Raw genomic sequence first — 115,047 nt, 5'->3', positions numbered from 1 at the left:
AGGTTCGAGTCCTACTGGCGGAGTATAGTTTTTTAAGCTAGACATTGTCTAGCTTTTTTGGTTTATTTTCTTGTTAATTACCAATTTTTTAGATATTATATGAATAGATTTTTTTATTCGAGAGGTATTATTATGTCAATTTTTGCATCGGCTTTTACGCCCATTTCTGTCTCTTTGGCTAAGGAGAATATTGCTTCAGCTGAAAAATTTATTTTGTTTATTGGTCGTTCTTCGTGTCCGTATTGTCAGCGTTTTGAGACTAAATTATCAAATGTTGCTCGTAAATCTGAATTTAATATTTTTTATATTAATAGTGAAAATAGTGATGAACTGGGAGAGATTCAGGCTTTACGTAAACGCTATGGTATTGCGACTGTACCTGCACTGTTTGTTTCAGAAAAAGGTGCTGCGAAGGTTGTTTGTGACTCTTCGCTCTCTGAGGAAGACATTTTGGATTTTATTTCTTAAGTTATTTTTTGGAGGTTCTTATGTTTATTTCTAAACAAGAGGTCCAGTATTATGTAACAGATTGAATGGGCATTACTCATTATTCAATTATGTTCGATGGATGGAAGAGGCTAGAACTTTTTTTCTGAGGAGGGAATTATTTCTCCTGTTATTTCTATGCGAACACTGGATTTTGAGTCCAGCGAGTCTGCCAATTCCGCCACTCCGGCAAAGTATAACCGGGTTAGCTGGTTTCGAGCCAACGCATTCGTGTTAATATAAAGCTACAACGACTTTCTTAGATCAGATTTCTATAGAAATTTCTGTAAAAAGTGTTAAATCTGCTAAACTTTTTTCTGTATAGAATGCTAAATCAAGATGGTGTTCTAGTTTGTACAGGTCTTTCAGAACATAGTTTTTTGTCGAAAGAAGGTAGTTTTGTTAATCTAAAAAATGATTACCCTGCATTCTTTAAATTTTTGAAAGAACAATCAATTTTATAATAAAAAAGAAAATCAATTTTGATTTTCTGAGAATGAAGACAAACATCGTTTTTGATGTTTGTCTTTTTTATATTCTTACCTAATTCTCCTATAATCCAATAATATTGAGATATTTGGGTATAATTATAGGTCTTTCCTGCTATCATTTTTACCAATTTTTTGATATTTAGACATGCTAAAGTAAGCGCAACCTTATCTTCCATTTTGGACTTTCCTTTTTTCTGGTATAACGTAAGTTATGATATTCTTTAGCTGTTCTGAATAACCGTTCTATCGTTTCTTTACGGTGTTGATACCGTTCTTTCATACCACTTTGATGGCGAATATCTTCACAGACTTCCAAGGCATCTTTCCAAATGTGACGCACAACAACTTTTTGGTGCTGGCGACTTTCTGTACAAATCGCTAACAAGGGACAGGTCTTACAAATTTTAGGATTGCTTTTATATTCTCTATAGCCTTCACGTGTAGTTGTACGATAAGATAATACCTAATTCTCTGGACAAAGATAATAATAAAAATGCTCGTCATAGACAAAGTCTTTTGGACGTAAAAAATTTTTCTTACCTCTTGGTCTAGTGTAAGGGAAAACTGGTGTAATTCCTTTTTCTAGAAGAAACTTGGCAATACTAGGTGTTTTATAGCTTGAATCCGCAATAATGAATTCAGGTGAGAAGGCTTCTAGTTTGGCAAAAAGGCCAGGGAAGCCCTGACTATCATGGATATTTCCTGATTCAACTGTATAAGTCAAGGCCCAACCATGTTTATCACAAGCTACCTGAGTATTATAAGCGAAGACTTCCTTATGTTCCCTCCTTATGAAACAAACCACTGTCTGGGTTCGTCGTTGATTGTTTCTTAGGTTTAGCCTCGCCTTTTTTTGCGGGCTTTAAGAACTTTTTTACGTGTTTTCTCCTATCTAAATTAATTTCAGTCTCCAGTTGTTCACTCATGAATTTAGCTTTTTGATCAACAACAGTTTTGTAGTTATGATTATTAGCAGTTGCCTTGATATGAGTCCCATCAATGAAGATTTCTGAGGGATCAATGAGCCCTGCTTCCAAAACATGATGAAGCACATGACTAAAAATGTGTGCTAAAACTTCTTTGTTTTGAAAGCGTCGGCTATAGTTCTTACCGTAAGTTGTAAAATGTGGTACCTTATCGTCCAGAGATAAGCCAAGAAATCATCGGTAAGCCGTATTCACCTCAATATTTTTGATGGTTTGGCGCATAGAACGAATGCCATAAAAACATTGAATCAACGGAATTTTAACTAATAAAACAGGGTCTAGACTAGGGCGACCATTATCCGAGGAATAACTATCTTCGACAAGATCATAAATAAAAGAAAAATCAATCGTTTCCTCTACTTTTCTTAGAAAATGGTCTTTAGGCACAAGTTCATCAAGCGTATAGAATCCTACTTGACGTCGATTGTATTCAGGGGGGTGTGAAACGTAGGAGCACCTCACCAAATACCTTTTTTCTTTTATTATACTCCTTCAAAGCAAGAAAAATCCCCAGAAGTATAACTTCTGAGGACTTTGTCTTCAATCTGAAAAAATCAATTTTGATTTTCTTTTTTATTCTGCAAGGAGATCTTGATAAATATTTAAATTTTCATCATCAAAGACATTAAAAATAACTTTTTTAACAATTTCAGAGTGATCAATAAAGGATTTTACAGTTTTGATTGCGATCTCTGCTGCTTTTTGTTTTGGAAATTTGAAATCGCCAGTTGATATACATGGTATGGATATTGATTCTATATTGTTTTTTTCCGCTAGTGCTAATACTGAAAGATACGATTTAACCAAAAGATCTTCATCAATTGGTGTTAGTTGGTTTTCAATTTTTGGACCAACTGTATGTATAACAAAGGCAGAAGGGAGATTATAAGCTGGGGTTATTTTAGCCATTCCTACTGGTTCTTCATATCCTTGTTCTAAGATGAGTTCGAAACAAGCTTGACGTAACTGGACACCTGCATATGTATGAATAGCATTATCAACACAATTATGGAGTGGTTTCATACATCCAAGTAAGGTTTTATTTGCTGCATTTACAATTGCATCTACCTCTAGTCTTGTAATATCACCTTTCCATAGATAGATTCTCTCATCTTGAGGAATAGACTGGAGAGAGTTGAGTTGTACTATTCCTCGTTCACCTTTTCTAACTTGTAGGTAAAGGTCTTGGATGGTCAAGAATTGTGTTGATGCTGCCATTGGTTTACGTGTATTAAAGAGTGCTCTTAGGAGTTTCTGCTTTTCTTCGAGCTCTTCTGGAACAATCAAATCATGTAATTCTAGATTTTCTTTTTTGAGTTCACCTATGAGATAGGTAATCATTGCATCTTTATCCATGTTTACTCTTTTCTATTTTTTTGGTTTATTTATTATTATACTCTCAAGGTATTCTATGGGCAAGTGATGTCCATGATAGGAAATGACTAATATTTGATAAGAAATTCTTATGTATGTATCAAATTCTTGCAATGGCCTTTAGAATCATATAGAATAGGTCTACAAAAGTTTTATAATATCTAGGAGGATAATTAAATGACACAAGTAGTAACAGATTCTACATTTGAACAAGAAACAGCTGAAGGACTCGTCTTGATTGATTTTTGGGCAACTTGGTGTGGGCCTTGCTTGATGCAAGCACCAATTCTTGAGCAACTTTCTGAAGAGATTTCAGAAGATGAACTAAAGATTGTGAAGATTGATGTTGATGAGAATCCAGAAACAGCACAAAAATTTGGAATTATGTCTATCCCAACTTTGTTATTCAAAAAAGATGGGGAGGTTGTTAAGCAAGTTGCAGGTGTTCATACAAAAGAACAAATTAAAGCTATCGTTGCTGAGCTTAGCTAAGTAATCATCGCAATCCCATTTAGGGAGAGTTTAGTTTTTCGAACGATGAGGAGAGTCAAATGTCTTATTCATTTCAAAACCCTAGTGCTGAGGTTATAGAATCTTATTTAAAATCAGCAAAGACTATCGCAATCGTTGGTCTATCTCATCGTAAGGAGGCAGCATCTTATCAAGTTGCGCATTTCCTACAAGCTGCTGGTTATCGTATCATACCAGTAAATCCTAAACTAGAAGGTCAGGAGCTTCTAGGAGAGCATGTTTATGCTTATCTTAAGGACATCCCGTTTTCGGTAGATATTGTTGATGTTTTTAGACGCAGTGAGTATTTACCAGATGTTGCTTATGATTTTCTTGAAACGAAGGACAAAGTTTTTTGGAGTCAAATCGGTCTTGAAAATGAAGAGGCAGAGACTATTCTTCGTCAGGCTAATAGACAGGATATTGTAATGAATCGCTGTACAAAGATAGAATATATGCGACTCTTTGTTTAATAAAATGAAAAGGTGAGTGAGCTAAGCTCGCTCCTTTTTGTTATAATAGACCTATGATTAAAATTTTTGATACACATACCCATCTTAATGTGGATAATTTTGCAGGAAAAGAACAAGAAGAAGTAGATTTTGCAGCTGAACTTGGTGTTGTTAAAATGAATATTGTTGGTTTTGATAAAGCGACAATTAAGAAGTCTTTAGCGCTGTCAGAGCAATACGACCAGCTATATAGTACAATCGGATGGCATCCTACAGAAGCAGGATCATATTCTCAGGAAATTGAGGATATGATTGTGTCACAATTGGGAAATCCGAACGTAGTGGCACTTGGCGAGATTGGTTTGGACTATTATTGGATGGAAGATTCTAAGGAGGTTCAGATTGAGGTCTTTAAGCGTCAAATAGCCTTGTCAAAGGAATATAATTTGCCTTTCGTTGTACACACACGTGACGCACTAGAGGATACTTACGAGGTTATTAAAAAAGTTGGGGTTGGTCCTTGTGGTGGGATTATGCACTCATACTCAGGGTCCCTGGAGATGGCTCAAAAATTTGTTGAGCTCGGTATGATGATTTCATTTTCAGGTGTTGTAACTTTTAAGAAGGCTTTGGATGTCCAAGAAGCTGCTCAGTACTTACCTTTAGATAAGATTTTAGTTGAAACAGATGCACCGTATCTAGCACCTGTGCCAAAACGTGGTCGTGAAAATCGTACAGGGTATACACGTTACGTGGTGGATAAGATTGCAGAGCTTCGTGGTTTAACAAGTGAAGAGGTTGCAAGAGTTACTTATGACAATGCGATGAGGATTTTTGGTCTGAATGAGTAAAATAAAAATTCAAGAAGTTATCGTCGTAGAAGGCAAGGATGATACGGCAAATTTGAGACGTTTTTATGAGGTGGATACCTATGAGACTAGGGGCTCTGCTATTAATGAGGATGACTTAGAGCGTATCGATAAGCTTAATGAATTACGAGGAGTGATTGTTTTCACAGATCCAGATTATAATGGAGAACGTATTCGGAAAATCATCATGGAAGCTGTTCCGACAGCAAAGCATGCTTTTTTGAACCGTGGTGAAGCAAGTCCAAAATCTAAGACAAGAGGTCGTTCCTTGGGAGTTGAGCATGCAAATTTTGAAGATATTCAGAAGGCACTGGCTGGAGTTCTAGGTAGTTACGATGATGATAATCAGTTTGATATCAGTAAATCAGATCTCATGAAGTTAGGACTTTTGATGGGATCGGATAGCCGTAAACGTCGAGAATATTTGGGGGAAGCGTTTCGCATTGGTTATTGCAATGGAAAGCAGCTTTTAAAACGTTTGGAATTGTTTGGAATTACTTTAGAAGAACTTGAAGAGGTCATGGCGAAATACTAGGGTTATTAGTGCTCTTAGAAATTAAGAAGTCGCTAAAGTTGCTGCTAAATAGTTTCTTTTAGCAGTTAAGATAATTAAGAATCTGATTTAATTTTGAATTAAAGTAACAAGAATCCTGATATTAAAATAAGAAAAGAGAATAAATGAGAATTGCAGATTATAGCGTGACCAAGGCTGTTCTTGAACGTCATGGTTTTACCTTTAAGAAGTCTTTTGGACAGAACTTCTTAACAGATACAAATATTTTACAAAAGATTGTTGATACGGCCGAGATTGACAAAAATGTCAATGTTATCGAAATTGGGCCTGGTATTGGAGCATTAACAGAATTCCTAACTGAAAATGCTGCGGAAGTTATGGCATTTGAAATTGATGAGCGATTGGTTCCGATTTTGGAAGATACTCTGCGTGATCATGATAATGTTAAAGTGATTAATGAAGACGTTCTCAAGGCAGATTTACAGACACGTGTCAAAGAATTTGAAAATCCAAATCTACCAATCAAGGTTGTAGCCAATCTACCATACTATATTACGACACCAATTTTAATGCATTTGATTGAGAGTAAGATTCCTTTTGCAGAATTTGTTGTTATGATGCAAAAAGAAGTTGCAGATCGTATTTCTGCTGAGCCCAATACAAAGGCCTATGGTTCGTTATCCATCGCTGTGCAATATTATATGACTGCTAAGGTGGCATTCGTTGTCCCTCGTACAGTTTTTGTGCCAGCACCTAATGTTGACTCGGCTATTTTGAAGATGACACGCCGTAAGCAACCTTTAGTTGAAGTTAAAGACGAAGATTTCTTTTTCCGTGTATCAAAGGCTAGTTTTGTGCATCGTCGCAAGACGCTTTGGAATAATCTGACAAGTCATTTTGGTAAGTCTGAAGAAGTTAAAAACAAGCTTGAGCAGGCTTTGGAAAATGCAGCTATAAAACCTTCTATTCGCGGAGAGGCGCTGTCTATTTCTGATTTTGCACGTCTCTCAGATGCTTTGAGAGAAGCTGGTCTATAATTCAAAAATCCCGCTGAATGTCAGTGGGATTTTAGCTATGCGGAGAAAGGGAGTTGAACCCTCACGCTTGAAAAAGCACATGCGCCTGAAGCATGCGTGTCTGCCATTCCACCACCTCCGCAGATGATATGCCTATTATACTGCAATCTATTGAAAATGCAAGGAGGCTCATGGGAAATGGAAGATCAGTTTTTTTGTTCCAGAAAAGCTTTTTAATTTGTGATATAATAGGGCTATTAAACGATTGAGGAGTTCACTTGCAAGGAAGAATTATCAAAGCACTGGCAGGTTTCTATTATGTAGAGCATGATGGTGTTGTATACCAGACGCGTGCGCGAGGAAATTTTAGAAAAAAAAGACAAACACCTTACGTTGGGGATTTTGTCGAATTTTCAGCAGAGGAAAATTCAGAAGGTTATATCCTTAAAATTGGTCAACGAATCAATAGTTTAGTGCGTCCACCCATTGTCAATATAGATCAGGCTGTGGTCATTATGTCTGCTAAGGAACCGGATTTCAATAGTAATCTTCTGGACCGTTTTTTGGTTTTACTAGAGCATAAGAATATAAAACCTGTAATTTATATTTCTAAGATGGATTTGGTTGAAGATGATTCAGAAATGAAGGCCATTCAAAAACAGTATCAAAAAATTGGTTTTGATTTTGTCTTCAGTTTGGAAGAACTATTGTCGCTCTTGACTGACAAAATAACAGTCTTTATGGGACAGACAGGTGTTGGAAAATCAACCTTGTTGAACCGTATTGCCCCAGAGTTGAAGTTGGAAACAGGTGAGATTTCAGACAGTTTAGGTCGTGGACGTCATACTACAAGGGCTGTAAGTCTTTATGATGTTCATGGAGGGAAGATTGCTGATACACCAGGATTCTCTTCGCTAGATTATGAAGTGGATAATGCCGAGGACTTGAGTGAAGCTTTTCCAGAAATCCGTCAAGCTAGTCATGGCTGTAAATTCCGTTCTTGTACTCATACCCATGAGCCTTCTTGTGCTGTTAAGGATGAGGTTGAAGATGGCCAAATATGGCAAGTCCGTTATGATAATTACCTTCAATTTTTAAGTGAAATTGAAAACCGTCGTGAAACATATAAAAAAACTGTAAAAAGAAAGTAGGTCTCTCATGTCTTATAAAATTGCTCCGTCTATCCTAGCTGCTGACTATGCTAATTTTGCTTCAGAACTAGCTCGTATTGATGCATCAGGTGCGGAATATGTTCACATTGATATTATGGATGGTCAATTTGTCCCTAATATCAGTTGGGGAGCAGATGTGGTCGCTAGCATGCGTAAACATAGCAAGTTGGTTTTTGATTGCCACCTTATGGTTGTTGATCCTGAGCGTTATGTGGATGCCTATGCACAAGCAGGAGCAGATATCATGACTATTCATGTTGAAGCCACTAAACATATCCATGGTGCCCTCCAGAAAATCAAAGCTGCTGGTATGAAAGCAGGTGTTGTGATTAATCCTGGAACCCCAGTCGAGGCACTTATTCCTGTACTTGATTTAGTAGATCAAGTACTTATCATGACTGTAAATCCAGGTTTTGGTGGTCAAGCGTTCATTCCAGAAATGATGTCTAAAGTAGAGCGTGTTGTGGAGCTTCGTGAAAAAGGTGGCTATTCATTCGATATTGAAGTTGATGGTGGTGTAGATAATAATACTATTGCAGCGTGTGCCAAGGCGGGAGCTAATGTTTTTGTAGCAGGCTCTTACCTCTTCAAAAATCCTGATTTGACAGCGCAAGTTCAAACGCTTCGTGATGCTATCGATGCCTAAAATAGCTTTATTTGTCGGTGGTGAGCTAGAGTGGTTCACTACCGATTTTGATTATTTTGTTGGGGTGGATCGCGCGTGCTTACGTTTGTTGGAGTTAGGTTTACCTATTGATTTGGCTGTCGGAGACTTTGATTCAGTATCTCGGTCAGAGTTAGAGATGATTCAATCAGCTGCCAAAGATTGTATGATTGCTCCAGCTGAAAAGGATGATACGGATACAGAGTTAGCTCTAAAAATTATATTTCAATTATATCCTGAGGCGGAAGTAACTATTTTCGGTGCTTTTGGTGGCAGAATTGATCATATGTTATCAAATATATTTTTGGTCAGCGATCTTGAATTAGCTCCTTTTATGAGGTGTATCTGTTTGCGAGATAAGCAAAATAAGATTACTTATTATCCAGAAGGAAGTCATAAAGTTTTACCAGAACCCGGAATGACATATGTTTCTTTTTTACATGAAGGTGATGGAAAACTGATGATTTTGGGAGCAAAATACGAATTAACTAATATGAATTATTTCCAGAAGAAAATCTATTCTAGCAATGAATTCGTTGATGGTCCAATTCAAGTGATTGTGCCAAATGGATATGTGATTGTCATCCAGACTAAAGATAGGAGTTAGTATGATCTATCTACTTACACTTTTAACTTTATTAAGCTTGGGGATTCTTATTTCTCTTTTCTTGAAGAATATGGAGTTAAAAGAACAGATTAATAAGAGTTTGGAAGAAAATGCAGATAATCTTTCAGATCAAGTTTCGTTTCAATTGGAAAGTTTTGCTAAGACAAACCAATTGGAAACGACAAAGCAATTGAACCAATTGCAGATGGAACTATATCAACAGTTGACAGATATCCGAGAGGTTTTACATCAAAATTTGTCTGATAATCGAGACCGTTCTGACCAACGCCTTGAGCAAATAAACCAAAGCTTAACCAAAGCTGTTAAAGATATGCAGGATTCCAATGAGAAACGTTTGGAACAAATGCGTCAGACAGTTGAAGAGAAACTTGAGCAAACCTTACAAACACGTTTACAAGCCTCTTTTGAGACGGTTTCAAGACAATTAGAGTCGGTTAACCAGGGCTTGGGGGAAATGAAAAATGTAGCCAAGGATGTTGGAAGTCTTAACAAGGTTCTTTCAAATACAAAAACACGAGGTATTTTGGGAGAGCTTCAATTAGGACAAATTATTGAGGACATATTGACTGTTAATCAGTACGAGCGAGAATTTCCTACGGTATCAGGTTCAAGTGAACGAGTTGAATATGCAATTAAAATGCCAGGAAACCATAAAGATGAATATATCTACCTTCCCATTGATTCTAAGTTTCCTTTGGAAGATTACTATCGTCTGGAAGATGCTTATGAATCTGGTAATAAAGAGGAAATTGAGAATCACCGTAAGTCACTTTTGACTAGTATTAAGCGATTTGCAAAGGATATTAACAAGAAGTATCTTAACCCACCTGAAACCACAAATTTTGGCATATTGTTTTTGCCGACGGAAGGACTTTATGCTGAGGTAGTACGCCAACCAGCCTTCTTTGATGCCCTTCGTCGCGAGGAGAATATTGTTATCGCAGGTCCGTCAACCTTATCAGCACTTTTAAATTCATTGTCTGTAGGATTTAGAACTTTGAATATTCAAAAGAATGCGGATGATATTAGTAAAATTTTAGGCAACGTCAAGTTAGAGTTTGGTAAGTTTGGAGACATGCTTGCTAAGGCTCAGAAACAATTGAATACGGCAAGTAAAACAGTCGATAGTCTTCTTAACACAAGGAGTAGGGCAATTGTTAGAGCTCTTGATACAATTGAAACCTATCAAGACAGTGCGACACAAAGTTTGTTGGATTTACCACGATTAGAAAACGAGGACAAGCATGAAGATTAATCAAATGAAAAAAGACGAGTATTTTGAAGGCTTTTATCTGATTAAGCGTGCAGAGGTACGTAAGACAAGAGCGGGAAAGGACTATATTGCCTTTACCTTCCAGGATGATTCCGGTGAGATTTCAGGAAATTTATGGGACGCTCAGCCATATAATGTTGAAGAATTTACTGCTGGTAAGGTAGTTCATATGGAAGGACGCCGAGAGGTTTATAATAATACTCCTCAGGTCAATCAAATTACCTTGCGACTCCCTTCATTTGGTGAGCCAAATGATCCAGCTGATTTCAAAGAGAAACCACCAGTAAATCCTTCCGAAGTACGTGAATACCTAGAGCAAATGATTTTCAAGATTGAGGAAGCAACTTGGCAGCGTGTTGTTCGTGCCCTTTATCGTAAGTATAATAAAGAGTTTTTCACTTTTCCAGCTGCTAAAACAAATCACCATGCCTTTGAAAGTGGACTAGCCTATCATACAGCTACTATGGTTCGCCTAGCGGATAGCATTGGAGATATTTATCCAGAGCTAAATAAGAATCTGCTCTTTGCAGGAATTATGCTCCATGACCTAGCTAAGGTCATTGAACTTACTGGTCCTGAACATACTGAGTATACGGTTCGTGGAAACTTGATTGGTCATATTGCTTTGATTGATGAAGAAATCACCAAGGTGCTCATGGAGCTCAATATTGACGATACGCGTGAGGATGTCGTTGTTTTGCGTCATGTCATTCTCAGCCATCACGGACAACTAGAGTACGGTAGTCCAGTGCGCCCCCGTATTATGGAGGCAGAGATTATTCATATGATTGATAATCTTGATGCCAGTATGATGATGATGACGACAGCCCTTAACCTAGTAGGACCAGGAGAAATGACAAATCGTCTCTTTGCTATGGATAATCGTTCCTTCTACAAGCCAAAATTTGATTGAAATCGAAATTAAGTGAGCATTTCATATGAAAATGTTCGTTTTTTGCTGTATTATGGTATAATAGTTAAAAAGTACAGAAAATATAGGTAACATATGAAATTAAAACGAAGTGAGCGTATGGTAGTGATTTCAAACTACCTGATTAATAATCCTTATCAATTGACAAGCCTCAACACCTTTGCAGAGCGTTATGAAGCTGCAAAGTCTTCAATCTCAGAAGATGTTGCTATCATTAAAAAAGCTTTTGAGGAAAGTCAAATAGGAGAAATCGAAACAGTAACTGGTGCATCTGGCGGTGTTATGTTTACACCGACTATTTCTGATGAAGATGCGAGAAGTCTGGTTGAAGATCTTTGTAAGCGTCTTTCCGAGAGTGATCGTATCTTACCAGGTGGTTATCTCTACCTATCTGATTTACTGAGTACACCCTCGATTTTGAAAAATGTTGGTCGTATTATTGCTAGTGCTTTTAAAGGGCAAAAAATTGATGCTGTTATGACTGTTGCAACTAAAGGAGTTCCTTTAGCAAATGCAGTAGCAGATGTCTTGAACATTCCATTTGTTATTGTTCGTCGTGACCTGAAAATTACAGAAGGTTCAACCGTATCGGTAAACTACGTTAGTGGTTCAAGTGATCGTATTGAAAAAATGTTCCTTTCAAAACGTAGTTTGAAACCTAATAGCCGCGTCCTTATTGTTGATGATTTTCTTAAAGGTGGTGGTACCATTACGGGTATGATTAGCTTGCTTTCAGAATTTGATAGTGAGTTAGTAGGTGTAGCTGTATTTGCAGAAAATGCTAAAGGCGATCGTGATATCCATGAATATAAATCATTACTTACTGTTTCTGACATCGATGTAAAAGCACAAAAAGTAGAAGTTGAAGTAGGTAATATTTTCGATAAATCAAAAGCTTAAAACGTAATTCCTAATTTGATGATTAGGAATTTTTCTTTTTAACAAGAAAGTCTTGACAATAATTATCAAAAAATGATACTATATTAGACGGTACTTTTTACTTTTGGTCTCTCAAAAGTGTACAGAGACGTGCTGACATAAGTTGCAAAAGTACACACAGATATGGTCTGTCACCAAGTGCCATATCAACCAAAAATAAAAAAACACAGGAGAATGTAGATGCCTACAATTAACCAATTGGTTCGTAAACCACGTCAATCAAAAGTTGTTAAATCTAAATCACCAGCTTTGAACGTTGGTTACAACAGCCACAAAAAAGTTCAAACTAACGTATCTTCACCACAAAAACGTGGTGTTGCAACACGTGTTGGAACAATGACACCTAAAAAACCTAACTCAGCCCTTCGTAAATTCGCTCGTGTACGTTTGAGCAACCTTATCGAAGTTACTGCTTACATCCCAGGTATCGGACACAACCTCCAAGAACACAGCGTTGTTCTTATCCGTGGTGGACGTGTAAAAGACCTTCCAGGGGTACGTTACCACATCGTCCGTGGTGCACTTGATACTGCAGGTGTAGCTGATCGTAAACAAAGCCGTTCTAAGTACGGTGCTAAACGTCCTAAAGGATAAGAAGGGAGATAAGATAAAATGAGTCGTAAGAATAGAGCGCCTAAACGCGAAGTATTGGCAGATCCATTGTACAATTCAAAAATCGTTACACGTCTTATCAACCGTGTAATGCTTGACGGTAAACGTGGTACTGCTGCAACAATCGTATACGATGCTTTCGAGCAAATCAAAGAAGCAACTGGAAACGATGCTCTTGAAGTATTTGAAACAGCTATGGACAACATCATGCCTGTACTTGAAGTACGTGCACGTCGTGTCGGTGGTTCAAACTACCAAGTCCCAGTTGAAGTTCGTCCAGAACGTCGTACAACTCTTGGTCTTCGTTGGTTGGTTAACGCATCACGTGCGCGTGGTGAACACACTATGAAAGATCGTCTTGCAAAAGAAATCATGGATGCTGCAAACAACACTGGTGCATCAGTTAAGAAACGTGAAGATACTCACAAAATGGCTGAAGCAAACCGTGCCTTTGCACACTTCCGCTGGTAATCATAAGTTTCAAGCTGAATTACAGTCATATATTCATAAGCTAAGATTATGGATTTGTAATAGGCTGACTATGAATTCAAATAATATAATTCATATCATTTGAAAACCAGTTAAATATTAGTGAAAAAACGGGTAGGTCCTGCCTATCCGTTTTTTGACAATAATGTTATAATAAATAAGTAAACTAAAATATTTATAGGAGAATAAACCTAATGGCACGCGAATTTTCACTTGCAAAAACTCGTAATATCGGTATCATGGCCCACGTCGATGCCGGTAAAACAACTACAACAGAGCGTATCCTTTACTACACTGGTAAAATTCACAAGATCGGTGAAACTCACGAAGGTGCATCACAAATGGACTGGATGGAGCAAGAGCAAGAACGTGGTATCACAATCACTTCTGCCGCTACAACAGCACAATGGAATGGCCACCGTGTTAACATCATCGATACACCAGGGCACGTGGACTTCACTATCGAAGTACAGCGTTCACTCCGTGTATTGGATGGTGCGGTAACCGTTCTTGACTCACAATCAGGTGTAGAACCTCAAACTGAAACAGTTTGGCGTCAAGCAACTGAGTATGGTGTTCCACGTATCGTATTTGCCAACAAAATGGATAAAATCGGTGCTGACTTCCTTTACTCAGTAAGCACACTTCACGATCGTCTTCAAGCAAACGCTCACCCAATTCAATTGCCAATTGGTGCTGAAGATGATTTCCGTGGTATCATTGACTTGATTAAAATGAAAGCTGAAATCTATACTAATGACCTTGGTACAGATATTCTTGAAGAAGATATTCCAGCTGATTACGTTGATCAAGCAAACGAATACCGTGAAAAATTGATCGAAGCAGTTGCTGAAACTGACGAAGATTTGATGATGAAATACCTTGAAGGTGAAGAAATCACTAACGAGGAATTGAAAGCAGCTATCCGTCGTGCAACAATCAACGTTGAATTCTTCCCAGTTCTTTGTGGTTCTGCCTTCAAGAACAAAGGTGTTCAATTGATGCTTGATGCGGTTATCGATTACCTTCCAAGCCCACTTGATATCCCTGCAATTAAAGGTATCAACCCAGATACAGACGAAGAAGAAACTCGTCCAGCATCTGATGATGAGCCATTTGCAGCTCTTGCCTTCAAGATCATGACTGACCCATTTGTAGGTCGTTTGACATTTATCCGTGTTTACTCAGGTATCCTTCAATCAGGTTCATACGTAATGAACACATCTAAAGGTAAACGTGAACGTATCGGACGTATCCTTCAAATGCACGCTAACAGCCGTCAAGAAATTGAACAAGTATACGCTGGTGATATCGCTGCTGCTATCGGTTTGAAAGATACTACAACTGGTGATTCATTGACTGATGAAAAAGCTAAAGTTATTCTTGAGTCAATCGAAGTTCCAGAACCAGTTATCCAATTGATGGTTGAGCCTAAGACTAAAGCTGACCAAGATAAGATGGGTATCGGTCTTCAAAAACTTGCTGAAGAAGATCCAACATTCCGTGTTGAAACTAACCCTGAAACTGGTGAAACAGTTATCTCTGGTATGGGGGAACTTCACCTTGATGTCCTTGTTGACCGTTTGAAACGTGAACACAAAGTTGAAGCAAACGTAGGTGCTCCACAAGTATCATATCGTGAAACATTCCGTGCAGCTACACAAGCACGTGGATTCTTCAAACGTCAATCTGGTGGTAAAGGTCAGTTTGGTGATGTTTGGATTGAATTTACTCCAAATGAAGAAGGTAAAGGTTTCGAATTCGAAAATGCTATCGTCGGTGGTGTGGTTCCACGTGAATTCATCCCTGCAGTAGAAAAAGGATTGGAAGAATCTATGGCTAACGGTGTCCTTGCTGGATACCCAATGGTTGACATCAAAGCTAAACTTTATGATGGTTCATACCACGATGTCGATTCATCTGAAACAGCCTTCAAGATTGCTGCATCTCTTGCACTTAAAGAAGCTGCTAAGACTGCACAACCAACTATTCTTGAGCCAATGATGCTTGTAACTATCACTGTTCCAGAAGAGAACCTTGGTGATGTTATGGGTCACGTTACTGCTCGTCGTGGACGTGTTGATGGTATGGAAGCACACGGTAACAGCCAAATCGTTCGTGCCTATGTACCACTTGCTGAAATGTTCGGTTATGCAACAACACTTCGTTCTGCAACTCAAGGACGTGGTACATTCATGATGGTATTCGACCACTATGAAGATGTTCCTAAATCAGTTCAAGAAGAAATCATCAAGAAAAATTCTGGTGAAGCTTAATTAGAAGTTTTTAAGTTAAGGTGCTTATGAAAGTAAGTGCCTTTTTCTATTTGCATTTTCCTGAAAAAAATTATATAATAGGGATGTTAAAAGGTTAAATGAAAGCGCTCAAGTTAATCTTTTCACAATAGGGAGAGCTTGCTCTCAAAATTATATTTATTTGATTTTCATAAGGAGGAAATCACTAATGGTAGTTAAAGTTGGTATTAACGGTTTCGGTCGTATCGGTCGTCTTGCTTTCCGTCGTATCCAAAACGTAGAAGGTGTTGAAGTTACTCGCATCAATGACCTTACAGATCCTACAATGCTTGCACATTTGTTGAAATATGACACAACTCAAGGTCGTTTCAACGGAACTGTTGAAGTAAAAGAAGGTGGATTTGAAGTTAACGGTAAATTCGTTAAGGTTTCTGCTGAACGTGACCCAGAACAAATTGACTGGGCTAACGACGGTGTAGAAATCGTTCTTGAAGCAACTGGTTTCTTTGCAACTAAAGCAGCTGCTGAAAAACACTTGCACGCTAATGGTGGTGCTAAGAAAGTTGTTATCACTGCTCCTGGTGGAAACGATGTTAAAACAATCGTATTTAACACTAACCACGATATCCTTGACGGTACTGAAACAGTTATCTCAGGTGCTTCATGTACTACAAACTGCTTGGCACCAATGGCTAAAGCATTGCAAGATAACTTTGGTGTTAAACAAGGTTTGATGACTACTATCCACGCTTACACTGGAGACCAAATGATCCTTGATGGACCACACCGTAAAGGTGATTTGCGTCGTGCTCGTGCTGGTGCTGCTAACATCGTTCCTAACTCAACTGGTGCTGCTAAAGCTATCGGTTTGGTTATCCCAGAATTGAACGGTAAACTTGACGGTGCTGCTCAACGTGTTCCAATTCCAACAGGTTCTGTAACTGAATTGGTTTCAGTCCTTAACAAAGAAGTAACTGTTGATGAAGTTAACGCAGCAATGAAAGCAGCTGCTAACGAATCTTACGGTTACACTGAAGATCCAATCGTATCTTCTGACGTTGTTGGTATGTCATTCGGTTCATTGTTTGACGCAACTCAAACTAAAGTTCAAACTGTTGATGGACATCAATTGGTTAAAACTGTTGCTTGGTATGATAACGAAATGTCATACACTTCACAACTTGTACGTACTCTTGAATACTTCGCGAAAATCGCTAAATAATTCAATTGTATAGGAAGAAGAGCTTCGGCTCTTTTTTATTTTCCAAAATAATAAAACAGTCGCATAAATAGGCTGTTATAATCTCAGTAGGATTGTGATTTATGAATAAGCTAGAAGATATTCCAAATAAGTATAAAGGGCTTGACACAACCCCAGGAGTTCTTATTATGTTTTTGTATAGCTAGCATACCATAAATAAGTATAAAAACGGTAAGTGATTCAAATAGGGTATAGACATCAAAAAACAATGTTTCCATGGATAAGGAGGTAAAAAATCGCACAAGTTATTGCTCCACTATCTAACCAATAGTAAGGAGATGGAAAATGTATGCCTATCTTTTCAGTGATAACTGCATAGTTAAAGCCTTCCCAGAATCCCCAAATAAGACGGATGAAAATGTATGCCAGGATATTACTAGGAAATGATTGGCTCATTACTTCTTTTGTTAATTGTATTGATTGAAGAGGTAGATAGGAATTAATCTGATGAGTAATTCCTTTAAATATGATAAGTGGTAGGGCTACAAGAAGAGATTGAAAAAGGATGATAACTAAATTTTTGGTGATTAATCCAAAGTGTCTGAAAGATTCTTTGCAATAAAGCATAACAGTGCTGGTTCCTAAGCCTGCGATGGCAAATTGACAACTAGCTAATAAGATTAATCGAAGCCATAGCGGTACTGATATTTGGTTAGTGTATGAAAAAAGAGTTGGTTTAAGAGTAAGAAAGAGGAGCAGAGGAACAAGGGTAAGAATAAGGATTACATTTAGATCATGATCATCTTGTTTCTGCTTCGTGTTTAGCTGTTTTTCATGGATATTCGACCTTTCTATTTAGATTATATGCTAAATGCCTTATACTAGTAATAAGCTAGAAATCCTTCTGATTTTGCTATCTCTTTTATGCATTTTGTGATATAATGAAAACGTATTAAAAAATTAAGGAGTCTGATCAAATGGCTAAATTGACTGTTAAAGATGTTGACTTGAAAGGGAAAAAAGTTCTCGTTCGTGTTGACTTCAACGTACCTGTAAAAGATGGCGTGATCACTAACGACAACCGTATCACTGCTGCCCTTCCGACTATCAAGTACATTCTTGAACAAGGTGGACGTGCAATTCTCTTCTCTCACCTTGGACGCGTAAAAGAAGAAGCTGATAAAGAAGGCAAATCACTTGCTCCTGTAGCTGCTGACTTGGCTGCTAAATTGGGTCAAGACGTTAAATTTATCCCAGGTGTTACACGTGGTGCTGAGTTGGAAGCAGCTGTCAATGCTCTTGAAGATGGACAAGTTCTCTTGGTTGAAAACACTCGTTTTGAAGATGTTGATGGCAAGAAAGAATCTAAAAATGATCCTGAACTTGGTAAATACTGGGCATCACTTGGGGATGGTATCTTCGTAAACGATGCATTTGGTACAGCTCACCGTGCACACGCATCTAACGTTGGTATCTCAGCAAACGTTGACAAAGCTGTTGCTGGTTTCCTTCTTGAAAATGAAATTGCTTACATCAAAGAAGCAGTTGAAACTCCAGAACGTCCATTCGTAGCTATCCTTGGTGGTTCTAAAGTATCTGATAAGATTGGTGTTATCGAAAACCTTCTTGCAAAAGCTGATAAAGTTCTTATCGGTGGTGGTATGACTTACACATTCTACAAAGCACAAGGTATCGAAATCGGTAACTCACTTGTAGAAGAAGATAAACTTGATGTTGCTAAAGCTCTTCTTGAAAAATCAAACGGTAAATTGATCTTGCCAGTTGACTCAAAAGAAGCTAATGCATTTGCTGACTACACTGAAGTGAAAGACACTGAAGGTGAAGCAGTAGACCCAGGTTTCCTTGGCTTGGATATCGGTCCTAAATCAATTGCTGAATTCGATAAAGCCTTGACTGGTGCGAAAACAGTTGTATGGAATGGTCCTATGGGTGTATTTGAAAACCCTGACTTCCAAGCTGGTACAATCGGTGTGATGGACGCTATCGTGAAACAACCAGGCGTTAAATCAATCATCGGTGGTGGTGACTCAGCTGCCGCAGCAATCAACCTTGGACGTGCAGATAAATTCTCATGGATCTCTACTGGTGGTGGAGCTTCTATGGAACTTCTTGAAGGTAAAGAACTCCCAGGACTTGCAGCTTTGACTGAAAAATAATTTTTAGTAAATTAAGAACGTTCTGTAAGGCGTTCTTTTTTGTTGAATTGAAGACTATTCAATTGTAAGATGTAAAATATCAACATTCTTTTTTATTTTTTAATTATACAGTGAAATATCCCAAAAGCCAGTCAATCATGGTAAAATAGTAGAATGGGATTGAAATTTGAATCAAAAAAATTTAAGTTTGGTATGCGTACACTAAAGACCGGGATAGCCGTTTTTCTTGTTTTAGGCTTGTTCTCTGCTTTAGGCTGGGAAGGGCTTCAGATTGGTTGTTTAACTGCTGTTTTTAGTTTGCGTGAGAATTTTGACCGTAGTGTTCAATTTGGAAAGTCACGTATTTTTGCGAATACAGTTGGGGGTCTTTTATCGCTTTTATTCTATTTTGTGAATATGTGGTTTGACAATTCAGTTTGGGTGACTTTGCTATTGGTCCCTATTTTAACAATGTTGACTATTGTCATTAATGTGTCCTTTAATAATGCTTCTGGAGTTATTGGAGGAGTGGCTGCGCTTTTGATTATTACTTTGTCTATTCCACCTGATAATACCTTCACCTATGTGATAGCCAGAGTATTTGAAACGTTTTGCGGAGTCTTTATTGCAATACTTGTTAATTATGATTATGATTGGTTACTTAAACATTTAAAATAAGAATAATAGAGTTCTCTTGAGCTCTTTTTTTATGGTTTTTAAAATAAAATCCTTGAATATAAGATAATAAGCAATACAATGTTCGGGATTTTCTTATTGTGTAAGAAAAAGTAACATTATCTGTTGACATGTAGTAACATTCAGAATATAATTGTTAGGAAAGGAGGATGATCATGGCAAGAGAAAAAGAACTAAGACGTTCTTTGGCTGTTTTTCCGATTGGCACAGTTATGAAGTTAACGGATTTAACTGCTCGTCAAATTCGTTACTATGAAGATCAGGGGTTGATTCAACCTGAACGTACAGCTGGAAATCGTCGTATGTACTCATTAAATGATATGGATAGTTTATTGGAAATCAAAGATTTTTTGAATGACGGTTACAATATTGCAGCAATTAAGCATGAGTATGAGGAACGTAAAGTTCGTGCGCAACAAAAACAAGTAGCTTTAACTGATGCGGACGTTCGACGTATCTTGCATGATGAACTCCTTCAGCAAGGCCGTTTTACGACCCCATCACAACGATTTGGTAACTTGCGTATTTAATTACGCTTTGAACTTTTATTTTTGGTTTTTATAAAGGAGACCCCTATTATGGCAATCACAGCAGCTGATATTCGTCGCGAAGTCAAAGAGAAGAATGTTACTTTTTTGCGTTTAATGTTCTCTGACATCCTTGGTGTTATGAAGAATGTTGAAATTCCTGCGACAGATGAACAGTTGGATAAGGTACTTTCAAATAAAGCTATGTTTGATGGTTCATCAATCGAAGGTTTTGTTCGTATCAATGAATCTGATATGTATCTTTACCCAGATCTTGATACTTGGACAGTCTTCCCTTGGGGTGATGAAAATGGGGCAGTCGCTGGTCTTATTTGTGATATCTATACTTCGGCAGGTGAACCATTTGCAGGAGACCCACGTGGTAACTTGAAAAAAGCTTTGCGTCATATGGAAGAAGTTGGTTATAAATCATTTAATCTTGGACCAGAGCCAGAATTTTTCCTTTTCAAATTAGATGAACAAGGTAATCCTACGCTTGAAGTTAACGATAAAGGTGGTTATTTTGACCTTGCACCAACTGACCTTGCCGACAACACACGTCGTGAAATTGTTAATGTGTTGACAGAAATGGGATTTGAAGTTGAAGCATCTCACCATGAGGTTGCGGTTGGACAACACGAAATCGATTTTAAATATGCTGATGTTTTGAAAGCATGTGATAATATTCAAATGTTTAAGCTAGTTGTTAAGACAATTGCTCGTAAACATGGTCTCTATGCTACATTTATGGCGAAACCTAAATACGGTATTGCTGGTAGTGGTATGCACTGTAACATGTCTCTCTTCACTGATGAAGGAAATGCTTTCTTCGATCCAGAAGATCCACGTGGTATGCAATTATCTCAAGATGCCTATTACTTCCTTGGTGGATTGATGAAACATGCCTATAACTATACTGCCATTATTAATCCAACGGTTAACTCTTATAAACGTTTGGTACCAGGTTACGAAGCCCCTGTATATATTGCATGGGCAGGTAGCAACCGTTCACCATTGATTCGCGTCCCTGCTTCTCGTGGTATGGGTACACGTTTGGAATTGCGTTCAGTAGACCCAATGGCAAACCCATACTTGGCACTTGCTGTTCTTTTGGAAGCAGGTCTTGATGGTATTATTAACAAGATTGAAGCACCAGATCCAGTTGAAACAAACATCTACTCAATGTCTCCAGAAGAACGTAAAGAGGCTGGTATCATTGATTTGCCATCAACACTACGTAATGCTCTTAAAGCATTGGAAACGGATGAAGTGGTTCGTCAAGCATTGGGTAATCATATCTATACAAACTTCCTTGATGCGAAACGTATGGAATGGGCAAGCTACGCTACTTTCGTTTCACAATGGGAAATTGATAACTACTTAGATCTGTATTAATAAAATAATTTGAAGATCAGGGTTACCTGGTTTTCTTTTTGTTTAAAAAGGAGTTTATTAAGTTCTTGGATAGATTATGTACCTCTAACAGATTTGTTTGCTTTTGTCATATTTCTTTTTTCTCTATTAATTACATAAAAATATCAAGATGTTAAACTAATTTTATATCAATCTTATTCAGGGGGAAATATAAAAACAACAAAACAGCTGCCTTAGCAATAGTCCCAAGTACATTATTGCTCGGTCTTACAGTCGCTCAAACAACTGATGCTGATTCTTATACTGTTCAAAATGGAGACTTGTTCTTCTCAATTACTAGCCAAGGCTTATGCTGTTGGTTCGATATCTGCTGCTCGTTCGATTGTATGTTGGACTGATGGTGGATATGGATACGTTGGTTATGTTAAACAAGTTGGTTAGATTCAAATCTTGGAGTCGAACTATAACAATTAGCAACACATTGATAACTATCATGCTTGGTTTAATTTATAAAATTCAACAACACCAGGGGCGGTATCTTACATTTATCCAGGTGTATAAAAGGAGAAGCAGCGTTTATGGAACTTTTTTACTTACTGAAGATTTGTATCGGACTAAAAAATGGTAGCTGTTAGGCTACCATTTTTTAGTTATCAGGTGTGAGAATCATTGGAATGATGATTGGCTCACGTTCTGTTTTTTCATATAGGAATGGTCGTAATGCATTGACGATAGCTCCGTTAACGGATTGAATGCTGGCGTCTTTATTTTTAAGAGCAATACGAATTGCGTTGAATAAAATGCGTTGGCTATCACGAATAAGATCACCAGATTCACGCATATAGATAAAGCCACGACTGAGAATATCTGGACCAGCTAGAATCATCTTAGACTTGAAATCAACAGTTGCGACAGCAAGGACGACCCCGTCTTCAGAAAGATCACGACGGTCACGAAGAACGGCCGCCCCGATATCACCGATACCATTACCATCGACATAGATGTCTTGAGCATTGAAATGACCTGCACGACGAGCAGAATCTTTTGTTAGGGCTAGGACATCACCATTTTCCATGATAAAGATATTATCTTTTGGAACACCACAATCAACAGCGAGACCTGCGTGGACTTTCTGCATGCGGTATTCACCGTGAACAGGCATGAAGAATTTTGGTTTGATCAAACGAAGCATGAGTTTTTGCTCTTGTTGACCACCGTGTCCAGAGGTATGGATATTGTTGATTTTACCGTGGATAACATCGACGCCAGCTTCTTGAATAGTATTAATCAAGCGGTTAACGCTGGTTGTATTTCCTGGGATAGGGCTAGATGAGAAAATAACAGTGTCACCAGGTTGCAGTGTCACTTGGCGGTGCATCCCGTTAGCGATACGTGCAAGGGCTGCCATAGGCTCTCCTTGAGAACCAGTACACATGATAAGAATCTCACTGGAATGGTAGTTTTTCATCTCACTAGGGTCAATAATAGTTCCTTTTGGAACCTTGATGTAGCCTAGTTCAACACCATTAACAATGGCTTTTTCCATAGAACGTCCAAAGACAACAATCTTACGACCGGTTTTTACAGCAGCTTCGGCAGCTTGTTGCAGACGGAAAATATTAGAGGCAAATGAGGCGAAGATAATACGTCCGTGGATGCCTTCAATAATTTTCATGATGGATTGTCCAACGACCTTCTCGGAATTAGTGAAAGTTGGGACTTCAGCATTGGTTGAGTCTGAGAGGAGGCAAAGAACCCCTTCTTCACCGAGTGCAGCCATACGATGAAGGTCTGCTGGCTCACCTACTGGAGTGAAGTCAAACTTAAAGTCACCGGTACAAACAATTTTACCTTGTGGTGTATGGATGACAATTCCGAGAGGTTCTGGAATTGAGTGAGTTGTGCGGAAGAAGGTCACGCTCATATTTTTGAAAGTAAGCTCTGTATTAGCATTAATTTCATAGAGTTGTGCGTCACGAAGTAGCCCGTGTTCTTCCAATTTTCCTTTGATGAGAGCGAGGGCAAGCGGACCTGCGTAGATTGGGATGTTTGCCTGCTTAAGAAGGAAGGGAATACCACCAATATGGTCTTCGTGACCGTGAGTAATGACAAGAGCTTTAACACGGTCAACGTTTTCAACGATGTAAGAATAGTCCGGAATGACATAATCGATACCGAGAAGATCATCCTCAGGGAATTTAATACCTGCATCGACGATGATAATCTCATCTTGGTATTCAATACCATAGGTGTTTTTACCGATTTCCCCCAAACCACCAATCGCATAAACCCCAACTTCTTCAGGTTTTAGATTGATTTTTGATGCCATAGTCTTAGAACTCCGTTACTTCAAAAACGCCTGTTTCTTTTTCGTATTCAAGGGCTTTTTCTGAGAGGAGCTCGATGAATTCGATGTTATAGGCAGTGCTTTTTTCGATGATTTGACGAGCTTGGATACGTCCCTCAAGTTCAGTTTCTGCATCGATATCTAGGTAGAGTGATTTTGTCTGTTCACGGCGTGGATTACGCTCTTTAGTTTCTTGGTAAAAGACTTTATAAATCATGGTTTTCCTTTCTTTCCAAAAGGCTCTGCCATTCTATAAAAAAACCGGTCAAGTTAATCTTTCTATGATTTACTTGACGTTATGATATTCACTTTATGAGTAATAGCTAGTAGCCTTGATTCGTTTAACAATTACTATTATTGTACCATAAGATAAGGGCTAGATAAAGAAAATGGCGGAAAAAGTTGGGGAATGTTCGTTTTTGGAAAATAACTACTTGTGTTATAATAGAAAAGCATAAAAGGAAACAAGGAAAAAAGATGAAAATATTAGCATTTGATACTTCTAGCACGGCTTTATCAGTAGCCTTGTTGGAAGATGAGAACTTAGTGGCAGAGGCAACCGTGACAGTGAAAAAGAATCACAGTATTAGTTTGATGCCCACCATTGATTTTTTGGTCGCTCAGGCGAGCTGGCAACCAGCTGATTTAGACCGTATCGTTGTTGCTCAAGGACCTGGATCCTACACAGGGCTTCGTGTGGCTGTTGCAACAGCTAAGACATTAGCCTATGCGCTTGACATTGATTTAGTGGGAGTTTCAAGTCTACAGGCGCTGACAAACCTTTCGGTTGACGGTGTTGTGATTCCTATCATGGATGCCCGTCGTAATAATGTTTACGTCGGATTTTATGAAAACGGCCAAGCTATCGTCCCTGATTGTCATGCTGCTTTTACAGATGTTCTTGAGCAAGCTAAAACGTTTGAAAAGGTAACTTTTGTAGGTGAAGTAGTTAATTTTGTGGATCAGATTAAGGAAAGCCTTCCAGAGGCAACTATCTTGTCAAGTCTTCCGTCAGCCCTGTTAATTGGTCGTTTAGGTTTATCATTGCCTCCTGTTAATGTGGATGCCTTTGTCCCACATTACTTGAAGCGAGTTGAGGCAGAGGAAAACTGGCTTAAGACACATGAGGAGACTAACCGTGACAACTACATCAAGCGCGTCTAGATTGAGTTGCCAGGAACAGGCTCAGATCATTTACCAGATTTTGTCGGATGTTTATGACAAGTCTCCGTGGACGATAGAACAAGTGGTAGCAGACTTGGCTTTGGATACTACGGAGTATTTCTATGTTTATGATCAGGAAGAAGTCGTTGGTTTTTTAGCCCTTCAAAATTTAGTTGGAGAGCTTGAGGTTACCAATGTTGCGGTTCTAAAAGCTTATCAGGGACGTGGTTATGCCAGTCAGCTGATGAAGTATTTAGAAGAGCGTAGTGAGCCAATCTTTCTAGAAGTGAGGACTTCAAATCAAGTCGCTCAGGCGCTTTATAGAAAATTTGGTTTTGAAAGTCTAGGAATTCGAAAAAATTATTATCATGAGCCTCAAGAGGATGCGGTTATCATGAGGCGAGAGGAAGTCTAATGGCAGATAGATATATTTTGGCAGTGGAGAGCTCGTGTGACGAGACTTCAGTTGCCGTTTTAAAAAATGAGAAAGAACTTTTAAGTAATATTATTGCCAGTCAGGTAGAAAGCCATAAACGATTTGGTGGTGTTGTTCCTGAGGTGGCTAGCCGTCACCATGTGGAAGTAGTGACTCTTTGTATTAAGGATGCTTTATCTGAGGCGGGAATTGCTGCTGAACAATTGGATGCTGTAGCTGTAACCTATGGCCCAGGCTTGGTTGGAGCCCTCTTGGTTGGGATGGCAGCAGCTAAGGCCTTTGCCTGGGCGCACGGTTTGCCTTTGATTCCGGTCAATCATATGGCAGGGCATCTGATGGCGGCGCGTGAGGTTCAAGAATTAGAGTATCCCCTCCTAGCACTTTTGGTGTCTGGGGGACACACAGAGTTGGTTTATGTGTCAGAACCGGGAAATTACAAGATTGTTGGTGAGACACGTGATGATGCAGTTGGTGAGGCCTATGACAAGGTCGGTCGTGTGATGGGATTGACCTACCCAGCTGGGCGTGAAATTGATGAATTGGCTCATAAAGGGAAAGATGTTTATGATTTTCCACGCGCTATGATAAAGGAAGACCACTTGGAGTTTTCATTTTCAGGCTTGAAGTCAGCCTTCATTAATTTGCACCATAATGCTGAGCAGAAAGGGGAAGTTTTAGTAACAGAAGACCTTTGTGCTTCCTTCCAAGCTGCTGTGTTGGATATTCTCCTAGCTAAGACGAAGAAAGCTTTAGAGCGTTACCCTGTCAAAACACTTGTTGTTGCTGGGGGCGTGGCAGCTAATCAGGGCTTACGTGAACGCTTGGCTGAGGAAATCACAGATGTAGATGTGATTATTCCTCCTTTGCGTCTTTGTGGTGACAATGCTGGTATGATTGCTTTAGCAGCAGCTATTGAATATGATAAAAAACATTTTGCTGAGTTAGATTTAAATGCTAAACCAAGTCTAGCCTTTGCAGGATTTGAAGAATAAGAAGAACCTCTTACTCGTCTGGTAAGAGGTTCCTTTAGAAAGGAATCGAGAGTGTCTGACTTTCGTTTAGGTGTAAAAGCCGCGGTACCGACAGCTTTAGGCTATGTAGCTATTGGCCTATCCTTCGGTGTTGTAGCGTCCGCTTCGGGTCTATCAGCCCTTGAGGTTGCTCTCATGTGTGCCTTGGTCTATGGTGGCTCGGCCCAGTTTGCCATGTGTGCTTTAGTAGTTGCGGGAGCTGGCCTAGGTGAGTTAACCTTGACTGTTTTCTTGGTTAATTTGCGTAATATGTTGATGAGTTTACATGCAACGATGATTTTTACAAAAACAAGCCTCTGGAATCAGCTGGGAATTGGTAGTCTGATTACGGATGAAAGTTATGGTGTCTTATTAGGAGAATATGTGCATCATAAAGATATTTCCGCTGACTGGATGCATGGTAACAATATTTTCAGTTATCTGGTTTGGATTGTATCATCAGTAATTGGTTGCTTGATTGGTTCAATGATTCCTAATCCTGAGCTTTTTGGTTTGGATTTTGCCTTGATTGCTATGTTTCTTGGTTTGTTAAGTAGTCAGTTTGATGCCTTGCTAGGTGAAGGGGTGCGTAAGCTGTTTATGATTCTGTTATCTATTGCGGTGGCATATCTGAGTTTTAGTATCATCTTATCAGAGTCTTTGGCCGTTCTAGTGTCTACTTTGATTGGATGTAGTGTGGGGGTAATGTGTGATGGCCGTCAATAAGTTTATTCTCACAGCTATCTTACTTGGATTTATAGTCAGTTGGGTTCCTCGTATTCTCCCCTTTGTACTGGTTAAATACAAGGGTCTACCAGATATAGTTGTTCGTTTCTTACACTACTTACCAGTTTCTATTCTTTTTGCCCTGGTTCTCTCTAGTCTCACGACTGAGAAGATTGGTCACTTGCCACAGTTTAGGTGGATGGAAATCCTGGCCATGGTGCCAACGGTAATTGTAGCATTTAAGAGTAAGAATCTCCTCTATGCTGTGATCGTTGGTATTGTGTCCATGGCCCTGATTCGATTAGTATTTTAGTAAATGAAAAGACTTGGAGTTGATCTCCAAGTCTTTTTCTTAGTTGTTGTTAAAAAAGGCTGCAATATCATCTTCGCTGAGACCTATCATTGGGTCGATAGTTGCCCAATTTTCCTCAGTTAAACGACTGTTTTCTTCTGTTTGCACAGCTTTGTTAACAGACTTATCCACAGGGTGTGAATAAGTGTTGATAAGAGTTTGGGATGGTTTGATATTTTCCAAGAAGTCTTTGTTTTTAAGGGTTTCTGAGGGTATATCGTTTTCTGTTATTGTTTGATTAGAGGCATCTGTTGCCTCGTTTTTAACAATCTTTTCGACAGACTTATCAACAGCTTGTGAATAAGTTTGTTCAAAACGTTGGATGAGGTAGGTATTGCGTTTGGCGCCTTCGTTGTGAACGGCATAATCGAAGGCTGCAATTTCCCCTAACATGACTAGCTTACTCTTGGCACGTGTGATAGCGGTGTAGATGAGGTTACGTTGAAGCATACGTCCACTTTGGCGTGTGATAGGAAGGATAACGACTGGGAACTCACTCCCTTGGGATTTGTGGATTGACATGGCATAGGCCAGAGTAATCTTATTCCATTCGTTACGAGGATAGATAACCTCATTGCCATCGAAGGACATGTAAATTTCGTCCTGCTTACTTTCAGTATATTTACCAGGTATGAGGTCAGTGATGATTCCGATATCGCCATTGAAGACATTGAGTTCTGTATCGTTGACCAGATGGAGAATCTTGTCATTCTTACGGAAGAAAATATCATTAAAGGCAAATTGATTGGCTTTTTCTTTGGGATTGAGTAGATCCTGCATAATGGTATTGAGATTGTTGATACCAGCCTGTCCTCGGTACATGGGGGCCAGAATCTGTACATCCTGAGCAGCAATCCCACTTTTAATAGCCGCAGAGACAATTTTAGGGACCATCTGTAGAATATGGCTAGCATTAGCCTCAAAGTATGATCGGTCAGCCTTTTTCTCTGTGAAATCAGCGGGTAGTTGGCCTTTGCGCATCTGGCTAGCTAAGGTAACAATAGTGGAATCCTCAGATTGTCTGAAAATTTTGGTTAGAGAAACCTTAGGCAAGTCATCAATCTGCAAAAGGTCAGCCAAGACTTGGCCAGGACCTACGGAAGGCAGCTGATCTTGGTCACCTACAATGATTACTTGAGTAGTATCAGAAATGCTTTCGAAGAGTTGATTGGCCAACCAAGTATCAACCATAGAGAACTCATCGATGATAATCAAATCGCAATCGAGATAGTCATCTAAGGTCTTGAAATCGTCCTCGCTATTGAGGCCCAAATGCCTATGAATAGTGGCACTAGGAAGTTTGGTGAGTTCGTTCACCCGACGAGCAGCCCGTCCTGTTGGTGCCGCTAAAATAATAGGCAAATCAGACTTTTTAAGATCTAGACCATGAAGGTCGGCATAGGTTTTAATAATGCCGTTAATAACAGTGGTTTTCCCTGTTCCGGGACCACCTGTCAGGATGAAGACCTTACTTTGTAGGGCTTTGATAATGGCATCTTTTTGAACCTTGTCATAAGTAATACCAAGCTCCTCTTCCACCTCTTCAAGACTTGATTGGATTTTGTCCTCTGCACTAATGTCAGGTTGGTCTTTCATGATACGAGTTAGGTGGGTATAGATGCCCTGTTCCGCAAAATATAGGGTATTATCAAAGATTTTAGTCTCTATATTTTGCACTTTATCCTCTTGGATGAGGTTGGTTAATTGGTTAGCGACCAAGGAGGGGTCAAGTTCAATTTGGCGAGCACTTTCCAAAAGGATGATAGTTCGTTCAAGCAAGGCTTTGGCTTCGATGTAGGTGTCGCCCTCTTCCATACTAGCTTCTAGTAGACAATGAATCAGGGCGGCTCGTAAACGCTCAGGAGCATCACTAGCAATGCCGAGACGTTCAGCCAGTTGATCCGCCATTTTAAATCCGATTCCTTGAACTTCCTCTACCAAGAGATAAGGGTGTTCCTCAATAAGATTAAGCGACTCTTCCTTATATTGGTTGAAAATTTGTGAGGCAGCCTTTGGTGTGAGTCCATAGCTAGAAAGTTTGGACAAGATTTGTTCGGTTCCATAGTTGATTTTTAACTTTGCAACGAAGGCTTCTCGATTGACCTTTGAAAGGTTAGAAATCTGCTCTAACTTGCTAGGATCCTCGAGAATCTTGTCAATAGGATCTTCGCCATAAATCTCGACAATACGCTCAGCTGTTTTCTTACCAATCCCCTTAAAATTGTCGCTGGCAAAATACTTGATAAGACCGCTGGCAGAAGGTTTTGACCGTTCGTAGCGTGTCATTTGGAGTTGTTCGCCATACTTGGGATGATTGGTTAGCTGACCCCAGAAGGTATAGTCTTCACCCTCCATGACATCCCCCATAGTTCCAGTAACAATGATTTCATAGTCTTCAAAATCACTGTCTGTTTCGTCAATTTCTAAGAGTAGGATACGAAAAAAATTACTAGCGTTTTCAAAAATGACGCGTTCGATAGTTCCTGAAAAATAAAATTCTTGCATGTGTTTTTCCTAGATACATAATAAGGCTGGGTTTCCCCAACCTTATATTATTTAGTGTTTTTAGTTGTCCTCAACGGTACCAATTTTATTAATTGGCCAGAAGCGGAATTTGACTTCTCCTACAAGAGCACTCTTGTCAAAGTAACCAACTGCTCGACTATCTTTGGAAACAATACGATTGTCTCCAAGTAGGAAATATTTGCCTTCAGGAACAGTGACAGAGAAGGTCGTGTTGCCGTCAGCATTGGTTGTAAAGGCCTTGGCATCCTTAGCTAGTTGTTGGAAGTAGCTACTCTTGCTCTTATCATCGTTGTAAGCATATTCTTTTTGTAGCTTATCCTTGGCAAAGGCAGCTTGGAATTCTTTGAGGTATTCTTCCTTAACTTCTTTACCGTTGACAGTAAGTTTATCGTTTTGATAGGTAATTGTATCACCCGGCATCCCGATGACACGTTTGACAATTTGTTTCGTCTTACCATCTTCGACTTCCTTGGCAACGACAATATCGAAGCGTTCAATGGATGTATGTTTCAAAACAATAACACGTTGATTATTGGCTAGAGTGGGATCCATTGAGTGACCATCAACTTGGACAGGGAGCCAAAGGAAGAGGCGAGTCAAGAGGAAGAATGTGATAAAGAGGATAAAGAGTCCCCATTCACGGAGTAAAATGAGGAAGTATTGGGTCCATTTGTTTTTCATAGTTAAGGCCTTTCAGGGTTATTGTAAGCGTTGGTAGGCTTTTTTAGTATTGGCGAAATGATATTTAGCAGTAGCTTGGAGAGCCTGATCTCCGTAGGCTTGAAGAAGCTTGGTTGCGACCTGGTCAGACTTAGCACCAGCACCTGAAGGAAGCGTATAACCTACTTCTTGGCTGAGTTTATCTAGATTTTCCAGGAAGAGATTGCGGGCGATGATAGAGCTCACCGCGACAGCTAGGTATTTACCTTCGGCTTTTTCTTCTAAAGTAATAGGAAAGTCAAAGCGATTACGTTCGTTCTTGAGATATTTTTGATAATTTTTCTCACTGGTGAAGGCATCGATGACAATCTTATCTGGTTTAGCACCTGATTGTAATAGTAGGAAGATAGCCTGATTATGGAGGGCTACTTTGACGGATACAGCATTATGTGCTTTACCGTCTCCAACTACCTCATTGTACTTTCTAGGAGAAAGCAGGAGTGCTTTGTGGGGAATTTTCTCCTCCAAGAGAGGTGCAATCTGACGAATCTTAGTATCGTTTAGATTTTTAGAATCATCGACTCCTAGAGCTTTCAAAAAAGCATGGTCAGCGGGAGTAACTAGGCTAGCTACAACAGCTAAACCACCAAAATAGGAGCCGTTTCCGACTTCGTCTGATCCAATTAGGGCCAGATTTTGCCCATCAGTTGACTGCTTAGGCGTGGCTTGGTAACCAAAACGGCTAGCTAGGATTTCTGGTTTAGCACCCTGGAAGGTCACCTTACCTGAAGTATAGGCGATGACACTTGTTCCATCGACCTTAGCTGAAAAACTAGCGTATGGATTTTTAGTCGCAGTTGCATAGCTTGCTAGATCCTTCTGGAGTACTGAAATCTGCTCTGCTGTCATTTTTAATACGATTGTGCCCATGGAATCTATTTTAGCACAAAAAAGGAGAATTGGTAGATATTTTACAGGTTAGGAATCCTTGAAAATTATTTTTCTGGAGAAGGGCAAAGTATAAAATTTACGAAATTTAAAATTTAGGATATAATGATTAGAAAAAGAATGCCAAATTCTGCTCTTTTTTCGATGATTGGAGGAGTCAGTTGGTATTTATATGTCGAACACACCCTGGAGAAGGTGTTAAAATCTGACTAAAAAGGGTGCTAAAAACAAAAATAAGGAGAAGCTGTGGTGGAGACTCCCTGCCCACCATTGATTAGGCAGTTAATAAGCAAATGGCAAATAAGAATCGTTACAAATTTCATTTTGGAGAGAAGAACCTCACGCTAACAACTGATAAGGACAACCTTTTCATGGAAGAGGTGGAGCGTGTTGCTTATGAGAAATATAAAATTATCAAAAAGCAGATGAAAAATGCTGATAATGAAACGATTGCTATTCTAATGGCCATCAACTCTCTATCAACTCAGTTGGAACGTGAAATCCAAGTTGAAGATATGGAAAAAGAGTTGGAAATTTTGAGAGCTAAGCAACTCGAACAACTTAAGGTCAAGGCGACAGCTCAAAGTGATGACGATGAGGATGACGCATGATTGGACTCCTTGTCTTAGCCATCATGGCTTGGAATTTCTATATTGGCTACCGAAGAGGTCTCTTTATGCAAGCCTATTACGTGGTTTCAGTCATTATTGCCATGTGCGTCGCGGCCTATTTTTACAAGTCACTAGGTGAGGCTATTAATCTTTGGGTACCTTATGCTAATCCAACCAAAGATGCCAGTGTAGCTTTTTTTACAGACCAGAATGTTTTCTCACTTGACCGTGTCTATTATGCGGGCGTTAGCTACTTCGCCATCTATTGTGTGACCTATTATGGTTTGCGCTTTCTTGGGATTTTCTTCCATTTTGTGAGAATTGAGCGTCTTGACCAGACACGGTTCCAAGTGGCAAGTGGTGTTTTGGCTTCCTTGGTAAGTTTAGTACCTTTGACTATGTTGGGGAATATACTTGCGACCGTTCCCATAAACAATATTCAAACGGTCTTGTCATCTAGCTGGTTTTTACGTTTTTTGATTAATTGGAATTTTCCAGTTAGCCAGATTATCCAACACTTGTGGACAAGTGTGATATAGAAAATAGACGTCTTCCTTGATTAAGGGAGTGTTTTGATTGAAGACAAAGTCCTCAGAAGTTATCTTCTGGGGACTTTTCTTGCGTTATACAGAGAAAAAGGAAAGTCCAAGATGGAAGATATGGTTGGGCTTACTTTGGCATGTCTAAATATCAAAAAATTAGTAAAAATGATGGTAGGGAAGACCTATTATTTAATCCAAATACCTCAATATTATTGGATTGTGCGAGAATTAAGTGTGAATATAAAAAAGGCAAACATCGTTTTTGATGTTTGTCTTCATTCTGAAGGGAAACTCTATCGAGTTCTCTTTTTTAGAAATTAACTTGACTTAATTTTTTTATTCATGTATATTAATATCAAAGGAGTGAAATTATGATTCAAATTGAACATCTAAGTGTTTCTTACCAGAGAACACTGGCCTTAGAGGACCTTTCCATCACCATCCAGGGTCCAACCATCCTAGGAATTCTTGGACCTAACGGAGCAGGGAAATCAACCCTGATCAAGGCCATGCTAGGACTTTTGCCTCATTCGGGAAGGGTCCAGCTTGATCAGAAAGATATCGGCCAAGTTCTTCAACGAGTCGCCTATGTCGAACAAAAGACAGCTATCGATTTCCACTTCCCCATCACGGTGCGGGAGTGTGTCTCACTGGGACTCTATCCCCATCTCTCTATCTTCAAGAGAAAAATCAAGGAGGATTTTCAAAAGGTGGAAGATGCCTTGGAGCTTGTCAATCTCCTTGATTTAGCAGATCGCCAGATTGGTCAGCTTTCGGGTGGGCAATTCCAACGGGTCCTGATCGCCCGCTGTTTGGTCCAAGAGGCAGATGTCATATTTTTGGATGAGCCCTTCGCTGGTATTGACTCCGTTAGCGAAGACATCATCATGCAGACACTCCACACCTTGAAAAAGGAAGGTAAGACCATCCTGATTGTCCATCACGACCTCAGCAAGGTTACATCTTATTTTGACCAGGTCATCTTCCTCCATCGTAAGCTGATTGCTTTTGGGAAAACAGAGGATACCTTTACCAAAGAAAATCTGCATGCAGCCTACGGGCATGAACTCTTTATAGGAGGTGGAGTCGTATGATTACGGAATTTATCAATGGATTACAGCAATTCCACTTCTTACAGAATGCCCTAATTACAGCCATTGCCATAGGAATTGTCGCTGGAGCTGTGGGATGTTTCATCATTTTGCGAGGCATGTCTCTTATGGGAGATGCCATCTCACACGCGGTTCTTCCGGGGGTAGCTCTGTCCTTTATCTTGGGCATCAATTTCTTTATTGGTGCCATTGCCTTCGGGCTTTTAGCTTCCATCTTGATCACCTATATAAAGAGCAACTCCATCATCAAGAGCGATACTGCAATTGGGATTACCTTTTCTTCTTTCCTCGCCTTAGGGGTCATTCTGATTGGAATTGCTAAAAGTTCCACCGACCTTTTCCACATCCTCTTTGGAAATATCTTGGCCGTGCAAGACCAGGATATGTGGATAACTATCGGTGTTGGAGTGGCCGTATTGCTGGCGATTTGCCTGCTCTTTCGTCCCCTACTGCTCACTTCTTTTGATCCTGTCCTCGCTCAATCCATGGGCGTCCGGGTCAAGCTCTATCACTATCTCCTCATGGTGCTCTTGACCTTGGTTTCTGTCACTGCTATGCAGAGTGTCGGGACCATTCTCATCGTCGCCATGCTTATCACACCCGCTGCGACAGCCTATCTCTATGCGAATAGTCTCTGGTCCATGATGCTCCTTTCATCCGGATTAGGTGCTCTTGCATCCATCCTAGGACTCTTTATTGGCTATAGCTTCAACATCGCCGTCGGGTCTTGTATTGTCCTCACTTCTGCAGTCTTCTTTCTCATCAGCTTCTTTATCGCTCCTAAGCAGAGAAAGAACAAGCATGCTCTCTCGTCTCATGAAAGGAAAAACACATGAAAAAAATCGCTTATGTCCTCACCCTCTTTGTGGTGCTCTTATTTGGTCTTATGGCTTGTAGCAAGAGCTCTTTTTCCAAATCCTCATCCGATAAGTTGAAAGTCGTTACCACCAACTCAATCCTTGCAGATATTACCAAAAATATCGCTGGGGATAAGATCGAGCTACACAGTATTGTCCCTGTCGGCAAAGATCCCCACGAGTACGAACCGCTACCAGAAGATGTCAAAAAAACCTCGCAAGCAGACCTGATTTTTTACAATGGGATTAACCTCGAAACCGGTGGCAATGCTTGGTTTACCAAACTAGTCAAAAATGCCAATAAAGTAGAAAACAAGGATTATTTCGCAGTTAGCGATGGAGTCGACGTCATCTACCTAGAAGGTCAAAACCAAGCTGGAAAAGAAGACCCTCATGCTTGGCTCAATCTCGAAAACGGGATTATCTATGCTAAAAACATTGCCAAACAATTGATCGCTAAAGATCCAAAAAACAAGGATTTTTACAAAAAAAATCTAGCAGCTTATACTGAAAAGCTCAGCAAGCTTGACCAAGAAGCCAAACAAAAATTCAACACTATACCAGAAGAGAAGAAGATGATTGTGACCAGCGAAGGCTGTTTCAAGTACTTTTCGAAAGCTTACGGCGTCCCATCTGCCTATATCTGGGAAATTAACACTGAAGAAGAAGGCACACCTGACCAAATCAAAACTCTGGTAGAAAAGCTCCGTCAAACCAAGGTACCGTCCCTCTTTGTCGAATCCAGTGTCGATGAACGCCCTATGAAAACTGTGGCTAAAGATACCAATATTCCTATCTTTGCAAAGATCTTCACTGACTCGATTGCTAAAAAAGGGGAAGAAGGTGACAGCTACTATAGTATGATGAAATGGAATTTAGAGAAAATTGCAGAAGGTCTGAACCAATAAGGCTCCAAACCCGTTAGCTTCTCAAATAAATCAGTAGCTCTTCCCCTTAAACACGTCACTTCAACCAGAGGCTCTCTCTGACATGGAGAGCGCTGTGGTCTTAACGGTTTCTGTAAATTTTCCTTGCGCTTAAGGCAAATGGTATGCTTCAGAAGGAATTGAAAATGCCATCATGCTCTCAAACTACTTTGACCATTCCTTCGGAAAAGCCTACGGACTCTTAATAAATGAATGGCATTTACTTGCACGTACTGTTTTGGTTTTAGATGCGAATAACAAGGTCGCTTACGTTGAGTACCTAGACAACATCAATAGTGAACCAAATTGCGATGCTGCAATCGAAGCCATTAAAGCACTTAGATAAAGAAAAAAGAGGTCGTAGACCTCTTTTTCGTTGCTATAGAATACGATGGAGACCATCACGGAGAAGGACTCGTCAACGAGAGTGAGGGATGCGTTGTAGAAATCTTCGCATGCGCTTTACTACCTATTGCTTGTAGTTCCTACCTCCTTGTGCAAAGGTTTCCTTTCGGCTCCAATAAATCCTGTGATATAAGACAGGGGTGTATGGTCCCTTCTAAGAGAGCTTGGGAACGGACTCCTGTCAACTCTTGCAGTTCTCTCGGACACATATCTTGGAAAAGAGGGCTGGCAAAGACTAAGACAGAGCAGTAGCAAGCTTGACGTATTGCTTCATACGTACAAGACTGCAATCAGTTTTCTAAGCGGCTGAAACATCTGGTCGTACAGCTCAGCATTTCTAATTCCTGTCGCTGCATCTACATCCTCCTTTTTATTTTGTTCTCATTTTTTTCTATATTAGAATCTTTTACCCCCAGGCAATTCCTATCCACTGGCCAAGCCATTTTGCTCTTTTTTTGATATACTAGAAGGAGAGAAGAAAAGAGGAACCTATGACACCAAATAAAGAAGATTACCTCAAGTGCATCTATGAAATCGGTGCGCAACATGAAAAAATTAGTAACAAAGAGATTGCGGCCCGGATGCAGGTTTCACCTCCAGCCGTGACTGAGATGGTCAAGCGCATGATCTCGGAGAATCTCCTCATCAAGGATAAGCTCCACGGCTATCTGCTCACCGAGCTCGGCTTCCAAACGGTTTCCGATCTTTTTCGCAAGCACCGCTTGATTGAATTGTTTTTACTAAAAAATCTGGACTATACTACTGAAGAAGTTCATGAAGAGGCTGAAGTGCTCGAGCATACTGTCTCCGATCGCTTTATTGATAAATTAGACCAGATGTTAGACACTCCTAAGATCTGTCCTCATGGAGGGACCATTCCGCCGAAAGGAAAACTTCTCATCGAGGCTTACCAGGATCGTTTGAGCGATGTCAGCGAACCAGGAACCTATCGTTTGCGGAGAGTCCAGGATACTTTTGAATTACTCAATTTTTTAGAACAAATCCAACTGAAGATCGGGGATGATATACTTCTAAAGGGGTACGATGATTACACTGGTCTCTTTCAACTCCAGATTAAGGGGCAAGAAGTTCAAATCAATCACCTAATCGCCCAACAACTTTACATAGAAAAACATGACCTTTGATTAAGGGCATGTCAGATTGAAGACAAAGTCCTCAGAAGTTATACTTCTGGGGACTTTTCTTGCGTTATACCAGAGAAAAAGGAAAGTGCAAAATGGAAGATAAGGGTGGGCTTACTTTGGCATGTCTAAATACCTTTTAAAATTGAATTGAGTTGATTGCAACAACAATTGTAGCTGCAATACTTTCTGATACAGAAGCTAGTCCGCCAACATAAATCATACCTACCATTCCGTTGTCGGTTTGTTGTGCATTCTGGTTTTTCTTTCCTTGGAAAAACTCAATTGCACCTAAAAAGGCCCATCCTAGGCCACCAATAGAGACCAATGCACCCATGGCAGTAGTAATTTTTGTAACAACTTCCATTTTTATTATTTTTCCGTTGTCTTGCAAAAAAGACTGGACACATAGTCTCAGTCTCTCTTAATTAGTTTTATCCCAAGGTTGCAATGGTGCATCCGGAACCACCGGCACTTTGTGGGGCATATTCAAAACTTTTAACATGACGATGACGGCGGAGATATTTAGTCACCGCGTCACGGATGACACCGGTACCAATACCGTGGATGATGTCCACCTGACTCATGTTGTTAAGTAGGGCTTGGTCAATAAAGGCATCAAGCTCTTGCATGGCTTCTTCGTAACGTTTCCCACGAAGGTCTAGACGGGCACGAGGACCACCAGATGCCTTCTTGGCTTTTTTAACTACGTTAATCTGTTTTTTCTTAGGCTGTTGCACCTCAGCTTGAGCACGAACGAGAGTGAATTCATCCGCCTTGAGGGTCATCTTGATGAGACCTACTTGGGCTTCCCAGTTACCATTTTTGGCCTGACTAGTAAGAGTGCCTCGTTGACCATAGGCGGTCACGATGATATCATCACCGACACGAGGAGCACGCGCAGCCTTTTCTTTCTTGGCCTTACGAAGGACCTTATTCTTAGAGAGGTCCAATTGTGGGGCAAGTTTCTTGAGTTTTCCTTTGGCATCGATAACTTCATGAGGCTTGAGTTGACTCTTATCATGGAGATTTTTGAGAATACTATCGCTCTCAGCCAAAGCTGTATCCACCATCTCTTGAATGTCTTTTTGAGCTTTTTCGAGTTCCTTGTCGTACTCATGGGAGAATTCGTTATAGAGTTTCTTGACCGCACGGTTGAATTTAAGGTTCTCTTGCTCAACGTCCTTGATGTGTTCCAGACGTTTTTGTGTTTCCACAGTTTGGGCTTCAAGTTGCTCGATGATACGGTTGACATCACTATCAGTATCAGTGAGGTTTTCTGCTTCCTTGACAATAATTTCATTCAATCCGAGGCGGCGAGCAATCTCAAAGGCATTAGAACGACCAGGAACCCCCTGCATAAAACGATAGGTAGGGCTTAAAGTCGCTGTGTCAAACTCCATGCTGGCATTTTCCACATGTTGGGTCTCAATTCCATAGGCCTTAAGCTCAGGATAGTGAGTGGTAGCCATGGTCTTAATCTGGCTCAAACGAAGGTGCTCTAGGATTGCCATGGCTAGACTAGCCCCCTCCTGAGGGTCAGTACCAGCCCCAAGCTCATCGACCAAGACAAGACTGTTGCTGTCGGCAGCGTCCAAAATCTCGACAATGTGCGTCATGTGACTAGAGAAAGTAGACAAGCTCTGTTCGATAGACTGTTCATCTCCGATGTCCGCAAAAATCTCTTGGAAAATGGCTACACGACTACCCTTATCAGCCAAAATTGGAAGGCCAGATTGAGCCATCAGTTGAGCTAGTCCTAGAGTTTTAAGCATGACCGTTTTACCACCGGTATTGGGACCTGTGATGACAATGGCTGTAAGATTCTCATCGAATCTCAAATCGTTGGCTACTGGATTGACCAAGAGCGGGTGACGAACGTTAAGCAGTTGGAGTGTTTGGTTGTCACTAATCTTTGGAATAACCGCCTTCTTATCTTGGAGATAGAGGTATTTTCCTCGAATGAAGTCCATGTGGCCCAAAATCCAAGCGTTGTTAGCAATTGCAGCAGCTTGTGGGCGTAGTTGATTAGACAGTTCATGCAGGATACGGGTCATCTCGTGGCGTTCGTCTGCACGTAATTGTGTAATTTCTTCGTTAAGCTGGATAACGGCGCGTGGCTCGATATAAACGGTATTTCCAGAGCTTGAGATGTCATGCACCACCCCAGCAATACGGTTACGGTAGGTATTTTTGACAGGAAGCACTGAACGACCATTACGACTAGCAATCAAACTCTCAGCCAACATGTGGCCAGATTTCTTGAGAATGTCTTGTAAGGTCTGGCGAATGGCATCATCGCAAGATTTAAGTTGACGACGGATATTTTGCAACTCTGGGCTAGCAAAATGCTCAATAAAACCACCGTCATTGATGCTCTGAAGACTGCCTTGTAGACTTGGAAAGGCTTCAATCTTTTCGAAAAGACGTTTTAGAGCGACGAGCTCAACATTTTCAAGGTCAGCGTAGAATCGACCAAGGTCAGCTGAAGCTTGCAAGACCTTCTTGATGGAAATGAGCTCCTGGATGTTGAGGTCAGCATCCAGTTCCAAGCGACGCAAGGACTCAGAAATATCTCTTAAGCTCCCAATGGCAAAGCTATGATGCTCTACGAAAATCTCAGACATTTCTTGGATTTCTGTAAATTGATTTTGAATTCTTTCTGGATTGGTCATAGGCACCAAGTCACGTAACTCCGCCTGAGCCTGCTCAGTCTGTAGGTATTCTGTGAACTGGTCCTTGACCTTGTTAAATTCTAATTGATCTAAAATCTTTGTGTTCATAATTCCTATTATAGCATATTTGACCATAGGACGTGGAGCTGGGAAATGCCTGAGGTCGTTTTATGAGCGGACTTTTGTCATCAGATGTTGAATAGCTATTTTTACAAAAGAGTCTCCCTAAAATAAGAGGATTTCAATTAAAACCAATGCTCCCATCTATGCTATAATAAACCTATGACTAATCAGAAAAAATTACTCCTAATTGACGGTTCATCCGTTGCCTTTCGTGCCTTTTTCGCACTTTATAATCAAATTGACCGTTTTCGTAACAATAATGGCCTTCATACTAATGCTATCTACGGTTTCCACCTCATGTTGGACAACCTACTTGAGCGTATTCAACCGACGCATGTCTTGGTAGCCTTTGATGCTGGAAAAACAACTTTCCGTACAGAGATGTTTGCGGACTATAAGGCTGGTCGTGCCAAGACTCCAGAGGAATTCCGTGAGCAGTTCCCTTATATCCGTGAGATGTTGGCTGCACGTGGTATCGCCTATTATGATCTGGCTCAGTACGAGGCAGACGACATTATCGGTACCTTGGCTAAGATGGCTGAAAATACCAGTGAGGACTATCAAATTACTGTTGTCTCTGGGGACAAGGACTTGATTCAGTTGACTGATGTCAATACCGTGGTTGAGATTTCGAAAAAGGGTGTGGCTGAGTTTGAGGCCTTCACACCTGACTACCTCATGGAGAAAATGGGTATTACCCCTGCGCAATTCATCGACCTCAAAGCCCTCATGGGTGATAAGTCCGATAATATTCCAGGAGTTACTAAGATTGGTGAAAAGACTGGTCTTAAGCTCCTTTTGGAACACGGTTCCCTTGAAGGTATCTACGACCATATTGACGAGATGAAGAAATCCAAGATGAAGGAAAATCTCATCAACGACAAGGAACAAGCTTTCCTTTCTAAAACTCTGGCGACCATTGATACCCATTCTCCTATTGAAATTGGCCTAGATGACACGGCCTTTACGGGACCTGACCTTGAAAAATTGGCAGCCTTTTATGATGAGATGGGTTTCGTTCAGTTCAAAAATGCTCTTGGCGGAGAGGCTATCCCACAGGATTTTGATGTGACCTATGCAGAGCCTAGCCAAGTAACAGCGGATCACTTTAGCTCTGACGATTTCTTCTATTTTGAAATCCTCGGTGACAATTATCATACAGAACCCATCATCGGTTTTGCTTGGGGAAATGAAAAGCAGATTTATGCGTCTACAGATACTGATCTACTCAAATCAGAAGCATTCCAAGCAGCTCTTTCTAAAGCTGTTAATATCTACGATTTCAAGCGTAGTAAGGTCCTTTTGAGCCATTTAGGGATTGACTTGCCGACGGCTAATTTTGATGCACGTCTGGCCAAGTATCTGCTCTCAACCGTTGAAGACAATGAATTGTCAACCATTGCCCGTCTCTATACGGACCTACCGTTAGAAACAGATGAAGTGGTCTATGGTAAGGGAGCTAAGCGTGCCGTTCCTGAAAAAGAGGTCTTGCTCAGCCACCTGGCTAAAAAAGTCAAGGTCCTTCAGGTTGCCAAACCGGTCATGCTAGAAAAGCTAGCTGAACACGGCCAATCAGAGCTTCTCTTTGACATGGAGTTACCACTGGCAAATGTGCTAGCCAAGATGGAGATCGCTGGTATTAAGGTCAAGGGACAAACCCTTAACGAGATGGCAGTGGAAAACCAAGTGGTCATTGACAAATTGACCCAAGAAATCTACGAGATGGCGGGCGAGGAGTTCAATATTAACTCGCCTAAACAGTTGGGTGTTATCCTCTTTGAAAAGATGGGTCTACCTTTGGAATACACTAAGAAAACCAAGACCGGTTACTCAACGGCTGTGGATGTCCTTGAACGTTTGGCACCGATTGCTCCAATCGTAGCTAAGATTTTGGAGTACCGCCAAATCACCAAGCTTCAGTCTACCTATGTCTTGGGGCTTCAGGATTATATCCTTGAGGATGGCAAGATCCATACCCGTTATGTGCAAGATTTAACACAGACAGGTCGCCTCTCATCAGTGGATCCAAACTTGCAAAATATCCCTGTTCGCTTGGAGCAAGGCCGTCTCATCCGTAAGGCCTTTGTCCCATCGACTGAGGATGCAGTGCTTTTAAGCTCGGATTACTCACAGATTGAGTTGCGCGTGTTGGCCCACATTTCGGGAGATGAGCATTTGATTGCTGCCTTTAAAGAGGGGGCAGATATCCATACCTCTACAGCCATGCGTGTCTTTGGTATTGAAAAGCCAGAGGATGTCACACCTAACGACCGTCGTAACGCAAAGGCTGTTAACTTCGGTATCGTTTATGGTATTTCTGACTTTGGTCTTTCTAACAACCTTGGCATTAGCCGTAAGAAGGCCAAGGAGTATATTGACACCTATTTTGAGCGTTATCCTGGTATTAAGGCTTATATGGATAATGTGGTTCGTGAGGCCAAGGATAAAGGATATGTAGAAACCCTCTTCCACCGCCGTCGTGAGTTGCCAGATATCAACTCTCGTAACTTCAACGTCCGCAACTTCGCAGAGCGTACAGCCATCAACTCACCTATCCAAGGAAGTGCCGCTGATATCCTCAAGATTGCTATGATTAACTTAGACAAGGCTTTGGTAGAAGGTGGCTATAAAACTAAGATGCTCCTTCAAGTGCATGATGAAATCGTCCTTGAGGTGCCAAACGATGAACTTGTAGCGATGGAAGCCTTGGTTAAAGAAACCATGGAAGCTGCAGTCGAACTCGCTGTCCCACTCATCGCAGATGAAAATGACGGCTGCACATGGTATGAGGCAAAGTAAAGCATGAAAGAAAATTTTCCATTTACCTATTTTCTCCTGCGTTATATGCTGGGATTTCTAGCCGTTATCCTAGGTATCGTGGCAGTATTGGTGATTATCACCTACTTTATGACCAAGTAGGATATGGGTTTGTTGACTCTTTTTGATAGGTCAATTATATCCTATCTTAAAAAATATAAGGCAAGTAAACAGAGGAAAGATATTTACTGACTCTTATGATAGCACTATTATTTTGATTGGCTATGTTAAGGGTCGTAGCCGTAAGTATGATAAACTTGGTGCATAAGAAAAAGGGTAGCGCTATGCTACCCTTTTTTGCTATCTTCATAAGTTTTAATCATTTTCTTCTGTGGTGTGGCCATTGGGAACTGGTTAAAGTCCTCAGCCGTTACCCAGCATAGCTCTTTATCGGTAGTGAGTTTGTTGTCATTGACGATTCCTTCCACCATCTCGATGGTCCATTTTTGGTGGCTGAAGGTATGTTTTACAGGTGTAAAGCTATTGTCTGTCCAGACTGGTTTAAGAGCATAATTTTCCTCGAAAATAGCTTTTTGTGAAACGGTTTCGAGGACACAATTATCATTTTTAAAAAGACTGAGTTGTTGGCCAATAAAGTCCGTCTCTATGATAGGGAAAGTCCAGAAACCACCTAGCAGACGCCCCTCTATATTTTTTTCTAGAAGAAATTCACCCTTTGTATTTCTGATAATAAAAGCCTGAATTTGCATAGGTTTGGGCTTCTTCTTTGGCAATTTGATGGGGTATTTGTCATAGGTTCCATTGAGATAGGCTGCACAGAAAAAGCGAATAGGGCTTTCGTCGGGTCTTGGATTTTTAGCCGATTCGATATCGGTCCCAAGGTCCATAAGGGCCTGATTAAAGTCACCAGGACGGTCAGGATCAATCAAAATTTCCATAATAGCTTGGAAAATCTTACGATTTTTAGGGTCTCCGATGTCATAGTTAACTTCAAAGAGGCGAGCCATGACTCGCATAACATTCCCATCAACAGCAGGTTCAGGGAGTTCAAAAGCGATGCTAGAAATAGCACCAGCAGTATAGGGGCCGATCCCCTTGAGCTTTGCAATATTGTCATAAGTATCTGGGAACTGACCACCAAAGTCAGTCATGATTTGTTGTGCGGCCTTTTGCATGTTTCGGATACGTGAATAGTAACCTAGACCCTCCCAAGCTTTGAGGAGTTTTTCTTCTGGAGCCTCAGCCAAATCCTTAACTGTTGGGAACCAGTCTAAAAAGCGCTCATAATAGGGAATGACAGTCTGAACCTGGGTTTGTTGTAGCATGATTTCACTGACCCAGATATAGTAGGGATTTTTAGTTCTACGCCACGGTAGGTCTCGTTTTTCTCGATCGTACCAGTCCAGGAGGGTACGACGAAAAGATACGATTTTCTCAGCATCCCACATGACAATGCCGTATTCTTGTAAATCTAACATATCTCTATTGTAGCAAAGAAATCTTTTTTCAAAAAATCTTTCGTTTTCAAGAGAAAAAGATTGACAAAAGTAAGCGTTTACATTATAATAAGAGTGTAAAGAAGAGAAGGATTCATCAAGGAGGTAAAAGCCATGGTGAGAGTCAATATTTCAAGGTACAAAAACGGAGACTAAGGTTTCTAAACAAAACAGTAGGCAAAATAACTAACTTTACCAATCATCTCTGAGGAGCGTGGTCATATGACAGTAGGGCGTTACAAGAACGGAGATTAATTTAGTCGCATAAAATAGCTACAAGGGAGTGATACCACCAGAAGTCGAAAGCCAAACTCAAATCTGTTAACCTAAGAAAAAGTGAGGTAAAGCTCATGAGAAATGTTAGTAGGTATAAAAATGGAGACACTTAAGCAGTTGCGTAAAATAGCTTAAGGAGTGATACCAATGCCAAACAAGTGAACTATCGACAAAAGTTAAATGCTTAAATCTTGTAACAAAGTACCGAGGTGACGCTTATGTTGATGTTTGATGTAAGTCGTTATAAGAACGGCGATTAAAAATGTTGCATAAAATAGCTACAAGGGAGTGATACCGATGCCAAATGAGTAAACTGTCGACAAAAGTTTAATGCTGAAATCTTGTAACAAAGTACCGAGGTGACGCTTATGTTGATGTGATGTAAGTCGTTATAAGAACGGCGACAAGTAAACCTCATTGAGTGGTCAATGGGGAGATAGGTCTCAAATCATACGAATCGGAGGCGATTACTATGATGATGAATTTAGGACGCTATAAAAATGGAGACACTTCAAGTTATTGCATAAAATAGCTTAGGGAGTGATACCGATGTAATAGAAAATTTACAATGCATGAAAGTTATTTGTAAGTTGATGGAGGTAATCTATGATTGCTAGGTATAAAAATGGTGACACACAATGACTCCTCCTTATGAAAATATTTTTTACAAAATTCCAAAAGGATGTTCTAATGACAATTGAAAAATCTTAAAAGCTCATTCTAGCGTGTAAGAATGAGCTTTTTGATATGTTGAATTTAGCTAAAAGATACTTAATCCTTATTGTTTAACTGGACCTTTCGTAGGAGGGCCAGTCTTTTTTGTTCCTCTACTAGAGCCATAAAGATTTGGTACTGTTTTTGGAGATGTGGCAGGAAGCTCTTAGGAATCTTGCTATCAAAGCTTAGGTTGTTCAGAAATACGGGGGCGCTACTGTCTCTATAGATTTGTCCTTGGAAGAAGTAGTTGTCGGTCACGATATCAATTGAGATACGTGATGAGCGCCATCGGCGTTTGCGCATGTACTTGGGTTTCCAACGAATCTTAAGTTGTTGGTCCTTGATATACCACCCCATGATGTCTATTCTAGCGGTCTGTTTCGTTTTGTCATCAAAGTAGGTTACTGGTACGCTTAAAACCTGCTGGCTTCTTGACGAGGTTAAGAAGGGATGAAAATCAGGAATGAAGTTGTAGTCCTTGCTAGACACTTCCGATAGACCGTCTTCTTCTCGTATTTTGCCACGACTGGTGTACTTGAAGAAGTCATAATCCTTACCTTGTCTTTCTAGTCGACCAGCCTCTAATTGATATCTTGTCACCTGATCACCGATATTTTTAGTCGTCTTGAGGTAACGCATGATTTCTTCATTCTTGTAGTAAAGAGCGACGAGATTTTTAAGACGCTGACTAGGGTTCAGAGAGTGTAACTTGTCTGGAAAAGACAAGATTTGTATGCTATGAACAGAGGCCAAAGGGACAGCAGCGATACCTGATAAGAGCTTGTCTTGTTCAAAGAGGGAGACGGTATCAAAATGGCTGGTATGACCAAGCTGATGTCTTATGTCAACAACAAAAAGGTTATTGTCCTGTTTGAAAGTGATAATATAGGTATCACTAGAACCTAATTTTTTAAGGTTATATTCTAGGGAAATAATAGGAATATTATAGTAGTGGTTAAAGGTGGGAAGTCCTAGTTTTTCTCCTAATTTCTTTTTATGATAAAGCATTCTCTTATTTTAGCATGAAGTTTGACCGGAGAAAAGATAACGCATAGGGCTTAACTTTTTTCTGAGGGATTCAAATTTCTAACTCTTTACTTTTTCCTTGCATTATCCCTCAAACTTTGGTAGAATTATATCTTGTGAGTGCACCTCACTTACTCGTGGCGAAAGTCCATGAGTCATTAGACCAAAAGAGGAGGAAAATATCAATGGCTAAATACGAAATTCTTTATATCATTCGTCCAAACATTGAAGAAGAAGCTAAAAACGCTTTGGTAGCACGTTTCGATTCTATCTTGACTGACAACGGTGCAACTGTTGTTGAATCAAAAGATTGGGAAAAACGTCGTCTTGCATACGAAATCCAAGATTTCCGTGAAGGACTTTACCACGTTGTTAACGTTGAAGCAAACGACGATGCAGCTCTTAACGAGTTCGACCGTCTTTCAAAAATCAACGGCGACATTCTTCGTCACATGATCGTTAAACTTGACGCGTAAGAAGGTAAATTATGATTAATAATGTCGTACTCGTTGGTCGCATGACCCGTGATGCGGAACTTCGTTATACACCAAGTAACGTTGCTGTTGCAACATTCAGCCTTGCGGTTAACCGTAACTTCAAGGGTGCTAATGGTGAACGTGAAACTGACTTTATTAACTGTGTTATCTGGCGCCAGCAAGCTGAAAATTTGGCTAACTGGGCTAAGAAAGGTGCATTGATTGGAATTACAGGTCGTATTCAGACTCGTAACTATGAAAATCAACAGGGTCAACGTGTTTACGTAACTGAAGTTGTCGCTGATAATTTCCAAATGTTGGAAAGCCGTGCGGCACGTGAAGGTCACAGTGGTGGTTCTTACAACGCTGGAGGATTTGATAATTCAAATTCATTCGGTGGAGGAGCTTCAACTGGTGGTTCATTTGGTGGATCACAACCTGCACAATCTACACCAAACTTCGGTCGTGACGAGAGTCCATTTGGTAATTCAAATCCAATGGATATTTCAGATGACGATCTCCCATTCTAAGAATGGACAAAACGAATTAAATATATAAAGGAGAAATAAACATGGCTCAACAACGTCGTGGCGGATTCAAACGCCGTAAAAAAGTTGATTACATCGCAGCTAACAAAATCGAATATGTTGATTACAAAGATACTGAGCTTCTTAGCCGTTTCGTTTCAGAACGTGGTAAAATTCTTCCACGTCGTGTAACAGGAACTTCAGCTAAAAACCAACGTAAAGTAACAACAGCGATTAAACGCGCTCGCGTTATGGCACTTATGCCTTACGTAAACGAAGACTAAAAATAATACCCTCGACAGAGGGTGTTTTTTTCTGCCTAGATTTTGTAGGCTTTTGTTATTCTTAGGCTTGTGTGCTGAGTTTAATTTTATGTTTTAGGGGAAAAGAGAAACCAACTAGTCTTCTCTTTTATCTTGAGGGGCTAGTTGGTTGTTTTGTGGTATATAGAGGGTGTTTTTTAAGAAATCATCAAATTTTTGGTCGTTAACGAGGATATCGACATTGTCTTTGAAAACCTTGAAACGATTGCCTAACCAGTGTGTTTTGATGCCGACCCAATTGTTGAAACAACTCCAGCGGTAAGGAAGTGTTGGATCTTGTTTTTCAAAAATATAGATACTACCATCTTTTTCGTAAGCTATAGCTGTGTGGAAGTTACTAACATCACCAGGGCTATTTTGAAAGACGGAGAGGAGTTTTACATTTTCTGGAAACTTGAGTCCGGCTTCTTTCCAAGCTTTCAGGAGTTCATCTGTAGATTGGTAGCTGATATTATCCCCAAAGAGAAGGCTGTAGAGGGCTTGATCTTTGGCATTTAGCTCTTTGTGGCGTGACTTGAGATCACGAAATTCATTTTGAAGAGGGAGGTCTAATTTAGTAAGGTCCTCTGAGCTTGTAATAAGGTTATGAAGGAGCAGGAAGGATGTTCGTCGGCAGTTTAAATCATCAGTAAAGTGCGATTTGTTATCTTCGAAAGTTTTTTCATTAAGGAAGGTGACAAATTGGTTTTGGTCTTTGCCGATTTTACTTTGGGTCCATTTTTTGACAACAGGTTGAAGGTTTGTATTTTCCTGATTGTAACGACTAATATAAGGGGCTAGATTGTTCCAGTCTTTTGTTGGAATACCCTTGCTTTTTAAGGCTTTTGCTAGCTGCTTTTCCTGAGTGGAAGTTGTCACATTGTTAAAACTATAGTAAGCTTGATAGTTTTTCTGAGTATTCTTGTTGCCACAAGCCATAAGTAATAGGCAGCAAGCAATGATTAGTAGAGAAAATTTGATACGCATCTATTGGAATTCTTTCTTTTGTCTATTAACCTTAACATTTTAGTATAGAATAGCCAACTGTGTCAAGATTTCTGACGTAAAAAAGCACCCATAAGGGTGCTTGAGGTTGAGGTTGATTAAGATGCAGGTGCGTAAGTACTTTGAACGTTGTAGTGACGTTTGAAGAAGTATTTGGCAACACCAGCGATGACACCAATAGTAAGGATCACAATTGGTGAAAGACCAGGGTTGAGGTAGCTTGGAAGAAGGGCTGTAAGACTAAAGAGAGCGAACCATGCAATAAAAGAGAGTGTGATGACGGTCATGCTGAACCACCATTTTGGACGTTCTTCTTTTGGTTTGTTATTGTGACGGTAGATGTAGTGATAAGGAGTGTACATAGCTAGACCACCGATGAATGATACGGATAGAAGAGTTGTGAGGCCGTAGCTTGTTTGCGTACCAGAGAAACCAAAGACTGCGTTCATGATGGCAACAATGGCGAGAAGGAAAAGTGAGGTATCAAGCCACATCTTCCAAGGTGTTTTGTCTGTTTCTGGGACTTCTTTGCTGGTTTTGTCTGAGTTAGGTTGTGGATGTTTTTCAGGAGAGAAACTAGCTGCCCAGACCGTTGGAGCACCAAGAAGACTGCGTCCTGTGATTCCTTTTTTCTGATTTTCAAGGAGTTCAGGAATGACATTACCAAGGATGTCTTTGATTTCTTGGTCTGACTTACCGTCTTTGATAAGCTGATTGGTTGCGATGTGGATGAATTCTTGGTTTTTCTTGGTGAGTTTTTGGATGTCCATGAGATGACCTTTCGATAAATAGTATTAATTTTTTAGTTTAGCAGTTTAGGGAAAAGAAGAGGTTCTATGTTAGAACCATTTTTTTCTGATAAAGTAGATAACAACGCAGGATGACCCGAAGGCTGCGATGAAGAAGATGACCCAAAAGGCGTTATCTAAATCGTTTAGTGGCATAGAATTGTTTTTAAAGTTCATACCGTAAGCGGAGAAGATAACGGTCGGGATGTCCAGAGCCATCGTCATAAGAGCCAGTGTTTTCATGATAGTGTTCTGGTTATTACCGATGATAGAGGCAGAAGTTTCGGCCATGGCATTCAAGACATTTTCATAGATGCCTGCCATTTCGATGGCCTGTTGGGTTTCGACCAAGGTGTCTTCCAATAGATCCTCGTCCTCGATATATTTCTTCAAGCTAGAGGCGTTACCTGTTAGCTTTTTGACAATTCGTTCATTCATCTTAAGTGAGGCTTTTAGATAGACAATGGATTTTTCCAATTCCATCATGTCAATCAAGTGCTCGTTTTTAGTCGCATTTTCCAACTGAGCTTCCAATTTATCACTCTGACGGTCGATAGAACGTAGGGCGGTTAGGTAAAGTTGGGCATTGCGGTAAAGGATCTGAAAGACGAAGCGTGTCTTCATGAAGGTGTAGAAGTTACGCACACGGTGGTTTAGGAAGTTATCCATGAGACTAATGTCCTCAAGACAGGTAGTAACAACCACCTCATCGGTAACGATGATACCCAATGGAATAGTGACGTAGTAGCTTTTGTTATTACGCTCTTCCTGGGTTGGAACGTCGACCAGAATCAAGGTGTAGTCATCTTCGACATCGATACGTGAAGTTTCTTCCACGTCCAGAGGGGCGCGGAGGTCTTGAATATCAATGTTAAACCGTTCTGCGACCTTCATGGCTTCTTCTTGGGAAGGGTTCACCAAATGAATCCAAGCACCAGGCTCGAATGTTTCAATTTCTTTGAATTCTTTTCCGGTGGATAAGAACATTTGTTTCAATGGGAACCCCTCCTTTATCATTAAGTAAGTGCTAGCATCTTGATTATAAAAGGATTTTTACAATCGCTTTTAAGTCTAATTAGCACTACTCTTAGCTTTTTTGGTGCTGTCAAAAGAGGCTTGGGATGATGTTCCTTGCCTTTTTTAGACACTTCACCATTATACTACATTTGAAACATTTTTTGGCTGGATAAATTGAAATTTTGTTATAATTATGAGAGAAAGTCGGGATGGATTTTCCATCCGTCTGTAGGAAGGAGTGGCAGTTGCTTTAGGGCTAGGCCTCTTAAAAATATGCAAGATAAGTTAGTGATTCACGGAGCAAGAGCTCACAATTTAAAAAATATCGATGTGGAGATTCCGCGTGATAAACTGGTGGTGGTGACGGGCTTGTCAGGTTCTGGGAAGTCTTCCTTGGCCTTTGATACCATCTATGCAGAGGGGCAACGTCGTTATGTTGAAAGTCTCTCGGCTTATGCCCGCCAGTTTTTGGGAAATATGGAGAAACCTGATGTGGACTCGATTGATGGTTTGAGTCCTGCCATCTCCATTGACCAGAAAACAACAAGTAAAAACCCTCGTTCGACGGTCGGAACGGCAACAGAAATTAATGACTATCTTCGTCTCCTGTATGCGCGTGTGGGTGTCCCTTATTGTCCTAATGGTCATGGAGCCATTCAGTCGTCCTCTGTGGAACAGATTGTGGATGAGGTTCTAGCTCTTCCTGAGCGTACGCGTATGCAGATTTTAGCTCCGATTGTTCGTCGTAGAAAAGGGCAACACAAGGCCGTTTTTGAACGTGTACAAAAGGATGGTTATGTTCGTGTTCGTGTAGATGGTGAGATTTACGATGTTACAGAAGTGCCAGAGTTGTCTAAGTCTAAGATGCACAACATAGAGGTTGTTGTGGACCGCTTGGTCAATAAGGATGGTATCCGTAGTCGTCTCTTTGATTCAGTCGAGGCGGCGCTACGTTTAGCGGATGGCTACTTGATTGTGGACACTATGGATGATAATGAGCTGCTTTACTCAGAACATTATTCTTGTCCGGTTTGTGGCTTCACAGTTCCTGAGTTGGAGCCTCGTCTTTTTTCATTTAATGCCCCATTTGGCTCTTGTCCGACCTGTGATGGTTTGGGCAATAAACTGGAAGTTGATATGGATTTGGTCATTCCTGATGCTAGTAAGACCTTGCGTGAAGGTGCGCTGGCGCCTTGGAACCCTATTTCGTCCAACTATTATCCAGCCATGCTTGAGCAAGCCATGGATCAGTTTGGCGTGGATATGGATACGCCATTTGAAAAACTGAAAAAAGAAGAGCAGGATTTGGTTCTTTATGGTTCAGGAGATCGTGAATTCCATTTTCATTATGTTAATGATTTTGGTGGGGTGCGTGATATTGACATTCCTTTTGAAGGGGTTGTGACTAATATCAATCGTCGCTACCACGAGACCAATAGTGATTTCACTCGCAATGTCATGCGGGGTTATATGAATGAGCTGTCATGTCCAACTTGTCATGGCTATCGTCTTAACGAAGCGGCACTCTCGGTTCGTGTTGGTGGTGAGAATGGCCTCAATATTGGTCAAATCTCTGATCTGTCTATTTCAGACCATCTTCAGGAAATAGATCGTCTTGAATTGGGTGAAAATGAAAGAGTGATCGCTCGTCCAATTGTTAAGGAAATCAAGGACCGCTTGACTTTCCTAAATAATGTAGGTCTTAATTATTTGACCCTCTCTCGTATGGCTGGAACCCTTTCAGGTGGTGAGAGTCAGCGTATCCGTTTGGCAACACAGATTGGCTCTAACCTTTCTGGAGTCTTATATGTTTTGGATGAGCCTTCTATAGGGCTTCATCAGCGTGACAATGATCGCTTGATATCAAGTCTTAAAAAGATGCGTGACCTTGGCAATACCTTAATTGTGGTGGAGCATGATGAAGATACCATGCGTGAGGCTGACTGGCTTATCGATGTGGGGCCTGGTGCTGGTGCTTTTGGTGGTCAAATCATGGCCTCAGGAACCCCAGAGGAAGTGGCTAAGAATAAGAAATCAATCACTGGTCAATATCTGTCAGGTGCTAAATCAATTCCTGTACCGACGGAACGTCGTGTAGGTAATGGTCGTTTTATCGAGGTCATAGGAGCTAGTGAGAATAACTTGAAGAATGTCTCTGTCAAGTTTCCACTTGGAAAGTTGATTGCAGTCACAGGTGTTTCTGGTTCGGGAAAATCGACTTTGGTTAACGGAATTCTCAAGAAAAAAATTGCCCAAGAGCTCAATCGCAATAGTGAGAAACCTGGTAAACACAAATCAGTGACAGGAATCGAGCATATCGAGCGTTTGATCGATATTGACCAAAGTCCAATTGGTCGTACACCTCGTTCTAATCCAGCGACTTATACGGGCGTCTTTGACGATATTCGTGATCTGTTTGCCCAAACTAATGAGGCCAAGATCCGAGGTTATAAGAAGGGGCGTTTCTCTTTCAATGTCAAGGGTGGCCGTTGTGAAGCCTGCTCTGGTGATGGTATTATCAAGATTGAGATGCACTTTTTGCCGGATGTTTATGTGCCTTGTGAGGTTTGCCATGGCACACGCTATAATTCTGAGACCCTAGAGGTTCGTTATAAGGGGAAAAATATAGCGGAGATTCTGGATATGACAGTTGATGACGCAGTTGACTTCTTTGCGGCTATTCCTAAGATTGCCCGTAAAGTGCAGACAATCAAGGATGTGGGGCTTGGGTATGTGACCTTGGGACAACCAGCAACAACCCTCTCAGGTGGTGAAGCTCAACGTATGAAGCTGGCTAGTGAGTTGCACAAACGCTCTACTGGGAAGTCTTTCTATATTCTGGATGAACCGACGACTGGTCTCCATACAGATGACATTGCACGTCTTTTGAAGGTGCTTCAGCGTTTTGCGGACGATGGAAACACTGTTCTCGTGATTGAGCACAATCTGGATGTTATCAAGACCGCAGACCATATCATCGATTTGGGTCCTGAAGGCGGTGTCGGTGGAGGTACTATCGTTGCTACAGGGACTCCAGAAGAGGTAGCAGCCGTTCCAGAAAGCTACACAGGACGATATTTGAAAGAAAAATTGACATAAAGTAAAAAGACTCTTTGAGTCTTTTTTTGCTTTAGGTTGGTTTAAGTTGAGCTTGCTATTCTATGGTTAGGAAAAAACATACAGGAGTCAGACTATGGTTAAAAAGCGTTTTTTCATAGGCTTTAATGGTATTCTTCTAGCCCTATTTCTAGATATTTGTCTTTTGATTAGCATCCGTACAGTGGATCATCATGGTCGTTTTCAATCAACAACGGATAAATCGCAAACCTTACTTTACGTTTCAGGAGTTTATGTTAGTTTTCTCCTTTTTGAAGTGATATTTTATCTTATTCTGAAACACCGTAGAAATAAACAAGTTTTGGAACAGGTCTTATAGAGGCTTGGATTTTTGTGTTCAGTGATAGTGACATTTATGTCACTATTGTTTTGAAAAGAGAGAACTTATAATGATCTTATACCCAAACCAACTAGGTTTCCAAGACGACTAAATCTTGTATAGTCCAGGTGGTTATTGCTGTATTTATTTTTGAAAAGAAAGGAGAAATAAGAATGCGAACTAAGGCATATGGTGAAGAGCTCAATGCTGAAACCTTAGAAAATGTTACAGGGGGTGGTTTTGTAGCTAGACCTCAAACCTTGCCTGAACGATTGGGTTGGAACAAATGGTGGTTGAAAAGAAGCCCTCCTTATGGCGATTAGAAGTTACCATGAGTACCAAATATGGGAAAGAGAAATATGGATAAACAGAAGAATAATCTTATTAGAAGTTTAAGCATTGTTATCGTGATCGTCTGGCTATTTATTGTGATGATAAATGCTACGCTAAGTTTCAACGAAGGCGTTGCCTTTATTGACCATTGTTTCGTCTGGTCAACACTTTCGCTAGCTTTTTCTTTGTTTGCGCTTAGGGTGGCGAGTAAGGATAAGGAGAAATGATTTTCTCTGTTGATTACTATAGTCTCAGGTTGAGTTTATTTGCTTAGCCTTTTCTTTTTGCCTTTAATGCTATGGAATGGTGACATTTATGTCACTTTTTTTATCTTGTTAAGCTCTTATAATGAAGTCATAGATTGGACTTAGTAGCTAAGAGCTGCTGAGAGAGCTAACCTTAGAATTTTATTTAGAAAGGAGCTTTGTAATGTTAGAAGAAAAACAATTATTTACGGTGTTGTCCAATGATGATTTAGAGCAAATCAGTGGTGGTTTCAATCCAGTTAAATATGGTAAGTACGTTATTAACGAATTTGTAAAAGGTTTTCATCATGCGTGGTAGGTAGTCGAAGTCAATGAAATAAAGAATAGGAGAGAACATGAAAAATGCATTTCAAAAAATTGATATTAAAGATTTAGTAATTGTAGTTGGTGGAAGTATTGATTCATCTGTAGGATATGGAGTCGGAGTAGTTACTCACACGGTTTATGATTTTGGTCGTGGATTTGTAGATGGATTTAGAGGTTAAGGGAAAATGTATATGGATACAATGATGATGGATAAATTTGATTCTTTAACCTTTGATAAGCTTTCTGAAATTGTTGGGGGAAATGTAGCATATGACATTGGTTATGGAGTTGGACAAGTAAGTTATATTGCAGTTGAGATTTTAAAACTGAGAAAAATAAGATAGCAGGTTATTAAATAACTCTTATTTTCATGAGAGTCAAAAAGAATAAACGTTATAAGTTATCATCGTTCAGGTGAACTAATCACTTGGATGTTAAAGATTTATATTAGAAATATATTTAAACAAAGAAAGGTAGAAAGATGACAGTGCTAGCGGTGAAAGGCTTAACCTATAGTTTTGGAAAGCAAACCGTTTTGGATAATATCTCGTTTACGTTAGAGAAGGGGGATATTGCCGGTTTGATTGGTAATAATGGTGCAGGGAAGACGACCCTGATGAAACTAGTTTCAGGTATTTTGGCAGGACCCAAGGATATTATTGACTTAAAAACAAGAACTGTAGGAGCCTTGATTGAAGCTCCGGCTCTATATCCTAACATGACTGTTGAAGCTAATCTTAAATTCTATTGTAAATTGTACAGTAAAGATTACGCATTGATTGACCGTTATAAGGACGAGTTGGAGGTGGCAGCCTATCTTAAACGCAAGGCTTCCAAATTGTCTTTGGGAATGAAGCAACGTGTGGGGTTGTTTATCGCCTTAATTGCTTCAGATGAACTTATCCTTCTTGATGAGCCTACAAATGGTCTGGATCCTAATGGAATCAACAGTCTTCTCACATTAATTAAAAAGTTAGCGAAAAATCATGGTCTAACCTTTATTATCTCGAGTCATATCTTGTCTAATCTTGAGCAGGTTTGTACGAAAAACTATTTGTTGAGGAATCATAAGCTGATTTACTTAGATGATAGTGATAATGTTAAATACAAGATTTATACTGAGGATTTAAGTTTGAAGTCATTGATGTCTCTGCTCAAATTAAATGGTCTACCTTTTGAACGACAAAAGCATGATATCTTAGTCAAAGGATTAGCAGCTGTTAAGCAGGTTATGGATAGGGAGGGGATTCCTTTTACTTATGAAAAAGAAGGATTAAGTGAGGTGCTATTCAATGAAAAGTAAATTGAGAACCGTATTTTTACAGCAGGAATGTGTGACGAGGAGTGTCTTTATTTGTCTCGGATTGGTAGCCTTGATTGGTGCAATTGTAATCTTATGTGATGGCTATAGGGGAGATTACCTTGGTCCATCTGCGATTGTTGCCAGTTATTCTTTTATCGTGGATATCGTCTTTGTTTATTTAGCAGTATCTAGTCTTGGACGAGAATTTCAGAATCGAACAATTAATATGATTCGGGTGTCTTCCTTATCTGGATGCGAGGTTATTCTTCGAAAACTCTTAAGTTTCCTTGTGTTGTCTATAGTTGCTGCTACTATTTTGGTTTTGGAGTTGGCCTTCTACAAGTATTCTGTGCAACATGTCGATTTTCCTTTGTGGGATTATATCAGAGGCATCTATATTGATTTTCTACTCTATGGAGCCTTTATTTATATGGTTTCCTCCTTACTTGTATTGTTTGTAAAAAGTACCTTGACAGCCTTTGTAATGACCTATTTTGGTGTAACAGGAATGACTTTCTTTACGCTCTATTTGGCTAGTTTAGGGGATACCATAACTAAGTTGATGACTTATGTGCCATTTAGCTTTATGCGAGCAGTCTTTACTAGCGGTCAACAGTTCTTCAGTCTTCGCGAAGCCTTTGTTTTGTTTGCTTGGACTTTGGTTTTGCTCCTCTTTGCGCCAACTATCTACGAAAAGCGAGCCTATGTGTAGTGCTTATAAAGTCAGAATTTCATCTGGCTTTTTCTTAATGCCATCAAAAAAACACGATAAAGTATCAATTTCGTCCTTTAAAATCTGAGAATTTGGTATAATTAACCTAAAATACCAAAGGAGTCATTCAAATGCAACGTAGACTTGAACGATTTGATGCTAAACTTGCCCAATCAGGCCTTGATGCCTTGTTGGTGACAGGACAAAACAATATTTATTATTTGACAGATTTCTGGGGGACAAATGCGACTGTCTTCATCACTAAGAATCGTCGCCTCTTCTTAACCGATTCACGTTATACCCTCATTGCCAAACAATCCGTGCATGGCTTTGATATTATTGAAAGTAAGGATCCACTTAAGGATATTGTTAAAATTATCGGGGCTGATAAACTGGAGACAATAGGTTTTGACAATCAGGTATCATTTGCTTACTATCAAGGTCTTCAAGCGATTTTTGAAGGCTACACTTTGTCACCACAAAGTAACTTCATGGAAGAGTTGCGTATGATCAAGGACGAAAAAGAATTGGCAACTATCCGTAAGGCTTGTTCTATCTCAGACCGTGCCTTTACAGATGTGCTTGATTTTATCAAACCAGGTCAAACAACAGAACTACAAGTGGCTAACTTCCTAGATTTCCGTATGCGTGAATATGGAGCTTCAGGTATTTCCTTTGAGTCTATCATTGCTTCAGGTTACCGTTCAGCTATGCCTCACGGTGTTGCTTCAGACAAGGTCATTCAGTCAGGAGAAACTTTGACTATGGACTTTGGTTGTTACTACAATCACTATGTTAGTGATATGACTCGTACTATCCATATTGGTGACACCACTGATGAGGAGCGTGAAATTTATGATATCGTTCTACGTTCTAACCAGGCCTTGATTGACGCAGCTAAGGCTGGTATGACACGTCGTGACTATGATAAGGTTGCGCGTGATGTTATTGTCGAAGCGGGATACGGCGACTACTTTACACATGGTATTGGACATGGTATCGGTCTTGATATTCACGAGATTCCTTACTTCGGTAATTCTGATGAGACTATCGAAGCTGGTATGGTCTTGACGGATGAACCAGGTATTTATTTGGCTGACAAATACGGTGTTCGTATTGAAGATGATATCATTATTACTAAAAATGGTTGCGAATTGATTACTCTTGCACCTAAGGAATTGATTGTACTCTAAGATTTGGAGGAATATTTTATGCCAAACCGTCTATCTTGGCAAGACTATTTTATGGCTAATGCAGAGCTGATTTCTAAACGTTCTACCTGTGACCGTGCCTTTGTTGGTGCTGTTTTGGTCAAGGACAACCGCATTATTGCTACAGGTTATAACGGTGGAGTCTCTGAGACAGATAACTGTAATGAGGTTGGTCACTACATGGAAGATGGTCACTGTATTCGTACGGTCCATGCGGAGATGAACGCTCTTATCCAGTGTGCCAAAGAGGGGATTTCTACTAAAAATACAGAAATTTATGTGACGCATTTTCCCTGTATTAACTGCACCAAAGCTCTCCTTCAGGCTGGCGTTGTTAAGATTACTTATAAGGCTAATTATCGCCCCCACGCCTTTGCGATTGAGTTGATGGAACAAAAGGGAGTCTCTTATGTGCAACATGATGTTCCAGAGGTACACTTGGGGATGGATGACTAGATTTTCCTTGGAAAATCTTAGGTTTTAGGTCTGATTCTATAAAACATTTGAGCCATGCTGTCATTTATGGTAGAATAAACTGATAATAATTTTTACAAAGAGGTATTTAATAATGATTGAAGCAAGTAAACTCCGTGCGGGTATGACTTTCGTAACAAGTGATGGCAAATTGATCAAAGTTCTTGAAGCTAGCCACCACAAACCTGGTAAAGGTAACACAATCATGCGTATGAAATTGCGTGATGTTCGCTCAGGTTCAACTTTTGACACTAGCTACCGTCCAGAAGAAAAATTTGAACAAGCAATCATCGAAACAGTACCAGCACAATACTTGTACCAAATGGATGATACTGCATACTTCATGAACACTGAAACATATGACCAATATGAAATCCCAGTAGCCAACGTTCAAGAAGAATTGAAATTTATCCTTGAAAACTCAGACGTAAAAATCCAATTCTACGGAACAGAAGTTATCGGTGTGCAAGTGCCAACAACTGTTGAATTGACAGTTACTGAAACACAACCATCAATCAAAGGTGCAACAGTTACAGGTTCAGGTAAACCTGCAACACTTGAAACTGGTCTTGTGGTTAACGTTCCAGACTTTATCGAAGCTGGTCAAAAATTGGTTATCAACACAGCTGAAGGTACTTACGTATCACGTGCCTAAGCCTAACTAAGTCTTTCGAACCACTGGTTTGAAAGCTTTATTTTCCAAACTAACGGAAAGGAAATATGCGATGACTACAGAAAATATCGGTGAAATCGTAATTGCTCCTCGTGTTCTTGAAGTGATTACTGGTATCGCTGCAACTAAAGTGGACGGTGTTTACGCCCTTCAAAACAAAAACGTTACAGATAGTCTCAGCAAAACAAGCTTGGGACGTGGTGTTTATCTTCAAACTGAGGAAGATGGTACAGTAAACGCTGATATCTACGTTTCTCTTCAGTATGGCGTTAATGTGCCTGCGGTTTCAATTGAGATTCAAAAGGCTGTTAAAGCAGCTGTCTATGATATGGCCGAAGTGTCAATTTCAGAAGTCAACGTTCACGTTGAATCTATTGTTACTGAAAAGTCGCAAAAACCGGACTTGGCTGAATTGTTTAACGAGGATTTTTTGAATGACTAATATCTTTAAAGATTCACGTCGTGACCTTCGTGAGCGTGCTTTTCAAACGCTTTTTGCCCTTGAATTTGGTGGTGAAGCTCTGGAACAAGCACATTTCGCTTACACTTATGACAAGCCAATTGACGAAGAAACTGAAGTTGATGTACCAGCTTTTCTCCTTAGCCTAGTAACAGGCGTCCGTGAAGAGTTGGCTCAACTTGATAGTCAAATTGAAGAAAAATTGAAAGAAGGTTGGAGTCTTTCACGTTTGATTGTGACAGATCGTACTCTCCTTCGTTTGGGACTTTATGAAATCACGTCTTTTGAAGAGACACCAGGACGTGTGGCTATCAATGAAATTATTGAAATTGCTAAAAAATATTCTGATGAAACATCTGCTAAGTTCATTAATGGTGTTCTTAGTCAGTTTGTGACAGACGAAGCATAAGAAAAAGAAGTTGATTGCTGTTTCAACTTCTTTTTTTGATAACTAAGCTCAAGAAAAAGTCGCAAACGGAGATTTCTTGCGACTTTTATTTATATACTGCCACCAGAAATCAAATTTACTGGTAGCACATAATCACGACTGACTATTTCGCCTTTGATTTTCTTCAAAAGAATTTCGACACAAAGTTTAGCAATTTCATCCAAAGGCTGTTGGATGGTTGCTAGCTCTGGATAGAAGTGTCGGATAAAGGCAGTACCGTCGTAACCGATGATTTTTAAGTCATTGGGGATGGAAAGTTCTAGTTGTCTAGCTACTTTCATAACTAAGATAGCTGTTAAATCATCTGAGACAAAGATACCATCCGGTTTTTCACGAGAAATAATAGATTTGATTTCCAATTCTCGTCGCATGAGAGATAAATCGTTTGGGACAGGGCAGACAATACCGTGTTTATTCAATTCGTAATTGAACCCAAGTTGACGGAGTCCAGTTGGAGAATCTGAATTATCATTACCTGTAATCATGACAATACGCTGGCAACCAGCCTTGACTAAGGCTTTTGCGGCTAATTTTCCTCCTTCAAAGTTATCAGATGAGATAATAGGAATCTTTGGGGCCAGATTACGGTCGAAGGCAATGATAGGAGCTTCAACCTTTTCATAATCTTCGATACCAAGATTGTGAGAAGACGAGATGATGCCATCACATTGGTTGGCGGCAAGCATCTCCAAATAGTCCCTCTCCTTGTTAGGATCGTGCTCACTATTACAAATAATGGTTTTATAGCCTTGCTTAAAGAGTTCATCCTCAAGACGTTCAATAAGTTCGGCATAAAATACATTGGAAATATTTGGGAAAATCAAGCCAACGAGTTTGGCCGACTTTCCTTGAAGACCTCGAGCTAAATTATTAGGTTTATAGTTGAGTTCTTGCATAGCAGCGTGAACTTTGTCAATGGTCTTCTGTGAGAGGTAGCCCTTTTTGTTTATGACGCGAGAAACTGTGGTTGGGCTCACACCAGCTAGTTCGGCAACGTCAGTAAGCTTTGCGACCATAAATCACCCTAGTATTTCAAGTCGAAGTAGTGTCCAGAAACGTTTCCTGATGTTACTTTGATACCAGTTTGTTCTGCACTTGGGAAAACACGACTAGTGAAGACTTTCTCACCTTTGTTGAAGAAAATTTCAACGATTGAGTTATCTACAAAGATGTTTGCGGTTGCAGCTTGACCGGCATCAAGTGTACATTCACGACTTGTTCCAAAGTCAGTAGCATATTGTTCACCAGCTTTAGAACGGTCAAGGATAACTTTTCCGTTCTCAGTATCAACAGTAAGTGACAAGCCGTTTCCTTCTTGGTTTGCAAAGAGGACAAGTTCTGTTTGGCTGTTAGCTTCAAAGTTAAGTTCAAGCTCGTAAGTGTTAGTTGTTGCCGTTTTTTCAGAGAAATCTTCTTGACTAGCACGTAAGCTTGTAATAGCTTCTACTGGGTATTGGTAGAGTTTACCATCTTTGATAGATAATTCTTTAACCAAGCTCATAGCACCTTGGTAGTCGTATTTGTCAGTTGGATAGTCTACGTCTGGGAGACCAATCCAGCTAACAATAAGGGCACGATCATCTGGAGTGTTAAAGCCTTGAGTCGCGTATGCTTCGAATCCATAGTCCAAGTTGATAATTGGTGTGCCATCAACGAGGGCAGGTTTCTCAGTGTCGAAATCTTGGAAAATCTTATAAGTGTTAGGGTAAATGTTGTCGTAGTCAAGTTCAGCTTTATCAAGACCTTGTGGGCTATAAAGAAGAACAGGTTTACCATCTACAAAGACAAGGTTAGGACACTCAATCATGTATTCTGAGCCAGTGCCATCAAAGTCTAGGTCTCCAACTTCAACCCAGTTTTCGACATCATTGTCTACTGCCTTGTAAAGTTTGATAAAACCGTGTTTATCGTGGTTTTGAGCACCTACGATAGCGTAGAATTGTCCCTTGTAATCGAAGATTTGAGGGTCACGGAAGTGCTCAGTAGCGTCAGCAGGTTGCTTGATAAGAACCTTGTCTAATTTTTCGATTTTGCCGTCTTTATCCATCCAGGCACCGATTTGGCGTGGGTCACGAACCCAATTGTCATCACGAACGTTACCTGTGTAGAAGATAAAGAGTTTATCACCAATTTGATAAGCAGAACCTGAGTAGGCACCGTGGCTATCATTTTCATGGTCTGGCAAGAGTTTGACACCAGTTTCTGTAAAGTGAACCAAATCTTCAGTTTCAGTATGCACCCATTGTTTCAAACCATGAGCAGCTCCAAATGGCCAACTTTGGTAGAAAAGTTGGAACTTACCATTAAAGTAAGAAAAACCGTTTGGATCATTAAGAAGCCCTGTTTCTGGTTCGATATGGTAGCTTGCACGCCAAGGTGATTTAGCGACATTTTCTTTAATTTTTGTTTTTTCTTCGTTTGTCCAATCTGCGTATGGACGGTAACGAACTTCTGTTGGTAGATTCATATAAAGGGATCTCCTAATCTATTTGTTAGTAATATAGTAAACGTTTTACCTAGAAAAATCAACGATTTATCATAAAAAAACAAAAAAATATGCTAAACGGTTGACATATGACAAAAAGATGCTAAAATAGTTATCGTAAAGAAAAGCTAAACGCTTTCATATTAAATTTTATTAAGGAGAATTTTGCAAATGGATAACAAACAAATTGCAAAAGAAGTCATCGATGCCCTCGGTGGACGTGAAAACGTCAACAGTGTTGCTCACTGTGCGACTCGTCTACGTGTGATGGTCAAAGATGAAAACAAAATCAATAAAGAAAAGGCTGAGAACATTGAAAAAGTTCAAGGTGCTTTCTTTAACTCAGGTCAATACCAAATGATTTTTGGTACAGGTACTGTTAACAAGATTTACGACGAAGTCGTTGCTCAAGGTCTTCCAACAGCATCTAAAGACGAACAAAAAGCAGAGGCTGCTAAACAAGGAAACTGGTTCCAACGTGCTATCCGTTCGTTCGGTGATGTTTTCGTTCCATTGCTTCCAGCAATCGTAGCGACTGGTCTTTTTATGGGTATCCGTGGAGCAATTAATAACGATACAGTTCTTGGTTTGTTCGGTACAACATCAAAAGCTTTTGCTGCTACTGATTTCTATACTTACACAGTTGTATTGACAGATACAGCCTTCGCCTTCTTCCCAGCCTTGATTTGTTGGTCAGCCTTTAACGTATTTGGTGGTTCACCACTTCTTGGTTTGGTTCTTGGTTTGATGATGGTTAACAACGCCCTTCCTAACGCTTGGGATGTTGCATCAGGTGCTGCTAAACCAATCTACTTCTTTGATTTTATTCCAGTAGTAGGTTACCAAAACTCAGTGCTTCCAGCCTTCTTCGTAGGTTTGCTTGGTGCTAAGTTCGAGCAATGGGTTCGTAAATGGGTTCCAGACGTTCTTGACCTTCTCTTGCGTCCACTTATCGTCTTTGCTGTAATGTCAGCCTTGGCTCTCTTTATCATTGGCCCTGTCTTCCATACTGTTGAAAGCTATGTTCTTGCTGCTACAGAATGGATTCTTAACTTGCCATTTGGTCTTGCTGGTCTTGTTCTTGGTGGAGTTCACCAAGTTATCGTCGTTACAGGGGTTCACCACGTCTTTAACTTGCTTGAAGCTAACCTCATTGCTAATACTGGTAAAGACCCACTTAACGCTATCATCACAGCTGCTATGACTGCCCAAGCTGGTGCGACACTTGCAGTGGGTGTTAAAACTAAAGATTCTAAGTTGAAAGCTCTTGCTTTCCCTGCAACTCTTTCAGCGGTACTTGGTATCACTGAACCAGCTATCTTCGGGGTTAACCTTCGTTTCGGTAAACCATTTATCATGGGGCTTATCGCTGGTGCTGCCGGTGGTTGGTTGGCATCAATCCTTAACCTTGCTGGTACAGGATTTGGTGTAACAATCGTTCCTGGTACTCTTCTTTACCTAAACGGTCAAGTACTTAAGTATGTGATCATGGTACTTGTAACACTTGCTCTTGGTTTCGTTCTTACTTGGCTCTTTGGTTATAAAGAGGAAGAAGTTGAAGCTCAAAAAGAAGTTGTTGCTGAAGATATTGCATCTGCAGAATCAGCTCCAGTTGCATTACAAGCTGAAACAATCGCTGCTCCACTTAAAGGTGAAGTTGTAGCTTTGGAAAATGTAAATGACCCAGTCTTCTCTTCAGGAGCTATGGGTAAAGGTGCCGCTATCAAACCTTCAGGTAACCAAGTTGTTGCACCATTTGACGGTGAAGTGCAAATTGCCTTCCCAACAGGTCACGCTTACGGACTTAAATCTGATAAAGGTGCTGAAGTGCTTATCCACATCGGTATCGATACTGTCTCACTTGATGGCAAAGGATTTGATGCTAAGGTTCAAGCAAATCAACGTGTTAAAAAAGGTGATGTCTTGGCTACCTTCGATAGCTCAGTTATCACTGAAGCAGGTCTTGACGATACAACTATGGTTATCGTTACAAACACTGCAGACTTCGAAGATGTTTCATCAGTAGCAACTGGTTCAGTTGCTGAGGGTGCTGACTTCATCGCAGTTAAATAATACGCTAGAAAAGTCGAAGCTGTTTCGGCTTTTTTAGTTGAATGTTTTATAAAGAAGAGTGATATGAAGCCAAGTTTGTAGCAGCTTAAATATGCTTTTATTTAGATTGTCTTTTATCTTGCTTTTCTTTATAATAGTAATAAGATAGTTATTTATTGATCATAAAAGGAGATAGCTTTACATATGGCTAAACTATACGGAAGCTTGGAAGCTGGTGGTACAAAGTTTGTTTGTGCTGTTGGTGATGAGAAATTCCAAGTCATTGAAAAAACGCAATTCCCAACAACAACACCTTATGAAACAATTGATCGTACGATTGAATTTTTCAAACGTTATGAAGATCAATTGGCTGGAATTGCAATTGGTTCATTTGGACCAATTGATGTTGATCCAAATTCTGAAACATATGGTTTTGTGACTTCAACACCAAAACCACATTGGTCAAATGTCGACCTTCTTGGTTTGATTGCTAAAGAGTTTAATATTCCTTTCTACTTTACGACTGATGTTAACTCATCTGCTTATGGTGAGACACTTGTTCGTAAAGGTGTTAAGAGTCTTGTTTACTACACTATCGGAACTGGTATTGGAGCCGGTGCTATTCAAAATGGTGAGTTCATTGGTGGTATGGGTCACACTGAAGCTGGTCACGTATATGTACCTCTTCACCCAAATGATGTTTCCAATGAATTTAACGGAACTTGTCCATTCCACCGCGGATGTTTGGAAGGTTTGGCTGCTGGACCATCACTCGAAGCTCGAACAGGTATTCGTGGCGAATTGATTGAGCAAAATTCTGAGGTTTGGGATGTTCAAGCTTACTACATTGCTCAAGCTGCTGTCCAGGCAACTGTGCTCTACCGTCCAGAAGTTATCGTCTTTGGGGGTGGTGTTATGGGACAAGAACACATGCTTCGTCGTGTCCGTGAAAAATTCACAACTCTTTTGAATGGTTACCTTCCAGTGCCAGACGTGACTGAATATATTGTGACACCGGCTGTTTCAGGTAATGGCTCTGCGACGCTTGGTAACTTTGCACTTGCCAAAGATGTAGCTGACAAACACTCACGCAAATAAGCAAAATATGTAAAATCGCTTTAAGACATGATCTTAAGGCGTTTTGCTCTATACAGGAGGATGTAATGGAACCTTTATTTTTAGATTCGCCAATGCATGAAAAAATCTGGGGAGGTAATCGCCTTAAGACAGAATTTGGTTATGATATTTCCAGTGAACACACTGGCGAATACTGGGCAATCTCTGCTCATCCTAATGGTGTATCCTATGTCAAAAATGGAAAGTATGCTGGTTTTCATCTGGCAGAGCTTTACAAGGATAAACCAGAACTTTTTGGACATCCAAAGGCGAGTGTATTTCCTTTATTGACCAAGATTTTGGATGCTAATGATTGGCTGTCAGTGCAGGTACACCCAGACGATGCCTATGGTATGGAGCATGAAGGTGAACTAGGAAAGACGGAGTGTTGGTATATTATTGACGCCGAAGAGGGCGCCGAAATTATCTATGGCCACAAGGCTCAGACCAAGGAAGAGCTGGCAGCTTTGATTGAAGCGGGTGATTGGGATGGGCTTTTGTCGAAAACTCCTGTTAAGAAAGGTGACTTTTTCTTTGTACCAAGTGGTACCATGCATGCTATTGGTCCAGGTATCCTGATCTTAGAAACTCAACAATCTAGCGACACCACTTACCGTGTCTATGATTTTGATCGTAGGGATGATCAGGGCAATAAACGTGAGCTTCATATTCAACAGTCTCTTGATGTCTTGGATCTAGGGGACCCAGAAAATAGCGTCCCAGCAACTGTTAAGACCTTGCAATTAGAGTCGACTTGTTTGACATCAAACTCCTTCTTCGCCGTATATAAATGGAAACTCAATGGCTTGGTTGACTTCAAACAATCAGCTCCTTATTTGCTTTGTTCAGTACTTTCTGGCAATGGGACTATGACTATCGATTCACGCATTTATTGTCTAAAAAAAGGTGATCACTTCATTCTTCCAAATGATGTGACAGATTGGGAAATTGATGGACAATTGGAGATGATTGTCAGTCACCCTAATGAGGCTTAAGTATGAGTAATGAAAAAGTTTTAGCTGCACTATTTGAGCGTATTGAAATCGGCAAATCCTATTATTTTGAGGGAGCTTACTATCGTCTGAAAGACTATGGAGACCACATTTATGGCTTACAACGGGCTATTCCTGGGATGTGCGGTGAAAAAACGGCCTCCCCTAGCATCAAATTTTACTGGGAAAATGGTGTTCTGGAATACGAATTTTACGTGGATTTTGAGGCCAGTCCTATGATTATGAAGGCTTATAGTAGTAGTGATAGAGCTTTCTTTGAACAGGCCTTTGAAAATCTCTTACATGACTTTGAGGATTTCTTAGAGAATCAAGAAATCACTGAGAAATAGCCTTGAAGTGTTATTGTCGATATTTTCAGTGAATCTAATAAAGAAGTTTTTGTTTATTTGCTAATCTGTTGTGAAAGCCTTTAAAATGGGGCTTTTTTCTTTGTCAATACTTGAGTGATTTCTTGTTTAAAAGGGGCATTTGTGGTAAAATATGGAGATAAAGACTGTCGAAAGGAAAAAAGATGGCAAATATATTACGCAAAATCATTGAAAATGATAAAGGCGAAATTAAAAAACTAGAAAAAACTGCCAAGAAAGTTGAGAGCTATGCTGATGCAATGGCGGCTCTTTCAGATGAAGAACTTCAGGCAAAAACAGAAGAATTTAAACAACGATATCAAAACGGAGAAAGTCTAGATCAACTCTTGCCAGAGGCATTTGCGGTTGTTCGTGAGGGAGCGAAACGTGTTCTTGGACTTTTCCCATATCGTGTGCAAATTATGGGTGGTATTGTGCTCCACCATGGTGACGTACCGGAGATGCGTACAGGGGAAGGGAAAACCCTTACTGCGACAATGCCTGTTTACTTGAATGCTATTTCAGGTGAAGGTGTACACGTTATCACCGTTAACGAATACCTTTCAGAGCGTGACGCGACTGAAATGGGTGAGCTTTATAGTTGGCTTGGTTTGTCAGTAGGGATTAACCTTTCAGCTAAATCACCAGCTGAAAAACGTGAAGCTTATAACTGTGATATCACTTACTCGACCAACTCAGAGGTAGGTTTCGACTATCTTCGTGATAACATGGTTGTTCGTAAGGAAAATATGGTACAACGTCCATTGAATTATGCCTTAGTCGATGAGGTTGACTCGGTTCTTATTGATGAAGCCCGTACACCATTGATTGTATCAGGTCCTGTAAGTTCAGAAACTAACCAGTTGTATCATCGTGCAGATGCCTTTGTTAAGACCTTGACAGAAGATGATTATGCCATTGATATTCCAACAAAAACGATTGGTTTGAATGACTCAGGTATTGACAAGGCTGAAGAATTCTTCAACTTGGACAACTTATACGATATTGACAATGTTGCCTTGACTCACTATATTGACAATGCCCTTCGTGCCAACTATATCATGTTGCATGATATTGACTACGTGGTAAGTCCTGAGCAAGAAATCCTTATCGTTGACCAATTTACTGGTCGTACCATGGAAGGTCGTCGTTTCTCAGATGGGCTCCACCAAGCTATCGAGGCTAAAGAAGGTGTACCAGTCCAAGAGGAAACTAAGACTTCTGCCTCAATCACTTACCAAAATATGTTCCGTATGTACAAGAAATTGTCAGGTATGACTGGTACTGGTAAGACTGAAGAAGATGAATTCCGTGAAATCTATAACATGCGAATCATCCCAATTCCAACAAACCGTCCAATTCAACGTATTGACCATGACGACCTTCTTTACTCAACCTTGGATGCTAAATTCCGTGCTGTGGTACAAGATGTTAAGCGTCGTTATGAGAAGGGGCAGCCAGTCCTTGTTGGTACGGTTGCCGTTGAAACATCTGACTTGATTTCTAAGATGTTGGTTGACGCAGGTATTCCTCACGAAGTGCTTAATGCCAAGAACCACGAAAAAGAAGCACATATTATTATGAATGCAGGTCAACGTGGTGCTGTTACGATTGCGACCAATATGGCCGGCCGTGGTACTGACATCAAACTTGGTGAAGGTGTTCTTGACCTTGGTGGACTCTGTGTCATTGGTACAGAGCGTCACGAAAGCCGTCGTATCGACAACCAGTTGCGTGGTCGTGCGGGACGTCAAGGGGATCCAGGGGAGTCTCAATTCTACTTATCTCTTGAAGATGAATTGATGCGTCGTTTCGGTTCTGACCGTATCAAGCATGTCTTGGAACGTTTGAACGCTGATGACGAAGATATTGTTATCAAATCACGTATGTTGACCCGTCAAGTGGAATCAGCTCAAAAACGTGTCGAAGGGAATAACTACGATACTCGTAAACAAGTCCTTCAGTACGATGACGTTATGCGTGAACAGCGTGAAATCATCTATGCTGAGCGTTATGATGTTATTACAGCAGAGCGTGACCTTGAACCTGAAATCAAGGCTATGATCAAGCGTACTATTAACCGTACGGTTGATGGGCACAGTCGCAACGATCAAGAAGAAGCTCTTAAAGGTATCTTGAACTTTGCACGTCAGGCCCTGGTTCCTGAGAATGCCATCTCACTTGAAGATTTACAAGAAGTGGGAGAGGTAACGAAACGTAGTGTTAATTATGATGCTATCAAGGTTTATCTGACTGAGTTAGCAGACGATGTTTATAATCGTCAAATCAAGAAATTACGTTCAGAGGAAGCTATCCGTGAGTTCCAAAAAGTCTTGATTTTGATGGTTGTTGATAATAAGTGGACAGACCACATTGATGCCCTTGATCAATTACGTAACGCCGTTGGTTTGCGTGGTTATGCGCAAAACAACCCAATCGTTGAATATCAATCTGAAGGTTTCAAGATGTTCCAAGATATGATTGGTGCTATTGAGTATGATGTGACTCGTACGATGATGAAAGCACAAATCCACGAACAATCTCGTGAACATGTTAATGAACGCGTTTCAACAACAGCAACAGGCAATATCCAGGCCCACCAAGCAGATGCTAATGGTCAAGAAATTGACTTTAGTAAGGTTGGTCGTAACGACTTCTGTCCATGTGGCTCTGGTAAGAAATTCAAAAATTGTCACGGTCGTAAACAGTTTTAGATAAAAAGAAATAGGTAATTATTATGGTTTTTAAAGCAGTAAGTGAAAAAATTGATTTTGATGCAGTTAAAGAATCAACTACATTGACAGGTGAAGCCCTTGCCAAGAAACAAGCTCGTGATAAAGAGCTTGAAGCAATCATCAAGGGTGAAGATGACCGTACGCTTTTGGTTATTGGTCCATGTTCATCTGATAATGAAGAAGCCGTTCTTGATTATGCTCACCGTTTGGCTAAACTTCAAGAAGAAGTGAAAGATAAAGTCTTTATGGTTATGCGTGTTTATACAGCTAAACCTCGTACAAATGGTGATGGTTATAAAGGGCTTGTGCACCAACCTGATGCTGAAGGTAAACCAAACCTAATCAATGGTATCAAGGCTGTACGTAATCTTCACTACCGTGTTATCACTGAAACTGGTATCACAACTGCTGATGAAATGCTTTACCCAGAAAACCTTCCTTTGGTAGATGACCTTGTGTCATATATTGCCATCGGTGCACGTTCTGTAGAAGACCAACAACACCGTTTTGTTGCATCAGGTATTGATGTTCCAACTGGTATGAAGAACCCAACATCAGGGAACCTTAACGTGATGTTTAACGGTATCTACGCTGCGCAAAACAAACAAAACTTCCTCTTTAACGGTGAAGAAGTTGAAACATCAGGTAACCCATTGGCACACGTTATTCTTCGTGGTTCAACGAATGAATATGGTAAAAACGTGCCTAACTTCTACTATGATGATGTGCTTGAAACAATCGAACATTATGAACAAATGGGCCTTGAAAATCCATTCATCGTTATTGATACAAACCATGATAACTCAGGTAAACGTTACTTGGAACAAATCCGTATCGTTCGTCAAACCTTGATTAACCGTGATTGGAATGAAAAAATCAACAAAGTTGCACGTGGTTTCATGATTGAATCTTACCTTGAAGATGGCCGTCAAGATGCGCCAGATGTCTATGGTAAATCAATCACTGACCCATGTCTTGGTTGGGATAAGACAGAAGAATTGATTCGTGAAATCCATGATACTTTGTCAAAATAATAAGGTAACAGAAACCATATATGGGGAGTGAACCGTTTGGATGACCAAGCGGTTCGCTCTCTTTTCACAAAGAGAGGGAAATAAATGGGAATTCACCAAAATAGTCCGCTGATTGATGTAGCGGAAGTAAGGAAATTACATGCTCTTACGGGAGACGCTCTAGTAACTAAACAGGCTAATGATGAGACCTTGGCAAAAATTATCAAGGGTGAGGACAAACGTGTTCTCTTGGTTATTGGTCCATGTTCATCCGACAATGAAGAAGCCGTTCTTGATTATGCCCACCGTTTGGCCAAACTTCAGGAAGAAGTGAAAGATAAAATCTTTATTGTTATGCGTGTTTATACGGCTAAACCACGTACTAATGGAGATGGTTATAAGGGGCTTATCCACCAACCAGATGCAGAGGGTGATGTAGACCTTCTTGCTGGGGTTAAGGCGGTTCGCCACCTTCAGTCACGTATTATTACTGAAACAGGCCTTCCAATCGCTGACGAGATGCTTTATCCGTCAAATCTTTCCTTCTTTGATGACCTACTTAGCTACCACGCTGTTGGAGCACGTTCGGTTGAGGACCAAGAACACCGCTTTGTAGCTTCAGGTATTGATGTACCAATTGGCTTGAAGAACCCAACGTCAGGGAATTTGAATGTCATGTTTAATGGTATCTATGCGGCGCAGAACCAACAGCATTTCCTTTACAATGGCGCTGAAGTGAAAACAGATGGTAACTCACTTGCTCACGCTATCCTGCGTGGTGCCAACAATGAAAATGGTCAGAATATTGTTAACTACCATTACGAGGACTTGGTTAAGGCTTTGGACAAGTATAGTGCATTTAATCTGGAAAATCCATTTATTCTTGTTGATACTAACCATGACAACTCAGGTAAAAACTTTATGGAGCAAGTTCGTATTGTGCGTGAAGTCCTTCTTAACCGTGAGTGGGATGAGCGTATCGCGGATACCGTGCGTGGCTTTATGATTGAGTCTTACCTTGAGGATGGTCGTCAAGACACACCTGAAGTTTATGGTAAATCAATTACAGATCCATGTCTTGGTTGGGATAAGACAGATAGCCTTATTCGTGAAATCCACAATCGACTTTCGTTATAATTATGATTTTTGGACATGGTATAGACTTGCAGGAAATTTCAGCAGTTAAAAAGGCCTATGACCGAAACCCACATTTTGCAAAGAAAGTATTGACACCAAGAGAATGGGAGCGTTTTGAGTCCCTTTCTGGAAATCGTCAGATGTCATTTCTGGCAGGGCGTTGGGCTGGTAAGGAAGCTTTTTCAAAGGCCTGGGGTACTGGAATCGGAGCAGTTGGTTTTAAGGATATTGAAATTCTAAACAATGACAAGGGAGCTCCCGTGGTCACTCAGTCGCCTTTTGAAGGCAAGGTTTTTATCTCCATTTCCCATAGCGGTGATTTTGTTCAGGCAAGTGTTATTTTAGAAAAAAACTAAGAGATAGATGTTGGAAGAGGATAGCTTATGATTTCGAGTTTACATCGACCAACCTTGGCAAAGGTTGATCTGTCAGCAATTTCAGAAAATATTGAACAAGTGGTTAGTCATATTCCTAAACAGGTGCAGACTTTTGCAGTTGTGAAGGCCAATGCTTATGGTCATGGCGCTGTTGAAGTGGCCAAGCATGTGTCTAAGCAGGTGGAAGGTTTTTGTGTTTCCAACCTAGACGAGGCGCTTGAACTTCGTCAAGCTGGCTTAGAGCAACCGATACTTATTTTAGGAGTCGTCTTGCCAGACGAGGTTCCTTTGGCTATTCAAGAAAACATCACGCTGACGGTAGCTTCGCTTGAGTGGTTGGAAATGGCTAAGAAGCAAGGGCTTGATTTGACTGGTTTGACCTGTCATATTAAGATTGATTCAGGCATGGGACGCATTGGGGTACGTAACCTAGAGGATGCAGATAACTTGATTGCTGGTCTGAAGGATCTTGGTGCTGATGTCGAAGGTATTTTTACTCATTTTGCAACGGCTGATGAGGCAGATGATAGTAAATTCAAACGTCAATTGGCCTTCTTCACGGATTTGGTTAATAACTTGGTGGACCGCCCTCGCTTGGTACATGCTAGCAACTCTGCGACGAGTATCTGGCATGCAGAAACAGTCTTTAATGCGGTACGTCTAGGTGTCGTTATCTATGGTCTCAATCCTAGTGGCAGTGTTTTAGACCTTCCATATAACATTCGTCCTGCTTTAAGCTTGGAGACAGCACTTGTTCATGTTAAGACCCTGCCAGCAGGTAAAGATGTGGGTTATGGTGCAACGTATACGACGACAGTTGATGAGGTTATTGGAACCATTCCGATTGGCTATGCGGATGGTTGGACCAGAGATTTACAAGGTTTCCACGTTATTGTGGATGGACAGCTTTGTCCTATTGTTGGGCGCGTGTCTATGGACCAGATCACTGTTCGCCTTCCTAAGGTTTATCCCCTAGGGACTCCTGTCACTCTTATGGGTGAAAATGGGGGAGCAAGCATCACTGCGACAGAGGTGGCTGAAAAACGTGGCACTATCAACTACGAAGTTCTTTGTTTGCTTAGTGATCGTGTACCTCGTAGCTATGATTGATATAAATAAATAGAAATCCAGTTTGATACTGGATTTTTTGACTTTAGTGAAGACCATTTTCATGTGTTATAATAGCTGATAAGGCTTCCTCTTTCACGAGGAGAAGAACACGATAGAAATGATAGAGAATATGATTCGACTAGATTCACCAATTGCGGATTTGAAAGGCTTTGGTCCTAAGTCCGCTGAAAAATTTACCAAATTAGATTTGCACACGGTTGGGGACCTCTTGCTTTATTTTCCTTTCCGATATGAAGATTTTAAGAGTAAGTCTATCTTTGAACTGATGGATGGCGAAAAGGCTGTTATTACGGGAACGGTGGTGACACCTGCCAATGTGCAGTATTATGGCTTTAAACGTAATCGTCTGAGTTTTAAAATCAAGCAAGGAGAGGCAGTGATTGCCATTAGTTTCTTCAATCAGCCTTATCTTGTGGACAAGATTGAGATGGGGGCAGAAGTGGCTATTTTTGGAAAATGGGACCAGAAGAAGTCTGCAGTGACTGGTATGAAAGTATTAGCTCAAGTTGAGGACGACATGCAGCCAGTTTACCATGTGACCCAGGGTGTTAGTCAGGCCCAGCTGATAAAGGCTATAAAGGCAGCTTTTGATAGTGGGGCCTTGAATTTATTGGAGGAGAGTCTCCCACAGGTGCTTATGGACAAGTATCGTCTCATGGGACGCCAAGAGGCTGTGCATGCCATGCATTTTCCGAAAGATTTGGCTGAATATAAGCAGGCTCTACGTAGAACCAAGTTTGAGGAGCTCTTTTATTTCCAGATGAACTTACAGGTGCTGAAGGCTGAGAATAAGTCCGAAACCAATGGTCTAGCAATTGCTTACGATGAAGCCAAAATCAAAGCCAAAATTGCAGAATTACCATTCCCTTTGACAGAAGCCCAACAGCGCAGTTTATCGGAAATCCTAGCTGATATGAAATCTGGTGCTCATATGAACCGTCTCTTGCAGGGAGATGTGGGCTCAGGAAAAACAGTTATCGCTAGCCTTGCCATGTATGGAGCCTACACGGCAGGATTGCAGTCTGCCCTCATGGTGCCTACGGAAATCTTAGCAGAGCAGCACTATCAGAGTTTGCAAGGTTTTTTTCCTGATCTAGAGGTAGTGCTCCTAACTTCTGGGATGAAGGCGGCGGACAAAAAAGTAGCTCTTTCCAAAATCGAATCTGGGGAGGCTCAGATGATCGTGGGGACTCACTCACTGATTCAGGATACAGTGACTTATCACAGGCTTGGGCTAGTAATTACTGATGAGCAGCACCGTTTTGGGGTTAATCAACGTCGTATTTTCCGTGAGAAAGGTGATAATCCTGATGTCCTTATGATGACAGCGACACCTATTCCTAGGACCTTGGCGATCACTGCCTTTGGGGAGATGGATGTGTCAATCATTGACCAGATGCCAGCAGGGCGTAAGCCTATTATTACCCGTTGGGTTAAACATGAGCAACTAGATACCGTGTTGGCTTGGATTAAGGGTGAGTTGGAAAAAGATGCTCAGGTCTATTTTATTTCACCTTTGATTGAAGAGTCTGAGGCTCTTGATTTGAAAAATGCTGTGGCCCTTCATCAGGAACTCACAGATTTCTTTGGGGATTCAGCTACAGTGGCTCTGATGCACGGTCGCATGAAAAATGATGAAAAAGACCAAATTATGCAAGATTTCAAGGACAAAAAATCTCAAATTTTAGTATCAACCACAGTTATTGAAGTGGGAGTTAACGTGCCAAATGCTACGGTTATGGTCATTATGGATGCGGATCGTTTTGGACTTAGCCAGCTTCACCAGCTTCGCGGCCGTGTAGGTCGTGGCGATAAGCAGTCCTACTGTGTTTTAGTGGCTAATCCTAAAAATGATACCGGGAAAAAACGCATGCAGGCCATGTGTGAGACTACGGATGGTTTTGTTCTAGCAGAAGAGGACCTTAAAATGCGTGGTTCAGGAGAAATCTTTGGAACACGTCAGTCAGGAATTCCTGAATTTCAAGTGGCTGATATTGTGGAAGACTATAATATCCTAGAAGAAGCAAGGCGTGTGGCCAGTCAAATTGTATCTGACCCTAACTGGCGTGAGAATCCTGGTTGGCAGGTGATAGAAGTTCATTTGAGAAGTCAAAGTGAGTTTGACTGAGGAGGAAACCAATGAAAAGAAGCGGTTAAATCTCGATTTTTTGCTATCTTCCATGCCTTCTTTCTTACGATGATAGGTCTTATATTTTATTTTGCAGGTTTTACCTTATTTTATCCATGATAACAAAAACTCTCAGTAAACTCACTGAGAGTTTTAAGTTTCCTTCAAGCTTATTACAAGCTTTCTTTAAGTTAGGCAATCTATAATAAAACCATCAAAACGAGATAGGTTTTGATAATAAAACGTTTTGGCTAGGCCAAACCATTCCTAAAAAGGAGGACATAACAATGACAGTAAAAATTAAAGTAACCTACAACCGAAATTTCCAGAAGCATCCTCAAGACTTTAAGGTTTATCAAAACTAGTATTGATGCTAGGAAGAGGCCAAATTTACCCATATTCTACAACTTTCATTCCTCATTTTCCAAAATCCCTTTTTCCTTTTTTCATAACGTAGAATCCCTCTTCTTAAACTCATAAAAAGTCTAGACGGAAGAATGACCAGTCTAGGCGATTAACATAAGTAAGCTAACCAGTTGAGATTTTCTTGGCTGGTTTTTCTGTTTTTTGAATCATTGAACAAATCTTATTTGAAAAGTAGTAAAATCTTATCTATAAACTAGTATCTTATATTGATATTCGATATAATAATACTGTTAATAGTTAGCTAATGATTTAGAACGAGGTCAAGGTCTCCTATATGCACCTTGGCTTTTTCAAGTCTATTCTTCAAAAAATCACAATGTATTTACAAATCGAGGTAACACATGAAAACTATCTTATTTTATGTTTTAATCGTCCTAGCCTTAGCTGGCTCTAGTTATTATGGTTGGCGGTCTGCCAAAAGTGCCAAAAGTCACCAGGAAACGCAAGAACAAAAACGTTTGCGTAGTGTTCTCTTGTTCGTTAATGTCCTCCTTTTTGCGGGCTTTTTAAGTCTTGTTATTACCATTCTTAATGATGCCTTTATCCTGACTGGTCATGAAGGACTCTTACAACAAGGTTTGCGTATGCTTCTTGGTTCAGGAGTTACCGTGAAAAGTAGTAGCACTAGTCTGACACTTTTTGCAGCAATCATTGATTTCCTTCGTATGTCAGTCAACCTAGGATTCTTGTTGTGTCTACGTGCCTTTCTGATTAATCTGTATCGTTCTGATATTTTCATCGCTAAAAATGCTAAGTTGGTTCGCTGGTCAGCGCATTTGCTAGTTCTTGGGGCCTTTATCAATAATGGTATCTTTACATTTGGAACAGGCAACCAGAGTTATAGTTTCTTTAACATCAGTTATTTGCTAGTTAGTTTTGTTCTATATGCTGTTTCTATGATTTTGACTAAGGCTAATGCCATTGCTGAGGAAAATGAGTATACGATTTAGGAGGGCTTATGATTATTGTCAATTTGGACGTTGAACTTGCTAAGAAGAAGATGCGCTCGGGTGAGCTTGCAGAACGGATTGGTATTACCCCAGCCAATCTCTCGGTTCTTAAGACAGGCAAGGCCAAGGCAATCCGTTTTACAACACTGGACGCTATTTGTAAGGAGTTGAATTGTCAACCAGGAGATATTCTTGAATATAGACCAGACGAAGAAAACTAAAAGCCTGAAGCAGTTCAGTCACTTTTCTAGTGACGATGCTTCAAGCTTTTTTTATTTTTTCTTCATCCATGCCATCAGGGCTAGACTGGCTAGCACAGTACCACAGACCATGGCGACATGTGTCTGTGAGACGATTAGTTCATAGTGGAAATCTTTGTTTTCCAATTTATCAGTTGCTTCAATGCTAAGTTTCATGTTTTACCCCTCGATATAATCTTTCAATTCTTGATCTTCCAGTCCTGCACTAAGTGCGATGAGGAGTTTGAGGCGGGCTTTTGGTGCATTGAGTTCTTTGACAAACATAACGCCATCTTCTTGGAGTTTAACGCCTCCCCCTTCGTAGGCGTAGACTGGTTCGGCGATACCGTTAAAGCAACGGGAAACGAGTACAACGGGAACTCCCTTGTCCATAAGTGACTTAATTTCTCTTGCAGCTAGTGGTGGGAGGTTTCCAGCACCTAGGGCCTCGATAACCACGCCGTCAATCTTTTCAGGGTCTAGGAGACTGATGATACCATCTCCAATCCCCATTCCAGCATAGGCTTTTATGATTGGTACTGTTCCTGTAATTTGTTCCAAGTCAAAGCGAACACGAGGCTCAGCAGTTTTGAACCAGAGGATATCATGCTTCATGATGATGCCTAGTGGACCATGGGTTGGTGTGTGGAAGGTTGCCACATTTGTAGTATGAGTCTTGGTTACATACTTGGCCGCATGGATTTCATCGTTCATAACGACTAGGACACCCTTATCGGCAGCCTTGTCATTGCTTGCGACACGAAGGGCTGAGAGATAGTTGTAGACACCATCGCTTCCTAGCTCGTTTGACGAACGCATGGCACCAGTTATGACGATTGGAATTTCAGGGATGTTCATGGTATCTAGGAAGTAGGCTGTTTCTTCCAGGGTATCTGTTCCGTGGGTGATAACCACCCCGTCATATTGTCCAGCTGTTTCCTTGATTTTTTTATAAATATCAAGCATATGGTAAGGCGTAATGTGTGGGCTAGGGATGTTAAGGAAGTCTAGGACAGTTAAGTCCAGATTATCTAGATCAAGTCCAACATGGTTCATGGGATTATCAGCATTTTGACTGACCTTGCCATCGTCATCTGCGGACATGGAAATGGTTCCTCCAGTATGAAGGACTAGGATTTTTTTTGTCATTTATATTACTCACCATTATATTATGTGTTATAATTTATTTTATCATAAAATGTTAGAAGGAGGGGAGCTCTGTGGCCATTAAAGCAGTCTTTTTTGATATTGATGGGACTTTTCTAAATGACCGAAAACGTGTGTCAAGTTCAACCAAAAAAGCTATCACTCAAATGAAGGAAGATGGTATCTTGGTTGGTTTGGCAACAGGTCGTGGTCCAGGATTTGTTCAGCCTTTCATGGACAATCTGGGTCTGGATTTTGCAGTCACTTATAATGGTCAATATATTTTAACTCATGACAAGGTCCTGTATCAAAATCAGCTCCCTAAATCAACAGTCTACAACTTGATTCGCTATGCTACCAAGCACCGTAGAGAGATTTCTCTAGGGACTAGCACAGGTCTTGTTGGTTCCAATATTATTAGTATGGGAACGAGTAAGTTTGGACAAATCGTTAGCCATATTGTCCCTAAGTCCTGGGCTAAGATGGTGGAACGTAGTTTCAAGTCTTTGATTCGTCGTTTCAAGCCACAAAGTATTGAGACTCTTAAGACTATCATGCGTGAGCCTATTTATCAGGTGGTTATGGTAGCGACGGTGGGGGAAACACAAGATATTGAAGAAAAGTTTCCTCATGTGAAGATTACCCGTTCAAGCCCTTATTCAGCCGATATTATTTCAGCAGACCAATCTAAGTTAAAAGGTATCGCTCATTTAGGTGAGGTTTTTGGTTTTGAACTCAGTGAGGTTATGGCCTTTGGGGATTCGGAAAATGACCTAGAAATGCTGTCTGGCGTCGGCGTTGGTGTTGCCATGGGTAATGGTGAAGACGAACTGAAAGACCAGGCTACCCATGTCACTGATACTAATAACCAGAATGGGATTGCTAAAGCCTTGTCACACTATGGTTTGATTCACTTTGAGACAGAAAATTCATTTACCAGCGATGATGACAACTTCAACAAGGTTAAGGATTTCCACCATTTGATGGATGGCTCAACTACTGATATGCCTCGTGTTTACGGTATTGAGGAAGCTAGTCACCGTTCGGACTTCAAGTTGGAAGAAATTGTCGAATTCCTTTACGCTTCATCAGGTGGGGACAAGCGTGTCTTTGGTCAGGCTGTCCTGGATTTGCATGCTGCTCTTGATAAGGCAGCCCTCAAAGTTAGTTCTAAAGAGCATTCAGAATCAACTATGGTTGGTCAGGTGGATGCTTTGACAGACTTGCTTTATTTGACCTATGGTTCATTTGTTCTTATGGGGGTGGATCCTAAGCCTTTCTTTGATACCGTTCATGAGGCTAATATGGGGAAAATTTTCCCAGATGGCAAGGCTCATTTTGATCCTGTGACCCACAAAATTCTTAAACCAAGTGATTGGGAAGAGCGATTTGCACCAGAACCACACATTAAACGTGAGCTAGATCGTCAGATTCAAAAATCCCTACAAAGAAGTAAATAAGAAGAGAAAAAGGTTTGGACAGTCTGCTCCAAACCTTTTTCTAATAAAAATGACATTTATTAATGGATTTATTTGTGATAAAATAAAGTCGTTCTATGTATTTTTAAGGAGATTATTATGACTAAAGCAGATTGGTTAGATTTTTTTGAAGCCATCAATGGTCGTTCAGCGACTGAAGAAGAAATTGCAGCGGCACTTGCAGCTGGTGAGTTCCAAGATGACGCCCCAGAAGTAGAAACTGCTCCAGTACAAGAAGCGCCAGCGCAACCAGCTTTCGCTAATGTTCAAGAAACACCAGCCCAAGAGTCGCACCCACAGCCAACTTTCGCTGGTGCACAAGAAGCGCAACAACAACCGACTTTTGCGAGTGCACAAGACGCACAACCGCAAGCTCCTTTTGCAACTGCTCAGGCAGCACAACCTCAACCAACCTTTGCGGGGGTGCAAGCTGCTCCAGTACAAGGAGTGCCAAATCAAGCAGTGCAACCACAAGCTGGTTTTGCGAATGCTCAAGCTGGTCAACAAGCAGCTTTTGCTAACGGTCAACCTCTTCAACCAGCTCAAAACGTTCAATTTATCAATGGCCAAGCTGTAGTTGTTCCAGCACAACCATCAGCATTTGCGACAACTTTCAAAAACTACTGGACATGGTTGCTTAATACATGGCGTCGTCCAGCTGACATGACAGATTATGGCAAACACAATGGTTGGCTTAACTATATCTTCTTGTCACTCTTCACTGGACTTGCCTTCTTTGCAATCTTGAGCGCTGTGGCACGTAAATTTATTAGCCCAGTTGTATCAACAACAAATGCATTGTCTAGTATGTTTGGTTCTTATGGAACAGATAGTTACTCATCTTCATTTTCAAGTCATACATCTAGTATTGGTTTTGGGGCTTTCTTCGCAAGTATCCTAGCTGCCTTCCTCTTCATCTTTGCCTTCATCTTGGCAGGATTTGTGACACGTAAGGCCATCTTCCGTGACCCAGAGACTACTTTCTTGAATAGTTTTGACCGTTTTGGTCGCTTGACATCATTAGCCTTGCCAGTATTGCTTGTAACCATCTTGTTCGGAGCTATTGGACTTGTTGGCTTCCCACTTTTCTTGTTCTATGTTGTTTACTTCTTATTTGCACTTGCAAACCTCTTTACAATTGTTCCTGTAACAACAGCGTGGAAGGCTGATAAGTTCTATCAAATGATCTTGGCAGCACTTTTGAATGGTGTCATTTTGTCTATCTTATTTGCAATCGTATTTACTATCATGTCATCATTTACAATAGGTCTTCTATTCTAAGTAAAGCTCTAGCATTTTTTGAAAAAGCAAGTGTATAGAAGTCTTTATGGCAACAGAAGAAAAGTCGATTGATTTATTTGAAAAGGCAGTTGGTCGTCCGCCCCGTGTCTTGGAAATTGAAGAAGGCTAAAAAGAAGACCTTGATTTAAAGGCTATTAAAGGCATTGCTGCAATGGGTTTGGATCAGGAAGTTACTTATCCTGAACCAACAGAAGAAGTTGATGAGTATGACGTTGCCGAGGAAGTGTTTGAAGATGTCCCGCTTGGTGATGAAGAGGAAACGACTCTTTTAGAAATTGAGGAGCTTTCACCAGTATCTCACGCAGATCAAGGTCAAACTGAAGAAAATTCAGAGGCCGCTTCTAAAGAAGCACAAGCCATCTGGATGAAGGCTTTTAAAACCTATGTTGGACGTCAACCTCTTCCTGAGGAATTCCTACTTGGTAAGTCTTCAGGTATGATGTGTCAACCATCCATCAGTTTATCTCAGATGGTAAGGCAGCGAAACCAGCCATGGCTAAAGGAAAGAAAATCCTGATTATTGCTGGTGTTGTTGTAGCAGTCCTAGCGCTTGCTGGTTATGGCTTTGGTTCTTATTACTACTCACGTGGTCAAGTAGCAGAACGTTATGAAGCAGCAGCTAAGAAGAGCTTTAGGGATAGCCTAGAATACCAAGTATGGTCTGATACTAAAAAGGAAATTAAAACATCCGAAGCCAAGTACACAAGCCTATAGCAAGAGCTAACTTATGTCTGGTTAACGTATGCAAAAGGTTGGCCGCCAGTTTCTTATTTTTCCTAAGTGGAGAGTCGTGGTAGATCCTGGAACGGTTGATTTAACCGTTAATACAGCTGATTTGAATGTGACTATTAATGGTATTGCTTATGCGACTACAGATGGCAATAACTACACGTCTAAATTGAACCATCTCTATCCAGGAACTTACAATTTTGTGGCTTCTGGTAAGGTCAATGACCAAGAAATCACGGTCTCATCTGAGGAAAATGTGACCTCTAAAACGGAAGTCAACCTTTCTGTAGAGTATCTCAGTTTTACTGTTAAATCTAATGTTAAGGATGGGGATCTCTACATCGGTGGTACTAAGATTGGAACCCTTAATTCAGAGAAATTTGATGTAAACAAGGTAGCAGTTGCTGGGCCATCAGCTGTTTATGTTAAGAAGAATTTCGAAGATGATAGCTCTATCAAGACAGAGACATTGTCTATTAAGAAAATCTCTGAAGGCCAAACGGTTACTTTAGATGCTGACGGAGTTCTTGACCGTGATACGGCAGACCGTTTTTTGACAGCAGCTTATGGTAAGTTTGATAGTTATGCCTCAAATCATAACACGACTACAGATGGTGTTTCTGTCATTTTCCTTAATGGTACTGATGATACCATGTATAAGGATGTAACGGCTGATATTGATAAAAATACTACAGGTGCTAAAAACCGAGCTGCCGATAGTATTACCTTCTCAGGCATTGACGTAACAGAAGTCGTTCAGACTGGTGAGAAGACCTTCAAGGTGACCTTCACAGCCGTTTATGATTTCTACTATGGTTATGATTCAAAATTCAAGTCATCAGGAGATATCAAAGATAAAATCTCTTGGTCATGTAATGTGGAATACGTTGGAGACGATGATAGCGATTCTAGCAGTAGTAGTTCTGACTACAGCAACTATCGTATCAACGGCAAGGCTGGCGAATCGCAACATGTGAGCCGTGAAAATACCGTGAAATAACAGTAGCTTTCTCAGTTAGTTAGCATTGAACAGATTACAAATAGGAGGTTAGTCCTCCACACTAAAAAATGGAGAACTTGGCAATTGCTGGGTTCTTTTGTTTGGCTGTTTTTACCTCTTAGGGGCTAAACTGTGCCACTTACCCCAAAAGGCCTTGTTTTGTGTAAAGTACTTGTTATAATGGAACCATCAAAAGGACAGGAAAGGAGTCTTATGAAAGTTAGAATCGAATTAGACCCATCCATGGATGAGTCTGAAATCTTGATTCGAGCTCCTCGGTTAACACAGGAATTAGCCCAGCTCCAAGAGTCTATTCTAAAGCAAAAGTTAGTTCCTTTAACCTTTTATAAGGATCGTAGTGAATATTTTCTGGATTTGGCAAATATTCTCTTTTTTGAAACAGACGGGGAGAAAATTTATGGTCATACTAAGGATGAGGCCTATGAGGTAAAGCAAAAGCTCTACGAATTGGAAGACTTGTTACCGATTGCCTTTTGTCGGATTTCCAAATCGACCATTGTCAACGTAAAGCAGATTTATTCTTTAGAGAAGTCTTTTTCAGGGACCAGCACGGTTAATTTCTATCAGACCCACAAGCAGGTCCATGTATCAAGACGCTACTATCAAGTTTTAAAAGAACGACTAAACGAAATGAGGTAAGATAATGAGAAAGAAATTAGTTGGGATCCTCTTGATCCTTTTGGCAGCTTTGGTAATTGTACAAGACTATTTTATACAATGGGAAATTAGTTTTTGGATGTTAGCTTGGGTAGTCTTACTGGCTATTTTGTCCCTTTCTAGTTTTTTGAAGCGACATTTTGCTCTTGGTTTCGCCTATGGCATTGTGGCTCTTTTTTCACTTAACGGGCAGTTCCATTTTCTTCCAGTATCTAATTTGGTCGTTATCCTCTCTTCTATTCTTGCAGTTATTGGCTTGAATATCCTCTTCAATTCTTCTAGTAAAACAAAGAATCGTTTTGGGTTGGGTTCTACTGGCTCAGACGCTAACAATGGTGGTAATGATATCGATGTGTCTTTTTCAACGGTGACCAAATATCTCAATGATCAACACTTTACTCATGGAAGTGCGGATGTAAGTTTAGGACAGGCTTCCGTTTATTTTGATAATTGTCATATCGAGGGGTCATCTGCCCAGTTTGATGTGGACGTTTCTCTGGGAAGCTTGAGTCTCTATGTCCCCAGTGATTGGCGAGTTCATATTAATGTGGACAACTCGCTCTCGGCTATTCAACACCAGGAAAATCCAAGTAATTTGACTAGCAAGGATTTCTACATCAAAGGGGAAGTTTCCTTGGGTAATTTAGAAATTATTTATATTGGTTAGAATGCGGTTGATTAAGTTAGGAGAGAAGTTGCTAAGAGCATGACATTAGGGAGATAATACTCCTGTATTTCTAAGTTCATCCAATCTATCAGATTGATTCCCACTCCCTTTTTTCCTATTTTGTAGTCTCTTTATTTGTGATAATAGAGTATAGTGAAAAACTAGATTGGAATGATTATACTCTATTGGAGTTTTATGTGACGAATATGACATTAAAAAATCTAGGCGAATGCATGCTAAGACTGAAAGTCAGATAAACAGAAAATGAGGCTAGAAGGGAAATTACTATGAGAAAGAAAGCGGTTGGTTGATTTAGGAACAACTAACCCTGTCATGTCTGTTGTTAGTGAAGATGTGCTAGAGATTATTCTGATGGGGACGAATGACGATCAGGTTTTGCTATGAATGTGGTTGACTTGACCCTACGAGTGTCTATTTTCTTTAGTAATGCGATTGATGAGAGTAAGCAGGTGCCTGTAAGTCAAATCAATTTTAGTTTTCATAGCCATGATAAGGATGGTAGCTACCATTTCGTCATGGAAAATAGGACGTAAGAAGAAAAAGTTGACCTTGATGCCATTATGCAGGAAGAAAATCAGAAGAAGACCTCTGGTCTTAACCTTCACTCAGCCAAGAATATTCTTAGGAAGTATAGTGATGCCAAGCTGATTCCAAGCAGTGGTGACTACCTTTTAGGAATTAATTTTTAAATAAAGTTGTGGAGCTAAATCTTTTGATTTGGTTCTTTTTTGGGCTATAGGACCAGATATTTGGGACTTTTACTGTAGGGGATAAGCTTATGTCTGACCCATAGTCCAGAGGGCTAAAAAGGGATGAGGAAGGAGTCTGATTGTTGCTTAATTCTGTGTTATAATAGCAAGGATTAGTGGTTGTTAGCGCTAAGTGAATGGCGATCCTTGCTTAGCCCAACGACTGGTGTAGAGACAAGAAAGGGACGTCTTATGAAATTACTTTATACGGATATGTCTCAGGATTTGACAGAAATTCTGACGGAGCAGGCAACCAGCTATGCTCAAAAAGGGAAAAGGGTCTTTTATATTGCCCCTAATGCCCTGTCATTTGAGAAGGAGCGTAAGGTCTTGGAATACCTGCCTCAGTCAGCATCCTTTGAGATTACGGTGACTCGTTTTACTCAGATGGCGAGATACTTTATTCTCAATACGAGCAACCCCAAGATGCAGCTGGATGATACAGGTTTGGCCATGATTTTTTATAAGGTGTTGTCGCATATGGGCGATGATGAACTCAAGGTTTATGGCCGTTTGCGTAAGGATAGCAACTTTATTAATCAATTGGTGGACCTTTATAAAGAGTTGCAGCAGGCTAATATGACGGTTCTGGATTTGCAGCATCTGGATCAGGTTGAGAAACAAGAGGATTTGGTCAGGATTTTCAGTGTGGCTCAGGACCTCTTGTTGGCAGGGGATTTTGACAATCAATCAAAGCTCAGTGCCTTTTTTAAGGAAATTACCTCAGGTCATTTGGATAAGGCCCTGGGCAACACGGTTTTGGTCATTGATGGCTTTACGCGTTTTTCTGCCGAGGAGGAGGCTCTGGTTGCACTCTTGAATGATAAGTGCCATCAGATTGTCATTGGAACTTATGCCAGTCAAAAAGCTTATAGGGCTAACTTTGTTTATGGCAATGTTTATCAGGCCTCAGTGGATTTTTTGAGAACTTTGGCTCAAACCTATAAGGTGACACCCGACTATGTAACGACAGACAAAGAGGGCAATCCTTCTTTTGATCGCATTAGCCGTCTTTTGGAGAGCCGTCATGATTTTAGTACGGTAGATGAGCAGCTGACTGCTCAGGACAAGCAAGCCTTGCAGGTCTGGGAAGTGGTCAACCAAAAGGAAGAGGTGGCTCAGGTTGCCAAGAGTATTCGTCAGTTGCTGGCGGATGGCAAGCGCTACAAGGATATCTTGGTCCTGCTTGGTGATGAGGAGAGTTATAAGCTTCAGGTGGGGCAGATTTTCCGAAAATTTGATATTCCCTATTATTTCGGTAAGGAAGAAACCATGTCTAGCCATCCTTTGGTACAGTTTGTGGATTCGTTGGAACGTATCAAGCGCTATAACTACCGTACCGAGGATTTGCTTAATCTCGTAAAATCCGGTCTTTATGGTGGTTTTACTCAAGAGGATTTAGACTTTTTTGAGTATTATGTCAATTTTGCAGATATCAAGGGGCGCCATAAGTTCTTGTCTGATTTTACAGCTAACAGTCGTGATAAGTATGATTTAGACAAGCTCAATGGATTAAGGTTACAGCTGGTAGAGCCCTTGGACAAATTGCTTAATAGTCGCAAACAAAAGGGATCTAGTCTACTCAAGAAACTAGTGGTCTTTTTAGAGGCTGTGCAAGTGCCAAGTCAGATGGCTGCTTTGACTGCCAAGGCCAGTGAGGCTGAAAAAGAACAGAATGAACAAGTCTGGAAGGCTTTCACACAACTCTTGGAGCAGGTTGAGACTATTTTTGGTGAAGAAACACTGTCAGTGGACGACTTTTTGTCCATTTTGCGTTCAGGAATGTTGGCCTGTGATTACCGTACGGTTCCAGCCACTGTTGATGTGGTCAATGTGAAAAAATATGATTTGATCCAGCCACATTCGGCTCCGTATGTTTTTGCTTTGGGGATGACCCAGTCACACTTTCCTAAGGTAGGGCAAAATAAGAGTCTCCTATCTGACGAGGAACGTAGTCGTATCAATGAGGCGACGGATGAACACAGGAGCTTGGATATTGTTACGCAGAGCAATAGTCAGCGGGGGCATTTTGTGGCTATGTCACTTTTTAATGCGGCTAGTGAACAATTGGTGCTTAGTCAGCCACAAATTCTCAATGAGACTCAAGATGACATGTCGGTTTATTTGAAGGAGCTGCTTGACCTTGGTCTTCCTTTGGTTGAAAAGGGACGCAATCGTTTCGAGGCCAAGGGTGACCAGATTGGGAACTATAGAGACCTTCTGTCGACTGTCATTGCCCTTAACAGTAGTCATTTGGATGTAGATTTGGACAAGGACACCCAGACTTTCTGGTCAGTTGCTGTACGTTATCTCCGTAAACGACTTGATAAGGATCAAGTCTTGATTCCAACGGTGATAGATGATGTGACGACGACCAAGGTGGATGAACAGGTCATGCAGCTGGTTTTTCCGGGGGAGGAACCACTGAAATTATCAGCTTCTGCTCTGACGACCTTCTATAACAACCAATATCTTTATTTCTTGCGTTATGTTTTGGGACTTGAAGAGTTGGAGTCTATTCATCCAGATGCTCGACACCACGGAACTTACTTGCACCGTGTCTTTGAGCGTGTGATGGGTGATTCTTCGTCAGAAAACTTCGATGATAAATTGGAAAAGGCTATTGCTCAGACTAATCAGGAACAACCCTTTGAAATTCTCTATACAGAGGACCAAGAGAGTCGCTTGTCTCGTCAGATCTTGGAAGATATCGCTCGTTCAACTGCCAGTGTTTTGCGTGACAATGCGGCGGTTAAGGTTGAGCGTGAGGAAGCTAAGTTTGACTTACTTTTAGCAAATAGCATCAAAATTACAGGGATTATTGACCGAGTGGACCGTTTAACGGATGGGGCTCTGGGTGTCGTTGACTACAAGTCAGGTAAAAATGTCTTTGACATTCAGAAATTCTATAATGGCCTCAGTCCGCAGTTGGTGACCTATCTGGAGGCCCTTCGCCAAACCTATAAGGTTGATGCTGCTCAGCTTTTTGGGGCCATGTATCTTCACATGCAGGACCCACAGCTTAACCTAGCTAAGTTTGGTCTGGATAAGCTAGCAGCTCAGGCTCATAAGGAATTGACCTATAAGGGACTTTTTGTGGCTTCAGAAACAGAGCATCTAGCTGGTGGAAACTATGATTTACAAAAGACTGTCACCTATGACAAGAAGGACCTAGAAACCTTGCTAGACTACAATATCAAGCTCTTTACAAGTGCTGCTGAAGTTATTAGAAGCGGGAATTTCGCGGTCAATCCTTATACCGAGGATGGCAAGTCTGTTCAAGGAGATCAAATCAAGGCAATTACTCATTTTGAGGCCGACCGACACATGGGACAGGCTCGAAAACTCTTGCGTTTACCAAGTAAGGGCAAGAAGGAAGCCTATTTGGAGCTGATGGCAAAAGATGAGGACGATAATGAGATGCAAGTTGCTGAAAAAATCATCCCCTTTCCAGTCACTGATCAAGCTGTAACAGCAGACAAAAAAGACCAGGAGGACAACCATGTTGACTAAAACTTTTTTAAGTCCAACAGAGATTGAGGAACGTATTGCCCAAGAATCAGCTTCTGACAAGGAACGTAAGTTAACACCAGAACAGATTGAGGCCATTTACAGTAATGGTACTAATATTCTTGTGTCAGCTTCGGCCGGATCAGGGAAAACTTTTGTCATGGTTGAGCGTATCCTTGATATGATTGGACGTGGCGTTGGTATTGACCAACTCTTTATCTCAACCTTTACGGTAAAGGCTGCAGGTGAGTTAAAAGAGCGTCTGGAAAAACGTCTGACAGAGCAGCTTGGACAAGCTGAGACGGATGAAGAGCGTGCCTTTCTTTCGGACCAGATTGCTAAGATTGGGACAGCTGATATTGGAACCATGGATGCCTTTACTCAGAAATTGGTCAATCAGTATGGCTATCTCCTGGGTGTGTCACCTATTTTCCGCATCATGACAGATCCTGCCGAGCAGACACTTATGAAAAATGAGGTTTATGCTGACCTCTTCAACGATTACATGCAAGGAAAGGATGCCCAGCTTTTCCAAAAATTGGTCCGCAATTTCACTGGACATAGCAAAACTAGTAAGGCCTTCCGTGATTTAGTTTACGATGTCTATAACTTTTCTCAGGCTACTGCAGGTCCTGAAAAATGGCTACGTCAAAATCTCTTAAAGGGGCAGACGGAGGCCAAGCCAGAACAGGCTAAAAATGATCTTTTAGACGGTCTTAAAGTTGGCTTGTTGGCTGATTTCCTAGCTTTCTTAAGAGACCATTTAGGTCTAGCTCAGCGTGAATTTGCCAAGGCTAAGTATCTGAATAATGTGTCGGATGCCATTAGCCTTCTTGAAGGAGCTCTGGCCAATGACCAAACGGATATGGAGGACTTGCTCAAACAACTCTTGACTTTGTCAGGAGGTACTGGTTTGACCAATATGACCCGTCCTAAAGACGAGGAACTCAAGGCCTACAAGGAAGCTTACAACAAGACCAAAAATGAGTTTGTGGCCCAGTTGCGAGAGGTTGATACCCAACTAACGGTCCTCGAGGTTTTGACCAAGCATAATGATGACATCCTACCTCTGTTGGAGTTGCTTCAGTCCTTTGTACTTGATTTTTCGGACCAGTATTTACAGGCCAAGATTCAGGAAAATGCTTTTGAATTCTCGGATATTGCCCATTTTGCCATCCGTATTTTGGAGGAAAATCCAGAGGTGGCAGCTAGCTACCGTGACCGTTACCATGAAGTAATGGTAGATGAGTATCAGGACAATAGCCATACCCAAGAACGCATGTTGGAACTCCTATCTAATGGACACAACCGATTCATGGTGGGAGATATCAAGCAATCCATCTATCGTTTCCGTCAGGCAGACCCTCAGATTTTTAATGGTAAGTTCCAGCTTTTCCTTGAAAATCCAGATGCAGGTAAACTTATCCTTCTAAAGGAGAACTTCCGTAGTCAATCTGAAGTTCTTGATGCGACTAATGGTGTTTTCAGCCACCTCATGGATCAGGAAATCGGGGACATCCTCTATGACAAGACTCATATGTTGGTAGCAGGTAGCGAGAAGCAAAGAGAGCCCCATCCTGAAAATCAGACAGAGGTTCTGATTTATAATAGTGATGAAGCAAATGTGACTCCCGACGAGGAAAGTGCTGATCAACCTATCAGTAGCGGCGAGATTTCCTTGGTTATCAAAGAAATCATCAAACTTCACGAGCAGGGTGTACGTTTTGAGGACATTACCCTCCTTGCGCCAACCCGCAACACCTATCTGGACTTGATGGCAAGCTTTGAGGAGCACGGAATTCCTTTGGTTCCTGACGAGTACAAGTCAAGTTACCTTGAGTCACTAGAAGTTATGATTATGTTGGATACTCTTCGTGCCATCAATAATCCTCTCAATGACTACGCCTTGGTTGCTCTCCTTCGTTCACCGATGTTTAACTTCAACGAGGACGACCTGGCTAGGATTGCTGTCCAGGCTGACAAAGGCCAATTCTACGATAAGCTTCTTGCAGCTCATACTAAATCAGGACTTCATCCAGAAGTTGTCACCCAAGGACTTGAGACCAAGTTGACTCTCTTAATTGAGACTCTATCAGATTGGCGTGATTACAGTAAGTGGCACTCGCTCTATGACCTCATCTGGAAGATTTACGACGATCGTTTCTATTATGATTATGTTGGCAGCCTTCCACGAGCTGAGCAACGCCAGGCCAATCTCTACGCCCTTGCCTTGCGTGCCAATGCCTATGAAAAGACTGGCTTTAAGGGGCTTTCTCGTTTTATTGGTATGATTGATAAGATTATTTCTAGCGGTAACGACCTAGAGGAAGTGGCAGACTTGGTTCCCAAAAATGCCGTTAGCCTCATGACCATTCACAAGTCCAAGGGGCTAGAGTTTAAGTATGTCTTTGTCCTTCAGATGAATCGCAAGTTCATTGGTCACAGCAAGGATGGCCTGAGCGGGAAGTATATTATCAACCGTGAAAAAGGGCTTGGCATTAAGTACCTAGCTGACCTTAAAGACCAGATAAACACCAATTTGCCTAAGTTAAATGTTGTTCTCGAGACCTTAACCTTCCAGGAAAATCGTAGGGAAGAGCGACGGGCAAGTATCTCAGAAGAGATGCGTCTACTCTATGTGGCAATGACCCGTGCAGAGAAAAAACTCTACCTGGTTGGTAAGGGCAGTAAGGAGAAATTGACCCAGCAATTTGGCACGGATGTTGAAAATAATCGCCTACCAGTAGCCCTACGTGACCAAATCGCTACTTATCAGGATTGGGTTATGGCTTTGGATACTGCCTTTATGAGAAAGGATCTCAAGTTTACTGTTCGCTTTGTTGAGGCTGAGGAGTTGATCCCAGAGGCTATTGGTCAGGTTGAAGTTCAAGCGGCAGTAGATGCCGATGATTTATCTAACAATCGTCAGACAGAAGAGATTAAGCGTGCCCTGACTGTCTTAGAAAGTGTTAAAAAACTCAACCAACTCTATGCACCAGCGATTGACCTACCATCGGTGCGTACTCCAAGTCAGCTGAAGACTTTCTACGAACCAGTTATGGATACAGAAGGTGTAGATATCATGGACAAGAAAGAGGAAGTCCAACCTCTTGAGACAGCAACCACTTTTGAGTTACCAGACTTTGGACAAAAGATTAAGGTAACCGGAGCTGCGGTTGGTTCTGCTACCCATGAACTCATGCAACGCTTGATTCTTTCTGATACTGTGACCCTCCAAGACTTGACACAGGCCTTGAGTCGGGTATCGGCAGATGATCAAGTTAAGGCGCGTGTGCAGTTAGAAAAGCTACTAGGCTTCTTTGACACCGAACTTGGGAAGCTCATTCTAGCTAACCGTGGTAAGTTGCGTCGTGAAGCACCATTTGCTATGTTAGCAGAAGATCCCGCTAGTAAAGAAGACTTTGTCGTCCGTGGTATCATCGATGGCTACCTTCTTCTTGAAGACCGTATTGTCCTCTTTGATTACAAGACGGACCATTTTACTCAACCTGGTGAGCTTAAGGAACGCTACAAAGGGCAAATGAGCCTATATGCTAAAGCACTTAGCCAAGCCTATCAAGTAGATAAGATTGATAAATACCTTATTCTCCTAGGTGGAAAAAACTTGGAAGTTGTAGAAGTATAAGCTATAGCATAACCATTCTTTCATAGTGAGAGAGTGGTTTTTGTCTCCGAAACCAAGTAAAAAAGACCGGTGTCTCCACCAGGCTTTCCGATAAATTTCCATCAGTATTGTAAGTTCATTAAAATATTAGAGGGTGAAAACGGTTATGAAAAAAGTATCTTGTAGGTCGCTTAGACCTACGAAGGTTATTATAACAAGCTCATCTTAATCTAAATAAGGTTAGAAAAATTACAATTAAACACTATAAACATTACTAGTTTTTAATAGTTTGTATCCATAACGGCAATAAATAGAGACCAAAACCGCCAGTATTAGACTGACGGTATTTCGTTATTTCAATAGTAATTTTATCCAAGAAAAGGCACCACCCAATTTACCCAGGCCCAGGAAATAGGCATAACCAGAATCATGGCTGGAATCATATCTGCTGTTGGGAATTGACGCAGTTTCATAATACGAAATCCCGTCGCAATCATGAGGAAGCCCCCGCAAGCCTTAAAGTCTCCAATCATGGCTTTTGTTGTTAGAGGAAGAATGAACCCAGCGATCAAGAAGAGGAGGAAGAAAACGATAAATTGTGGAATGGCAATCATGGAGATGATGTAGCCTAGGCTACAAGAGAAAATCATGGCCGTAAAGAAATCTAGGATAGATTTGGAAATCAAGATGGAAGCATCGCCTGTCATCCCAGACTCAAGGCTCCCATAAATTCCTGTGCCACTCGCACAAAAAAGGACGATAACCGTTAAGAGCTGTGCATAAAATTCATCGTGAGCTAACCCTGTTTGTTTGCTTGGCGTAATCTTGGACAAGCCTTTTTCCATAAGTCCAGCTCCCTTGTTGATGAGGTTTCCAAACTTTAGGGCCAGTCCAATGATGGTACCGATAACTACTGCAAAGATAACTGCAGGCATATTAACCATATTCATAATAGCACTAATCCCCATAACCATAGAGGCTAGCCCGAAGATGAGATTAAGGTTCTCCTTGAAATCTTCTCTAAGATAGTCGCCAAAGAGACCTCCAGCGATTCCTCCTAGGATAATTGATAGTGAGTTGATGATAATTCCAGTTGGCACCAGTGATTTGCCTCCTACTTGTTTTAAATACTATAAGTTTAGCATTATCAAAGGCTGAATGCAAAATTGTCTCATATTTACAAACTCTTTCTTGAAATTGTACCTTTAAAATGATACAATAAATGAGAAGGTAACGAAATAGCCTTATCTAAATTTATTGCCAGTATTCTTAGAGTGTTGTTCATAAAAAACAAAAGAATAAATCTAATTTATATCCTAATGTAAAAAAATAAGACTTACGCTAAAAACCTAAAGAAAGGATACAAAATGATTCGATTTGAACATGTAACGAAACGTTATGAAGATAAAGATGCTCTCTCAGATCTTAATCTCGAGATTCGAGATGGTGAAATCTTTGGTTTGATTGGGCACAACGGAGCTGGTAAAACCACTACCATTTCCATTTTGACGTCTATCATTGAAGCTAGCTACGGTGAAGTTTACGTCGATGATATGGCCCTTAGCCTGCATCGTGATGCTATTAAGAAGAAAATAGCATATGTGCCAGATTCGCCGGACTTATTTCTAAATTTGACCGCTAATGACTATTGGTACTTTTTGACACGTATCTATGATTTGGAAGCTAGTCAAGTCGAGGAACGTTTGACTGATCTCATGTCTACCTTTGACTTGACTGAAAATCGCTATAACCTCATTTCTTCCTTTTCTCACGGTATGCGTCAGAAGGTTGTTGTTATCGGTGCCCTTTTAGTTAATCCACAGATTTGGGTTTTGGATGAGCCCTTAACTGGTCTGGATCCACAGGCGTCTTATGATTTGAAGGAAGCCATGCGTCATCATGCCAAGGAAGGCAATAGTGTCCTTTTCTCAACCCACGTTTTAAGTGTAGCTGAGCAACTCTGTGATCGTATTGCTATCTTGAAGAAAGGAAAACTTATCTTCCAAGGGTCTCTAGCTGAACTGAAATCTCAGTACCCTGATAAGGATTTGGAAACCATTTATCTGGAAATGGCTGGACGTAAGATTGAGGAGGTATAGTCATGAACTGGAACCATGTTTGGGAGCTTTTTAAAATTAATCTCCTCTACGCCAATCCTCAAGCAGTAACTAACCTACAGAAACGTCAGGAGAAAAAGAAAAAAGCTAATTTCTCCATCGTTAATGCCATGCTTAGACAACAACTCTTGATTCTAGTTGTTTTTACGGTTGTCTATAGCTATCTTTTTGTAGGTGTCGATTATAAGGCCAATCCTGGAGTCTTAACCCTATATCTCTTGACATTTTCAATCATGGGACTTCTCCAGACCTTCACGGCTCTCTATAGTACCTTTTATGACAGTAAAGATAGCAAGGTCTATCTATCTCTCCCCTTGAAACCATCAGAAGTTTTCCTTGCCAAGACCTTGTCAGGTTTTATGGTTGGTATGAGCTTCATGGTACCTATCCTTAGTCTTTTGATTCTAGCTTACTGGCAATTTATTGGGCCGCTTGGGATACCTGTAGGTCTATTTGCCTTTATCCTTTGTCTTTTTGTCAATCTCGTTCTGTCAGTAGTTCTCGCTAATAGCATTGGGACCATGATTGTTCGTAGCTCTCGTCAAAAGCTCTATTCGAGTATCCTGATGACTCTGTCGACCATATTGATTATGTTGCCTATCATGATGGTTGGTTTTCTTAATGGTTATATTAAGGGTGCTGGGCATGTCAATTTTCCCTTGTTGCCTTATCTAAGAGGTTACTATGATGTCGTAGCTGCCCCTCTATCTCCAGAGGCTCTGCTAAATTTCTATCTTCCTCTTATCTTAGTGCTTATCTTGGGCTATTGGTTTTATAAAGTCAGAATGCCTCGTTATTTCCACGAAGCCATCTATAACCAGAAGGCTAGAAAGTCTCAGGCCAAAGCTGTTACCCGAAGCCAAAGACAGGTCTTGGTTCGCCATCATTTATCTACTTTGGGGAATTCAACCCTCATTATCAATACCTATGTGGTACCAGTCTTATATATGATCATGCTAGGTGGGGGTGCGGTCTTTTTGAAAGATCTGGGTCCAGACTATTTCGGACTCCTGCTTTTGGTCGGAATTGCCTTTGGTTTCTTTTCAGCTCAACCAACAAGTTTTCTTGGTGTGGCAACTTCCTTAGAGGGGACAAACTTTGACTTTATTCGTAGCTTGCCAATCAATATGGGTGACTATCTTCGTCAAAAGTTTTGGATTTTCTATGGCTTGCAAGTCAGTGTTTCCCTCTTATTAGGAGGACTTGGTTTAATATTCCTTGCACATCTCCATCCGGTTTTAGTACTGAGTTTCATCATTGGTTTCCTTGTGACAACCTATCTTGCAGGTGGCTATTTCTTTGAACGTGACCTTAAATTGTTGGAAGTGAATTGGCAGGAAGTTACCCAACTCTTCAACCGGGGCGGCGGCCAGTGGCTTTATATGGGTATTTTTGTCCTTACCATTTTTATTGCAGCCTTGCTGGGCGGTGTGGTCTTCTTTGCAAGTAAGTTCTGGATTGCCCTAGTAGTCAATACTATAGTATCTGGGCTTATAGCTTTAATTGCCTTAATCGTTTATCTCTTTGTTGATCGCAGACGTTGGAAACGTATTAGAGCCATGTTTTTTGCCTAGAACAAACTGTTTAAAGAGTCTCTCCGATTGGAGGGATTCTTTTTTTGATGATAATGTTAGTTATTTAAAGTTATACATTATAGATGTTAAAATACAAGAATTTAGTGTATAATCATAAACATGAAACGAAATTTTGACTCAGTAAAACGCCTAGTTATCAAAATCGGGACCAGCTCTCTGGTTTTGCCATCAGGGAAAATTAATCTTGAAAAAATCGATCAGCTAGCTTTTGTTATTTCTAGCTTACACAATAAAGGGATTGAGGTTGTCCTCGTATCCTCTGGTGCCATGGGCTTCGGGCTCAATGTCTTAGACCTAGACAAGCGACCGGCTGAAGTCGGTAAGCAACAAGCTGTCTCGAGTGTAGGACAGGTGGCTATGATGAGCCTATATTCTCAGGTCTTTTCACATTACCAAACCAAGGTATCTCAGTTGCTTTTGACGCGTGATGTGGTTGAGTATCCCGAGAGTTTAGCCAATGCCATCAATGCTTTTGAGAGCCTCTTAGAGCTTGGAGTTGTCCCAGTTGTTAATGAAAATGACGCTGTTAGCGTAGATGAAATGGATCATGCGACTAAGTTTGGGGACAACGACCGCTTGTCTGCTATCGTTGCTAAGATTGTTGGTGCAGACCTACTTATCATGTTGTCAGATATTGATGGGCTCTTTGATAAGAACCCAAATGTCTATGAGGATGCGACCCTTCGTAACTATGTCCCAGAGATTACAGAGGAAATTCTGGCATCAGCTGGTGGTGCCGGTAGTAAATTTGGTACGGGTGGTATGATGAGTAAGATTAAATCCGCTCAGATGGTTTTTGAAAATCATAGTCAAATGGTTTTAATGAATGGTGAAAATCCACGTGACATTCTTCGTGTCCTAGAAGGAGCCAAAATCGGTACACTCTTTAAACAGGAGGACTAATATGACATATATTGATACATTGGGCCATCAGGCCAAAGTGGCGAGTCGTCAGATTGCTAAATTGTCAACAGCAGCTAAAAACGACCTTTTAAATCAGGTAGCTAAAGCTCTAGTAGCTGAGAGTGGCTATATTATTACTGAAAATGCTAAGGATATGGCCAATGCCAAGGAAAATGGTATTTCAGAGATTATGCGAGACCGCTTGCTTTTAACGGAAGACCGTATCGCAGGGATTGCTGAGGGTGTCCGTCAGGTAGCAGCTCTTCAGGACCCAATCGGTCAAGTGGTTCGTGGCTATACAAATCTAGACGGTCTTAAAATTGTTCAAAAGCGTGTTCCTATGGGTGTTATCGCTATGATTTTTGAGAGCCGTCCCAATGTCTCAATCGATGCCTTTAGCCTTGCCTTTAAAACTAATAATGCCATTATTCTTCGTGGAGGACGTGATGCCATCAATTCCAACAAGGCCCTGGTTACAGTAGCTCGTAAGGCTTTGGAAAATGCGGGTATCACAGCAGATGCTGTTCAACTGGTTGAAGATACCTCTCATGAGGTAGCCGAGGAACTCATGGCGGCGACCAAGTATGTTGACTTGCTCATCCCTCGTGGTGGAGCCCGTCTCATCCAAACGGTTAAAGAAAAAGCCAAGGTTCCTGTCATCGAAACGGGTGTTGGTAACTGTCATATTTATGTGGATAAATATGCTAACTTAGATATGGCGACACAGATTGTCATCAATGCCAAGACCCAACGACCAAGCGTGTGTAATGCTGCAGAATCTCTCGTCGTTCACGCTGATATTGCAGAAGAATTCTTACCTAACTTAGAAAAAGCTATTTCAAAAGTTCAAGCTGTTGAGTTCCGTGCAGATGAAACGGCTCTGAAACTCATGGAAAAAGCTGTACCAGCTTCACCAGAAGATTTTGCGACAGAGTTTCTTGACTATATTATGTCTGTTAAAGTGGTAGACAGCCTTGATGAGGCCATTGATTGGATTAATACTTACACGACATCGCATTCAGAGGCTATCGTGACTCAGGATATCAGTCGTGCGGAGCAATTCCAAGACGACGTAGACGCTGCAGCTGTCTATGTCAATGCCTCAACTCGCTTCACAGATGGCTTCGTCTTTGGATTGGGGGCTGAAATCGGAATCTCAACCCAAAAAATGCACGCCCGTGGTCCAATGGGACTTGAGGCCCTAACTTCAACCAAGTTCTATATTAATGGCCAAGGTCAGATTAGAGAATAAACAAAAAGCTCCTCATGGGGCTTTTTTGGTCTATTTGCTAGAGTAAGAAGCTTATGATATATTGGGGGTATCAAAAATGAGGAGCTTTGGTGATGTTTAAAGCTTATAAAAAATATTGGAGGGGCTATGTAGATTTTGAAGGACGTTCAAGCCACTCAGATTATTGGTTTGCGGTGTTAGCAAATATTTTAGTCATTTTCGCTGTAGAGATTTTAGCAGGTATATTTATAGGTGCTAATGATGGTAGTGTGGCCGGTCCACTAGGTACTATTGCAATCTTACTGATATTAGCTATGTTAATATATGGTCTTGCTGTTGTATTACCATTTACTGCAATCCAAGTCCGTCGTTTGCGTGATGCTGGTTATCACTGGGCTTTTATTTTCTTCCGATTTGCCGTGGGGATAGGTGGGATTGTACTTTTAATTTTGTTCTGTCAACCAACAAAAGTAGAAGTGCCATTCAACAACTTCAATAATCCACAACAATAACGACAATCAACCAACTCAAAGAGTTGGTTTTTCTGATGTCAAAAAGCTTTATGTCAATGTTGCACATTTTAATATTTCTGATATAATCTTATCTGAGACTAATCAACACTAAAATATAATTTAAGAAATGTGAATAACTTATGAAACTATTTCGTCACATAAAAGAAAAACGTTACCTTATTTTGGCATTTACCCTACCAGCTCTTTTATTGGCTTTGGCTATTGTCTTTTTCCGTCCTACTCATCATCATGCCGAGGTAGGAGTGAGGGTTAGCACCAAACAGTCGTCATCAAAAGCTAAGGCTCCCTCTAAATCATCTAGCTCTAGCTCGTCATCGTCAACATCAACGTCTAGCGAGTTGTCAAGCTCTAGCACGGCATCTGTAGCAGCTAGCCAGGCACAGACAGCCACAACGACTACGGTTACACCGGCTCCTTCCTCAGCTCAAGGAACTTACCAAGCGCCACAGTATAATTATGCTCCTCCAACAACTGATACCGACTCAAATAGTGAGACCTCAAGCTATACAGACCCTGCCTACGGCTCAGATATTAGCTCTGGGACAACAGAATAAGGGTAAGAGAAAAGGAATTTAGGATCAGCAATGAAAAATAAAGTTTTAGTATTAGTAACAGGATTATCTAGCCTAGTCTAGCCCTATTGGTTGCTTGTTCAAATCAGTCTAATCATTTATCATCTACCAATTCTTCATCATCAGTAGAGCAGTCCCAATCAAGTAGTAGTGAAAGCTCTAGCTCAAGCTCTAGTCAAGAGAAAAAGGTAGATGCCTCTGCCTATGATAGCATCATTAGTAAGTACCAAACAGCTGTAGATGACAATCAAACTGACGATTCAATTAATCCTTTGGTGGTGACCTATGCTAATTCTCAAATCAGTCCTGCTTCAACGGTCTATACTTATCGTGATTTGGATGGTAATGGGGTTGACGAGTTGGTGTTTGCTTTTAAACCAGGTAAACTCTTTAAGGAGCATATGATTACGGATATTTACACTATCTCTAAGGATAGTGGTCAGGTCATTCGTCTGACAGAAGGTCCGCAACTGGGCATGTTGGGTGAGCGTATGACATTGGTCTACCTCATGGATAACAACCTTTAGCTACTATGGTAGTGCTGGTGCTATGGCTGGTGAAGGTTCTGGCTACCACTTTAGTAGTGATGGCCAGTCTCTTATAAAAGATGACAGTGATTCGGGTGCAGAGAAGGCTGATCTCTCTAATTGGGGTTGGAAGGACCTGAGCAGTGCCTCTATTGAATCTAGCACAGCATCACAAACTCAAACAAGTTCATCAGCCCTCAAGCCTGATGAACTGAAAAATGGTAACTATAAATCAGCTGTAGGGACATGGAAGTCTTCAAATGGACAGACTATCACCATTACTTCGGATGGACAGTTGGAACTCTGGGGTTCTACTTACCCTATCGACAAAGTCTCATCCAATCAATATGTGTCAGGAATATATACCCTAACTTATGTGTATTCTAGCCCAGTAGGGAATGCTCCAATTGAGCTTTGTCCTAAAGGAGTTAGCGATGGAAGTGATGCGGGAGATAACAGTAAGGACCGAATTTTAGCGACTAATGGTAAGCCATCTGAGGAAAGTTATTTTTACAGAGTTGACTGATTTTCGAGAACCGATCTATCAATCATCAAGCCAGGCCACAGGTCTGGCTTTTTTACTATCCTGTTAACTTACAGAACGAGACAATTTCTCCATTCTTGTGCTATAATAGAAGTTATGACTAATGAATTTCACCATGTAACCGTTCTTTTACACGAAACTGTTGATATGCTTGATATCAAGCCCGATGGCATCTATGTTGATGCGACCTTGGGTGGCGCAGGACATTCGTCTTATCTATTGTCACAATTGTCTGAAAAGGGTCATTTGTACTGTTTTGATCAGGATCAAAAGGCTATTGATAATGCTCAAGTGCGTCTCAAGGACTATATTGATAAGGGAATGGTGACTTTCATTAAGGATAATTTCCGTAACCTCAGATCTAACCTTGAAGCTCTGGGAGTGTCTGAAATTGATGGCATTCTCTACGATTTGGGTGTGTCTAGCCCACAGTTGGATGAGCGTGAGCGTGGTTTCTCCTATAAACAGGATGCCAAGCTGGATATGCGTATGAATGAGGAGGCGAGCTTGACTGCTTATGAGGTGGTTAATACCTATCCTTACAACGATTTGGTGCGCATTTTCTTCAAGTATGGTGAAGACAAGTTCTCTAAACAAATTGCACGTAAAATTGAACAAGCTCGTCAGGTTAAACCAATTGAGACCACGACGGAACTGGCGGAAATCATAAAATCAGCTAAGCCTGCTAAGGAATTGAAGAAGAAGGGCCATCCAGCCAAGCAAATTTTCCAAGCTATTCGAATCGAAGTGAACGATGAACTTGGTGCTGCGGATGAATCGATTCAGGAGGCTTTGGATCTCCTAGCTGTGGATGGTCGCATTTCGGTGATTACCTTCCATTCTTTGGAAGACCGGTTGACTAAGCAACTTTTCAAGGAAGCTAGCACGGTAGATGTACCTAAAGGCTTACCTTTTATTCCCGAAGACTTACAACCGAAGGTAGCTCTGGTTAATCGTAAGCCTATCCTACCTAGTCAGGAAGAATTAGAAGCCAATAACCGCTCGCACTCTGCTAAATTGCGTGTGGCTAAAAAAATCAGGAAGTAACTATGGAAAATCAGGAACGTCAGATTGTTAATAGGGCTATTAGAAACCATATTCGTTTTATGACACGTATGGAAAAGGCCTTCTATTCGGCAATTGTTTTGACAGCTATTGTGATGAGTATCGCTGTTGTATTTTTACAAGGGCGTAATCAGGCTATCAAGCAACAAATCACAGACCTTAATCGCAAGATTAGTGACGAAAAGACAGAGCTTAACAATGCTAAGCAGGCAGTAAATGAGTTAACTAACTCTGATCGTATCAAAGAGATTGCCACTAAGGCAGGACTGTCTATTAATAACGATAGTATTAAGAGTGTGAAATAGCCAATGAACAGACTTAAAAAACTTAAACATTTATTTCTAAACTATGTCGTAAGGGATAGGAAAAAGCCAGCCCAAAACCGACAGCATGTTGGTCAGAACCTGATGGTTCTCAGCATTTTTATCTTTTTTGTTTTTATTATCAACTTTGTGGTAATTATTGGGACCGATAGTAAGTTTGGTGTTGATTTGTCAACACAGGCTGCTAAGTCTTATAACACGAAAACCACAGTGGCGGCCAAGCGTGGGACGATTTATGACCGAAATGGGAATGTTTTGGCTGAGGATTCAACCAGTTATTCCATTTATGCTATTGTGTCAACCAGCTATGTGTCAGCAACTCGGGAAAAACTCTATGTCCAAGATAGTCAGTTTGATAAGGTTGCCGATATTTTGAAAGACAAGCTAGGAATTGAAAAGAGTGATGCTTTGGCTCAATTGCGTACCAAGGGTGCCTATCAAGTATCCTTTGGACTAAAAGGAAAAGGAATCACCTACTCTGTCAAAGAGGACCTAGAAAAGACTTTTAAGGATGCAGGTATTAAGGGGATGGCATTTGAAGCGACAACCTCCCGTATGTATCCTAATGGAACCTTTGCTTCAGAGTTTCTTGGCCGTGCCGAAGCTGTTGAAAATAAAAAAGACGGTTCGTATTCATTGGTCGGTCAAACAGGTTTAGAGCGTTCGCTGAATAGCCTTTTGACAGGTAAAGATGGCGAAGCTATCTACGAGAAGGATAAAGACGGTAATACCCTTCTTGGAACGGAAACGATTACCAAAGAAGCTATCGATGGTAAGAATATCTATACGACATTGTCGGCCCCTCTTCAGACCTTCCTAGAAACGCAGATGGATACGTTTATGGAGCAGACCAAAGGTGTAAATGCTTCAGCAACAGTTGTCAATGCGAAAACAGGTGAAATCCTTGCAACGACACAACGTCCAACCTATAACTCGGATACGCTAGAAGGACAGACTAAAAAAGGTTACGACTGGGTCAACCGCCTCTATGAAGCTCAGTATGAGCCAGGGTCAACCATGAAAGTGATGCTCTTGTCAGCAGCTATCAATAATGGAAGTTTCAACCCGAATGCAACCTACAGTAACGCTAATGGTATTAAGGTTGATGATGTTGAAATCAATGACTGGTCAATCAATGAAGGTGTTTCAACAGGTCGAACGATGTCATTTGCACAAGGATTTTCATATTCAAGTAACGTTGGTATGACCATGCTGGAACAAGACATGGGAGACAAAGTCTGGTCTAACTACCTATCGCTATACAAATTTGGACTTCCAACCCGATTTGGGATGGTTGGTGAGTCTTCAGGGATTGTCTCTCGAAACTCAGTTAATATTGCCCAATCATCTTTTGGACAAGGGATTTCAGTAACTCAAGTCCAAATGCTCCGAGCCTTTACCGCAATCTCTAACAATGGTATTATGTTAGAGCCTCAATTTATTAAACAAGTTGCCGATACTAATCAAGGTACTGTTCGTACAGCCAAGAAAGAAGTTATTGGTAAACCTGTTTCCAAGCAGACTGCATCTGAAACCCGTAACTATATGATTTCTGTCGGTACGGATCCAGAGTTCGGTACCCTATACAACAAGTCTGAAGGTTCGCCAATCATTCAGGTTGGTAACTATGATGTTGCGGTTAAGTCAGGAACAGCCCAAGTGGCTGATGAAAAGACAGGAACCTATAAAGTTGGGACCAACGAGACTCTCAACTCAGTTGTAGCCATGGTTCCTTCTGATGATCCAGAATACATCATGTATTTGACCATTCAAGAGCCTAAGACCTGGGATAATAATTTTTATGCGACTGTGGTGAACCCTGTTTTAGAAGAAGCCATGTCAATGGGTGCTACTTTGGAGACTTCTGTTTCTGAGGGGAGTGGAAATACTGAAGAGACTAGCTATCAAACTGGTGATATCATTGGTAAGACACCAGGAGAGACAGCTAATACTCTTCGCCAAAACCTAATTCATCCGGTTGTTCTGGGTGTTGGCAATAAGATTGAAAAGGTTTCTGTAGATGCAAAAGCTGATATTAAAGCTAATGAGCAGATCCTAATCATGACTAATGACTTCACAGAACTTCCAGACATGTATGGTTGGACCAAGAAGAATGTTGAAACATTTGCCAAATGGAAAGGCATTAAAATTACTTACAAAGGTGGCAAGTCAGGGACTGTGACCAAACAAAGTGTTGCGGCAGGAAAAGCCCTGTCTAAAACCAAAAAGATTACCATTACTTTAGGAGACTAAGATGACTATGAGTCTGATAGCAGGCGTGGCCGCCTTTGTGTTGACGGTGCTCGCCATGCCTCATTTTATTACTTACTACAAAATCAAAAAAATCGGTGGTCAACAGATGCATGAAGATGTGAAGCAGCACTTGGCCAAGGCTGGTACACCAACTATGGGAGGGACAGTATTCCTAGTGGTTGCCATCTTGGTTAGTTTGATTTTCAACTTCCATGTCTTTAGCAAGGGACACCAAGCCTATGGTGCCCCAGTAGGAATACTCTTTGTACTCTTGATTTATGGTATTATCGGCTTCCTTGATGATTTCCTTAAGATTTTCCATCAAATCAATGAGGGTCTTAAACCCTGGCAAAAGATGGCTTTGCAGATTATTGCAGGTTTGCTTTTCTATTTCATCCATGTACTCCCTAGTGGGACAAATAGCCTATCTATTGGAGGATTGACAATTCACCTTGGTGTCTTCTATGTTCTCTTTGTCCTTTTCTGGATCGTTGGTTTCTCAAATGCGGTCAACTTGACAGATGGTATTGATGGTTTAGCTTCTATCTCTGTGGTTATCAGCTTGATTGCTTATGGAATCATCGCTTTTGTCAAGGGTGAGTTCGCTATCTTAACTATCATTATTACTATGATTGGTGCCCTTCTTGGCTTCTTCGTCTTTAACCACAAGCCAGCCAAGGTCTTTATGGGGGATGTTGGGTCTTTGTCACTTGGGGCTATGCTTGCGGTTATCTCTATTGCCCTACGTGTAGAGTGGACGCTACTCTTGATTGGTGTGGTTTATGTCTTTGAGACAGCTTCTGTCATGCTACAGGTCAGCTATTTCAAATACACTAAGCGTAAGTATGGAGAAGGTCGTCGTATTTTCCGTATGACACCATTCCACCACCACCTCGAATTGGGTGGTCTTTCAGGTAAGGGCGACAAATGGTCAGAGTGGAAGGTTGATGCTTTCCTTTGGGCAGTTGGAGCACTTGCAAGTGCCATTACCCTTTGGATGGTTCTTGGAAACGTTATGAAATAAATGAAAAGAGCAGAAATGCTCTTTTTTTGTTATAATGATAAGGATAGACTAGATAGAAAAGAAGTAAGAAAAAATGTCATTTAAAGATTTTAATTTTAAAGCCTATATTCAAAAGGCTCTCGACGAGATTAAATTTAAGGAGCCAACACCTGTTCAGCAAAAATTGATTCCAGTAGTCCGTTCTGGCCGTGATTTAGTGGGTGAATCCAAGACTGGTTCAGGGAAGACACATACCTTCCTCTTGCCAATTTTTGAGAAGCTCAATCCAAAGAGTGGCGATGTTCAAGTTGTTATTACAGCGCCATCACGTGAATTGGCGACACAAATTTACCAAGCGACAAAACAAATTGCCAAACACTCTGAGACTGAAATTCGTGTAGTCAATTATGTGGGTGGTACAGACAAGCAACGTCAGATTGAGAAACTCAAGGTAGCCCAACCTCATATTGTTATCGGGACACCAGGGCGTATCTATGACCTAGTTAAATCTGGTGACTTGGCTATCCACAAGGCCCATACTTTTGTTGTTGACGAGGCTGACATGACCATGGATATGGGATTCTTGGATACTGTGGATAAGATTGCGGCAAGTCTTCCTAAGGAAGTTCAAATTTTGGTCTTCTCAGCAACCATTCCTCAAAAATTGCAACCATTCTTGAAGAAATACTTGACCAATCCTGTCATGGAACAAATCAAGACTTCAACTGTGATTGCAGATACCATTGATAACTGGTTGGTATCTACCAAGGGGCGCAACAAGAATGAACAGATTCTTGAGATGCTTAAGGGAATGCAACCATACTTGGCAATGATTTTCGTCAATACCAAGGAACGTGCGGATGATTTACATAGTTATTTGGTATCAAACGGTCTTAAAGTTGCGAAAATTCATGGCGGTATTCCACCGCGTGAACGTAAACGTATCATGAATCAAGTTAAGAAACTTGAGTTTGAGTATATTGTAGCGACTGACCTTGCAGCGCGTGGAATTGATATTGAAGGGGTTAGCCATGTTATCAATGACGCTATTCCTCAAGATTTGTCATTCTTTGTTCACCGTGTAGGACGTACTGGACGTAACGGCTTGTCAGGGACAGCTATCACCCTTTATCAACCAAGTGACGACTCAGATATTCGTGAGCTGGAAAAAATGGGTATTACCTTTGAACCTAAGGTATTTAAAGATGGTGAGTTTCAAGATACCTATGACCGCGACCGTCGTGCCAACCGAGAAAAAGCCTATCAAAAACTTGATACGGAAATGATTGGTCTGGTTAAGAAGAAAAAGAAAAAAATCAAGCCTGGTTACAAGAAGAAAATTCAGTGGAAGGTTGACGAAAAACGCAAACGTGAGCGTCGTGCAGCTAATCGTGCTAAGGGACGTGCTGAGCGTAAAGCTAAGAAGCAAAGTTTCTAAGCCTTGGCGTTTAGCTGTAAGCAAATTTAGATATGTAAAAACTTGGCAAAATGAATGTCAAGTTTTTTTGTGGTAAAAGTGCTAAAATAGAAGTCATGAAAGACACGATTCGAATTCTTCATATCAATGATTTGCACTCTCATTTTGAACAGTATCCACAACTCAAGCGGGCTGTGGATGATTTGAGTCAGACGGATAGAGAGTTGATTAAGGTAGATCTTGGGGATAATGTGGATAAGTCCCATCCTCTATCTGATGCGACCGCTGGGCGTTTTAATGTAGCCTTGATGAATGAGTTGGGAATAGACTATGCGACTATTGGAAATAATGAGGGAATTGGTCTAGCTAAGAATAAGCTAGACTGTCTTTATGAGCAGGCCAAGTTTCAGCCAATTATAGGAAATCTCAAGGATGAGGGGAGACAGCCTGAATGGGCCAAACCCTATCTTATCCATAAAACTAAAGCAGGTACAAACATTGCTTTCTTGGCCTATACCTTCCCATATTACATCACCTATGCTCCTAACGGTTGGCAGGTGTTAGAGCCTATGGCTCGGTTGGAAGAGGATTTGGCTCGCCCTGAGGTAAGGGATGCAGACATAGTCGTCGTTCTTAGCCATCTGGGTGTACGTTATGATGAGCAGATTGCAGAGACTTATCCGCAGGTAAACCTTGTCATCGGGAGCCACACGCATCACCTTTTTGAAGAGGGAAAATTAGTAAATGAAACCTATTTGGCAGCTGCTGATAGATATGGCTATTATCTTGGCTGTATTGACTTTACTGTGGAAAATGGGCAATTGATAGAGTGTCAGATCGAGGCTATTCCCACCAAGTCATACATCTTGGATTTGGACAAGGAGGACGAAATCTTTATCAAGGCTATGCGTGAGGAAGGCCATCGTCGTTTGGCTCAGGAAAAAGTGGCTAATCTAGGTCGAAAACTAGATTTTGATGAGACTTGTCAATTGGTTTTACAAGCTGTTTGTCAGGAGACAGATAGCCAGTTAACGATTTTAAATACTGGACTCATCATGAAAACGCTAGGTCCTCAAGTGACCATGGCAGACCTTCAAAAAGCCCTTCCCCATCAGATGCGGATGGTGCGTTTAGTCGTGACAGGGAAAGAACTCAAGGAAATCTGTCGTGAAGTTTTTACCAAGGCTGAACTCCTTAAAAACCAGGCTATTAAAGGTATGGGATTCAGAGGGAAGACATTTGGTGAAGTAATCACGGGGAATTTTGCTTACAAAAACGGTAATTTGTTGTATAATAGTAGGGTTGTAGATTCCAATGAGAAGTTTAGTTTGGTCCTTGTGGATCAATACTACTTTGCTTCTTATTTCCCTAAAATCAAAGAAAAGGAAGTCACTCTTCTTTTTCCGGATTTGTTAAGGGGACTTGTGGCTAAGTATTTAAGAAAAAATGGTGCCAATTGGGATAAGAGATAAGAGCATTATCACAGCATCAGAATAGAAAATAAGAGAGAGCAGAAAGGATGGCACATGCGTAAAGAAATCTTGCCAGAAATGTTTAATTATAATAAATATCCAGGGCCAGACTTTGTGTACGTGGCCGACCTTCTGAAATCAGATGCCTATCAGTTTACGGTTCTTGAAAATCACAAGGATGCTTTAGACGCTACCCGCTTTGGGCAACGTTTTTCTGAAATCATGCTTAAGTATGACTATATTGTTGGGGATTGGTCTAATGACCAGCTTCGCCTTAAGGGCTTTTACGAGGACGAGCGTCCTAATACGCGTAAGACAGATCGTATTAGCCGATTGTCAGAGTATTTACGTGAATACTGTGCCTTTGGTTGTGCCTACTTTATTTTAAAAAATGAAGAGCCGCAGTTAATCGTCTTTGAAGAGGAGACAGAGCCTCGTCGCAAGCGTCGTCGTTCTAACAATCGTCGTCATTCTTCTCAGGAATCTAGAGAGAAGGAGCGTAATGCTTCTCAAAAGAATAAGGACCAAAAAGTTTCTGCTAAGCAAAAGCGGGATAAGTCCAAACGAAGAGACAGGGACCAAGAGGGGCCAAGCTTTGAGAAAATCAAGCGTCGGCCTAAGTTCAAATCTAGGTCTGAGGATGCTAGTCGTGAGCGAAAGTCTAACTTCAAGAAGAGTCAGAAGAAGACTTCAAAAAATCAGCACACCTCACTGAAAAAACAAAGCAATGCCAAGTCAGCTGGTCAGCATTTTACAATCAGAAAAAAAGGAAATTAAACTATGTCAGAAGTAACAACACAAGCAAAACCAGAACGTCGTAAACGTCAGAAATTGGAGGATATGGAGGGCTACAAGCATTCTATTTACGGTCTTACTCGTGATGAGTTGATTGACTGGGCTATGGAACACGGTGAAAAGAAATTCCGTGCTACTCAAATTTGGGATTGGCTTTACAAGAAGCGTGTGCAATCTTTCGAAGAAATGACCAACATTTCTAAGGATTTCATTGCTAAATTGAACGAGAATTTCTGCGTAAACCCATTGAAACAACGTATCGTTCAAGAATCTAAAGATGGTACTGTTAAATATCTTTTTGAATTGCCAGATGGTATGTTGATTGAGACTGTTTTGATGCGTCAACACTATGGTTTGTCTGTCTGTGTGACAACTCAGGTTGGCTGTAACATTGGTTGTACTTTCTGTGCGAGTGGTTTGATTAAGAAACAACGTGACTTGACTGCTGGTGAGATTGTGGCGCAAATCATGTTGGTACAAAAATACTTTGATGACCGTGGCGACGGTGAACGTGTCAGCCACGTGGTTGTTATGGGTATAGGTGAGCCATTTGATAACTATGACAATGTGCTTCGCTTCTTGCGTACCATTAACAATGACAATGGTCTTGCCATTGGAGCACGTCACATTACCGTGTCAACATCTGGTTTGGCACCAAAAATCAAGGAATTTGCTAACGAAGGTGTTCAAGTTAACCTTGCCGTATCACTTCACGCACCTAACAATGATCTTCGTTCAAGCATCATGCGTATCAACCGCTCGTTCCCACTTGAAAAACTCTTTGAAGCTATCGAGTATTACATCCAGACAACCAACCGTCGTGTCACTTTTGAGTATATCATGCTTAATGAGGTCAATGACCATCCTGAAAATGCTCAAGAGTTGGCTGATTTGACTAAGAAAATCCGTAAGTTGTCATACATCAACTTGATTCCATATAACCCAGTATCAGAGCACGACCAATATAGTCGTTCAACGAAAGAACGTGTGGCAGCCTTCTACGATGTGCTCAAGAAAAATGGGGTTAACTGCGTGGTTCGTCAAGAGCACGGTACAGATATCGATGCAGCTTGTGGACAATTGCGTTCAAACACCATGAAACGCGACCGTCAAAAGGCAGTGGCAGAAGCTTCTGGTAAATCAGAAGGTAAGTAAGATGTTTCAGCTTAAGACTTGGGTAGATAAGGATGGAGAACTAACACCAAAAGGAAGAAAGCTAAGCCGAGTTTTGGTCTGTGCTTATCTCCTTTGTTTAGTACTCCTATGCTGGACACCCCAGTACGGGCTAGTTGAAGGTGTTGAAACCCCTGGTATTCAACATTTTGGTCGTGTCGTGGTCCTATTAACCCCATTCAATAGTTTGACCAACTTTTATCAGCTGGATAGTCTTAAAGAGATTGTCTTTGTGCTTGGGCAAAATGTGACCAATATTTTCTTACTGAGTCCGCTGATTTTAGGGCTTTTAGCCTTGTACCCCAGATTCAGGTCTTGGAAAAAGGTTCTTTTAGCGACCTTTGTCATGTCTTTGACGATTGAGGTTGGACAAGTTATCCTAGATCTTCTCATTGATGCTAATCGTGTCTTTGAGTTAGATGATTTATGGACCAACACTTTGGGAGGTTTGGTGGCACTAGGTGTCTACCGCCTTCTTGTAAAACTGATTCAAACGCATTCTAAAGAGTAAAAAACCTGGGAGCTTACGCGTCTCAGGTTTCACTTATTTTCTATCATACAAATACAACACATTCAAAAGAGGGAAAATGAATAAACACGTTTGGAGAAATAATGAAACATTTAATGATGACAGTAGTCACCGTATTAACGTTAGGAGTAACAATGACGATGGTTAAGGCAGATACTTATCAAAGTGGTCGTGATGCCGATATCATGCGAGAAAGAGGACAGGTTTGAAATTATTCTGAGGCTAAGAGAAAGCTTCAATTAGCCAACTACAATACCGATGGTCGCTATCTCAGTGAGGCAACTAACTTTGAATTGTACAATTTTGTCATAGAGTATAATATAAGACTTCTGATGAAATCAGACACATTTGGAGCCCTAAGAAGGATGCGTCAGTCATTCGTGACAAGGAGAGATACTCTATGGATGGTGGGTACAAGGTCTATAATTTTGACTCCTTTGCTTATCAATTGCCAGAGTCTACTGATTTTGGGAAGTTATCTTATATTGGTCACTTTCAGTTAGAAGATGGCACAATCTATCGCTATTGGAAGTAACCTTTTGTTAGAATTATAATCACTCGTTTGTAAGGATAGGGGTAATAACTTGTTTTTTAAAGAATCAATCATTGCAAAACTTTGGTGGTTTTTCAAGTTAGAAAAACGCCGGTATATTGTCGGGATTTTGGCACTGAGTCTGGTTTCGGTACTCAATCTGATTCCTCCTATGGTTATGGGGCGGGTCATTGATGCTATTACATCGGGGAAATTGACCAATCAGGTCTTGCTTTTGAATCTTGTGTATTTGCTTTTGGCAGCTTTGGGGATGTACTATTTGCGTTATGTTTGGCGCATGTATATCTTGGCGACTTCTTATCGCTTAGGCCAGATTATGCGTTCACGCCTATTTGAGCATTTTACCAAGATGTCGCCTTCTTTTTATCAAAAGTACCGAACTGGAGACCTCATGGCCCATGCAACCAATGATATCAACTCCTTAACACGCTTGGCTGGTGGGGGTGTCATGTCAGCCGTAGATGCCTCTATCACAGCATTGGTAACTTTAATCACCATGTTCTTCAGCATTTCTTGGCAGATGACGCTGGTGGCTGTCTTACCTCTCCCCTTCATGGCTTTTGCGACCAGTCGTTTGGGCCGTAAGACCCATAAAGCTTTTGGAGAATCCCAGGCAGCCTTTTCCGAACTTAATAATAAGGTTCAAGAGTCGGTATCAGGAATCAAGGTAACCAAGTCTTTTGGCTATCAGGAGGCTGAGCTTAAGTCTTTCCAAGAGACCAATAAGATGACCTTCAAAAAGAATATGCATACGATGAAGTATGATAGCCTTTTTGATCCCTTGGTCTTACTCTTTGTTGGCTCATCTTATGTTTTGACCCTTCTTGTCGGGGCCTTTATGATTCAGGCCGGTCAGATAACGGTCGGAAATTTGGTAACCTTCATTACCTATTTGGATATGCTGGTTTGGCCTCTGATGGCCATTGGTTTCCTATTTAATATCACACAGAGGGGAAATGTGTCCTACCAACGTATTGAAAATCTTCTGGAGCAGGAATCAGATGTTCAAGATCCTGCGCATCCTCTCCCAAGTATCGAAAATGGTCGCTTAGAGTATGCGATTGACCGCTTTGCTTTTGAGGATGAGGATACTTTGCGAGATATTCATTTCACCTTGGACAAGGGGCAAACTCTTGGTTTGGTTGGGCAGACTGGCTCAGGAAAGACGGCCCTTGTCAAGTTGCTCTTGCGGGAGCACGATGTCAATCAAGGAGCCATCTATTTGAATGGTCATGATATCCGAGACTACCGCTTATCAGACTTGCGTAGCTTGATGGGCTATGTCCCTCAAGACCAGTTTCTCTTTGCCAGTTCTATTTTAGAAAATGTTCGCTTTGGTAATCCTGATCTCTCCATTGACAAGGTGGAAGTAGCGACTAAGTTGGCTCAAGTTTATGAGGATATCAAGGCTATGCCTGAAGGCTTTGAAACAATCATTGGTGAAAAGGGTGTCAGCCTATCAGGTGGTCAAAAGCAACGTCTGGCCATGAGTCGTGCCATGATTTTGGATCCAGATATTTTGATTTTGGACGACTCCTTATCTGCGGTTGATGCTAAGACAGAACATGCCATTATTGATAATCTCAAGCATACTCGCAAGGACAAGACAACTATCATTACTGCCCACCGTCTTAGTGCGGTGGTGCACGCTGACCTCATCCTAGTCATGCAAGATGGTCGTATCATTGAACGTGGCCGTCATGATGACTTACTAGCTCAAGATGGTTGGTATGCCAAGACCTATGAGTCTCAACAGTTAGAAATGGAAGGAGGAGAAGCTCGTGCCTAATCAAAACCAATGGTCTGTGTTTAAGCGTCTTTTGACTTATCTCAGGCCTTACAAATTCTTGACCTTTCTAGCTTTGGCCTTCCTCTTGTCCACAACGGTTATCAAGAGTATCATTCCCCTGGCGGCCTCCTATTTTATTGATCACTACCTCCAGGATTTGAATCAGGCGGCAAGTATGATTCTGATTGGATACTATGGTCTCTACCTCTTGCAGACACTGGCCCAGTATCTGGGAAATCTCTTCTTTGCGCGTGTGTCCTACAGTATTGTCAGAGATATTCGTCGAGATGCCTTTGCCAATATGGAAAAACTGGGCATGTCTTACTTTGACAAAACTCCAGCAGGCTCTATCGTTTCCCGCTTGACCAATGATACTGAAACCATTAGCGAGATGTTCTCAGGAATTCTCTCTAGCTTTATTTCGGCTATCTTTATCTTTGTCACGACCCTTTATACCATGATGATTTTGGACATTCGTCTGACTGGGCTTATTGTGCTCTTTCTTCCTTTGATTGTCCTTTTGGTTAACCTCTACCGCAAAAAATCAGTGGTCATCATTGAAAAGACCAGAGCCTTGCTTTCAGATATAAATGCCAAATTGTCAGAGAGTATCGAGGGGATTCGCATCATTCAGGCCTTTAACCAAGAGAAACGTCTCAAAAAAGAGTTTGATGCCATCAATGAGGAGCACCTGATTTACGCTAGTCGTTCCATGTCACTGGATTCTCTCTTTCTACGCCCAGCCATGAGTTTACTGAAGCTGCTGGGTTATGCTGTTCTTATGGCCTATTTTGGCTACCGAGGTATCTATCTGGGAATCACAGCAGGGACCATGTATGCCTTTATCCAGTATATTAATCGCCTCTTTGATCCCTTGATTGAAGTGACACAAAACTTCTCAACCCTGCAAACCTCTATGGTCTCAGCAGATCGGGTCTTTGCCTTGATTGACGAGCGTACCTATGAGCCTGAACAGAGAGACACAGACGCCAAGGTTACAGAGGGAAATATTCGCTTTGAAAATGTCTCCCTCTCTTATGACGGTAAGCACCAGATTTTGGATAATATTTCCTTCTCTGTCAATAAAGGTGAAACCATCGCTTTTGTCGGTTCCACAGGTTCTGGAAAATCCTCTATTATCAACGTATTCATGCGTTTTTATGAGTTCCAATCAGGACGAGTTCTTCTTGACGGTGTAGATATTCGCGATTATAGTCAGGCAGAGCTGCGTAAGAACATTGGTCTTGTCCTTCAGGAACCCTTTCTCTATCATGGTACAATCAAATCCAATATTGCCATGTATCAGGATTTAACCGATGAAGAGATTAAAGCCGCTGCTGAGTTTGTGGATGCCAATCACTTTATTGATAAACTTCCAGAAGGCTATGATGCTCCAGTTTCTGAACGAGGTTCAAGTTTTTCAACCGGTCAACGCCAGCTTCTAGCCTTTGCTAGAACCGTTGTTAGCCAGCCTAAAATCTTGATTCTGGATGAAGCGACAGCCAATATTGATTCGGAGACAGAGGCTATTGTCCAAAACTCTCTAGCAAAAATGCGTCAAGGACGCACAACCATTGCTATTGCCCACCGCCTATCAACGATTCAAGATGCCAACTGCATCTATGTCTTAGACAAGGGCTGCATCATCGAACACGGTAGCCATGAGGAGCTCCTAGACCTCGGCGGCACCTATCACAAGATGTACAGCCTACAAGCAGGCGTAGTGGAAGGAGCCTAAGATAATCTAGACCATAGCTTCTATATTCGAAAAGATTTCTTAAAAATCAAAATCGAGTAGTGACATTTATGTCACTACTTTTTTTGTTGTCTTGCAACCTATAATAAAACCATAGCTTGAGAGAAAAAGCTAAAAAATAATATTTTAGGAGGTTGTTAGAATGACAACACAAACAATGAACACTTTTGAAACACTCGATCTCGAGACGCTTGCAAATGTTGAAGGTGGAGGATGGGTTAAGTGTTATGCCGGCACAATTGGATCTGCTCTAGTAGGATCAGCAGGAGGCCCAGTAGGTTACCGGGGAGGAGCTTTAGTTGGTTACGCCACATTCTGCTAATATTTAGGTGACCCTATGTTTAAAGATAAAAAAATGTATTTACTAGCCATTTTCCTTTTAGGATTTGGAATTGCTAACCTTTTTAGAAATTTAGATTTTGTTCATCATATCATTAATTTGGTAGGGTTAACATTAATCACTTTTAGTTTGATTTTTAGTAAATGGGAGCGACTCAAAAAATAGAAGTATTCGAAATGTAGAGTTCCTAAAAATCAAAATCGAGTAGTGACATTTATGTCACTACTTTTTTGTTTATTATGTGACTTTAAGTCCGTTTCGCTCCAAAGGTGCGAAACAAATAAACCACCCGCTAT

The 115,047-nt window shown here is 40.8% G+C and carries 113 protein-coding genes, 1 tRNA gene and 4 pseudogenes; 98 read left to right on the top strand and 20 right to left on the bottom strand.

Features of this window, described 5'->3' with window-relative positions; all coding sequences use genetic code 11:
* Positions 1–132: 132 nt before the first annotated feature.
* On the top strand, positions 133–468 hold the full coding sequence (gene traF, locus ADF62_RS01340) for a conjugal transfer protein TraF (protein ID WP_048787904.1): 336 nt from the start codon (positions 133–135) through the stop codon (positions 466–468).
* 65 nt (positions 469–533) lie between these two features.
* A pseudogene (locus ADF62_RS11310) lies at positions 534–950 on the top strand (acyl-CoA thioesterase).
* On the opposite strand, the pseudogene ADF62_RS10075 reads toward ADF62_RS11310, so the two are convergent.
* Together ADF62_RS10075 and ADF62_RS01315 are read right to left on the bottom strand one after the other, a co-directional pair.
* Positions 905–2,425: pseudogene (locus tag ADF62_RS10075) on the bottom strand (IS1182 family transposase). The pseudogenes ADF62_RS11310 and ADF62_RS10075 sit on opposite strands and share 46 nt — an antisense overlap.
* A gap of 111 nt (positions 2,426–2,536) precedes the next feature.
* Positions 2,537–3,319, bottom strand: coding sequence for a protein-ADP-ribose hydrolase (locus ADF62_RS01315; protein WP_048787903.1), 783 nt, complete (start codon positions 3,317–3,319; stop codon positions 2,537–2,539).
* Positions 3,320–3,514: 195 nt separating this feature from the next.
* On the opposite strand from ADF62_RS01315, the gene trxA reads away from it, so the two are divergent.
* The 5 genes from trxA (at position 3,515) to rsmA (ending at position 6,719) form a co-directional block, all read left to right on the top strand.
* A complete protein-coding gene (gene trxA, locus ADF62_RS01310) occupies positions 3,515–3,829 on the top strand; it encodes a thioredoxin (protein WP_048787902.1) in 315 nt (104 codons plus the stop codon).
* Positions 3,830–3,888: 59 nt separating this feature from the next.
* Positions 3,889–4,320 carry a CoA-binding protein gene (locus ADF62_RS01305; RefSeq protein ID WP_003094764.1) on the top strand — a complete coding sequence of 144 codons (432 nt, stop codon included), beginning with the start codon at positions 3,889–3,891 and terminating at the stop codon, positions 4,318–4,320.
* A 53-nt stretch (positions 4,321–4,373) separates the two neighbouring features.
* Positions 4,374–5,150 carry a TatD family hydrolase gene (locus ADF62_RS01300; RefSeq protein WP_048787901.1) on the top strand — a complete coding sequence of 259 codons (777 nt, stop codon included), beginning with the start codon at positions 4,374–4,376 and terminating at the stop codon, positions 5,148–5,150.
* On the top strand, positions 5,143–5,703 hold the full coding sequence (rnmV, locus tag ADF62_RS01295; protein ID WP_048787900.1) for a ribonuclease M5: 561 nt from the start codon (positions 5,143–5,145) through the stop codon (positions 5,701–5,703). Before ADF62_RS01300 ends, rnmV begins: the two co-directional genes overlap by 8 nt.
* A gap of 143 nt (positions 5,704–5,846) precedes the next feature.
* Positions 5,847–6,719 (top strand): 16S rRNA (adenine(1518)-N(6)/adenine(1519)-N(6))-dimethyltransferase RsmA, encoded by an 873-nt coding sequence (gene rsmA, locus ADF62_RS01290; protein ID WP_048787899.1) that lies wholly within the window; start codon positions 5,847–5,849, stop codon positions 6,717–6,719.
* A gap of 38 nt (positions 6,720–6,757) precedes the next feature.
* Here the strand turns inward: rsmA and ADF62_RS01285 are convergent.
* A tRNA-Leu gene (locus ADF62_RS01285) sits at positions 6,758–6,840 on the bottom strand.
* A gap of 136 nt (positions 6,841–6,976) precedes the next feature.
* Between ADF62_RS01285 and rsgA the strand changes: the two genes are divergently transcribed.
* The 15 genes from rsgA (at position 6,977) to ADF62_RS11835 (ending at position 22,056) form a co-directional block, all read left to right on the top strand.
* Positions 6,977–7,849, top strand: coding sequence for a ribosome small subunit-dependent GTPase A (rsgA, locus tag ADF62_RS01280; protein ID WP_003093300.1), 873 nt, complete (start codon positions 6,977–6,979; stop codon positions 7,847–7,849).
* A 7-nt stretch (positions 7,850–7,856) separates the two neighbouring features.
* The gene (gene rpe, locus ADF62_RS01275) at positions 7,857–8,516 is read left to right on the top strand and encodes a ribulose-phosphate 3-epimerase (RefSeq protein WP_002884311.1); all 660 of its coding nucleotides are present in this window, start codon (positions 7,857–7,859) and stop codon (positions 8,514–8,516) included.
* Complete coding sequence (locus ADF62_RS01270) at positions 8,509–9,141, top strand: thiamine diphosphokinase (protein ID WP_003093307.1); 633 nt, start codon at positions 8,509–8,511, stop codon at positions 9,139–9,141. The genes rpe and ADF62_RS01270 overlap by 8 nt, the downstream gene beginning before the upstream one ends.
* Position 9,142: 1 nt before the next feature.
* Positions 9,143–10,417, top strand: coding sequence for a DNA recombination protein RmuC (locus tag ADF62_RS01265; protein ID WP_048787898.1), 1,275 nt, complete (start codon positions 9,143–9,145; stop codon positions 10,415–10,417).
* Positions 10,407–11,348, top strand: coding sequence for a 3'-5' exoribonuclease YhaM family protein (locus ADF62_RS01260; RefSeq protein ID WP_048787897.1), 942 nt, complete (start codon positions 10,407–10,409; stop codon positions 11,346–11,348). The genes ADF62_RS01265 and ADF62_RS01260 overlap by 11 nt, the downstream gene beginning before the upstream one ends.
* A 93-nt stretch (positions 11,349–11,441) precedes the next feature.
* Positions 11,442–12,266: a pur operon repressor gene (gene purR / locus ADF62_RS01255; protein ID WP_003094366.1), complete on the top strand. Its 825-nt coding sequence runs from the start codon at positions 11,442–11,444 to the stop codon at positions 12,264–12,266.
* Between the two features lie 219 nt (positions 12,267–12,485).
* Complete coding sequence (rpsL, locus tag ADF62_RS01250) at positions 12,486–12,899, top strand: 30S ribosomal protein S12 (RefSeq protein WP_002884809.1); 414 nt, start codon at positions 12,486–12,488, stop codon at positions 12,897–12,899.
* Between the two features lie 18 nt (positions 12,900–12,917).
* Positions 12,918–13,388: a 30S ribosomal protein S7 gene (rpsG, locus tag ADF62_RS01245; RefSeq protein ID WP_002884746.1), complete on the top strand. Its 471-nt coding sequence runs from the start codon at positions 12,918–12,920 to the stop codon at positions 13,386–13,388.
* Positions 13,389–13,600: 212 nt separating this feature from the next.
* The gene (fusA, locus tag ADF62_RS01240) at positions 13,601–15,682 is read left to right on the top strand and encodes an elongation factor G (RefSeq protein ID WP_003094680.1); all 2,082 of its coding nucleotides are present in this window, start codon (positions 13,601–13,603) and stop codon (positions 15,680–15,682) included.
* A gap of 187 nt (positions 15,683–15,869) precedes the next feature.
* Complete coding sequence (gene gap, locus ADF62_RS01235) at positions 15,870–16,883, top strand: type I glyceraldehyde-3-phosphate dehydrogenase (protein ID WP_003094404.1); 1,014 nt, start codon at positions 15,870–15,872, stop codon at positions 16,881–16,883.
* 956 nt (positions 16,884–17,839) lie between these two features.
* Positions 17,840–19,039: a phosphoglycerate kinase gene (locus ADF62_RS01225; protein WP_003093539.1), complete on the top strand. Its 1,200-nt coding sequence runs from the start codon at positions 17,840–17,842 to the stop codon at positions 19,037–19,039.
* Positions 19,040–19,192: 153 nt separating this feature from the next.
* Positions 19,193–19,696 carry an FUSC family protein gene (locus tag ADF62_RS01220; RefSeq protein ID WP_003093868.1) on the top strand — a complete coding sequence of 168 codons (504 nt, stop codon included), beginning with the start codon at positions 19,193–19,195 and terminating at the stop codon, positions 19,694–19,696.
* Between the two features lie 173 nt (positions 19,697–19,869).
* Positions 19,870–20,244, top strand: coding sequence for a MerR family transcriptional regulator (locus ADF62_RS01215; RefSeq protein WP_003094812.1), 375 nt, complete (start codon positions 19,870–19,872; stop codon positions 20,242–20,244).
* A gap of 48 nt (positions 20,245–20,292) precedes the next feature.
* The gene (gene glnA / locus ADF62_RS01210; protein WP_048787896.1) at positions 20,293–21,636 is read left to right on the top strand and encodes a type I glutamate--ammonia ligase; all 1,344 of its coding nucleotides are present in this window, start codon (positions 20,293–20,295) and stop codon (positions 21,634–21,636) included.
* A 291-nt stretch (positions 21,637–21,927) separates the two neighbouring features.
* Positions 21,928–22,056 carry a hypothetical protein gene (locus tag ADF62_RS11835; protein WP_275043065.1) on the top strand — a complete coding sequence of 43 codons (129 nt, stop codon included), beginning with the start codon at positions 21,928–21,930 and terminating at the stop codon, positions 22,054–22,056.
* 205 nt (positions 22,057–22,261) lie between these two features.
* On the opposite strand, the gene rnjA is transcribed toward ADF62_RS11835, so the two are convergent.
* Both rnjA and ADF62_RS01195 read right to left on the bottom strand, forming a co-directional pair.
* Positions 22,262–23,944: a ribonuclease J1 gene (gene rnjA, locus ADF62_RS01200; RefSeq protein ID WP_003093738.1), complete on the bottom strand. Its 1,683-nt coding sequence runs from the start codon at positions 23,942–23,944 to the stop codon at positions 22,262–22,264.
* A 4-nt stretch (positions 23,945–23,948) separates the two neighbouring features.
* Entirely contained in the window at positions 23,949–24,179 is a 231-nt protein-coding gene (locus ADF62_RS01195; RefSeq protein WP_003093927.1) for a DNA-dependent RNA polymerase subunit epsilon, read from the bottom strand.
* Positions 24,180–24,439: 260 nt separating this feature from the next.
* On the opposite strand from ADF62_RS01195, the gene tsaB reads away from it, so the two are divergent.
* The 5 genes from tsaB to ADF62_RS01170 are packed head-to-tail and all read left to right on the top strand — an operon-like array spanning position 24,440 to position 27,611.
* A complete protein-coding gene (gene tsaB, locus ADF62_RS01190) occupies positions 24,440–25,126 on the top strand; it encodes a tRNA (adenosine(37)-N6)-threonylcarbamoyltransferase complex dimerization subunit type 1 TsaB (protein WP_003093512.1) in 687 nt (228 codons plus the stop codon).
* A complete protein-coding gene (gene rimI / locus ADF62_RS01185) occupies positions 25,086–25,541 on the top strand; it encodes a ribosomal protein S18-alanine N-acetyltransferase (RefSeq protein WP_048787894.1) in 456 nt (151 codons plus the stop codon). The genes tsaB and rimI overlap by 41 nt, the downstream gene beginning before the upstream one ends.
* Positions 25,541–26,554: a tRNA (adenosine(37)-N6)-threonylcarbamoyltransferase complex transferase subunit TsaD gene (gene tsaD / locus ADF62_RS01180; protein WP_003094813.1), complete on the top strand. Its 1,014-nt coding sequence runs from the start codon at positions 25,541–25,543 to the stop codon at positions 26,552–26,554. The genes rimI and tsaD overlap by 1 nt, the downstream gene beginning before the upstream one ends.
* 51 nt (positions 26,555–26,605) lie before the next feature.
* Complete coding sequence (locus ADF62_RS01175; protein ID WP_003096023.1) at positions 26,606–27,298, top strand: AzlC family ABC transporter permease; 693 nt, start codon at positions 26,606–26,608, stop codon at positions 27,296–27,298.
* A complete protein-coding gene (locus ADF62_RS01170; protein ID WP_003093715.1) occupies positions 27,285–27,611 on the top strand; it encodes an AzlD domain-containing protein in 327 nt (108 codons plus the stop codon). Before ADF62_RS01175 ends, ADF62_RS01170 begins: the two co-directional genes overlap by 14 nt.
* Positions 27,612–27,650: 39 nt before the next feature.
* Here the strand turns inward: ADF62_RS01170 and ADF62_RS01165 are convergent, their stop codons facing one another.
* Genes ADF62_RS01165 through rnhC form a run of 3 tightly spaced genes read right to left on the bottom strand, consistent with a single transcriptional unit; the run spans position 27,651 to position 31,766 of the window.
* Positions 27,651–30,155, bottom strand: a complete 2,505-nt coding sequence (locus ADF62_RS01165) for an ATP-dependent RecD-like DNA helicase (protein ID WP_003093254.1) — start codon at positions 30,153–30,155, stop codon at positions 27,651–27,653.
* 60 nt (positions 30,156–30,215) lie between these two features.
* Positions 30,216–30,857, bottom strand: coding sequence for a signal peptidase I (gene lepB / locus ADF62_RS01160; RefSeq protein WP_003094735.1), 642 nt, complete (start codon positions 30,855–30,857; stop codon positions 30,216–30,218).
* 18 nt (positions 30,858–30,875) lie between these two features.
* Positions 30,876–31,766 carry a ribonuclease HIII gene (gene rnhC, locus ADF62_RS01155; protein WP_003096026.1) on the bottom strand — a complete coding sequence of 297 codons (891 nt, stop codon included), beginning with the start codon at positions 31,764–31,766 and terminating at the stop codon, positions 30,876–30,878.
* 311 nt (positions 31,767–32,077) lie between these two features.
* Here rnhC and ADF62_RS01150 point away from each other — a divergent pair, with 311 nt between their 5' ends.
* From ADF62_RS01150 to ADF62_RS01115, 8 genes and pseudogenes are all read left to right on the top strand, one after another.
* A complete protein-coding gene (locus ADF62_RS01150) occupies positions 32,078–32,395 on the top strand; it encodes a hypothetical protein (RefSeq protein ID WP_003096030.1) in 318 nt (105 codons plus the stop codon).
* Positions 32,392–32,934: a CvpA family protein gene (locus ADF62_RS01145; RefSeq protein WP_048787893.1), complete on the top strand. Its 543-nt coding sequence runs from the start codon at positions 32,392–32,394 to the stop codon at positions 32,932–32,934. The genes ADF62_RS01150 and ADF62_RS01145 overlap by 4 nt, the downstream gene beginning before the upstream one ends.
* Before the next feature lie 90 nt (positions 32,935–33,024).
* A pseudogene (locus tag ADF62_RS01140) lies at positions 33,025–33,258 on the top strand (IS5/IS1182 family transposase); the annotation flags it as partial.
* A 50-nt stretch (positions 33,259–33,308) separates the two neighbouring features.
* On the top strand, positions 33,309–34,031 hold the full coding sequence (locus tag ADF62_RS01135) for a metal ABC transporter ATP-binding protein (protein WP_048787891.1): 723 nt from the start codon (positions 33,309–33,311) through the stop codon (positions 34,029–34,031).
* On the top strand, positions 34,028–34,885 hold the full coding sequence (locus tag ADF62_RS01130) for a metal ABC transporter permease (RefSeq protein WP_048787890.1): 858 nt from the start codon (positions 34,028–34,030) through the stop codon (positions 34,883–34,885). The genes ADF62_RS01135 and ADF62_RS01130 overlap by 4 nt, the downstream gene beginning before the upstream one ends.
* Positions 34,882–35,814 (top strand): metal ABC transporter substrate-binding protein, encoded by a 933-nt coding sequence (locus tag ADF62_RS01125; protein WP_048787889.1) that lies wholly within the window; start codon positions 34,882–34,884, stop codon positions 35,812–35,814. Before ADF62_RS01130 ends, ADF62_RS01125 begins: the two co-directional genes overlap by 4 nt.
* A gap of 50 nt (positions 35,815–35,864) precedes the next feature.
* Positions 35,865–36,178 (top strand): annotated as a pseudogene (locus tag ADF62_RS10660) (redoxin family protein); the annotation flags it as partial.
* Positions 36,179–36,728: 550 nt separating this feature from the next.
* The gene (locus ADF62_RS01115) at positions 36,729–37,382 is read left to right on the top strand and encodes a metal-dependent transcriptional regulator (protein ID WP_048787888.1); all 654 of its coding nucleotides are present in this window, start codon (positions 36,729–36,731) and stop codon (positions 37,380–37,382) included.
* Between the two features lie 136 nt (positions 37,383–37,518).
* On the opposite strand, the gene ADF62_RS01110 is transcribed toward ADF62_RS01115, so the two are convergent.
* Both ADF62_RS01110 and ADF62_RS01105 read right to left on the bottom strand, forming a co-directional pair.
* A complete protein-coding gene (locus ADF62_RS01110; RefSeq protein WP_048787887.1) occupies positions 37,519–37,746 on the bottom strand; it encodes a hypothetical protein in 228 nt (75 codons plus the stop codon).
* Positions 37,747–37,813: 67 nt separating this feature from the next.
* Positions 37,814–40,162 (bottom strand): endonuclease MutS2, encoded by a 2,349-nt coding sequence (locus ADF62_RS01105; protein WP_048787886.1) that lies wholly within the window; start codon positions 40,160–40,162, stop codon positions 37,814–37,816.
* A 174-nt stretch (positions 40,163–40,336) separates the two neighbouring features.
* Between ADF62_RS01105 and polA the strand changes: the two genes are divergently transcribed.
* Positions 40,337–42,976, top strand: a complete 2,640-nt coding sequence (gene polA, locus ADF62_RS01100) for a DNA polymerase I (protein WP_003094257.1) — start codon at positions 40,337–40,339, stop codon at positions 42,974–42,976.
* 305 nt (positions 42,977–43,281) lie between these two features.
* Here polA and mutY read toward each other — a convergent pair whose 3' ends face one another.
* Positions 43,282–44,433, bottom strand: a complete 1,152-nt coding sequence (gene mutY, locus ADF62_RS01095) for an A/G-specific adenine glycosylase (RefSeq protein ID WP_048787885.1) — start codon at positions 44,431–44,433, stop codon at positions 43,282–43,284.
* A 1,065-nt stretch (positions 44,434–45,498) separates the two neighbouring features.
* Positions 45,499–46,452, bottom strand: coding sequence for a hypothetical protein (locus ADF62_RS01090; protein WP_048787884.1), 954 nt, complete (start codon positions 46,450–46,452; stop codon positions 45,499–45,501).
* Positions 46,453–46,655: 203 nt separating this feature from the next.
* Here ADF62_RS01090 and rpsF point away from each other — a divergent pair, with 203 nt between their 5' ends.
* From rpsF to rpsR, 3 genes are read left to right on the top strand one after another with little or no spacing between them, the layout of a single operon-like run.
* Positions 46,656–46,946: a 30S ribosomal protein S6 gene (gene rpsF, locus ADF62_RS01085; RefSeq protein ID WP_003093185.1), complete on the top strand. Its 291-nt coding sequence runs from the start codon at positions 46,656–46,658 to the stop codon at positions 46,944–46,946.
* An 11-nt stretch (positions 46,947–46,957) separates the two neighbouring features.
* Positions 46,958–47,476 carry a single-stranded DNA-binding protein gene (locus ADF62_RS01080; protein WP_002891844.1) on the top strand — a complete coding sequence of 173 codons (519 nt, stop codon included), beginning with the start codon at positions 46,958–46,960 and terminating at the stop codon, positions 47,474–47,476.
* Between the two features lie 41 nt (positions 47,477–47,517).
* Entirely contained in the window at positions 47,518–47,757 is a 240-nt protein-coding gene (gene rpsR, locus ADF62_RS01075; protein WP_000068665.1) for a 30S ribosomal protein S18, read from the top strand.
* 114 nt (positions 47,758–47,871) lie between these two features.
* On the opposite strand, the gene ADF62_RS01070 is transcribed toward rpsR, so the two are convergent.
* From ADF62_RS01070 to ADF62_RS01060, 3 genes are all read right to left on the bottom strand, one after another.
* The gene (locus ADF62_RS01070; RefSeq protein WP_048787883.1) at positions 47,872–48,762 is read right to left on the bottom strand and encodes a DUF4300 family protein; all 891 of its coding nucleotides are present in this window, start codon (positions 48,760–48,762) and stop codon (positions 47,872–47,874) included.
* 116 nt (positions 48,763–48,878) lie between these two features.
* Complete coding sequence (locus ADF62_RS01065) at positions 48,879–49,550, bottom strand: DUF1129 domain-containing protein (protein ID WP_003094516.1); 672 nt, start codon at positions 49,548–49,550, stop codon at positions 48,879–48,881.
* Between the two features lie 69 nt (positions 49,551–49,619).
* A complete protein-coding gene (locus tag ADF62_RS01060; protein ID WP_037611177.1) occupies positions 49,620–50,564 on the bottom strand; it encodes a magnesium transporter CorA family protein in 945 nt (314 codons plus the stop codon).
* Positions 50,565–50,858: 294 nt separating this feature from the next.
* Here ADF62_RS01060 and uvrA point away from each other — a divergent pair, with 294 nt between their 5' ends.
* The 14 genes from uvrA (at position 50,859) to nusB (ending at position 60,168) form a co-directional block, all read left to right on the top strand.
* Positions 50,859–53,684, top strand: coding sequence for an excinuclease ABC subunit UvrA (uvrA, locus tag ADF62_RS01055; protein WP_003094377.1), 2,826 nt, complete (start codon positions 50,859–50,861; stop codon positions 53,682–53,684).
* A gap of 94 nt (positions 53,685–53,778) precedes the next feature.
* The gene (locus ADF62_RS01050) at positions 53,779–54,021 is read left to right on the top strand and encodes a DUF3923 family protein (RefSeq protein ID WP_003094026.1); all 243 of its coding nucleotides are present in this window, start codon (positions 53,779–53,781) and stop codon (positions 54,019–54,021) included.
* 173 nt (positions 54,022–54,194) lie between these two features.
* On the top strand, positions 54,195–54,344 hold the full coding sequence (locus ADF62_RS11100; protein WP_003094533.1) for a hypothetical protein: 150 nt from the start codon (positions 54,195–54,197) through the stop codon (positions 54,342–54,344).
* Positions 54,345–54,365: 21 nt separating this feature from the next.
* Positions 54,366–54,581 carry a hypothetical protein gene (locus ADF62_RS01045; RefSeq protein WP_003096046.1) on the top strand — a complete coding sequence of 72 codons (216 nt, stop codon included), beginning with the start codon at positions 54,366–54,368 and terminating at the stop codon, positions 54,579–54,581.
* A gap of 202 nt (positions 54,582–54,783) precedes the next feature.
* Positions 54,784–54,918, top strand: a complete 135-nt coding sequence (locus tag ADF62_RS09910; protein WP_003094349.1) for a bacteriocin — start codon at positions 54,784–54,786, stop codon at positions 54,916–54,918.
* Between the two features lie 37 nt (positions 54,919–54,955).
* A complete protein-coding gene (locus ADF62_RS11095; RefSeq protein ID WP_003093496.1) occupies positions 54,956–55,105 on the top strand; it encodes a hypothetical protein in 150 nt (49 codons plus the stop codon).
* Between the two features lie 12 nt (positions 55,106–55,117).
* A complete protein-coding gene (locus ADF62_RS11090; protein ID WP_164555397.1) occupies positions 55,118–55,270 on the top strand; it encodes a hypothetical protein in 153 nt (50 codons plus the stop codon).
* A gap of 137 nt (positions 55,271–55,407) precedes the next feature.
* Positions 55,408–56,229: an ABC transporter ATP-binding protein gene (locus ADF62_RS11085; RefSeq protein ID WP_003093340.1), complete on the top strand. Its 822-nt coding sequence runs from the start codon at positions 55,408–55,410 to the stop codon at positions 56,227–56,229.
* The gene (locus ADF62_RS01035; protein ID WP_003093593.1) at positions 56,219–56,941 is read left to right on the top strand and encodes an ABC transporter permease; all 723 of its coding nucleotides are present in this window, start codon (positions 56,219–56,221) and stop codon (positions 56,939–56,941) included. Before ADF62_RS11085 ends, ADF62_RS01035 begins: the two co-directional genes overlap by 11 nt.
* Positions 56,942–57,072: 131 nt before the next feature.
* Positions 57,073–58,134: a M24 family metallopeptidase gene (locus ADF62_RS01030; protein ID WP_003093704.1), complete on the top strand. Its 1,062-nt coding sequence runs from the start codon at positions 57,073–57,075 to the stop codon at positions 58,132–58,134.
* Between the two features lie 18 nt (positions 58,135–58,152).
* Positions 58,153–58,608: a deoxycytidylate deaminase gene (locus ADF62_RS01025; RefSeq protein WP_003093914.1), complete on the top strand. Its 456-nt coding sequence runs from the start codon at positions 58,153–58,155 to the stop codon at positions 58,606–58,608.
* A gap of 112 nt (positions 58,609–58,720) precedes the next feature.
* The gene (efp, locus tag ADF62_RS01020) at positions 58,721–59,281 is read left to right on the top strand and encodes an elongation factor P (protein ID WP_003096048.1); all 561 of its coding nucleotides are present in this window, start codon (positions 58,721–58,723) and stop codon (positions 59,279–59,281) included.
* A gap of 70 nt (positions 59,282–59,351) precedes the next feature.
* A complete protein-coding gene (locus tag ADF62_RS01015) occupies positions 59,352–59,741 on the top strand; it encodes an Asp23/Gls24 family envelope stress response protein (RefSeq protein ID WP_003096049.1) in 390 nt (129 codons plus the stop codon).
* Complete coding sequence (gene nusB / locus ADF62_RS01010; protein ID WP_002884506.1) at positions 59,734–60,168, top strand: transcription antitermination factor NusB; 435 nt, start codon at positions 59,734–59,736, stop codon at positions 60,166–60,168. Before ADF62_RS01015 ends, nusB begins: the two co-directional genes overlap by 8 nt.
* A gap of 89 nt (positions 60,169–60,257) precedes the next feature.
* On the opposite strand, the gene ADF62_RS01005 is transcribed toward nusB, so the two are convergent.
* A complete protein-coding gene (locus tag ADF62_RS01005; protein ID WP_003094484.1) occupies positions 60,258–61,223 on the bottom strand; it encodes a LacI family DNA-binding transcriptional regulator in 966 nt (321 codons plus the stop codon).
* An 8-nt stretch (positions 61,224–61,231) separates the two neighbouring features.
* On the bottom strand, positions 61,232–62,674 hold the full coding sequence (locus tag ADF62_RS01000) for a sucrose-6-phosphate hydrolase (protein WP_003096051.1): 1,443 nt from the start codon (positions 62,672–62,674) through the stop codon (positions 61,232–61,234).
* Positions 62,675–62,863: 189 nt separating this feature from the next.
* Between ADF62_RS01000 and ADF62_RS00995 the strand changes: the two genes are divergently transcribed.
* The 12 genes from ADF62_RS00995 to ADF62_RS00940 all read left to right on the top strand — a co-directional run bounded on the left by ADF62_RS00995 (position 62,864) and on the right by ADF62_RS00940 (position 77,338).
* The gene (locus tag ADF62_RS00995) at positions 62,864–64,765 is read left to right on the top strand and encodes a sucrose-specific PTS transporter subunit IIBC (protein ID WP_003094312.1); all 1,902 of its coding nucleotides are present in this window, start codon (positions 62,864–62,866) and stop codon (positions 64,763–64,765) included.
* 183 nt (positions 64,766–64,948) lie between these two features.
* Entirely contained in the window at positions 64,949–65,842 is an 894-nt protein-coding gene (gene scrK / locus ADF62_RS00990; protein WP_003093597.1) for a fructokinase ScrK, read from the top strand.
* A 65-nt stretch (positions 65,843–65,907) separates the two neighbouring features.
* The gene (gene manA / locus ADF62_RS00985) at positions 65,908–66,855 is read left to right on the top strand and encodes a mannose-6-phosphate isomerase, class I (protein WP_003094273.1); all 948 of its coding nucleotides are present in this window, start codon (positions 65,908–65,910) and stop codon (positions 66,853–66,855) included.
* A 2-nt stretch (positions 66,856–66,857) separates the two neighbouring features.
* Positions 66,858–67,202, top strand: coding sequence for a hypothetical protein (locus ADF62_RS00980; RefSeq protein WP_003094447.1), 345 nt, complete (start codon positions 66,858–66,860; stop codon positions 67,200–67,202).
* A 182-nt stretch (positions 67,203–67,384) separates the two neighbouring features.
* Entirely contained in the window at positions 67,385–69,934 is a 2,550-nt protein-coding gene (secA, locus tag ADF62_RS00975; RefSeq protein WP_003094665.1) for a preprotein translocase subunit SecA, read from the top strand.
* 23 nt (positions 69,935–69,957) lie between these two features.
* Positions 69,958–70,989 carry a 3-deoxy-7-phosphoheptulonate synthase gene (locus tag ADF62_RS00970; RefSeq protein ID WP_003094677.1) on the top strand — a complete coding sequence of 344 codons (1,032 nt, stop codon included), beginning with the start codon at positions 69,958–69,960 and terminating at the stop codon, positions 70,987–70,989.
* A gap of 84 nt (positions 70,990–71,073) precedes the next feature.
* Positions 71,074–72,105 (top strand): 3-deoxy-7-phosphoheptulonate synthase, encoded by a 1,032-nt coding sequence (locus tag ADF62_RS00965; RefSeq protein WP_003094804.1) that lies wholly within the window; start codon positions 71,074–71,076, stop codon positions 72,103–72,105.
* A gap of 2 nt (positions 72,106–72,107) precedes the next feature.
* Positions 72,108–72,461, top strand: a complete 354-nt coding sequence (acpS, locus tag ADF62_RS00960; RefSeq protein WP_003093454.1) for a holo-ACP synthase — start codon at positions 72,108–72,110, stop codon at positions 72,459–72,461.
* Positions 72,462–72,488: 27 nt separating this feature from the next.
* Positions 72,489–73,592 carry an alanine racemase gene (gene alr / locus ADF62_RS00955; RefSeq protein ID WP_003093673.1) on the top strand — a complete coding sequence of 368 codons (1,104 nt, stop codon included), beginning with the start codon at positions 72,489–72,491 and terminating at the stop codon, positions 73,590–73,592.
* A 118-nt stretch (positions 73,593–73,710) separates the two neighbouring features.
* On the top strand, positions 73,711–75,741 hold the full coding sequence (gene recG / locus ADF62_RS00950) for an ATP-dependent DNA helicase RecG (protein ID WP_275043064.1): 2,031 nt from the start codon (positions 73,711–73,713) through the stop codon (positions 75,739–75,741).
* Between the two features lie 767 nt (positions 75,742–76,508).
* A complete protein-coding gene (locus ADF62_RS00945; protein ID WP_003094114.1) occupies positions 76,509–77,117 on the top strand; it encodes a DUF2975 domain-containing protein in 609 nt (202 codons plus the stop codon).
* An 8-nt stretch (positions 77,118–77,125) separates the two neighbouring features.
* Positions 77,126–77,338 (top strand): helix-turn-helix domain-containing protein, encoded by a 213-nt coding sequence (locus tag ADF62_RS00940; protein ID WP_002889236.1) that lies wholly within the window; start codon positions 77,126–77,128, stop codon positions 77,336–77,338.
* A 51-nt stretch (positions 77,339–77,389) separates the two neighbouring features.
* On the opposite strand, the gene ADF62_RS11080 is transcribed toward ADF62_RS00940, so the two are convergent.
* Positions 77,390–77,533: a hypothetical protein gene (locus tag ADF62_RS11080; RefSeq protein ID WP_172798551.1), complete on the bottom strand. Its 144-nt coding sequence runs from the start codon at positions 77,531–77,533 to the stop codon at positions 77,390–77,392.
* A 3-nt stretch (positions 77,534–77,536) separates the two neighbouring features.
* Complete coding sequence (locus ADF62_RS00935; protein ID WP_048787881.1) at positions 77,537–78,505, bottom strand: asparaginase; 969 nt, start codon at positions 78,503–78,505, stop codon at positions 77,537–77,539.
* A gap of 71 nt (positions 78,506–78,576) precedes the next feature.
* Between ADF62_RS00935 and ADF62_RS00930 the strand changes: the two genes are divergently transcribed.
* The 11 genes from ADF62_RS00930 to addA all read left to right on the top strand — a co-directional run bounded on the left by ADF62_RS00930 (position 78,577) and on the right by addA (position 92,282).
* Positions 78,577–79,962, top strand: coding sequence for a Cof-type HAD-IIB family hydrolase (locus ADF62_RS00930; protein ID WP_003094843.1), 1,386 nt, complete (start codon positions 78,577–78,579; stop codon positions 79,960–79,962).
* Positions 79,963–80,079: 117 nt separating this feature from the next.
* Positions 80,080–81,261 (top strand): DUF6574 domain-containing protein, encoded by a 1,182-nt coding sequence (locus tag ADF62_RS00925; RefSeq protein WP_048787880.1) that lies wholly within the window; start codon positions 80,080–80,082, stop codon positions 81,259–81,261.
* A gap of 172 nt (positions 81,262–81,433) precedes the next feature.
* Positions 81,434–81,799 (top strand): hypothetical protein, encoded by a 366-nt coding sequence (locus ADF62_RS10055; RefSeq protein ID WP_048787879.1) that lies wholly within the window; start codon positions 81,434–81,436, stop codon positions 81,797–81,799.
* A complete protein-coding gene (locus ADF62_RS11075) occupies positions 81,775–81,996 on the top strand; it encodes a hypothetical protein (protein WP_048787878.1) in 222 nt (73 codons plus the stop codon). The genes ADF62_RS10055 and ADF62_RS11075 overlap by 25 nt, the downstream gene beginning before the upstream one ends.
* 28 nt (positions 81,997–82,024) lie before the next feature.
* Positions 82,025–83,011 (top strand): TcaA 3rd/4th domain-containing protein, encoded by a 987-nt coding sequence (locus ADF62_RS00910; protein ID WP_003096093.1) that lies wholly within the window; start codon positions 82,025–82,027, stop codon positions 83,009–83,011.
* Between the two features lie 213 nt (positions 83,012–83,224).
* Positions 83,225–83,671, top strand: coding sequence for a LytTR family DNA-binding domain-containing protein (locus ADF62_RS00905; RefSeq protein WP_037621291.1), 447 nt, complete (start codon positions 83,225–83,227; stop codon positions 83,669–83,671).
* 4 nt (positions 83,672–83,675) lie between these two features.
* Positions 83,676–84,356 (top strand): hypothetical protein, encoded by a 681-nt coding sequence (locus ADF62_RS00900; protein ID WP_048787877.1) that lies wholly within the window; start codon positions 83,676–83,678, stop codon positions 84,354–84,356.
* A 401-nt stretch (positions 84,357–84,757) separates the two neighbouring features.
* Positions 84,758–84,910 (top strand): hypothetical protein, encoded by a 153-nt coding sequence (locus tag ADF62_RS11305; RefSeq protein WP_227337323.1) that lies wholly within the window; start codon positions 84,758–84,760, stop codon positions 84,908–84,910.
* A 27-nt stretch (positions 84,911–84,937) separates the two neighbouring features.
* Positions 84,938–85,066 carry a hypothetical protein gene (locus tag ADF62_RS11645; protein ID WP_003096101.1) on the top strand — a complete coding sequence of 43 codons (129 nt, stop codon included), beginning with the start codon at positions 84,938–84,940 and terminating at the stop codon, positions 85,064–85,066.
* A 252-nt stretch (positions 85,067–85,318) separates the two neighbouring features.
* Complete coding sequence (gene rexB, locus ADF62_RS00895) at positions 85,319–88,639, top strand: ATP-dependent nuclease subunit B (protein WP_048787905.1); 3,321 nt, start codon at positions 85,319–85,321, stop codon at positions 88,637–88,639.
* The gene (addA, locus tag ADF62_RS00890) at positions 88,629–92,282 is read left to right on the top strand and encodes a helicase-exonuclease AddAB subunit AddA (RefSeq protein ID WP_048787876.1); all 3,654 of its coding nucleotides are present in this window, start codon (positions 88,629–88,631) and stop codon (positions 92,280–92,282) included. Before rexB ends, addA begins: the two co-directional genes overlap by 11 nt.
* A 347-nt stretch (positions 92,283–92,629) precedes the next feature.
* On the opposite strand, the gene ADF62_RS00885 is transcribed toward addA, so the two are convergent.
* Complete coding sequence (locus tag ADF62_RS00885) at positions 92,630–93,361, bottom strand: DUF554 domain-containing protein (protein ID WP_048787875.1); 732 nt, start codon at positions 93,359–93,361, stop codon at positions 92,630–92,632.
* 267 nt (positions 93,362–93,628) lie between these two features.
* On the opposite strand from ADF62_RS00885, the gene ADF62_RS00880 reads away from it, so the two are divergent.
* The 22 genes from ADF62_RS00880 to ADF62_RS11070 all read left to right on the top strand — a co-directional run bounded on the left by ADF62_RS00880 (position 93,629) and on the right by ADF62_RS11070 (position 114,916).
* The gene (locus tag ADF62_RS00880) at positions 93,629–94,360 is read left to right on the top strand and encodes an ABC transporter ATP-binding protein (RefSeq protein WP_003096109.1); all 732 of its coding nucleotides are present in this window, start codon (positions 93,629–93,631) and stop codon (positions 94,358–94,360) included.
* Positions 94,361–94,362: 2 nt separating this feature from the next.
* Positions 94,363–95,952, top strand: coding sequence for a hypothetical protein (locus ADF62_RS00875; protein ID WP_048787874.1), 1,590 nt, complete (start codon positions 94,363–94,365; stop codon positions 95,950–95,952).
* Positions 95,953–96,072: 120 nt separating this feature from the next.
* Positions 96,073–96,876 (top strand): glutamate 5-kinase, encoded by an 804-nt coding sequence (gene proB / locus ADF62_RS00870; protein WP_003096111.1) that lies wholly within the window; start codon positions 96,073–96,075, stop codon positions 96,874–96,876.
* Between the two features lies 1 nt (position 96,877).
* On the top strand, positions 96,878–98,128 hold the full coding sequence (locus ADF62_RS00865) for a glutamate-5-semialdehyde dehydrogenase (protein ID WP_003096112.1): 1,251 nt from the start codon (positions 96,878–96,880) through the stop codon (positions 98,126–98,128).
* A gap of 92 nt (positions 98,129–98,220) precedes the next feature.
* Positions 98,221–98,619 carry a DUF805 domain-containing protein gene (locus tag ADF62_RS00860; RefSeq protein ID WP_003096113.1) on the top strand — a complete coding sequence of 133 codons (399 nt, stop codon included), beginning with the start codon at positions 98,221–98,223 and terminating at the stop codon, positions 98,617–98,619.
* Positions 98,620–98,759: 140 nt separating this feature from the next.
* Entirely contained in the window at positions 98,760–99,194 is a 435-nt protein-coding gene (locus ADF62_RS10040; RefSeq protein WP_003096114.1) for a Wzz/FepE/Etk N-terminal domain-containing protein, read from the top strand.
* 86 nt (positions 99,195–99,280) lie between these two features.
* Positions 99,281–99,739, top strand: coding sequence for a hypothetical protein (locus tag ADF62_RS11300; protein WP_003096115.1), 459 nt, complete (start codon positions 99,281–99,283; stop codon positions 99,737–99,739).
* Positions 99,740–99,761: 22 nt separating this feature from the next.
* A complete protein-coding gene (locus tag ADF62_RS11295; protein WP_003096117.1) occupies positions 99,762–100,265 on the top strand; it encodes a DUF6287 domain-containing protein in 504 nt (167 codons plus the stop codon).
* Positions 100,266–100,379: 114 nt separating this feature from the next.
* Positions 100,380–101,330 (top strand): 16S rRNA (cytosine(1402)-N(4))-methyltransferase RsmH, encoded by a 951-nt coding sequence (gene rsmH / locus ADF62_RS00845; RefSeq protein WP_003096119.1) that lies wholly within the window; start codon positions 100,380–100,382, stop codon positions 101,328–101,330.
* Between the two features lie 2 nt (positions 101,331–101,332).
* The gene (gene ftsL / locus ADF62_RS00840; protein ID WP_003093404.1) at positions 101,333–101,653 is read left to right on the top strand and encodes a cell division protein FtsL; all 321 of its coding nucleotides are present in this window, start codon (positions 101,333–101,335) and stop codon (positions 101,651–101,653) included.
* A 3-nt stretch (positions 101,654–101,656) separates the two neighbouring features.
* Positions 101,657–103,924, top strand: coding sequence for a penicillin-binding protein PBP2X (gene pbp2X / locus ADF62_RS00835; protein WP_003096121.1), 2,268 nt, complete (start codon positions 101,657–101,659; stop codon positions 103,922–103,924).
* Between the two features lies 1 nt (position 103,925).
* Positions 103,926–104,948 carry a phospho-N-acetylmuramoyl-pentapeptide-transferase gene (gene mraY, locus ADF62_RS00830; protein ID WP_003096123.1) on the top strand — a complete coding sequence of 341 codons (1,023 nt, stop codon included), beginning with the start codon at positions 103,926–103,928 and terminating at the stop codon, positions 104,946–104,948.
* A 73-nt stretch (positions 104,949–105,021) separates the two neighbouring features.
* Positions 105,022–106,365 carry a DEAD/DEAH box helicase gene (locus tag ADF62_RS00825; RefSeq protein WP_048787873.1) on the top strand — a complete coding sequence of 448 codons (1,344 nt, stop codon included), beginning with the start codon at positions 105,022–105,024 and terminating at the stop codon, positions 106,363–106,365.
* Between the two features lie 95 nt (positions 106,366–106,460).
* A complete protein-coding gene (locus ADF62_RS00820; RefSeq protein ID WP_037621298.1) occupies positions 106,461–107,816 on the top strand; it encodes a bifunctional metallophosphatase/5'-nucleotidase in 1,356 nt (451 codons plus the stop codon).
* Positions 107,817–107,870: 54 nt separating this feature from the next.
* Complete coding sequence (locus ADF62_RS00815; protein WP_048787872.1) at positions 107,871–108,593, top strand: YutD family protein; 723 nt, start codon at positions 107,871–107,873, stop codon at positions 108,591–108,593.
* A gap of 63 nt (positions 108,594–108,656) precedes the next feature.
* Positions 108,657–109,766 carry a 23S rRNA (adenine(2503)-C(2))-methyltransferase RlmN gene (gene rlmN / locus ADF62_RS00810; RefSeq protein WP_128637824.1) on the top strand — a complete coding sequence of 370 codons (1,110 nt, stop codon included), beginning with the start codon at positions 108,657–108,659 and terminating at the stop codon, positions 109,764–109,766.
* Position 109,767: 1 nt separating this feature from the next.
* Complete coding sequence (locus ADF62_RS00805) at positions 109,768–110,295, top strand: VanZ family protein (RefSeq protein WP_003094723.1); 528 nt, start codon at positions 109,768–109,770, stop codon at positions 110,293–110,295.
* A 418-nt stretch (positions 110,296–110,713) separates the two neighbouring features.
* Positions 110,714–110,848, top strand: coding sequence for a hypothetical protein (locus tag ADF62_RS11640; RefSeq protein WP_003096132.1), 135 nt, complete (start codon positions 110,714–110,716; stop codon positions 110,846–110,848).
* A gap of 49 nt (positions 110,849–110,897) precedes the next feature.
* Positions 110,898–112,655 (top strand): ABC transporter ATP-binding protein, encoded by a 1,758-nt coding sequence (locus ADF62_RS00795; protein ID WP_003096134.1) that lies wholly within the window; start codon positions 110,898–110,900, stop codon positions 112,653–112,655.
* Positions 112,648–114,393, top strand: coding sequence for an ABC transporter ATP-binding protein (locus ADF62_RS00790; protein ID WP_048787871.1), 1,746 nt, complete (start codon positions 112,648–112,650; stop codon positions 114,391–114,393). The genes ADF62_RS00795 and ADF62_RS00790 overlap by 8 nt, the downstream gene beginning before the upstream one ends.
* Before the next feature lie 160 nt (positions 114,394–114,553).
* Positions 114,554–114,733: a Blp family class II bacteriocin gene (locus ADF62_RS00785; protein WP_003096139.1), complete on the top strand. Its 180-nt coding sequence runs from the start codon at positions 114,554–114,556 to the stop codon at positions 114,731–114,733.
* A gap of 15 nt (positions 114,734–114,748) precedes the next feature.
* A complete protein-coding gene (locus ADF62_RS11070) occupies positions 114,749–114,916 on the top strand; it encodes a hypothetical protein (protein ID WP_003096142.1) in 168 nt (55 codons plus the stop codon).
* Positions 114,917–115,047 lie beyond the last annotated feature (131 nt).

Origin of the sequence: Streptococcus sp. 1004_SSPC (genome assembly GCF_001069025.1) — a bacterium.
GTDB lineage: Bacteria > Bacillota > Bacilli > Lactobacillales > Streptococcaceae > Streptococcus > Streptococcus vestibularis.
This window is presented reverse-complemented; position numbering and strand designations above follow the sequence as displayed.

Excerpts from the sequence above, each read along its gene's own strand:
- rpsG (WP_002884746.1), top strand. The coding sequence starts at position 12,918 with ATGAGTCGTAAGAATAGAGCGCCTAAACGCGAAGTATTGGCAGATCCA.
- ADF62_RS00820 (WP_037621298.1), top strand. The coding sequence starts at position 106,461 with ATGAAAGACACGATTCGAATTCTTCATATCAATGATTTGCACTCTCAT.
- ADF62_RS00940 (WP_002889236.1), top strand. The coding sequence starts at position 77,126 with ATGATTATTGTCAATTTGGACGTTGAACTTGCTAAGAAGAAGATGCGC.
- ADF62_RS01300 (WP_048787901.1), top strand. The coding sequence starts at position 4,374 with ATGATTAAAATTTTTGATACACATACCCATCTTAATGTGGATAATTTT.
- acpS (WP_003093454.1), top strand. The coding sequence starts at position 72,108 with ATGATTTTTGGACATGGTATAGACTTGCAGGAAATTTCAGCAGTTAAA.
- ADF62_RS01000 (WP_003096051.1), bottom strand. The coding sequence starts at position 62,674 with ATGAATCTACCAACAGAAGTTCGTTACCGTCCATACGCAGATTGGACA.
- ADF62_RS00935 (WP_048787881.1), bottom strand. The coding sequence starts at position 78,505 with ATGACAAAAAAAATCCTAGTCCTTCATACTGGAGGAACCATTTCCATG.
- polA (WP_003094257.1), top strand. The coding sequence starts at position 40,337 with ATGACTAATCAGAAAAAATTACTCCTAATTGACGGTTCATCCGTTGCC.
- ADF62_RS01105 (WP_048787886.1), bottom strand. The coding sequence starts at position 40,162 with ATGAACACAAAGATTTTAGATCAATTAGAATTTAACAAGGTCAAGGAC.
- ADF62_RS01220 (WP_003093868.1), top strand. The coding sequence starts at position 19,193 with ATGGGATTGAAATTTGAATCAAAAAAATTTAAGTTTGGTATGCGTACA.
- proB (WP_003096111.1), top strand. The coding sequence starts at position 96,073 with ATGAAACGAAATTTTGACTCAGTAAAACGCCTAGTTATCAAAATCGGG.
- ADF62_RS01260 (WP_048787897.1), top strand. The coding sequence starts at position 10,407 with ATGAAGATTAATCAAATGAAAAAAGACGAGTATTTTGAAGGCTTTTAT.
- alr (WP_003093673.1), top strand. The coding sequence starts at position 72,489 with ATGATTTCGAGTTTACATCGACCAACCTTGGCAAAGGTTGATCTGTCA.
- traF (WP_048787904.1), top strand. The coding sequence starts at position 133 with ATGTCAATTTTTGCATCGGCTTTTACGCCCATTTCTGTCTCTTTGGCT.
- ADF62_RS01035 (WP_003093593.1), top strand. The coding sequence starts at position 56,219 with ATGAAAAGTAAATTGAGAACCGTATTTTTACAGCAGGAATGTGTGACG.
- ADF62_RS00815 (WP_048787872.1), top strand. The coding sequence starts at position 107,871 with ATGCGTAAAGAAATCTTGCCAGAAATGTTTAATTATAATAAATATCCA.
- fusA (WP_003094680.1), top strand. The coding sequence starts at position 13,601 with ATGGCACGCGAATTTTCACTTGCAAAAACTCGTAATATCGGTATCATG.
- glnA (WP_048787896.1), top strand. The coding sequence starts at position 20,293 with ATGGCAATCACAGCAGCTGATATTCGTCGCGAAGTCAAAGAGAAGAAT.
- ADF62_RS11090 (WP_164555397.1), top strand. The coding sequence starts at position 55,118 with ATGGATACAATGATGATGGATAAATTTGATTCTTTAACCTTTGATAAG.
- ADF62_RS00980 (WP_003094447.1), top strand. The coding sequence starts at position 66,858 with ATGAGTAATGAAAAAGTTTTAGCTGCACTATTTGAGCGTATTGAAATC.
- secA (WP_003094665.1), top strand. The coding sequence starts at position 67,385 with ATGGCAAATATATTACGCAAAATCATTGAAAATGATAAAGGCGAAATT.
- ADF62_RS00805 (WP_003094723.1), top strand. The coding sequence starts at position 109,768 with ATGTTTCAGCTTAAGACTTGGGTAGATAAGGATGGAGAACTAACACCA.
- gap (WP_003094404.1), top strand. The coding sequence starts at position 15,870 with ATGGTAGTTAAAGTTGGTATTAACGGTTTCGGTCGTATCGGTCGTCTT.
- ADF62_RS11080 (WP_172798551.1), bottom strand. The coding sequence starts at position 77,533 with ATGAAACTTAGCATTGAAGCAACTGATAAATTGGAAAACAAAGATTTC.
- efp (WP_003096048.1), top strand. The coding sequence starts at position 58,721 with ATGATTGAAGCAAGTAAACTCCGTGCGGGTATGACTTTCGTAACAAGT.
- ADF62_RS01070 (WP_048787883.1), bottom strand. The coding sequence starts at position 48,762 with ATGCGTATCAAATTTTCTCTACTAATCATTGCTTGCTGCCTATTACTT.
- addA (WP_048787876.1), top strand. The coding sequence starts at position 88,629 with ATGTTGACTAAAACTTTTTTAAGTCCAACAGAGATTGAGGAACGTATT.
- ADF62_RS00905 (WP_037621291.1), top strand. The coding sequence starts at position 83,225 with ATGAAAGTTAGAATCGAATTAGACCCATCCATGGATGAGTCTGAAATC.
- ADF62_RS01225 (WP_003093539.1), top strand. The coding sequence starts at position 17,840 with ATGGCTAAATTGACTGTTAAAGATGTTGACTTGAAAGGGAAAAAAGTT.
- ADF62_RS01215 (WP_003094812.1), top strand. The coding sequence starts at position 19,870 with ATGGCAAGAGAAAAAGAACTAAGACGTTCTTTGGCTGTTTTTCCGATT.
- ADF62_RS11835 (WP_275043065.1), top strand. The coding sequence starts at position 21,928 with ATGGAGACTTGTTCTTCTCAATTACTAGCCAAGGCTTATGCTGTTGGT.
- scrK (WP_003093597.1), top strand. The coding sequence starts at position 64,949 with ATGGCTAAACTATACGGAAGCTTGGAAGCTGGTGGTACAAAGTTTGTT.
- ADF62_RS00865 (WP_003096112.1), top strand. The coding sequence starts at position 96,878 with ATGACATATATTGATACATTGGGCCATCAGGCCAAAGTGGCGAGTCGT.
- ADF62_RS00785 (WP_003096139.1), top strand. The coding sequence starts at position 114,554 with ATGACAACACAAACAATGAACACTTTTGAAACACTCGATCTCGAGACG.
- ADF62_RS01265 (WP_048787898.1), top strand. The coding sequence starts at position 9,143 with ATGATCTATCTACTTACACTTTTAACTTTATTAAGCTTGGGGATTCTT.
- ADF62_RS01115 (WP_048787888.1), top strand. The coding sequence starts at position 36,729 with ATGACACCAAATAAAGAAGATTACCTCAAGTGCATCTATGAAATCGGT.
- rpsR (WP_000068665.1), top strand. The coding sequence starts at position 47,518 with ATGGCTCAACAACGTCGTGGCGGATTCAAACGCCGTAAAAAAGTTGAT.
- ADF62_RS01065 (WP_003094516.1), bottom strand. The coding sequence starts at position 49,550 with ATGGACATCCAAAAACTCACCAAGAAAAACCAAGAATTCATCCACATC.
- ADF62_RS01015 (WP_003096049.1), top strand. The coding sequence starts at position 59,352 with ATGACTACAGAAAATATCGGTGAAATCGTAATTGCTCCTCGTGTTCTT.
- ADF62_RS11085 (WP_003093340.1), top strand. The coding sequence starts at position 55,408 with ATGACAGTGCTAGCGGTGAAAGGCTTAACCTATAGTTTTGGAAAGCAA.
- rpsF (WP_003093185.1), top strand. The coding sequence starts at position 46,656 with ATGGCTAAATACGAAATTCTTTATATCATTCGTCCAAACATTGAAGAA.
- ADF62_RS01080 (WP_002891844.1), top strand. The coding sequence starts at position 46,958 with ATGATTAATAATGTCGTACTCGTTGGTCGCATGACCCGTGATGCGGAA.
- rsmH (WP_003096119.1), top strand. The coding sequence starts at position 100,380 with ATGACTAATGAATTTCACCATGTAACCGTTCTTTTACACGAAACTGTT.
- ADF62_RS00900 (WP_048787877.1), top strand. The coding sequence starts at position 83,676 with ATGAGAAAGAAATTAGTTGGGATCCTCTTGATCCTTTTGGCAGCTTTG.
- ADF62_RS01110 (WP_048787887.1), bottom strand. The coding sequence starts at position 37,746 with ATGGAAGTTGTTACAAAAATTACTACTGCCATGGGTGCATTGGTCTCT.
- ADF62_RS01150 (WP_003096030.1), top strand. The coding sequence starts at position 32,078 with ATGGCAAATAAGAATCGTTACAAATTTCATTTTGGAGAGAAGAACCTC.
- ADF62_RS00910 (WP_003096093.1), top strand. The coding sequence starts at position 82,025 with ATGCAAAAGGTTGGCCGCCAGTTTCTTATTTTTCCTAAGTGGAGAGTC.
- ADF62_RS11075 (WP_048787878.1), top strand. The coding sequence starts at position 81,775 with ATGGCTAAAGGAAAGAAAATCCTGATTATTGCTGGTGTTGTTGTAGCA.
- ADF62_RS11305 (WP_227337323.1), top strand. The coding sequence starts at position 84,758 with ATGAATGTGGTTGACTTGACCCTACGAGTGTCTATTTTCTTTAGTAAT.
- recG (WP_275043064.1), top strand. The coding sequence starts at position 73,711 with ATGATAGAGAATATGATTCGACTAGATTCACCAATTGCGGATTTGAAA.
- ADF62_RS11070 (WP_003096142.1), top strand. The coding sequence starts at position 114,749 with ATGTTTAAAGATAAAAAAATGTATTTACTAGCCATTTTCCTTTTAGGA.
- ADF62_RS00965 (WP_003094804.1), top strand. The coding sequence starts at position 71,074 with ATGGGAATTCACCAAAATAGTCCGCTGATTGATGTAGCGGAAGTAAGG.
- rpe (WP_002884311.1), top strand. The coding sequence starts at position 7,857 with ATGTCTTATAAAATTGCTCCGTCTATCCTAGCTGCTGACTATGCTAAT.
- ADF62_RS11295 (WP_003096117.1), top strand. The coding sequence starts at position 99,762 with ATGGCTGGTGAAGGTTCTGGCTACCACTTTAGTAGTGATGGCCAGTCT.
- ADF62_RS01135 (WP_048787891.1), top strand. The coding sequence starts at position 33,309 with ATGATTCAAATTGAACATCTAAGTGTTTCTTACCAGAGAACACTGGCC.
- rnjA (WP_003093738.1), bottom strand. The coding sequence starts at position 23,944 with ATGGCATCAAAAATCAATCTAAAACCTGAAGAAGTTGGGGTTTATGCG.
- ADF62_RS00860 (WP_003096113.1), top strand. The coding sequence starts at position 98,221 with ATGTTTAAAGCTTATAAAAAATATTGGAGGGGCTATGTAGATTTTGAA.
- ADF62_RS01005 (WP_003094484.1), bottom strand. The coding sequence starts at position 61,223 with ATGGTCGCAAAGCTTACTGACGTTGCCGAACTAGCTGGTGTGAGCCCA.
- rlmN (WP_128637824.1), top strand. The coding sequence starts at position 108,657 with ATGGAGGGCTACAAGCATTCTATTTACGGTCTTACTCGTGATGAGTTG.
- mraY (WP_003096123.1), top strand. The coding sequence starts at position 103,926 with ATGACTATGAGTCTGATAGCAGGCGTGGCCGCCTTTGTGTTGACGGTG.
- ADF62_RS10040 (WP_003096114.1), top strand. The coding sequence starts at position 98,760 with ATGAAACTATTTCGTCACATAAAAGAAAAACGTTACCTTATTTTGGCA.
- ADF62_RS11640 (WP_003096132.1), top strand. The coding sequence starts at position 110,714 with ATGGATGGTGGGTACAAGGTCTATAATTTTGACTCCTTTGCTTATCAA.
- rexB (WP_048787905.1), top strand. The coding sequence starts at position 85,319 with ATGAAATTACTTTATACGGATATGTCTCAGGATTTGACAGAAATTCTG.
- rimI (WP_048787894.1), top strand. The coding sequence starts at position 25,086 with ATGAGGAGACTAACCGTGACAACTACATCAAGCGCGTCTAGATTGAGT.
- rnhC (WP_003096026.1), bottom strand. The coding sequence starts at position 31,766 with ATGGGCACAATCGTATTAAAAATGACAGCAGAGCAGATTTCAGTACTC.
- ADF62_RS01305 (WP_003094764.1), top strand. The coding sequence starts at position 3,889 with ATGTCTTATTCATTTCAAAACCCTAGTGCTGAGGTTATAGAATCTTAT.
- rnmV (WP_048787900.1), top strand. The coding sequence starts at position 5,143 with ATGAGTAAAATAAAAATTCAAGAAGTTATCGTCGTAGAAGGCAAGGAT.
- ADF62_RS00995 (WP_003094312.1), top strand. The coding sequence starts at position 62,864 with ATGGATAACAAACAAATTGCAAAAGAAGTCATCGATGCCCTCGGTGGA.
- ADF62_RS01125 (WP_048787889.1), top strand. The coding sequence starts at position 34,882 with ATGAAAAAAATCGCTTATGTCCTCACCCTCTTTGTGGTGCTCTTATTT.
- ADF62_RS10055 (WP_048787879.1), top strand. The coding sequence starts at position 81,434 with ATGGGTTTGGATCAGGAAGTTACTTATCCTGAACCAACAGAAGAAGTT.
- rpsL (WP_002884809.1), top strand. The coding sequence starts at position 12,486 with ATGCCTACAATTAACCAATTGGTTCGTAAACCACGTCAATCAAAAGTT.
- ADF62_RS00945 (WP_003094114.1), top strand. The coding sequence starts at position 76,509 with ATGAAAACTATCTTATTTTATGTTTTAATCGTCCTAGCCTTAGCTGGC.
- ADF62_RS11100 (WP_003094533.1), top strand. The coding sequence starts at position 54,195 with ATGCGAACTAAGGCATATGGTGAAGAGCTCAATGCTGAAACCTTAGAA.
- ADF62_RS00970 (WP_003094677.1), top strand. The coding sequence starts at position 69,958 with ATGGTTTTTAAAGCAGTAAGTGAAAAAATTGATTTTGATGCAGTTAAA.
- manA (WP_003094273.1), top strand. The coding sequence starts at position 65,908 with ATGGAACCTTTATTTTTAGATTCGCCAATGCATGAAAAAATCTGGGGA.
- rsmA (WP_048787899.1), top strand. The coding sequence starts at position 5,847 with ATGAGAATTGCAGATTATAGCGTGACCAAGGCTGTTCTTGAACGTCAT.
- ADF62_RS01045 (WP_003096046.1), top strand. The coding sequence starts at position 54,366 with ATGGGAAAGAGAAATATGGATAAACAGAAGAATAATCTTATTAGAAGT.
- mutY (WP_048787885.1), bottom strand. The coding sequence starts at position 44,433 with ATGTTAGATTTACAAGAATACGGCATTGTCATGTGGGATGCTGAGAAA.
- ADF62_RS01270 (WP_003093307.1), top strand. The coding sequence starts at position 8,509 with ATGCCTAAAATAGCTTTATTTGTCGGTGGTGAGCTAGAGTGGTTCACT.
- ADF62_RS09910 (WP_003094349.1), top strand. The coding sequence starts at position 54,784 with ATGTTAGAAGAAAAACAATTATTTACGGTGTTGTCCAATGATGATTTA.
- tsaD (WP_003094813.1), top strand. The coding sequence starts at position 25,541 with ATGGCAGATAGATATATTTTGGCAGTGGAGAGCTCGTGTGACGAGACT.
- ftsL (WP_003093404.1), top strand. The coding sequence starts at position 101,333 with ATGGAAAATCAGGAACGTCAGATTGTTAATAGGGCTATTAGAAACCAT.
- ADF62_RS01315 (WP_048787903.1), bottom strand. The coding sequence starts at position 3,319 with ATGGATAAAGATGCAATGATTACCTATCTCATAGGTGAACTCAAAAAA.
- nusB (WP_002884506.1), top strand. The coding sequence starts at position 59,734 with ATGACTAATATCTTTAAAGATTCACGTCGTGACCTTCGTGAGCGTGCT.
- ADF62_RS11645 (WP_003096101.1), top strand. The coding sequence starts at position 84,938 with ATGCAGGAAGAAAATCAGAAGAAGACCTCTGGTCTTAACCTTCACTCA.
- ADF62_RS00880 (WP_003096109.1), top strand. The coding sequence starts at position 93,629 with ATGATTCGATTTGAACATGTAACGAAACGTTATGAAGATAAAGATGCT.
- ADF62_RS01030 (WP_003093704.1), top strand. The coding sequence starts at position 57,073 with ATGCAACGTAGACTTGAACGATTTGATGCTAAACTTGCCCAATCAGGC.
- pbp2X (WP_003096121.1), top strand. The coding sequence starts at position 101,657 with ATGAACAGACTTAAAAAACTTAAACATTTATTTCTAAACTATGTCGTA.
- trxA (WP_048787902.1), top strand. The coding sequence starts at position 3,515 with ATGACACAAGTAGTAACAGATTCTACATTTGAACAAGAAACAGCTGAA.
- ADF62_RS01130 (WP_048787890.1), top strand. The coding sequence starts at position 34,028 with ATGATTACGGAATTTATCAATGGATTACAGCAATTCCACTTCTTACAG.
- ADF62_RS01090 (WP_048787884.1), bottom strand. The coding sequence starts at position 46,452 with ATGCTTTATCATAAAAAGAAATTAGGAGAAAAACTAGGACTTCCCACC.
- ADF62_RS11095 (WP_003093496.1), top strand. The coding sequence starts at position 54,956 with ATGAAAAATGCATTTCAAAAAATTGATATTAAAGATTTAGTAATTGTA.
- ADF62_RS00825 (WP_048787873.1), top strand. The coding sequence starts at position 105,022 with ATGTCATTTAAAGATTTTAATTTTAAAGCCTATATTCAAAAGGCTCTC.
- ADF62_RS00925 (WP_048787880.1), top strand. The coding sequence starts at position 80,080 with ATGACTAAAGCAGATTGGTTAGATTTTTTTGAAGCCATCAATGGTCGT.
- ADF62_RS01145 (WP_048787893.1), top strand. The coding sequence starts at position 32,392 with ATGATTGGACTCCTTGTCTTAGCCATCATGGCTTGGAATTTCTATATT.
- ADF62_RS01195 (WP_003093927.1), bottom strand. The coding sequence starts at position 24,179 with ATGATTTATAAAGTCTTTTACCAAGAAACTAAAGAGCGTAATCCACGC.
- tsaB (WP_003093512.1), top strand. The coding sequence starts at position 24,440 with ATGAAAATATTAGCATTTGATACTTCTAGCACGGCTTTATCAGTAGCC.
- ADF62_RS01025 (WP_003093914.1), top strand. The coding sequence starts at position 58,153 with ATGCCAAACCGTCTATCTTGGCAAGACTATTTTATGGCTAATGCAGAG.
- ADF62_RS01165 (WP_003093254.1), bottom strand. The coding sequence starts at position 30,155 with ATGCAAGAATTTTATTTTTCAGGAACTATCGAACGCGTCATTTTTGAA.
- uvrA (WP_003094377.1), top strand. The coding sequence starts at position 50,859 with ATGCAAGATAAGTTAGTGATTCACGGAGCAAGAGCTCACAATTTAAAA.
- ADF62_RS01170 (WP_003093715.1), top strand. The coding sequence starts at position 27,285 with ATGGCCGTCAATAAGTTTATTCTCACAGCTATCTTACTTGGATTTATA.
- ADF62_RS00875 (WP_048787874.1), top strand. The coding sequence starts at position 94,363 with ATGAACTGGAACCATGTTTGGGAGCTTTTTAAAATTAATCTCCTCTAC.
- purR (WP_003094366.1), top strand. The coding sequence starts at position 11,442 with ATGAAATTAAAACGAAGTGAGCGTATGGTAGTGATTTCAAACTACCTG.
- ADF62_RS01050 (WP_003094026.1), top strand. The coding sequence starts at position 53,779 with ATGGTTAAAAAGCGTTTTTTCATAGGCTTTAATGGTATTCTTCTAGCC.
- lepB (WP_003094735.1), bottom strand. The coding sequence starts at position 30,857 with ATGAAAAACAAATGGACCCAATACTTCCTCATTTTACTCCGTGAATGG.